This is a genomic window from Cellulomonas sp. C5510 (assembly GCF_019797765.1).
GTDB lineage: Bacteria > Actinomycetota > Actinomycetes > Actinomycetales > Cellulomonadaceae > Cellulomonas.
In genome coordinates this window covers 2,861,157-2,976,499 of record NZ_CP081862.1, presented here as the reverse complement: position 1 = coordinate 2,976,499, position 115,343 = coordinate 2,861,157, and the positions used below count along the sequence as shown (strand labels likewise).

The following is a 115,343-nucleotide window of genomic DNA, read 5'->3' as shown; positions in this document are numbered from 1 at the left end:
CACCCGCGAGATGGCGTACAACCAGGGCTGGTACAACCTGTTCCTCGCGCTCGCGACCGCGGTCGGCGTGGTGCTGACCGCCCTCGGGCACGAGAGCGCGGGAGCGGCCCTGGTGCTCGCCGGCTGCGGGGCGATGGCCGCGGCCGCCGCGGTGCTGCTGCTCAGCTCGCGCGGCGCTCCCCGGCGGGCCCGGGCCGCCGTGTCGCAGGGCCTGGTCCCCCTCCTCGCCGTGGCGGCGACCGTCGTCGGCCTGCTCACCTAGCTCCGGAGGTCACCTCAGGACGTCACGTCCGCCGTGGTGAACCGCGCCCACGCCAGCGAGCCGAACACGGCCACCCACGCGGCCTGCACCCCGAGCCCCTCGGCGACGACGCCCCAGTCGACCTGCAGCCGCAGGAACTCCGCGAAGTCGAACCAGTGGTGGGTCAGCAGGCCCGGGTGGATCGCGGCCACCTGCGGCAGCGAGTCCAGCACGGTGGAGACGACCGCGACGACGACGGTGGCGGCCATGGCCCCGACCGGGACCTCGGTGAGCGTCGAGAAGAACAGCCCGACCGCGACCAGCCCGGTCAGCGACAGCCCGACGTAGCCGACGACGCCCAGCACCCGCAGCACGCCGTCGCCGACGGGCACGGTGGTGCCGGACAGCAGCGTCACGTCCTGCAGGCCGAAGTACGCGGCGCCCACGACGAGTCCGGTCACCGCCACGGACAGCACCGCGGCGGCGGCGAACGCCAGCGCGGCCACGGCCTTGACGGTCAGCAGGCGGGTCCGGGGCACCGGGACGACCAGCAGGTAGCGCAGCGTGCCGGCGGCCGCCTCGCCCGCCACCGCGTCGCCCGACGCGATGCCGATGCACAGCGGCAGCAGGAACGGCAGGCAGAGGAACAGGGCCGCCACCACGAGGAACAACCCGTTGCCGGTGACCTGGTCGACGAACGACGGCCCCTGACCGGCCAGCGCGCTGTCGCGCGTGAGGAGCAGGACCGTGCCGAGCAGCACCGGGACCAGCGCCAGCCCGGCGAGCAGGACGAGGTTCCGGCGCCGGCCGAAGACCAGCCGGAGCTCCGAGCGCAGCAGGCGCCCCCAGGCGACGGGCGCCGGGGCGGCGACGGACGGCGGTGCCGCCGGGGCGTCAGCGCGCGACATCGAAGCCCTCCCCGGTCAGCTCGACGAACACCTGCTCCAGGCTCGGGCGGGCCACCTCGATCCCGACGAGGTCGACCCCGGCGTGCACGAGGGCGGCGGACGCCTTCTCCGGCGGGGTCGGTCCCAGCAGCGCCGTCACGGTCCCGCCGGCGTCCGGCCGGACGTCGTCGAGCCCCAGCGAGGTGAGCACGTCCGCCGCCGCGCCGACCTGGGGAGGACGCGTCCGCACGACCAGCCGCGCGACCCCCCGCCCGGTCAGCTCCGCGCGCTCGCCCTGGAGCAGCAGCCGGCCCCGGCTCATGATGCCGACGTGGGAGCACACCTGCTCGATCTCCGCGAGCAGGTGGGAGGACACGAGCACGGTGGCCCCGCCGTCCGCGAGCTCCCGCACGAGGTGCCGGACCTCGCGGGTGCCCTGCGGGTCGAGACCGTTGGTCGGCTCGTCGAGCACCAGCAGGTCCCGGGGCTGCAGCAGGGCGGCCGCCAGACCCAGCCGCTGCTTCATGCCCAGGGAGTACTGCCGGTAGGGCTTGGTCGCGGCCGCCGCGAGACCGACCCGGTCCAGCGCCGCGTCGGCCCGGCGGCGGGACGTCCGCGGGTCGGCGGTGGCGTCGCCCGCGTCCAGGCGGGCGAGGTTCGCACGGCCCGACAGGTACGGGTGGAACGCCGGTCCCTCCACGAGGGCGCCGACCCGCGGCAGCACCCGGGCCGCGTCCTCGGGGATCGCCGAGCCGAGCAGCCAGGCCCGCCCGGCGGTCGGCCGGGCGAGGCCGAGCAGCATGCGGATGGTCGTCGTCTTCCCGGAGCCGTTGGGCCCGAGGAACCCGTAGACGGCGCCCCGCGGCACGGCCAGGTCGATCCCGTCGACGGCGACCTGGCCGGACCGGAACCGCTTGGTCAGGCCCGCGGTCCGGACGGCCAGGTCACCGTTCTCACCCGGCACGTCCTGCGACGGCGGCCCGGGGTCGGGGGCGACGGTCATGCCGCCGCGCGCAGCACGTCCGCGGGGACGGAGCCCACCAGCACCCGGCCGTCGTCGGTGACCAGGACGCTCAGCAGGGTCGACGACAGCAGGCGGCCCTCGGGGACCTCGGTCGTGAGCTGCTCGTACAGCGCGGCCCCGTCGAGGCCCGGGCGGGTGACCTTGCCGTCCTCGTCGGTCGGGACGAACTCCTGCACCAGGTCCTGCGCGTGCTCGGAGCCCAGCACCCGGTCGGCCCCCGGGACGGTGGCGAGCGAGTCCGTGTCGCCGCCGACGAGGCCCGCGACGTCGACGTCCGCCAGCTCCACGACGCTCGACCACCCGGAGCCGGTGACGGCGACGCCGTCCGGCAGGGCGGCGTGGTCCGGATCCGTGACGGCGGCGGGGTCGCCGTCCGGCAGCGGCACGACGACCTCCTCGGTGCTCGCCCCGGCGGGTGCCGAGAACGCCAGCACCGAGTCGTCCGGGGTGGTGAACGCGACATCGGTGAAGCCGACCTCGAGCGACGGCGCCGCGTCGTCGGCGGTCGCCCACACCTGCACCCGCAGCGGGGCGGACGTCTCGGCGTCCACCGCCACGACCACGCGGGACACGAGCGAGGCGTCGTCCTCGGGGCTGACCACGAGCTGGTAGGCGTCGCGGCCCGCGACGGTCGTCGGCCGGTCGACCGTCACCGCGGAGTCCTCCTCGGCGCGCGCGAGCACCTGCGACGCGGCCTCGTCGGGAGTGGGGAGGTCCGCCGCGGCGGGCGGGGTCGCCCCGGAGCCGAGCTGCCCGGCCAGCGCGTCGTACCGGGCCTGCCCGGCCTCGTCGAGCCGGTAGTGCGTCACGGCGTCGTCGGTGGAGGAGTACGTCCACGCCTGCGCGCCGTCGCGCACCACGGAGTACTCGGACGTCGCCCCGAGCAGCGCCACCCGGGAGCGGTCGCCGCCGTCCGACCACACGCGCAGCGTGGAGGAGCCGCCGAGCAGGTTCACCGGGTCCGCGCCGGTCATCTCCGAGACCGGCAGCTCGGGCAGGCCGAGGCGCGCGGTGTACACCACGGTCCCCTGCACGGGGGTCGGCTCCGCGGCGGCGACCCGGGAGAGCAGCTCCTGCGGGTCGACGTCGGGCAGGCCGGAGGAGTCGGCGGTCGCCAGCGCCGGCACCCCGATCGCGGCGGCCACGGCGGCGGCGACCACGCCGGGCACGGCCCAGCGGGCGCGGGGGGACAAGGTGCGGCGGGCACGGGTCTCGGACATGGCACCCACTGTGCCGTGCCGACGCTGAGGGGACGCTGAGAGGCGCCCGGCCCTCGCTCTGCCGGTGCCGCCCGCCGGGTGCCATGCTGCCGGGGTGCGGGTGCTGGTGGTGGACGACGAACGCGGGCTGGTGAGCGCCCTGCGCCGCGGCCTGACGGCCGAGGGCTTCGCTGTCGACGTCGCGTACGACGGGCAGACCGGCCTGGAGCTCGCGACCGACCGGGACTACGACGTGCTGGTGCTCGACGTGATGCTGCCGCGGCGCAACGGCTACGACGTCGTCACCGCGCTGAGGGGGGCCGGTGTCACCACCCCGGTGCTCATGCTGAGCGCCAAGGACGGGGAGCACGACGTCGCCGACGGGCTGGACGTGGGCGCCGACGACTACCTGACCAAGCCGTTCTCGTTCGTGGTGCTGGTCGCCCGCCTGCGCGCGCTGCTGCGTCGGCCCGCGCAGGTGCGGCCGGCGGTGCTGACCTCCGGGGACCTCGTGCTGGACCCGGCGGCCCGCACGGTGACCGTCGCCGGCGCGTCCGTCGACCTCACCGCCCGGGAGCTGGCGCTGCTCGAGTACCTCATGCGGAACGCCGACCGCGTGGTGGGCAAGGTGGAGCTGCGCGACCACGTCTGGGACGGCCCGGGCGAGGACGGCAACGTCGTCGAGGTCTACGTCGGCTACCTGCGGCGCAAGCTCGGCCGGGACGCGGTGCGGACGGTCCGGGGCGCGGGCTACCGGGTCGGCGGGTGATCCCCGTCCGCCGCTGGTCGTTGCGCGCGCGGCTCACGGTGGTGACCGCCGGGCTGCTGTGCCTGGCGCTCGCGGTCGGCGCCGTGCTGCTGAGCGCTGTGGTGCAGCGCAGCCGGGTCGCGGCGCTCGACGACGTCGTCCGCGCACGGGCGGCGACGGTCGCGGCGCTCGTCGCGGGCGACCAGGTGCCCGACGCGCTGCCCGTCGCCGAGCCGGGCGAGATCGTGCAGGTCCTCGACGCGCGTGGCCGGGTGGTGGCGACGTCGCCGACGGCGAGCCGCACCCTGCCGGTCCTGCCCGCTGCGGAGCTCGCCGGCCTCCGCGAGCGGGCGCCCGTGGTGGTGGGCGCCGCGACCGCGTACGACCGCGCCGCGCGCGTGGCCGTGGCGGTGCCCGACCCCGGCGCCGGTGCCGTGGTCGTCGCGACGGTGCCGCTCGCCGAGGTCCAGGGGCTCGTGCGGGCGCTGCGGCTGTCGCTCGTCGGGGTCGTCCCCGTGCTCACCGCCGTCCTCGCACTCGCCATCTGGCTGGCCCTCGGCCGCGCGCTGCGGCCCGTGGAGCGGCTGAGGTCGGCCGCCGCGCAGGTCGCCCGGGCCGGTGGCCCCGGGGCGCTGCCCGACCCGGGGACGGACGACGAGGTGGGGGCTCTCGCCCGCACGCTCAACGAGATGCTCGACCGGCTCGAGGTCGCGGCCGACCGGCAGCGCTCGTTCGTCGCCGACGCGGCGCACGAGCTCCGCACCCCGCTCGCGGCGCTCGGCGCGACGCTCGACGTCGCGCGGGCCCACCCGGAGGTGTACGCGCGGGACGAGCTCGTGGCGGAGCTCGGCGACGAGGTCGCCCGCATGCAGGCGCTCGTCGACGACCTGCTGCTGCTCGCGAGAGTCGGCTCCCGGCCGCCGGCCTCGCAGCAGGTGGACCTCGGCGAGGTCGCGCGCGACGCCCTCGCGCTCGCGGTCGCGGCGGCGGGGCGCGCCGACGTGCGGGCCGAGGTCGTGGGCGGGGGCCGGGCGCGAGGCGACGCGGCGGCCGTCGGTCGGGTGGTCCGCAACCTCGCCGACAACGCGCTGCGCCACGCCCGGTCCGCGGTGCGGGTGCTGGTGGCGGACGGTCGCGTGGCCGTCGTCGACGACGGGCCGGGCGTCCCGGCGGCCGACCGGGAGCGGGTGTTCGAGCGCTTCGTGCGGCTGGACGACGCCCGGGCGCGGGCAGCCGGGGGGAGCGGGCTCGGCCTGGCGATCGCCCGGGAGGTCGCGCGTGAGCTCGGCGGCGACGTCGTGCTCACGGACGGCGCCGGGGCCGTCCCCGCGGACGGCGCCGGGGGCGCGGGCCTCCGGGCCGAGCTGCGGCTGCCCGGCATGTGACGCATCTCACACGGGCGGTCCGTGACGCCCGGGCGCACGCGCGGGATGAGCAGGGCATGGAGACCTCCCGCCGGACCCGCCGTGCCCGCTTCGCCGCCGTCGCCGCCGTCGCGCTCGCGCTGACCGCCCTCGCGCCCGTCGCCCAGGCCGACGAGGACGTCTCCGTCGGGGCGCGGTCCAGCGGCCAGTGCGCCAGCGGCCGCTTCTGCGTCTGGTCCGGCACGAACTACAGCGGGTCCTTCTGGTCGACCGCCTCGGTCGGCCTGCAGGACACGACCGTCCCCGTCGCCGGCTCCGTCTGGAACCGCATGGGGGTCGACGTCCGCATGTACTCCGGCACCGGCGGCTCCGGCAGCATCCGCTGCTGGAACAACGGTCAGCAGAACGGCGCCGTCTCGGTGGGCAGCGCCTCGATCCGTACCATGACAGCCACGACGTGTTAGCGAGCGATCTGAAGGTGGCGTGGGGACGGGCGGCGACGAGGGGGCTGGGCCAGCCGACGCGGCAGGGGAGGACGACGCCGCGGCGTTCGCCGCTGCCTACCGCGTGCTCGCGCCGCAGGTCCGCGGGTACGCCCGGCGCCAGGTCCCTGACGGGCTGGCGGAGGACGTCGTGTCCGAGACCTTCCTCGTCGTCTGGCGCCGCTGGCGCGAGGCGCCCCGGGAGCCCGAGCAGCTCCGACCCTGGGTGTTCGGCGTCGCGCGGAACAAGATCCTGCACGTGCGGGAGCAGCACGGCCGCGGCCTCGCGACGCTCTCCCGCGTCGCCGCCCTGGAGCCCACCCGCCCGGTGCCCGGCGACCCCGCCGACGCCCTCGCCGCCGCGGACCGTGCGCGCCGGCTGCTCGCCGCCCTCCCGCCCGCCGAGGGCGAGGCGATGGCCCTGACCGTCTGGGCGGGGCTGACACCGACCGAGGCCGCCGAGGTGCTCGGCTGCTCGGTCACCGCGTTGACCTCGCGGCTCAGCCGGGCGCGCGCCCGGCTGGGGGCGCTGCTCGCGGCCGACGGCGTCGCCGGCACGGACCACGGCGCCGCCGAGGGTACGAGCACCGACCGCACCACCCGCAGCGCCGGCACCGCGTTCCCGAGCAGCACCGAGCAGGAGAGGAGAGGCCGATGAGCACCGACGACGACCGGAAGGCCGCCCTCGCCGAGGTGGCCGCCCTGCGCGCCGTCCTGCACGCGCAGGGACTGGGCACGGTGGTCGACGGCACCGACCCCGCCGACCGACGGGGCGCCGCCGCCGACGACGCGGCGATCGCCCGGATCCTGGCGGCGGACGCGGGCGCGGGGGATCCGGACGGCCGGGCCCCCGCCCCCCGACCGGTGCGCACGGACGCCGAGGCGGCGCCCGCTCCCGTCGTGCCGCTGCGTGCGCGGCGGGTGCGGCCGTGGTGGCTGGCCGCCACCGGTGCGGCGGCGGCCGTGGCCGTCGCCGCGGGCTTCGGGCTGTCGGAGCTGCGGACCCCGGCTCCCGCCGTCGCCACCGGCTCGCCGCCGATGCTGGCGTACCCGCTGGACCCCGACGACCTGGCGCAGGGCGCCGGCGAGCCTGCGCGGGAGACCCTGCTGGAGCTCGCGGCGGTCGCGGACGCCCAGGTGGACCCGGAGCCGCGCGGGCAGGTGCAGCACACCCTGTCGCAGTCGTGGCTCCTCAGCACGAACGCGCAGTGGGACGGCACAGCGGACTCGACCGTCGACCCGACGGTGGTCGAGTCGTGGCTGGGGCCGGACGGCTCGCTCGTCTCGGTGGAGTGGCGCGGGACGCACCTCGACGCGGCCGGGCGGCTCGGGGCGGTCGACACCAGCCCGGCCGAGGCCGCGGTGGACCGGTTGCGCGCGGGCTCCGTCGACCCGGACCTGGTCACGGGGCTGTCGCTCGACCCGGACACGCTCCGTGCCCAGCTGCGCGCCCCGCTCGCCGCCACCGGCTGCGGCCCCGACGCCCCCGCGGACGCCGGGGCGTGGTGCCTGTACCGCGCGGTCACGGACCTCTCCGCCCGGTACGTGCTGCCGTCGGACGTCGAGGCGGCCGTGTGGGAGGCGCTCGCGGACGAGCCGGGGGTGACCCTGGCGGGCGAGGTCGTGGACCGCACGGGCCGGCGCGCCGTGGCGGTGTCGGTGCCGGGCGCGCCGACCGACCTCGACCCGACGGTGCGGGTGCTGCTGGTGGACCGCGGGACGGGACGGCTGTCGGGCCTCGAGGAGGTCGTGCTGTCCTCGCAGGTGCTCGGGTTCGCCGAGCCGACCGTCACGCAGTTCCGGTACGTCGTGACCTCGGACATGGTCGGAGAGGTCGGTGGCCCCGCGGCGCGCCGCTGAGTCAGGCCTGGAGCTCCACCAGCACGGCGGGCACCTCGTCGGCGAGCTCGCGAGCCAGGTAGCCGAGCGGGCCCACGCGCGCGGCGAGGCGGTCTCCCGCGGCGCCGTGCACGGCGGTGCCCCAGCAGGCGGCCTGCTCGGGGGCGCACCCGGCGGCCAGGAGGCCCGCCACGGCGCCGGCCAGCACGTCGCCGCTGCCGGACGTGCCCAGACCCGCGTAGCCCGTGGCCGACGCCCACACGCGTCCGTCGGGGTGGGCCACCCGCCCGGCGCAGGTGACGACCGCGTCCCAGCGTCGCGCCACGCGCGCGGCGGCCTCCTCCGGCGGCGGGGCGTCGCCGTCGAGCAGCCGCGAGGCCTCGGCGAGGTTCGGGGTCAGCACCACGCGGCCGGGTGGCAGCCGCACCTCGTCCGCCATCCCCGGCAGCACGCCGAGCGCGAACGCGTCCAGCAGGAGGGCCGGGGCGTCGTCGGCGTCCCCGAGCTCCGCGAGCACGCCGCGCACCAGGCGGGCGCTGCCCTCGGGCTCGTCGAGGCCGGGGCCGACGACCACGGCGTCCGCCCGGCGGAGCTCGTCGGCGAGGTGCGGCGGCAGCTCCCCGGTCGGTGAGCCGTCGGCGTCCTCCGGCAGGGAGAGCACGCCGGACTCGGGCGTCGCCACCGCGAGAGCGGTCGCGACGGAGCCCGCGACGGCGAGCGTGAGGCGGCCCGCGCCGATCCGCAGGGCGGTGAGCCCGGCCAGGGCGGCCGCGCCGGGGGTGCGGCGCGCACCTCCGACGACCAGGACGCCGCCGCGGTCGTCCTTCGCGCCGTCGCGGGCGGGCAGCGGCCAGCCGCGGAGCAGGCGCGGGGTCAGGGCGGGCGCCTCAGTCATCGCCCTGCCCCGGGTGCTCGGTCACGGGCTCGTCCTGCGCGGTCAGGTGCGACACGTCGTCGAACGTCTCGACGCGCCACCGGCCGTCCGCGCGGGTCAGCTCCGTGAGCGACGCGTTGCGCACGCTGTGCTCGGCGACCTGGACCATGAGCTCCTCCTCGGTCATGCCCTCCGCGACGTAGCGCAGCAGCCAGATCACCGCGTCGTGGCAGACCACGAGCACGGTGCGGTCGGTGCCGGACTCGGCGCGGACCAGGTCCGCCAGCAGCGACCGGAGCCGGAGCGCGACGTCCGCCCACGACTCCCCGCCCGGTGGCCGGTAGTAGAGCTTGCCGAGACGGTCGCGGCGGGTCGCCTCGTCGGGGAACCGTGCCGACACACCGTGGCTGGTGAGCCCGTCCAGGACGCCGAGCTCCCGGTCGCGGAGCCGCTCGTCGACGACGGGCCGCAGGTCGAGCCCGGCCTCGGCGACCGCCAGCTCCGCGGTGCGCCGCGCCCGCACGTAGGGCGAGCACCACAGCGCCTGCGGGGCGCGGGGCGGGGTCAGCGTCGCGAGGTGCTCGCCGAGCGCGCGCGCCTGCTCCTCGCCGGTCGCGGACAACGGGGTGTCCGCGTCGCGGGTGGTCACCCCGACGGTCTCGTCGCCGGCGCGCTCGGCGCGCGTGGCGGCGACGTTCCCCTCGCTCTCCCCGTGCCGGACGAGCAGCAGCCTGGCGGTCATGCCCCCACGGTGTCAGCCGAGCGGCGGGCGCGCATCCGCAGGTCGGACGGCCCGCCCGCTGGGCCGGAGGTCCCGTGACGTGGGACGCGCGGCGGCGCTACGTTGCTCGTGACCGCGTTCACAAAGTGCGCGCTCCCGCGCGACGCGCAGTGTCGAAGGAGATCTGCCGTGCCCGAGATGATGAAGGCCGCCGTCGTCCGCGAACTCGGAGCCCCTCTGGTGGTGGAGGAGCGCCCGGTCCCCGTCCCGGGACCGCACGAGGCGCTCGTGAAGGTCGACTACTCCGGCGTGTGCCACACCGACCTGCACGCGGCGCACGGCGACTGGCCGGTGAAGCCGACGCCGCCGTTCGTGCCGGGCCACGAGGGCGTCGGCCGCGTGGTCGCCGTCGGCTCGGAGGTGCACGACGTGCAGGTCGGTGACCGGCTGGGCAACGCCTGGCTGGCCACCGCGTGCGGCACCTGCCGCGACTGCCTGCGCGGCTGGGAGACCCTGTGCACCCGCCAGCAGAACTCCGGCTACTCCGTGGACGGCTCGTTCGCCGAGTACATGCTGGTCGACTCCCGGTACGCCCCGCGGATCCCGGAGGGCGTCGACGCGGCGGGCCTCACGGCCGTGCTGTGCGCCGGGGTCACGGTCTACAAGGGCCTCAAGGTGGCGGACGCGCACCCCGGCGACTGGGTGGTCGTGTCGGGCATCGGCGGGCTGGGCCACATGGCGATCCAGTACGCCGCCGCGATGGGCTACCGGGTCATCGCGGTGACGGGCTCCGAGAGCAAGCGCGCCTCGGCGCTCGAGTACGGCGCCGAGCTGGTCGTGAACTACCGCGACGGCGACCCGGGCGAGGCCGTGCACGACCTCGTCGGCGGGGCGCACGCGGCGCTCGTCACCGCGGTGAGCGAGTCGACCTTCCCGCAGGCGCTGTCGATGCTGCGCCGGGGCGGGACGGTGTCGCTGGTCGGTCTGCCGCCGGGGACCTTCCCGCTGTCGATCTTCGACACCGTCCTGCGCGGGCTCACGGTGCGCGGCTCGATCGTCGGCACCCGTCTGGACATGCTGGAGGCGATCGACTTCTTCGCCCGCGGGGTGGTGCGCACCAAGTACGAGCTCCGGCCGCTGGACGCCGTGAACGACATCTTCACGCGGATGGAGACGGGCGCGATCGACGGGCGCGTGGTGCTCGACATGGGCCTGTGACGCCATGTGATGCACGTCACACGTCCCGCGTGTGACAGACCGGGTCCCCCTGCGGATCTCACGGGTGTACGGCCGGACGGTGTGGAGGGCACCGGCCTGCCGTGAGGTGGCCCGTCCGAGCCCGCAGGGGGCGGCTCGGCCGGGCCACCCGTCTGCCCGGGCTACGACGCCGGCGGGCCCAGCGGAGCACCGGCGAGCGCCCGCGCCACCCCGACGAGGTTCTGCGCCATCGCGCGCCCGGTCGACGCGCTCCACTCGTGGCCGTCGTCCGTGGCGGAGTAGTCCGGTCCGGGTCCCGGCCCACGGTTCCAGTAGGTCCAGGCCTGCGGCGCGATCGTGAACCCGATGTCCACGAGGCCGCCCGCGATCTCCGAGATCACGTGGTGCGCGCCGTCCTCGTTCCCCGTCACCACCACGCCGGCCACCCGGTTGTAGGCCACGGGTCGGCCCTCGTCGTCGGTCTCGGAGATCATCGCGTCCATGCGCTCCAGCGCCCGCTGCGCGACCGACGACGGGTGGCCGACCCAGGTGGGGGTCGCGACCACCAGGATCTCGGACTCGAGGATGCGGGCGCGGACGGCGGGCCAGTCGTCGCCCTCGCCGAGGTCGGACTCGACGCCGGGCGGGACGTGGTGGTCGACCAGGCGGACGGTGGCGACCTCCACCCCGTGCCCGACGAGGGCGTCCGCGACCACGCGGGCGAGGGCGTCGGTGTTCGACGGCTGCGGCGACGGCTTCAGCGTGCAGTTCAGGACGAGGGCTCTCATCGAGCCACCGTGCACCCGACCGGGCGATCAGGCGACCGGGGTGTCCCGCCGTCGGGGCAGGGCGGGCCGCGCGGGCCGGCGCCCCGGGGCCCGCGACCGCGGGCCGGAGTCCCCGTCCCCGGCCTGCTCACGCTCCGCCGGGCCCGTGGCCGGTGCCACGTCCGCGGCCGTCCGGCCCGGGCCCTGCTCCCCCGCGGGAGCCCCGCCGGGCTCCGTCGGGTCGTGGGTCTCGAGGTCCGGGTCGGCGTGCGCCGCGCCCGCGTCCGTGGCGTCCGGACCGTCCTCGATGAGGCTCGGCATCATGCGCACCAGCTCCGCCTCCCAGGTGGCGTAGCGCTGCGGGAAGCAGCGGCGCAGCAGGTCCAGCATCGCGGACGCCGCGGTCGACGCCCCGGGGGAGGCGCCGAGCAGCCCGGCGATCGAGCCGTCGGCCGCGGTGACCAGCTCCGTCCCGAACTCCAGGACACCGCCGCCCCGGCCCCGCTTGATGACCTGCACACGCTGCCCGGCGGTGATGAGCTCCCAGCTCGAGTCGCGCGCCGTCGGCATGAACGCCCGCAGGCTGCGCATCCTCGCCCCGCGCGAGGCGAGGACCTCGGTGACCAGGTACTTCAGCAGGTCGAGGTTGTGCAGCGCGACCGCGACGAGGGGCACGAGGTTCCCGGGGCGGACGGTCCGCAGCAGGTCGGTCCACGAGCCCTGCTTGAGGAACTTCATGCTCCACCCCGCGTAGGGCCCGAACAGCAGGGCGGGAGAACCGCCGACCACGCGCGTGTCGAGGTGCGGCACCGACATCGGCGGCGAGCCGACGGCTGCCTTGCCGTAGACCTTCGCGCGGTGCTGCCCGACGAGCGCGGGGTCGGTGGTGCGCAGGAACTGCCCGCTGATCGGGAAGCCGCCGTAGCCCCGGATCTCGTCGATCCCCGACGCCTGCAGCAGCCGCAGCGCGCCGCCGCCCGCGCCGATGAAGACGAACCGGGCGTCGAGCGTGGTGCGCCGCGGGCTGGCGTTCCAGGAACGGTCCACCAGGTGGAGCCGCCAGCCGCCGTCCCGGCGCCGGCGGATCCGGCGGACCTCGTGCTGGAGGCGGACGCGCGCGCCCCGCGCGACGACGGCGTCGATGAGCTGCCGGGCGAGGGCGCCGTAGTCCACGTCCAGCCCGTCGGACGCCCGCGTCGCGGCGACGGGCTCCTGCGGGTCGCGGCCCGCCATGACGAGCGGGGCCCACTGCGCGATCGTCCCCGGGTCCTCGGTGTACTCGAGGTGGGCGAACCGCGGGTGCGCGGTCAGGGCGGCGTGCCGCCGTCGCAGGTAGTCGACGTCGTCCGCGCCCCGCACGAACGTCAGGTGCGGGACGGGCGAGCGGTACCCGTCGTCCGGCAGCATCCCCGCGTCGCGCAGGTGGTCCCACAGCTCGGTGGAGAGCTGGAACTGCTCGTTGATCGTCACGGCCTTGGCGATGTCGATGCTGCCGTCGGGGCGCTCGGGCGTGTAGTTCAGCTCGCAGAGCGCGGCGTGACCCGTGCCGGCGTTGTTCCAGGCGTCGGTGCTCTCCAGGGCGATCCCGTCGAGCCGCTCCACGACCTCGATGCGCCACGAGGGCTCGAGCTGCGAGAGCAGCGCGGCGAGGGTGGCGGACATGATGCCGCCACCGACCAGGACGACGTCGACCGGTTCAGCACTCGAGGACACCGCTCGATGCTATCCGCCGAGCCCGGCGCCGCGCGCACCATCCCCGGCCCGTGGACACCAGGGACCCAGGTCCCGGGTGAGGGGCGACCCGTCCCACGACGTGCGGGTCCGGGCCCCCGGTGCGACCGTGGGCAGATGAGCACCGACGACACCACCGGCACCGGCTACGACCCCGCCGAGGACCCGGACTCCGACCCGGCCATGCTCAACCCGCGCGAGGGCGCTGAGGCCGGTGGCGATGCCGGCACGGACGCCGACACGGACGCGGAGCCGGCCAACCTGAACCCACGCGACGACGCGGCCGGCGGCGGCGCCGACTCGCCGTGAGCCCCGCGCGCCGGCTCGACCGCTCGCTGCTGCAGACCTACCTCGGGGACCACCTGGCCGGGGCGACGGGCGGCAGCGCCCGGTTCGCCCGCATGGCCGACGCCTACGCGCAGACGCCGCTCGGGCCCGCGCTCGCGCGCATCGCCCGCGAGGTCGACGACGAGCGCGAGTGGCTGCGCGAGACGGCCTACCGGCTGGATGCCCGCCCGAGCGCGCTCAAGCGCCTCGGCGTCGCGGTGGCGGAGCGTGCGGGCCGGCTGAAGCCGAACGGCCGGCTCACGAACCCCTCGCCGCTGTCCGCGGTGATCGAGCTCGACCTGATGCGCGCGGCCGTCGTCGGCAAGCGCGGGCTCTGGGAGACGCTCGACGCCTGGGCGGACGAGCTCGGGCTGGGCCGCGAGCGCCTCGCGCGGCTGCTCGCGCAGGCGGACGAGCAGGCGGAGACCCTCACGCGGCTCGGGGCGGTCGCCCGCGAGCAGGCGTTCGCCCGGGAGGCCGAGCCGGGCGGCGGACGGGGCGGCGGCGACCGGTGAGGGTCGTCGTGCTCGGCGCGAGCGGCAACGTCGGCACGGCGCTGCTGCGGCGGCTCCGCGACGACGGGACCGTGACGTCCGTCGCCGGCGTCGTCCGGCGTGTGCCGCAGGGCCCTCCCCCGGCCCCCTACGACACCGTGGAGTGGTCCGCGGCCGACGTGGGCGCCCGCGGGCCGGACGGCCCCGTGGTGCGCCGGCTCGCCGCCCTCGTCGCGGGTGCGGACGCCGTCGTGAACCTGGCCTGGCTCATCCAGCCCAGCCACGACCGCGACGCGCTCCGCCGGGTCAACGTCGACGGCATGCGCCGGGTGCTCGCCGCGGTCGTCGAGGCCCAGGTGCCGCACCTCGTGGTCGCGTCGTCCGTCGGGGCGTACTCGCCGTCGTACGGGGACGAGCCGCGCGACGAGGGCTGGGACACGGGCGGCGTGCGCTCCTCGGACTACAGCGTGGACAAGGTCGCGGTCGAGCGGCTGCTGGACGAGGCGGAGCTGCGCCACCCCGCGCTGACGATCGCCCGGCTGCGGCCGGCGCTGGTGTTCCAGCACGCCGCCGGGCACGAGATCCAGCGGTACTTCCTCGGCCCGTTCGTCCCCGGCCGGCTGCTCGGCAACCGGCTGCCGCTCCTGCCGTGGCCCGCCGGGTTCCGGCTGCAGGCCGTGCACGCCGACGACCTGGCGGACGCGTTCCGCGAGGCGGTCGTGCGGCAGGCGGCCGGGCCGTTCAACGTCGCCGGGCCGGGAGTCGTGCGTGCCGCCGACGTCGCGGACGTCGTGAGCCGGGGCCGGTGGCGGGAGGTCCCGCACGGCCCCGTCCGGGCGGCCATGACCGCCGGCTGGCACGCGCGCGTGGTCCCGGTCGGACCGGGCTGGTTCGACATGGGGGCCTCCGCTCCCGTGATGGACACGAGCCGCGCCGAGCGCGAGCTCGGGTTCCGCCCGCGGTACAGCGGCGTGCAGGCGATGCGGGAGCTCGTGGCGGGCATCGTGCGGGGAGCCGGCACGGCGAGCCCCCCGATGCGGCCGCGCTGATCGGCGATGCTGGGCGCATGCCCGACGCGCGCCTCGTGCTGGGGGACCCCGCCGCCCCCGTGACGATCACCGAGTTCGGGGACCTCGAGTGCCCGTACTGCCGGCAGGCGGAGCCGGTGCTGCGCCGCCTCGTCGAGGAGTCCGGCGGCGGCGTGCGGCTCGTCTGGCGGCACTTCCCGCTCTTCCAGGTGCACCCGCACGCCCTCGTGGCGGCCCTGGCCGCCGAGGCCGCCGCGGAGCAGGGCCTGTTCTGGGAGATGCAGCGGGCGCTGTTCGCGCAGCAGGACCGGCTGACGGAGCCGGACCTGCGCGCCGCCGGGGCGCGACTCGGCCTGGAGCCCGGCACCGTCGCCGGCCCGGGCGCGCAGCGCTTCGCGGACCTGGTGGAGGCCGACTACGTCGCCGGGCTCGGGCTCGGCGTCCGCGGGACCCCGACCCTGTTCGTCCAGGACGAGCAGTACCGCGGACGCCTCGACCTGGACGCGCTGCGGACGGCCGTCGCCGGGGCGGCACCCGGCGTGGGCGGCCCGGTCTGAGCGGTCCGGCCTGAGCGGTGCGGCGCTCAGGCGGTGCCCGGTCCCCAGGGCCGCGGCGGGAGCGCGGGCGGGGGGTCGTCGTCGGGGGAGCACAGCGGCAGCCGGTCGCCGAGGATCCGCAGCAGCACCGTGCCGAGCACCGCCGCCACCAGCGAGCCCGCGAGGATGCCGATCTTCGCCTGCTCCCGCAGCTCGCCCTCGAAGGCGAGCTCCGCGATGAACAGCGAGATGGTGAAGCCGATGCCGGCGAGCACGGCGCCGCCCACCAGGTGGCCCCACCGCACGCGGCCGGGCAGGCGCCCCAGGCCCGTGCGGATCGCGAGCGTGGCCGCCCCCGTGATGCCGATCGTGTTGCCCGCGACCAGCGCCACCGCGACGCCGATCGTCACCGGCGACGTCGCCGCCGCGCGCAGCGCCTCGCCGTCCAGCCGGACGCCGGCGTTCGCCAGCCCGAACACCGGCACCACCACGAATGCCGACCAGGGGTGCAGCACGCGCTGCAGCCGCTCGCTCGCCGGCACCGCCGCCCGCGCGGCGAGCTCCGTCAGGTGCTCCCGGTCTGCGGTGGTGTCCGCCACCAGCCCGTCGGCCCACTGCGGGACCTGCTCGACGTGCGACCGCGGCATCGCCCGCGACGGCAGCAGCAGCCCGACCAGCACCCCGGCGAGCGTCGCGTGCACGCCGGACGCGTTCACGGCCAGCCACAGCGCGACGCCCACCAGCGCGTACGGCGCGAGCCGCCAGACCCGGAGCCAGCGCAGCGCGAGCAGCGCCGCCACGAGCGCCCCCGCGACGCCGAGGGCCGCCAGGTCCACGCCGTCGTTGTAGAACACCGCCATGACGGTGATCGCGCCGATGTCGTCGACGATCGCCAGCGTCAGCAGGAACAGCCGCAGCCGGTCGGGGCACGCGGGGCCGAACAGCGCGAGGATGCCGACGAGGAACGCCGTGTCGGTGGACATCACGACGCCCCAGCCGTGCGCGGCCTCGGTGCCCGCGGTGAACACCAGGTAGATCAGCGCGGGCACCACCAGGCCCCCGAGCGCACCCAGCGCCGGGACGGCCACCGTGCGCCGGTCGCGCAGCTCACCGCTGGTGACCTCGCGGTTGATCTCCAGGCCGACGACGCAGAAGAACACCGCCATCGCCGCGTCGTTCACCCAGTGGTGCAGGTCGAGGTCCAGGCCGACCCCGCCGACGTGGAACCCGGCCGACGTCGACCACAGCGCGTCGTACGCCCCCGACAGCGGGGAGTTCGACCAGACCAGCGCCACCACGGTCGCCGCCAGCAGGAACACCGCGCTCCCGGCCTCCGTGGCCAGGAAGTCCCGGACCGACGGGCTCACCGACGGCAGCCGCAGGCGCAGCGGGGGACCCGGGACGGAGCGGGCGGGGTCGATGGCGTCGGTGGCCACGGGCGGCTCCCAGCGGTCGGCGGTCGGGCGGGCGCGCGGGCGGGCCGTCCGTGGGCCCGGCGCTCTCGTCCCGAACGTCGCGGGTGGCGCCAGTATGCCGAGCGACGTGCCGGTGCGCGACGATGGGGGCATGACGACCACCCCGCGCACTGCCGTCGTGACCGGAGCCGGACGAGGGATCGGCCGTGGCCTCGTCCTCGGGCTGGTGGGGGCCGGGTGGGACGTGGCGCTGCTCGGCCGCAGCCCCGAGCCGCTGGCGGACGTCGCGGCTGAGGCGGTCGCCGCCCGGCCCGGCGCCCACGTCCTGACGGAGGTCGCCGACGTGGTGGACCGCGCGGCGGTGGTGGCGGCCGTCGCCCGCGTGGAGGCGGCTTTCGCGGCGCAGGGCGGCGTCGGGCTGCTCGTCAACAACGCCGGCGTGATCGAGCACCAGGAGGTCGACCTGGTCCGCGACGACCCGGACGACGTGTGGCGCGTCATCGAGACCAACGTGCGCGGCCCGCTGCTGCTCAGCCACGCCGTGCTGCCCGGCATGCTCGCGCGCGGGACGGGGTACGTGGTGAACATCAACTCCGGGTCCGGGCACCGCCCGTCTCCCGTCTACACCGGCTACGGCATCAGCAAGGGCGCGCTCGCGCGGCTGACCACCATGATCGACCGCCAGTACGCGGACCGCGGCGTGCGGGTGCTGGACGTCGCGCCCGGCGTCGTCGTCACCGACATGACCCGGGGGATGCCGCTGCACGACGACCGCACGCAGTGGACGCCGGTGGAGGACACCGTCGCCCTCGTCGACGCGTTCGGCTCCGGGCGGCTCGACGCGCTGTCGGGGCGGTTCGTCCGCGCCGGGACGGACACGGAGGAGTCGCTGCGCGCGGTCGCCGCGCGCGTGGTCGAGGCCGACGCCCGGACGCTGCGGCTCGTGCCCTACGGCCCGGACGACCCGGTGGCGTAGGGCGCCCGCACCCTGCCGCCGGCGACCGGGTGTCTCGCGGGCACCGGGGTCAGAGCGCGGAGGAGGTGAGCGAGGCCGGCACGTGCGCCGCGTGGCCAGCGGCCCGGAGTGCCTCCCGCAGGCGCTCGGCCGCGGCATCGAGCTCCGCGTCCGGCACATCGTGCCGCGCGGCGGAGAAGCTCAGCTCGGCCTCGCCCCAGGCGGGCAGCACGTGCAGGTGCAGGTGCGGCACCTCGAACCCCGCCACCAGGAGCGCCGCGCGGGGGGCGTCCCAGGCTGCCTGCTGCGCCCGCCCGACGGTCTTGGCGACGCTGACCAGGTGCGCCAGCAGGTCGTCGTCGGCGTCGGTGAGCTGGGCGACCTCCTCGCGGGGCACCACGAGCACGTGACCGTCGGAGATCGGCGCGATCGTCGCGAACGCCACCGCGCGGTCGTCGGCCCAGACGAACCGGCCCGGGAGCTCGCCGTCGATGATGCGGGTGAACAGCGTCGTCATGCCGCCCACGGTACCGACCGCGGCCGCGTGGTGGGCGGCGGCGTCAGCCCGCGAGCCGGTCGCGCAGAGCGAGCACGGTCCGCCAGCTGCGGCCCGTGCCCGAGCGGCCCGCGAGCCGGTCGAGCACACGTGCCGTGACCTTCGAGCGGCCGATCCCGTCGGGGTAGTGCACGTAGCCGGCGCTCCCCAGCCACGTCGCGCGCTCGCGGCCGTACCGCGCGAGGTCGGCGGGTCCGTCCGCGGCGGCGGGGCCGTCGAGGAACACCACGAGCAGGTGGGAGGGGTCCGACTCGGCGGCCTCCGGGTAGGGGTTCGCCGCCACCACCGCGTCGACCTGCTCCCGGGTGCGCACCGTCAGGGCGAGCGGCCGGCCCAGCCGTCCGGACAGGTCGACGGCGAGCCGCTCCGCCAGCGCGCCCGTCGTCCTGGGCGACCCGGCCGCGGGCACGAGCAGCAGGTTGCCCGTCGCGAGGTGCGTGGCGACGTCGCCGTGGCCCAGTGCGCCCGCGGCGGCGCGCAGGTCCGCCATGGGCAGTGCCGAGGCGCCGCCGACGTTCACGGCGCGCAGCAGCACCAGCACGCGCTCGCCGTCCGGGACGGTCCGGTCGTGCGCGGCGGTCCGGCTCGGTGGCAGGGGGTCCTCCTCGGGCGGGGGCCGGCGCGTCGTCCGCGGGGCGGCTCAGAGGTAGCGCAGCGGGTCGAACTCGTCGAGCGGGATGATCCGCAGGCGGGGGAGCGTGACGTTGAACGCCCGCACGTCGGACTCCAGGTCGAACGCCTCCAGCCCGCGGTCGGCCAGGTGGGCCAGCGACGTGCTGGTGAACTCCCGGAACGCCAGCAGCCCGACGCGGCGGTCGGTGCCGAGCAGCGCCTCGACCTCCGGGGCGAAGTCTCCGTCGTGCGACGCCAGCATCACGTCGCCGTCCCGGCCGGCGAGCGCCTCCAGCGTCCGCTTGATGCCGATGTCGACGACCTTGCCCTCGCCGGCCAGGGGGATCGGCTGGAAGCCGATGGCGAGCAGCGCCTGCACGAACGACATCGGCAGCGTGCCGCTGGTGGCGTTGAGGAAGAACAGCCCCTTCGTGGGCCGTCCCCAGGTGCGCTGCGCGAAGTCCAGCACCCGCTCCCACCGCGGGCGCTGCTCCGGCGTCGGGCGGCCGTTGAGGATCGACGACCCGAGCGTCGCATCGATGTTCTCGCCGTCGACCAGCACGTACGTCGAGCGCACCCCGTCGTTCTGCATCCCGTCAGCGTAGCCGCGCCCCTCCGCCCCCCGCCCGCCCGGCCCCCGGACGTGCGCCGCCCGGCGCGACGGGATCCCCACGCGCAGCCCCGGGGCGGGAACAGGGGCGGGCGCCGCGCGGTTGGGCAGGTGTATGCAGACGCATGGACCGAGCGGGGAGCGCGCGTGATCGAGCAGGCGGAGCGGGCCGGTACGGACCCGAGGGTCGGGGCGGACGGGGCGGCGGCGACCGCGTGGGAGGAGCTGTTCCGGGCGCAGGTGGCCATCATGCGCAGGCTCCAGCGCGACCCCATCTGGGACCGCATCTCGCTGCGCGAGTACGACGTGCTCTTCACGTTGAGCACCGCGCCGGACGGTCTGCGCCTGCGGGACCTCGGCGAGTCCAGCCTGCTCAGCCAGCCGAGCCTCAGCCGCATGGTGGAACGGCTGGAGGAGGCCGGGTGGGTGCGTCGGGCGCCCGCCCCCGGGGACCGGCGGGGCGTGGTCGTGGCGCTCACCGAGGCCGGCGCCGCGCTGCAGCGGGAGGTCGGCCGCCGGCACGTGCAGGCGATCGCGCACTACGTGGGTGGTGCCCTCCCGGCTGAGGACCTCGCGGAGCTGACGCGCGTCGCCGGGGCGCTGCGGGGCGCCCAGCCGGCGATCCCGGACCTGGACCGTGAGGCTCCCGGTCGTCCCACCATCTCGTGATGACGCTGGTCACACCCGTCGAGCCGGACCGGGGGGACCTCCGGCCCACGACTTCCGCGCAGGCGCCGCCGACCATGGAGCAGGCGATCAGGGGCGTGGGCAGGGGGCCCCGCGCCGGATCGCCGGAGGACCAGCCGTGGAGGGCAGAGCGATGAGGATCCTGGTGACGGTGGCCTCGCGCCACGGCGCCACCGCGGAGATCGGCTCGGCGGTCGCGGACGTGCTGCGGGCCGACGGGCACTCCGTCGACGAGGCGGCGCCGGACGAGGTCGTGGACGTGACGCCGTACGACGCCGTCGTGCTCGGCTCGGCCGTGTACACCGCGCACTGGCTTCCCGCCGCCCGTGACTTCGGGTCCCGGTTCGCCCCGGACCTCCGGCGCCGGGTGGTGTGGGTGTTCTCGTCGGGTCTCGCCACGCAGCCCGCAGCGTCCGCGAACAGCCCCCACGAGCTGCTGGCGCTCATGCAGGACGTCGGGGCGCTGGGTCACCGGGCGTTCGCGGGCCGGCTGCTGCGCAGCGAGCTGGCGTTCGCCGAGCGGGCCCTCATCGCCGGTGCGCGCGCGAAGGAGGGCGACCACCGGGACTTCGACGCGGTGCGCGCGTGGGCCGGGCAGCTCGCCGAGCACCTGCGGACGCTCGCCCCTGCGGCGACCGCCTGACGCGGCGCCGCGTCGGTCAGGCTCGTGCAAGCGGCTTGCGTGATCACGTCGTAGACTTGCGCTCATGGCTGGCAGGCTGGCGGAGGTCGCGCAGAAGGTCGGGGTGTCCGAGGCGACGGTGAGCCGCGTGCTCAACGGCCGGACGGGGGTCTCCGAGCAGACGCGCCAGGCCGTCCTCACCGCCCTCGACGTGCTCGGCTACGAGCGGCCGACGAAGCTCCGCGGCGAGCGCGCCCGCCTCGTGGGCCTCGTGCTCCCCGAGCTCCAGAACCCGATCTTCCCCGCGTTCGCCGAGGTCGTCGGCGGCGCGCTCGCGCAGCAGGGCTACACGCCCGTGCTGTGCACGCAGACGGCGGGCGGGGTGTCCGAGGCCGACTACGTCGACCTGCTGCTCGCGCAGCAGGTGTCGGGCATCGTGTTCGCCGGCGGCAACTTCGCGCAGCGCGGGGCCGACCACGACCACTACGGCCTGCTCGTCGACCGCGGGCTTCCCGTCGTGCTCATCAACGCGGCCATCGAGGAGCTGCCGTTCCCGCGTGTGTCCTGCGACGACGAGGTGGCGGTCGAGCAGGCCGTCGGGCACCTCGCGTCCCTCGGCCACACCCGCATCGGCCTGGTGCTCGGGCCCGTCGACCACGTGCCGTCCGAGCGCAAGCTGCACGCCGCGCGCGCCGCGGCCGAGCGGCTCGGCCTGACGCTCGACGACGACGTCGTGGCCCGCAGCGCGTACTCCCTCGAGGCCGGGCAGGCGGCCGCGACCCGGCTGCTGCGCCAGGGCGTGACCGGGCTGGTGTGCGCCTCCGACCCGCTCGCGCTCGGGGCCATCCGTGCGGCCCGGCGCGCGGGGCGGCGCGTCCCGGACGACGTGTCGGTGGTCGGGTACGACGACTCGCTGTTCATGAACTGCACGGAGCCGCCGCTCACCACCGTGCGGCAGCCCATCGAGCCCATGGGGCGCGCCGCGATCGACCTGCTCGTGGGGCAGATCGGCGGGCACCCGGTGTCGACGGACGAGCTGCTGTTCGAGCCGGAGCTGGTGGTGCGCGGCAGCACGGGGCCGGCGCCCGGGGCCTGAGCGGACGCGGCGCCGGGGCTGTCCGGGTGGCCTGCGTCGCCCGCGCCGGGGCTGTCCGGGAGCCCCGTGCCTCCCGCGCCGGGGCCGCCCGCGTGGCCTGAGCCCGCCCGCGCCGGGCCGCCCGAGCGTCCGCCCCGCCCGTACCCGCGCTCGCTCTCGCACCCGCACCCGCCCTGCCCTGCACGGGGCGGGTGCCGTCGTCGCGCCTCCCCGCGCGCCCTCCGGCCCGGCCGCGTCGCGCTCGTCACACCCCGGAACGCCGATGCCCGGACGACGGTCGCGTTTTGATAACGCTCCTGTCGAGTTCTTGCGCGCAACGTGTTGCAGGATTTAGTGTCCCTGCTGCGCGGCCGACGACGGTCGCGGACGGAGATGCCGCAGCTCGACCCCGCGGCCGGCGAGAACGAGGCACGACGTGGTGCACCCCCCGACCGACGACCCCACCTGGTGGCGCGACGCGGTGATCTACGAGGTCTACCCGCGCTCCTTCGCGGACGGCGACGGGGACGGCACCGGGGACCTGGCGGGCGTCCGCAGCCGGCTGCCGTACCTGGCGGACCTCGGGGTCGACGCGCTGTGGTTCACGCCCTGGTACGTGTCGCCGCTGGCCGACGGCGGGTACGACGTCGCGGACTACCGGGCGATCGACCCGGCCTTCGGCACCCTCCAGGAGGCCGAGGCGCTGATCGCGGACGCGCTCGCGCTCGGCATCCGCACGATCGTCGACGTGGTCCCGAACCACGTCTCGGACCAGCACCCGTGGTTCCGCGCCGCGCTGGCCGCGGGCCCGGGGTCGCCCGAGCGGGAGCGGTTCTGGTTCCACCCCGGCACGGGCCCCGACGGCGACGGGATCCCGACGCACTGGGTGTCGAGCTTCGGCGGGTCGACGTGGACGCGCACCACCGACGCGGACGGCACGCCGGGGGAGTGGTACCTGCACCTGTTCGCGCCCCAGCAGCCGGACCTCAACTGGACGCACCCCGACGTGTGGGCCGAGCACGAGGACGTGCTGCGGTTCTGGTTCGACCGCGGGGTCGCCGGCATCCGCATCGACTCCGCGGCGCTGCTGGTCAAGGACCCGGCACTGCCGGAGCTCCCGGCCGAGGGGACCGCGCCGGCCCCCGGGACGCACCCGCACGTCGACCGCGACGAGCTGCACGAGGTCTACCGGGCGTGGCGCAAGGTCGCCGACTCCTACGCCGGCACCCGCGTGCTGGTGGGCGAGGTGTGGCTCGAGGACACGGCCCGGTTCGCGGCGTACCTGCGCCCCGACGAGATGCACACCGCCTTCAACTTCGACGTCATGACGCAGCCGTGGGACGCCGCGGCGCTGCGGGCGTCGGTCGACCGGACGCTCGCCGCGCACCGGGAGGTCGGCGCGCCGGCCACCTGGGTGCTGTCGAACCACGACGTCACGCGCCCCGTGACCCGGTACGGGCGCGCGGACTCGGCGTTCAGCTTCGCCACCAAGCGCGCCGGTACCCCGACGGACCTCGCGCTCGGCACCCGGCGGGCCCGCGCCGCCGCGCTGCTCACGGCGGCGCTGCCCGGGTCGCTGTACGTCTACCAGGGCGACGAGCTCGGGCTGCCCGAGGTCGAGGACCTGCCTCCGGGTGCGGTGCAGGACCCGATGCACGAGCGCTCCGGCGGCGTCGACCCCGGGCGCGACGGCTGCCGGGTCCCGCTGCCCTGGGCCGGCGACCGGCCGCCGTTCGGCTTCGGCCCCGGGACGGGCCAGCCGTGGCTGCCGCAGCCCGCGTCCTGGGCGGCACTCACCGTCGAGGCGCAGCAGGCCGACCCGACGTCGATGCTCGCCCTGTACCGCGCGACCCTCGCGCTCCGGCGGGCCGAGCCCTGCCTGGGCGACGGGGAGCTGCGGTGGCTGGACGCCGACCCGGGCGTGCTGGCCTTCAGCCGCGGCGACGTGCTCTGCGTCGTCAACCTGTCCGCCCGCCCCGTCCCGCTGCCCGAGCACGCGGGCGTGCTGCTCGCGTCCGACGGCACGGGGAGCGCGGGTGTGGCGGGCGTGGCGGGCGTGGCGGACCGCGCGGACGCCGCCGCGCTGCCGCCCGACACCGCCGTGTGGCTCCGCGCCGCGTCCTGACCCCTGCCCGGCCCGACCTCCCACCCGACCCGACCCCCGACCCACCCGCACGACCGCCCATCCCCGCACCACCCGACACGAGGAGTGACGATGAGGTCCTCACGCACCACCGCGATCGCCCTGAGCGGCGCGCTGTCCTTCACCCTGCTGGCCGCGTGCAGCAGCGGCTCCGACGACGCCGGCGACGGCGAGAGCGCCGGCGGGAAGACCGTCCTGCGCGTCGTCTCCCTGCTGCCCGGCTCGGAGCAGGAGGCGTTCGACGCCTTCGACGAGCAGGTCGCGCAGTTCGAGGCGGCCAACCCGGACATCGACATCCAGCCGGAGGAGTACGAGTGGAAGGCGACGACGTTCGCCGCCCAGCTCGCCGGCGGGACGCTGCCCGACGTGTTCGAGATCCCGTTCACCGACGGCAAGACGCTGATCGAGAACGGCCAGCTCGCCGACATCGACGCGCAGTTCCGGGAGCTGCCGTACGCCGGCGACTTCAACCCGAACGTCCTGGACGCGGGCACGGGCGCGGACGGCAAGGTCTACGCGATCCCCGCGAAGTCGGTCTACGGCATCGGCCTGCACTACAACCGCGCGCTGTTCGAGCAGGCCGGGCTGGACCCGGACGACCCGCCGACCACCTGGGACGAGGTCCGCGCCGACGCGAAGGCGATCGCCGACGCGACCGGCCAGGCGGGCTACGCGACCATGACGCAGAACAACACCGGCGGCTGGCAGCTCACCGTCGCGACGTACGCCCGCGGCGGTCGCGTCGAGACGACGAACGACGACGGGACCTACACCGCCACGCTCGACAACGACGGCACGAAGGCCGCCCTGGAGTACCTGCACGACCTGCGCTGGGAGGACAGCTCCATGGGCGCGAACTTCCTGCTCGACTGGTCGTCCATCAACCAGGCGTTCGCGGCCGGGCAGATCGGCATGTACACGTCCGGGTCGGACGTCTACACCTCCCTGGTGCAGACCAACGCGATCAACCCCGACGACTACGGCCTGACCGCCGTCCCGCTCGAGGGTGACGACGCGGGTGTGCTGGGCGGCGGCACGCTGGCCGCGGTGAGCACGTCGGCCTCCGACGCGCAGAAGTCCGCCGCCGTGAAGTGGATCGACTTCTACTACCTGCGCAAGCTGACCGACCAGGACGCCGCCGTCAAGGACGCCGAGACGCTCGTCGCCTCCGGCCAGCCGGTCGGCACGCCCGTGCTGCCCATCTTCAGCCAGGAGCAGTACGACCACTCCCAGGAGTGGATCGCGGACCTCGTCAACGTGCCGCTCGACCAGATGACCGGGTTCACCGACGTCATCTTCGACCAGCCGCTGATCCCGGAGCCGTCCGGCTCCACCCAGGAGCTGTACGGCGCGCTCGACACCGTGGTGCAGGCGGTGCTGACCGACGAGGACGCCGACATCGACCAGCTCCTGGCGGACGCGAACGCCTCCGTCCAGGCGATCCTCGACAAGAACGCGGGCTGACGTGACGTCCCTCCCTCACGGGGCCCGCACCACCCGGCGGACCACCCGGCGGACCCAGGCGCGGCGGACCCCCGCCGCCTGGGTCCGCCGCGGCGGCGCGAGCACGCTCGTGTTCGCGCTGCCCGTCCTCGTGGTGTTCGGGCTGTTCTCCTGGCTGCCGATCGGCCGCGCGGTCGTGATGAGCCTCCAGGAGACCAACCTCGTCACGACGGCCTGGGTCGGGCTCGAGAACTTCCGCACGGTGCTGGCCGACCCGCTGCTCGCGACCGCCGTGACGAACACGCTGTGGTTCGCGGTCCTCGCGCTGCTGTTCGGCTACCCGGTCCCGCTGCTCGCGGCCGTGCTCATGAGCGAGGTCCGGCGCGCCAAGGGGCTGTTCAGCGCCCTCGCGTACCTGCCGGTCGTCGTGCCGCCCGTCGTCGCCGTGCTGCTGTGGAAGTTCTTCTTCGACGCGCGGCCCGAGGGCGTGTTCAACACGATGCTCGGCTGGGTCGGCCTCGGCCCGGTCCCGTGGCTGCAGGACGCGTCCTGGGCGATGCCGTCGCTCGTGCTGGAGGCCACGTGGGCGGGCGCCGGCGGCACGATCATCATCTACCTGGCCGCGCTGACGTCCGTGCCCGGCGAGCTGTACGACGCCGCCGAGGTCGACGGGGCGTCCGTGTGGCGCAAGATCTGGCACGTGACGATGCCGCAGCTGCGCGGCGTCCTGCTCATCACGTTCATCCTGCAGATCATCGGGACCGCGCAGGTGTTCCTCGAGCCGTACCTGTTCACGGACGGCGGCCCCGCGAACGCCACGATCACCGTGCTGCTGCTGGTCTACCGCTACGCGTTCGGGCAGAGCCTCGGCGGGGACTACGGCGCGGCGACCGCGCTGAGCCTCATGCTCGCGGTCGTGCTGGCCGTGCTGTCCGTCGTGTACTTCCGCCTCACCCGGTCCTGGAGCCAGTCATGACGACCTCGACGACCCCGGCCGGCGGCGCGACGCCGGCGATCGCGGTGCCACCGGCCGGCGACCCCGTGCCGGCCCGCCCCGGCGTCCCGGGCCGGCGCCGCCGCCCCCGCGACGAGGAGGACCGCGGCGCGCTCTCGCCCGCGGACTGGCGCCGCCCGGTGGTGCGCCGCTCGATGCGGCTGTCGCACGGCGTCCTGCTCGCGCTGCTCGTGCTGTGCGGCCTCGGCCCGCTGGTGCTGCTCGCGAAGTTCGCGGTCACCCCGACGCAGGACATCCTGCGCACGCCGCTCGCCGTCTTCCCGCACGGCGTCGCGTGGGAGAACCTCGGCGCGGCGTGGAACGACGTGCAGGTCAGCCGGTACTTCCTCAACACGGTCGTCATCGCGGCCGGGTCGTGGGCGAGCCAGATCCTCGTCGCCACCACCGGCGGCTACCTGCTGTCCGTGCTGCGGCCGCGGTACGCCCGGCTCGTGCAGGGGGCCGTGCTGGCCACGCTGTTCGTGCCCGCCGTCGTGCTGCTCGTGCCGCTGTACCTGGTGATCCTCGACCCGCCGGTGCTCGGCCGGTCGCTGATGAACTCGTACTGGGCGGTGTGGCTGCCCGCGGGGGCCAGCGCCTTCAACGTGCTGCTGGTGCAGCGGTTCTTCGACTCCCTGCCGCGGGAGGTGTTCGAGGCGGCGCGCGTCGACGGCGCCGGACCGTTCCGGCTGTTCCGGTCGATCGTGCTGCCGATGAGCCGGCCCATCCTCGGCGTGGTGTCGGTGTTCGCGGTCATCGCGTCGTGGAAGGACTTCCTGTGGCCGCTGCTCGTGCTGCGCGACCCCGACATCCAGCCGTTGTCCGTGCGGCTGCCGTCCCTGCAGGCCACCACCGACCTCGGCGTGCTCATGGCGGCGCTCGCCATCTCGACGCTGATCCCCGTGCTGCTGTTCCTGGCGTTCCAGCGGCTGTTCCTGCGCGGGGCCGGGCTCGGCGGGGCGGTGAAGGGCTGATCTGACGGGGCGTCGTGACAACGTCACGCCCCGTCCGGCCGCCGCCGGGCCGCAGCGCGCGCGGGGTCGATGGGATCATGGAGCGGTGTCTGCCCCCACCCTGACGGCGTCGTCTCTCGCCCCGTACGACGCGGTGATTCTGCTCTCGTTCGGCGGCCCGGAGAAGCCCGAGGACGTCCTGCCGTTCATGCGCAACGTGACGCGCGGCAAGGGCATCCCGGAGGAGCGGCTCGTCGAGGTCAGCCGCCACTACGCCCTGTTCGGCGGGCGGAGCCCCATCAACGACCAGAACCGCGCCCTGCTCGCCGCGCTGCGGGCCGAGATGGACGCCCGCGGCCTCGACGTGCCGCTGGTGTGGGGCAACCGGAACTGGGAGCCGTACACCGAGGGCGCCCTGGCGGACCTGCGCGGGCGCGGCGCCGGCCGGGTGCTGGCCCTCGTCACGTCGGCCTACGGGTCGTACTCCGGGTGCCGGCAGTACCGCGAGCACGTCGCGGCGGCGCTCGCGGGCGTCGCCGGCGCCGACCCCGTGCCGGCCGAAGCGGAGGCCGTCGCGGGCGTCCGCGTCGACAAGCTGCGGCACTACTTCAACCACCCCGGCTTCGTCCGGGCGAACGCCGACGCCGTCGTCGAGGCGTTCGGCGAGCTCGCCGAGCGCACCGGCCGGCCGGTCGCGGACGTCGTCGCCGACGCCCCGCTGCTGTTCGTCACGCACTCCATCCCGCTCGCCATGGAGGCCGGCTCCGCCGCCGCCCGCCCCGGCTACGTCGCGCAGCACGAGGACGCGTGCACGCAGGTCGCCGCGCTCGTCGCCGCCGAGCTCGGCGTCGAGCCCTCGTGGAGCCTCGCGTTCTGCTCCCGGTCCGGGCCGCCGTCGCAGCCGTGGCTCGAGCCCGACATCAACGACGTGCTGACCGAGCGCGCCGCGGCCGGCGTCACCGGCGTCGTCATGTCGCCGATCGGGTTCGTGTCCGACCACATGGAGGTCGCCTACGACCTCGACACCGAGGCCATGGCGACCGCCCGCGACCTCGGCGTCACCGCGGTGCGCGCCGGGTCGGCGTCCACGCGGGCGCCGTTCGTCGCCGGGCTCGTCGACCTCATGGTCGAGCGCGCGGCCGCCGAGCGCGGCGAGCAGCCCGAGCGCGTCACCGTCGGCGCCCTGGACGCGTGGCCCGACCGGTGCGCCGTCGGCTGCTGCTTCCAGCGCGCCGGCGTCGACACCGGCATCCCCGCGGTGTCCGGATCGGACGAGCCGCGGGCCGAGCAGCCCGGGCCCCAGCAGCAGCACGGCAGCGAAGGAGCAGCAGGACGATGACCAGCACCACGCCCCCGGTCGGCGGGCACACCCCCGAGGTCGCGGACGAGATCAACCGCTCGATCCACTACGCCATGTACGCGGTGTTCGAGACGGCGTCGGCCCTGCCCGCCGACCCCGACGTGCGCGAGCGGCTGGTCGCCGAAGCGCTCGACGCCCTGACCGGGCCGGACGCCCCCGAGGGGCTCGTCGTCCGCGGCTGGTACGACGTCGCCGGCCTGCGCGCCGACGCGGACCTCATGGTGTGGTGGTACGCCCCGACGATCGAGGCCGTGCAGGACGCGTTCCACCGGCTGCGCGCCAGCGGTCTCGGCGAGCACCTGCTGCCCGTGTGGTCGGTGGCCGCGATGCACCGGCCCGCCGAGTTCAACCGCGGGCACGTCCCGGCGTTCCTCGCGGGCGAGGAGCCGCGCGCCTACCTGTGCGTGTACCCGTTCGTGCGGTCCTACGAGTGGTACCTGCTGCCTGACGCCGAGCGCCGCGAGCTGCTGCGCGAGCACGGGCACGCCGCCCGCGACTACGCGGACGTCCGCGCGAACACGCTGTCGTCGTTCGCGCTGGGCGACTACGAGTGGATCCTCGGGTTCGAGGCCGACGAGCTCCACCGCATCGTCGACCTCATGCGCGACCTGCGGAACACCGGCGCCCGCCGGCACGTCCGCGAGGAGGTGCCGTTCTACACCGGCCCGCGCGTCGAGCTCGCCGAGTGGGCGGAGCGGCAGCCGCGCGACTGACGCGGACGGCGTCCCCGGGGCCTCAGACCTCGGACTCCCCGGGCGGGGCGGGCAGCAGGCGGCTGACCCGCCCGTCCGGGTCCGTGAGCACGAGCGCGTCGCCGTCGACCCGCGCACGCAGCGGTGCGCCGAGCAGCTCCAGCACCACCCGCTCCCGGGCGGTGTGCTCCGGGGTGCCGGCCATCAGCGTCGTCACCACCGGCCCGAACGTGAGCGTGCCGTCCTCCCAGGACCAGGTCCCGCGCAGCCGGTTCACGCCGCCCGTGCCGTAGACCTGCCCGTCCCCGGCGAACGTCAGCGCCGGCCGCGACCGGTGCGGCTCGCCCGGCGGCACCGGCACCCCCGCGACCTCCACGAACTGCCACGTGCGCCCGACGACGTCGTCCATGCCACCGATGATGGCACCCCCACCCCGCCGCGCACCCCGCGAACGTCTGCCCCCACCCCCGGCGGAGTCCCCCGCGCCGCTCGGAACCTCCCGCGCCGCTCGGAGCCTCCCGCGCGGCGTTCGGAGGCTCCCACGGTGTTCGGAGGGGTGCGCGTGGGATCGGGGGTGTCCGCGGAGGCCTCCGATCCCACGCGTCGACCACCGATGCCCGTCGGAGCCTCCGAGGGCGGCGGCCGGCGGGCGCTGTCGGGGCGATCGCGTGGCGGACCCGGCTCGGGCTTCCGGTGTCGCGCCCCTCTCCTGTCCCGTCGGAGGCTCCGACCGTGTTCGGAGGGGTGCGCGTGGGATCGGAGGTGTCCGCGGAGGCCTCCGATCCCGCGCGTCGACCACCGATGCCCGTCGGAGCCTCCGACGGGAGAGCGGCCGGCCCCGGACCGAGCCGGTCACCAGGCGGCGGCGAGGGCCTCCAGGGTGGCGACGCGGTCGGCGACGTCGTGGGTGGTGGCGGTGATGATCAGCTCGTCGGCACCGGTGCGGGCGACGAGCTCGCGCAGCGCGGCGACCGCGCGGTCGGCCGTGGTCGCGTGCTGCGTCCCGGGCACGCGGGAGAAGAAGTCCCGGGCCTGCTCGGGGTCGAGGGCGTCGAGCATCGCGGCAGCGTCCTCGGGCGTCTCGATCGGCGCGAGCGCCCCACGGCTGCGCAGCCGCAGGGCCATCACCTTGCTCGGTCCGGCGAGCCAGGCGGCGCGCTCCTGCGACTCGGCGACGAGGACCGACGCCGACACCATGAGGTGCGGGGCGTCGAGCACGGCGGACGGGCGGAACGCCGAGCGGTACACCTCGGCGGCCTGCGTCGTGATGCCGGTGCCGAAGTGGTGGGCGTAGGAGAACGGCAGGCCGAGCTCCCCGGCGAGCTGCGCGCTGAACGTCGACGACCCGAGCAGCCACACCTCGGGCGTCCCGACGGCGGCGGGTGTGGCGGTCAGGCGGGAGGCGGTGGCGCTCGCGGCGCGGCCCTCGGGGAGCTGCCCGAGCAGTGCGAGCACGTCCAGCAGCTCGGCCGGGAAGTCCTCGGCACCGAGCCCGTCCACCGTGCGGCGCAGCGCGGCGGCGGTCACGGGGTCGGCTCCGGGTGCTCGCCCGATCCCGAGGTCGACGCGGCCGGGGTGCAGGGCCTCGAGCATCGCGAACTGCTCCGCGACCACCAGCGCCGGGTGGTTCGGCAGCATGACGCCCCCGCTGCCGACGCGGATCCGCTCGGTCGACGCGGCGAGGTGCGCCAGCAGCACCGCGGGCGACGTCGACGCGACCGCGGGCATGCTGTGGTGCTCCGCGACCCAGAACCGCCGGTAGCCGAGCCGGTCGGCCGCTCGGGCGAGAGTCGTGGAGTCGGCGAGGGCGTCGGCGCTCGTGCGGCCGGTGCCGACGGGCGCGAGGTCGAGGACGGACAGCGGGACGGCGTGGTCGGTGCTCACACCGGGGCCAACGCGGCCGGGCGGCCGAGGCTTCCCCGACCCGCTCGACCGTCGCCCTGCACCATCCGCCCGTCGGAGGCTCCGACGGGTATCGGAGGAGTGCGCGCGGGCTCGGAGGTCTCTGCGGGCACCTCCGAGGACGCGCGGACCCCTCCGAACGCGCTGGGAGCCTCCGACGGGCCGGAGGAACGGGTGCGCCGCTGCGACGGGTCGGGGGTTCGGGTGGGCCACGGCGACGACGCGGTGGTCCGGTGGGCCGGTCGGCGACCGAGCGGTCAGGCCGCCGACCGCGCCGCCGTCACGGGTACAGCCCGCGGAGCCGGTGCGCCTCCGCGACCCGTCGGACCCCGATGACGAGCGCGGCGTCGCGCAGGGTGATGCCGTCCGCCCGGGCCCGCTGGGCGACCGACGCGTACGAGGCGCGCATGCGCTGCTCGAGCCGGTCCTCGATCTCGCGCTCGGTCCACCAGTACGCCTGCTGCGCCTGCACCCACTCGAAGTAGGACACCACGACGCCGCCGGCGTTCGCGAGGATGTCCGGCACGACGGTGATCCCGCGCTCCGCGAGCACGCGGTCGCCGGCGCTGGTCGTGGGGCCGTTGGCGCCCTCGACGACCCAGCGCGCCTTGACGGTGCGCGCGGTGTCCTCGTCGAGCACGTCCTCCACGGCGGCCGGGATGAGGACGTCGACGTCGAGCCCGAGCAGCTCCGCGTTGCCGACGGGGTCGCCGCCGGGGAACCCGACGACGGACCCGGTCTCGGCCACGTGCGCCGTGAGCGCCGCGAGGTCGAGCCCGCCGGGGGCGTGCACGCCGCCGTACTGGTCGCTGACCGCGACGACGCGCGCACCGCCCTCCGCGAGGAACCGGGCGGCGTGGGACCCGACCTTGCCGAAGCCCTGCACCGCGGCGGTGACCTCGGACAGGTCGGTGCCGGCGTCGGCGAGCGCGGCGGCGGTGACGTGGACGACACCCCGCGACGTCGCGGTCGCGCGCCCGAGGGAGCCTCCGACGGCGAGCGGCTTGCCGGTCACGACGGCCGGGATCGTGTACCCCGAGTTCACCGAGTACGTGTCCATCACCCAGGACATCGTCTGCTCCGTGGTGCCGACGTCGGGCGCCATGATGTCCCGCTCCGGTCCGATGATCGGCATCACCTCGGAGGTGTAGCGCCGCGTCAGCCGCTCGAGCTCGGCGGTGGAGCAGCCGCGCGGGTCGATCGCGACGCCGCCCTTCGCCCCGCCGTAGGGCAGCTCGACGACCGCGCACTTCCACGTCATCCACATCGCGAGGGCGCGGACCTCCTCGATGTCGACGCCCGGGGCGTACCGCAGGCCGCCCTTGCCCGGCCCGCGGGAGATGTTGTGCTGGACGCGGTAGCCGGACACCAGCTCGATCCGGCCGTCGTCGCGGCGCAGCGGGACGGCGACGTGCAGCTCGCGCCGTGGGGTGGCGAGCATCTGGTGCATGCCGTCGTCGTAGCCGAGCAGCTCGACGGCGGACGAGAGCTGCGCCAGCGCGGTGGTGAGCGGGGACGTGCGCGGGGTCGCGGTCGTCGCGGGGGTGGGCGACGGGGCGGACCCGGACACTGGTGCGGACATGCAGGCGCCTCCTGGGCATCCGGTCCGACGGCCCGGGCGCGGCCTCGTCGCCGCCCCCGCGGAGGACCGCCGGGTCCCGGACACTGTGCCACACGCGCGACGGCCGGGCGCCCGCGGACGGACCCGCCAGCGAGGTCAGGACGTGCGGCCCGGCCCGTACTCGAAGTGCCAGTACTCGGCGTAGGGCTGCCCCTCGCGGACCCGCTCCGGCGCGTACCACCCGTACGCCGGGCCGTTCGCGACGAGCCAGTCGTACCGGGCGGTCCCGAAGCCGTACGTGTCGGGCCACTCCTGGACGTCCAGCGCGGTGCCCAGTCCGTGCGAGGAGGTCCCGGGTGCCGCCGCCAGCCCGCCGAACGCCGCCTTCATCGCGACCTGGTCGTCGTAGGACCGGTACGTGAGGTCCAGGTCGAGCGGCGCCCCGAACTGCGCCCGGAACGCGTCGTTCAGCGCCGTCAGCGCGTCCGCGGCGTCGCAGCGCAGGTACTGGGCGAAGCCGAGCTGGTCGGTGCCCCAGGGGATGACGCACATCGCGCTCGCGGGCATGTGCCCGTTGGAGCCGTCGCCGTCCGCCGTGGGCACGGACGTCACCCACAGCACGTTGCCGTCGGCGTCGACGGGTCGACCGTCCACCCAGCCGGCGATGCGCGGGTGCGTGGGGGCGCCGGGCGGTGCGCCCGAGGCCGCGGACCCGGCCTGCACCTCCTGCGCCGCGCGCGCGTCCGCCGCGGCCCGGGCCTCCGCGTCCGCCTGTGCCGCGGCCTCCGCGTCGGCGGCCGCCTGCGCCTCCGCGGCGGCGCGCGCCTCGGCCTCGGCCTGCTCGGCGGCGGCCTGCTCGCGTGCGGCCCGCGCGGCCTGCTCGGAGCGCGTCGCGGCGTCCGCAAGGGCGGTCGCGCGCCGGTCGGACAGGAAGTCGGCCTCCTCCGCAGCGAGGCGCGAGGTCAGCGCCAGCGCCTCCGCCGCGCGCTGCTGCTCGGCGGCCCGGTCCCGCGCCGCCTGGAGCTGGAGGGCACCGATGACGGACGCGGCGAGCAGCGCGAGGCTGGTGACGGCGGCGACCACCGCCCGCGCCCGCCCGCCGGGTCGGGAACCCCCGGCCCGCCGGGCGCGGCGCGTGGCGCCGGGGTCCGGGCCGCCAGGCACCGGCCCGTCGGGGTCCGGCGTGCCCCTCCCGGGCGCGCCCGGCCCCGGCGCGCCCGGCCCCGGCGCGCCCGGCCCCGGCGCGCCCGGCCCCGGCGCCGCTGAGGTCACCGCCCGCCCAGGCCGTCGATCCGCGCGAGCTCGTCGGCGTCCAGCGAGAACGTCAGGACGTCGAGGTTCTGGCGGATGCGGTCCGGGTGGGTCGACTTCGGGATGACGACGACGCCGTGGTCGAGGTGCCACCGCAGCACGACCTGTCGGGTGCTCACGCCGTGCGCCTCCGCGATGGAGGTGAGCACCGGGTCGTCCAGGTCGGTGCGCTTGAACGGGCTGTAGCCTTCGATGACGACGCCGCGCTCGGCGTGCGCCGCCACGAGGTCCGCGTCGTAGTCGCCGGGGCTCCACGGGATCTGGTTGACGGCGGGCGCCTCGCCGGTGGCGGCGATCAGCTCGTCGATCTGCGCGATCGAGTAGTTCGAGACGCCGATGGACCGGACCAGGCCCTCGTCGCGCGCGGCGATGAACGCGGCCCAGGTCTCGGGGGTCGCCTGCTTGTTCGGCGGCCAGTGCACCAGCCACAGGTCGAGGTGGTCCGTGCCGAGCTTCGCCAGGGACTCCATGAGCGTCTGGCGCTCGCGCCCGGCGTGGTCCGGCGGCAGCTTGGTGGTGACGAAGACGGCGTCGCGGTCCACGTCGACGGCGGCGAGCGCGCGCCCGACCTCCGCCTCGTTGCCGTAGCCGGTGGCCGTGTCGACGTGCGTGTAGCCGAGCTCGAGCGCGGCGATCACGGCGCGCTCGGCGTCGGAGCCCTCGGACTGCCAGGTGCCGAGGCCGAGCAGCGGCATCTCGCCGCCCGGCAGGGTCACCGTCGGGATGGTGGGGGTGTGCGCTTCGGTCATGCCTCCATCGTCACCCAGCCGGGCTCGTCGGGCCACGGCTGGGGCGGCACCGCCCGGGGCGCGGGGGCGGGACCGCGCCGCGCCGCGCGCCTGAACTGCGCGGGCGTCTCCCCGGCGAGGCGACCGAACGTCCGGGTGAACGACGCCTGGTCGTAGAACCCGCACGCCGCAGCGACCTCGGCGAGCGGCAGGTCGGTGCCGCCGAGCAGCGCGGCGGCGTGGTCGAGTCGCGCCCGCAGCACGTACTGCTGCGGGGAGAGGGCGAACACGCGCCGCACCCGGCGGTCCAGCGTGGACGGCGCGCACCCCGCGGCCGCGGCGAGCTCGGCGACCGTCGGCGGCGTCGCGAGGCGCTCCCGCACGAACGCGGCGACGCGGGACAGCGCCGCGACGGTGGCCTCGTCGGCGTCGCCGGTGCGCAGCGCCTGCGACACGCTGACGAGCCCGACCACCTCGCCCTCGGCGTCGTGGACCGGCACCTTCGACGTCAGGTACCAGCCGGGCGCCCCGCCGGGCCGGCGGATCAGCTCGAGCTCGCGGTGCAGGGACCGGCCGGTCTCAAGCACCGCGCGGTCCTGGGCGTCGTAGCGCTCGGCGAGCTGCGGCAGGAACAGCTCGGCGGCGGTCCGCCCGACGACGGCGCGACGGGACCTCTCGGAGGTGCGGCGCACGAACGCCTCGTTCACCGCGACGTAGCGCCCGGTGATGTCCTTCGCGCAGAACATGGTCCCGGTCAGGTCGTCGGACAACCGCAGGAGCGCCGGCGTGAGGGCGTCCAGCAGCGCCCGGGCCGCCGTGTCGGCGGCCGCCGGGGAGGTCGTGGCAGGGCCCGGGGGTGCTCCCACGGGCCGGGGTGGACGGCTCGGCATGTCAGGGGGAGCGTAGGTGCTGCGCGTGACGCGCACGTGTCACGGATCCGGGGCCGTGGCGCGCAGGATCCGTGCAAGACGGTCCCCGGGACTATCGGGGACGATGCCGCCATGACCACCACCCAGCCCTCCGCGCCGTCGCAGCACCCGTCGCCGCACCCCGCGCCGGAGCCGCTCGCGTCCGACGGCCTGACGCGCGCGGCCGTCGACCTCGCGCACCGCTGGATGGCCGCGACCGCCGCGGACGAGACCCCCGCCGAGCGCCGGGCGACCGGCCGGCTGGCCGCGCTCGTGGCGGACCCGGTGGGCCTGGAGCTCGCGGTGCGGTTCGTCGACCGCGTCGCCCGCCCGCAGGACGTGCGGGTCGCCGCCGCGGAGCTCGCGGCGCTGGGCGACCGCGCCGCCGACGCGGCCGGGTTCCTCGGGTGGGGCGACCGGGCGCTGCTCGGCGTCGGTGCGCGCCTCGCGCCGCTGCTCCCGGCCGCGGTGGTCCCCGCCGCCCGGGTGCGGCTGCGCCAGCTCGTCGGGCACCTCGTCGCCGACGCGGGCCCGGGCCTCGGCGCGCACATCGCCCACGCGCGCCGCGACGGGTTCCGCCTCAACCTCAACCTGCTCGGGGAGGCCGTGCTGGGGGAGGACGAGGCGACCCGCCGGCTGCGCCGCGTCACCGCGCTGGTGGAGCGCCCCGACGTCGACTACGTCTCGGTGAAGGTCTCGGCCGTCGCGAGCCAGCTCTCGACGTGGGACACCGGGGGCAGCGTCCGGCGCGTCGTCGAGCGCCTCCGTCCGCTGTACCTGACGGCCGCGGCGCACGGGACGTTCCTCAACCTCGACATGGAGGAGTACCGGGACCTCGCGCTCACCGTGCGGGTGTTCGAGGCGCTCGTGTCGGACCCGGCGCTGCGGGACCACGAGGCCGGGATCGTGCTGCAGGCCTACCTGCCGGACGCCTCCGCCGCGCTCGAGGAGGTCACCGCGATCGCCCGCCGCCGGGTCGAGGCAGGGGGCGCGCGCCTCAAGGTGCGCCTCGTCAAGGGCGCGAACCTCGCGATGGAGCAGGTCGAGGCCGAGCTGCACGGCTGGGCGCAGGCCCCGTACGCCGGCAAGCCCGACGTCGACGCGCACTACGTCCGGCTGGTCCGGACGGCGCTCGACGCGGACCGGACCGGGGCGCTGCGGGTCGGCGTCGCGAGCCACAACCTGTTCCACGTCGCGTACGCGCACCTGCTGGCGGGGGAGCGGGGCGTGTCCGAGGCGCTCGACGTCGAGATGCTGCAGGGCATGGCCCCGGCGCAGTCCCGGGCGGTGCAGCGCGACGTCGGCCAGGTGCTGCTCTACACCCCGGTGGTCGCGCAGCAGGACTTCGACGTCGCGATCTCCTACCTGGTGCGGCGGCTCGAGGAGAACGCCGCGCACCAGAACTTCCTGCACGCGCTGTTCGCGGAGGGCGACGCCTCCGGTGCCGCGCACGGGATGCCGTCGCAGGAGGCCGCGTTCCTCGCGTCCGTGGCGGGCGCGGCGACGGTCGACGTGACGCCGCGGCGGCTCCCACGCGCGGCGGACGCCCCCGCCCCCGACCCGGGGGAGTTCCGCAACGCCGCGGACACCGACCCGGCCGTCCCGGATTCCCGCGCCTGGGCGGCGCGTCTCGTCGCGCACGACGTCGAGCCGCCCGCCGGGGCCGTCGAGGTCGCGACGACGGCGGACGTCGACGCGGTGGTCGCCCGGGCCGTGGCCGCCGCCCCGGCGTGGTCCGCGCGGCCGCCCGCCGAGCGCGCCGCCGTGCTGCGCCGCGCGGCCGACGCGCTCGAGGCCGCCCGAGGCGACCTGGTCGCCACGATGGTGCACGAGGGCGGCAAGACCGTCGCGGAGGCCGACCCCGAGGTCAGCGAGGCCGTCGACTTCGCCCGGTACTACGCCGACCGGGCGGAGGACCTCGCCGACGGCCGCGTCCCCGGGGCGGTGTTCCGCCCGGACGGCGTCACCGTCGTCACCCCGCCGTGGAACTTCCCGGTGGCCATCCCCGTCGGGTCGACGCTCGCCGCGCTCGCGGCCGGGTCGCCCGTGCTGGTCAAGCCGGCCCCGCAGACGCCGCGCTGCGTGCGGGTCGCGATGGCCGCCGTGCAGACCGCGCTCGACGCCGCCGGGGTCACCGAGCCCGCGCTCCAGGTGGTGCTGTCCCCGGAGGGGGACGTGGGCCGGCACCTGGTCACCCACCCGGACGTCGCCCGCGTGGTGCTGACCGGGTCGCTGGAGACCGCCCGGCTGTTCGCCGGCTGGCGACCCGACCTCGACGTGCTGGCCGAGACGTCCGGCAAGAACGCCCTGGTCATCACACCGTCCGCCGACGTGGACCTCGCGGTGGCCGACCTCGTCCGGTCCGCCTTCGGCCACGCCGGCCAGAAGTGCTCGGCGGCGTCGCTGGCGATCCTCGTCGGGTCCGCGGGCACCTCCGACCGGCTGCGCCGGCAGCTCGCGGACGCCGTGGCGTCGCTGCACGTCGGGTGGGCCGACGACCTCGGCACCACCATGGGTCCGCTCGTCGAGCCGGCATCGGGCAAGCTGCTGCGCGCCCTCACGACGCTGGACGAGGGCGAGGGCTGGCTCGTGCAGCCCCGACGGCTGGACGACGAGGGCCGGCTCTGGACGCCCGGCGTGAAGCACGGTGTGCGGCCCGGCTCGTGGTTCCACCTGACGGAGTGCTTCGGCCCGGTGCTCGGCGTCATCCGCGTCGACACCCTCGACGAGGCCGTCGAGGTGCAGAACGCCGTCGCGCTCGGGCTGACCGGGGGTCTGCACTCGCTCGACGAGGACGAGATCGCGCACTGGCTCGACCGGGTGGAGGTCGGCAACGCGTACGTCAACCGGCACATCACCGGCGCGGTCGTGCAGCGGCAGCCGTTCGGCGGCTGGAAGGCCTCGGTGGTCGGCCCGGGTGCGAAGGCCGGTGGCCCCTCGTACGTGGCGCAGCTGGGCACCTGGTCCGACGCGCCGGACGTCGCCGCGCTGGACGACGACGCCTGGGTGGCGTGGGCGCAGCAGGACGACGCCCGCTGGTGGGCGTCCGAGTTCGGGGCGTCCCACGACCCGTCCGGCCTGGCCGCCGAGGAGAACACGCTGCGCTACCGCCCCGTGCCGCACCTGACCGTCCGCGTCGCGGCGGACGCGCGCGAGCGCGACGTGCGCCGGGTGCTCACCGCCGCGCGCACGGCGGGCGTCGGGGCGACGGTCAGCCGCGCCGCGGACGAGCCGGACGAGGCGTTCGCCGCCCGGGTCGCCTCCGGGGCCGTGACCGGCCGGGTGCGCGTGGTCGGCACGGCGCCCGGGCTGCGCGAGGCGGCAGTGGCCCGCACCGGGGAGGTCACGGTGCTCGACGGCCCGGTGCTCGCGAGCGGGCGCCGGGAGCTCATGACGGTCGTGCGCGAGCAGGCGGTGAGCCGGACCCGGCACCGGTTCGGGCACATCGACCCGACGCGCTAGGGCGACGGACGAGGGGGGGGGGCGGGGGGGGGGCGCCCCGCCCCCCCCCCCCCCCCCCCCCCCCCCCCCCCCCCCCCCCCCCCCCCCCCCCCCCCCCCCCCTCGCGGCTCGAGGCCCCGAGCCCGCGTCAGGCCGAGCCGCGGACCACCAGCTCCGGTGCGAAGATCAGCGGCTCCGTGCGTGCGGGGCGCCCGTGCAGCTGCGCCACCAGCTCCTCGCCCGCGGCGCGCGCCATCGCGATGACCGGCTGCACCACCGTCGTCAGGTTCGGCTTCGTGGTCGAGGCGAGCCCCGAGTTGTCGTAGCCCACGATCGCGACGTCGCCGGGCACGTCGCGCCCGAGCTCCGCCAGCACGGGCAGCGCGCCCGCGGCCATGAGGTCGGACGCCACGAAGACGGCGTCGACGTCGGGGTACCGGGCGAGCAGCTCGCGTGCACCGGCGGCACCGCCCTCGATCGTGAAGTCGCCGCTGACCATCGCGTCCGCTGGCAGCCCCGCGGCGGCGAGCGCCTGGCGCCAGCCCGCGAGGCGGTCGAGCCCGGCGGACATGTCGGCCGGGCCGGTGATGGTCCCGATGCGCCGGCGGCCGAGCGCGATCAGGTGCTCCGTGGCGATCCTGCCGCCGCGGACGTTGTCGGTGTCGACGAACGCCGAGCGTCGCTCGGTCAGCGGCCGGCCGATGAACACGTTCGGCAGCTGCGAGTCCTGCAGCGCGCGGTCGATCGAGTCGTCGCGGTGGTGGGAGACGACGATCGCTCCGTCGACGTGCCCGGCTCGCAGGTAGCGGATGGTCCGCGCGGAGTCGCCGGGCCGGGCGATGAGCAGCAGGAGCTGCAGGTCGGAGTCGGCGAGCGCCGAGGAGACGCCGTTGAGCACGCCCGCGAAGAACGGGTCGGACAGCACGCGCTCGTCGGGCTCCGGGACCACCAGGGCGACGGAGTCGGTGCGGCGGGTCACGAGCGAGCGCGCCGCGCGGTTCGGCGTGTACCCGAGGTCCGCGACGGCCGCCGCGACGGACTCCATGGCCTCCGGCGAGACCCGCAGGCCGCCGTTGATGGCGCGCGAGGCGGTGGAGCGGGACACGCCGGCGCGTTCGGCGACCTGCTCGAGCGTGGGCGCCGGGTGGGTCGCGACGGGGATGGCTGACTGGTCGACCACGGTGGATCGCCCCCTTGCCTTGACGACGGGGTGGCCGGCGCACGGGGCACCGGCGGACGGGCGCGCCCCCCAGCGCGGGGACCGGTTCCGGTCCCCGCGCGGAAGCGTAGCGTCAGCCCTTGACGGCTCCGGCCATGATGCCGGCGACGAGCTGGCGGCCCGCCACGAGGAACAGCACCAGCAGCGGGATGATGGACAGCACGACACCCGCCATGATCAGCGGCATGTCCTGGAAGAACCCGGCCTGCAGCAGCTTCAGCGCCACCGGCAGCGTCGGGTTCTGCGTGCCCAGCACGATCGAGGGCCAGAAGAAGTTGGTCCACGACGTGATGAAGGTGAACAGCGCGAGCATCGACGCGGCGGGCCGGGCGGCCGGCAGCGCGATCGACCAGAAGGTCCGGAACATCGACGCCCCGTCGACGCGGGCGGCCTCGATGAGCTCGTAGGGGAGCGCGGAGTCGAGGTACTGGGTCATCCAGAACACGCCGAACGCGGTGACCAGCGCCGGCAGGATGACCGCCAGCAGGTTGCCGGTGAGCCCGAGCTCCCGCATGACGATGTACAGCGGCACGACGCCGAGCTGCGTGGGGACGGCCATCGTGGCGATGACGAACACCAGCAGCGGACCGCGGCCGCGGAACCGCAGCTTCGCGAACGAGTAGCCGGCCAGCGTCGAGAAGAACACCACGGAGGCGCTGGTCACGAGCGCGACGATCAGCGAGTTGCCGGTCGCCCGCACCAGGTCGATGTCGGCGTCGAAGACGCGCTGCAGGTTCGTGAGGAACTCGCCGCCGGGGATCAGCGACGGGACCGGGTTCTGCGCGACCTCCGCCGTGGTCGAGGACGACAGCAGGAACGTGAAGTACAGCGGGTAGGCCGAGGCCAGGATGAAGACGGACAGGATCGTGTACGTCAGCCACCCGGGCCGGCGGTCCGCGCCGCCGCCGTGGCCTCCGCCGCGCTTGCGGCCGGCGTTGCGGCGGGCCGCGCGGGCCGCGGCCCTGCCGGCGGTCTGCTCGATGACGGGGATGGAGGGGCTGCTCATCGGGGGTTCACCTCGGTCGGGGCGGCGGCGGTGACGGCGGAGCCGGACGTCCGCCTCATCGACCGCTCGAGCGTGCGCGCGTTCTTGCGGCTCTGCTTGCGGGCGGCCTTCGCCGACCGGCTCATGTCGTCGGCGGACGAGATCTTCCGTGTCAGCCAGTTGTTCACCAGGGCGAACACGATGATCACGAGGAACAGCAGCCAGGCGACCGCGGCTGCTCGTCCGAGCTGCTGCTTGTTCCAGCCCAGCTCGTACAGGTACAGCGTCACCGTCTTCCACTGGCCGTTCGACCCGCCGAGCCCGGTCTGGTCGTACATGCGCGGCTCGTCGAAGATCTGCAGGCCGCCGATGGTCGACGTGAGGATCACGAAGATCATCGTGGGGCGGACCATCGGCAGGGTGATCGAGAAGAACTGCCGCACCCGGGTCGCGCCGTCGATCGTGGCGGCCTCGTACAGGTCGCGCGGGATGGCCTGCATCGCGGCCAGCAGGATGAGGGCGTTGTAGCCGGTCCAGCGGAAGTTGACCATCGACGCGATCGCGATGTGCGCGGGGAACGCGTCCTTGTGCCAGCCGACCGGGTCGATGCCGACGTAGCCGAGCATCGTGTTGATCATGCCGGAGCCGTCGGCGAACATCTTGGAGAACACCAGGCCGACGGCGACCGGGGCGACGACGTAGGGCAGCAGGACGCCCATGCGCCAGAACGTCTTGGACCGCAGGTTCGCGTCGAGCATGGCCGCGATGACCAGCGCCACGATGATCTGCGGGACGGTGGACAGCAGGAAGATGCTGATGGTGTTGCGCAGGGCCTTCCAGAAGAACGCCTGCCCGAGCACGAACGTGAAGTTGTCGAGCCCGACGAAGTCGCCCTGACCACCGATGAGGCTCCAGTCGTGCAACGAGACCCACGCGGTGTAGAGCAGCGGGAACAGGCCGACGACGGCGAACAGCAGGAAGAACGGCGAGATGTACAGGTAGGGCGAGACCTTCACGTCCCACCGGCCCAGCGTCTGGCGGAAGCCGATCTTGCGGTGCGGGCGGTCGTCGGTGCTCGGAGCCGCGCCCTTCGGGGGCGCCGTCTGCGTGGCCATGGAGATCCTTCGTGCGGGACGAGGCGGGTCGGGCGGTGCGGGTGCGGCGGACGGTGCCCGCACCGGGCGGACCGGACCGCCGGGGAGAGGAGTCCCCGGCGGTCCGGTCCGGTGGGGGTCAGCCGATCGCGGCGACCGCCTCCTCGAAGCCCTTCCAGGACTCGTCGGGGGTCATCGACTTGTCGACGTCGACGCGGTTGAAGGCGTCGGACAGGCCGGTGCGGATCGTGAAGTAGTTCTCGCCCTTGAACGGCTGGGTGGAGATGGCCGCGGCACGGTTGGTGTAGATCTTGCCGGTGGGCGCGTCGTTGAAGAACTCGCGGGTCATACCCTGGAGCTCGTCGGACTGCTGGGCCTCGATCTGGCTCGGGAAGTTCCCGTTGACGGCGAACGCCTTGAGCTGCTGCTCGGGGGCGGTCAGCCAGTCGGCGAGGGCCTTGGCCTCCTCCTGGTGCTCCGACATCGCCGGGACGGTCAGGAACGAACCGCCCCAGTTGCCGCCGCCGCCGGGGAAGACGTCGGCGATGTCCCAGCCCTCGACGCCGGACGCGTTGCCCTCGATGTTGCCGAGGAACCACGCCGGGGCGAGCGCCACCGCGAAGCCGTTGTTCTGGAAGGAGTTCGTCCAGTCCTCCTCCCACTGCTTGAGGCCGGCCGACTGGTCCTCGTGCGACAGGATCGTGTCGTACATGTCGCGGATCTCGGGGTTGTCGAGCGCGGTGATCTCACCGGTCTCCGGGTCCTCGAACGGGGCCTTGATCTGGTTGATCATGCCCTGGGCGAGCGCGTCGGCGGAGTCGAAGAACTTCGGGCCCGTGCCGGCGGCCATGAACTGGTCGCCGACCGCGAAGAAGTCGTCCCAGGTCGCGTTCTCGCCGCCGAACAGCTCGGCGACCTCCTCGCGGTCCGTCGGCAGGCCGGCGGCCTCGAACAGGTCGGCGCGGTAGGCGATCGCCTCGGGGCCGATGTCCGTCGGGTAGCCGAGCAGGCGGCCCTCGGAGTCGGTGGCCTGGTCGGTGGTCCACGCGTTCCAGCGGCCCTCGACCGAGTCGGAGCTGAGGTCCGAGAACTGGTCGGAGTACTGCAGGATCTGCGGCATCCAGTCGACCTCGGCCGCGACGACGTCGGCCAGGCCCGAGCCGGCGCCGAGCGCCGTCTGGAACTGCTCCTTGGCGTCGTCCGACTTCGCGAACTTGTTGTGCTCGATCGTGATGTTCGGGTGCTCGTCCTGGTACTGCTCGAGCAGGTCCTCGTACCCGAACTGGTTGAAGGTCGAGATCGTCAGCGTGACGTCCCCACCCTCGCCGCCGGCGTTGTCGTCGGACGAACCGCCGCCGCACGCCGTCGCGAGCAGGGCGATGCCCGTCGCTCCGGCCACGGCCACCCAGGTCTTGCGCGTGCTCCTGCGCACTGTGACTCCCTCGTCAGTCGGACGGCGACGTCGCCGTCGTGGTGGACGCCGTTCGTCGACGTCCGGTGTGGAAGCGTTCCCAAGGTGCACTGCGGGAGCGCTCTCACGACCTGAGACGCACTCTCGCCGCACCCCTCGACCGAAGTCAAGCCGCGATGCCGCCGAACGTGCGTGGAAGCGGTCCCACGGGTGCGTCCGTGCAGGTCAGAGCCTCGACCGGCGCTGCCGCGTTACGGAATCGTTACGCCTGCGAGGTGCCCTCGACCCACGCCCGGGCGACGGACTCCTCCGCCTGGAGCGCGCCCCGTACGGCACCCGCGGCGGCCTGCTCCACGGTCGCCCCGAACAGCGGCACGTGCGCCTTCAGCTCGCCCTCGTACGTGATCGTCGACGCGCCCGGACCGCCCGCCAGCGCCACGGTGCCCGTCAGCCGCACCGGCGCCCCCGCGATCTCGACCGCCACGGTCCCGCGCCGGGAGCCGTCCTCCTGCGGGCCCTCCCACGCCTCGGCCTGGCGGACCTCGAGCGTCGAGCCGACGAACGCCCGGATGTTCGGCGGGATCAGGTCGGTCGGCAGCGCCCGCCGGGTCGTCACGGTGAACGCGCCGGCGTCGCCCGGCGTCACGTCCACGTGCAGGTCCTCCGCGCCGCCGGCCCGCACCTTCGCACGCACGTAGTCCGGATCGGCCAGCATGGTGCCGGCCGTCCGGGGGTCCGTCGGGACGGAGAGGGTGACCTGGAGGTGCACGGGCGTCGGTCCTTCCGGGGCGGAGCGGGAGGCGGGTCCACCGACATTATCCGCACCGCAGGCCGGACGCGGCTCCACCTGCGGCCGGAGGTCGACTTAGGCTGACCCGGTGTCCACCCTGAGCGAGCTCGCGCAGCGCCACGCCCACCTCGACGCAGCGGACCTCGAGTGGCTCCACCTGCTGGTCGGCGACTGGCAGGTCATCTCGGACCTCGCGTTCGCCGACCTCGTCCTGTGGCTGCCCACGGACGACGACGACTTCGTCGCGATCGCCCAGTGCCGGCCCAGCACCGGCGCGACCGTGCACTACGACGACGTCGTCGGCTCCCGCCCGCCGGACGGGCAGCGGCCGCAGCTCGAGCGGTCCCTGACCGAGGTCCGGGCGCAGCGGTCCCGCGAGCCCCGGTGGTTCGGGTCGTACGCGGTGCGCGAGGAGGCCGTCCCGGTCGTCCGCGACGGCCGCGCCATCGCCGTCATCGCCCGGCAGACCAACCTCGGCGGCGCACGCACGCCCAGCCGGCTCGAGCTGAACTACGTCGAGGCCGCCGACGACATCATGGGCATGATCGCGCGCGGCGAGTTCCCGATGCTCGACGCCGCCACCGGCCCGCGCCGCGGCGCTCCCCGCGTGGCCGACGGCCTCGTCCGGCTCAACTCCGAGGGCGAGGTCCTGTACGCCAGCCCGAACGCGCTGTCCTGCTTCCACCGGTTCGGCGCGATGGACGACCTCGTCGGCCGCTCGCTCGTCGAGCTCGTCGCCGACCTGGTCGAGCAGGAGTCCACCGTCGACGAGTCGATGCCGCTCGTGCTCATGGGCCGCGCCCCGTGGCGCACGGACATCGAGGCGCACGGCGTCGCGCTGTCCCTGCGGGCCGTGCCGCTGACGGAGGAGGGTGAGCGCATCGGGGCGGTCCTGCTCTGCCGCGACGTGTCCGAGCTGCGCCGGCGGGAGCGCGAGCTCATCACCAAGGACGCGACGATCCGCGAGATCCACCACCGCGTGAAGAACAACCTCCAGACCGTGGCCGCGCTGCTGCGCCTGCAGGCCCGCCGCATGGACGTCCCGGAGGCCCGCGCCGCTCTGGAGGAGGCGATGCGCCGCGTGGCGACCATCGCCCTGGTGCACGAGACGCTCTCCCAGACGCTCGACGAGACCGTCGTGTTCGACGAGCTCGTCGGGCGGTCGCTGCGGCTCGCCGCCGACGTGGCGTCCGCCGGGGCGTCCGTCCGCACGGTCGTGCGCGGGACGTTCGGACCGGTGTCCGCCGAGGACGCCACGGCGCTCGCGCTGGTGCTCACCGAGCTGGTCACCAACGCCGTCGAGCACGGGCTCGCCGGCCGGGAGTCCGGGTCGGTGGAGGTCAGCGCGGAGCGGGTCGAGGACGACCTGGCCGTGACCGTCGCGGACGACGGCGCAGGCATCCCCGCGGACGCCGGCGCGGGGACGGGGCTCGGCACCCAGATCGTCTCGACGCTGGTCACCAACGAGCTGCGCGGATCGATCGCGTGGAGGCCCCGCGAGGGCGGCGGCACCGAGGTGGTGCTGCGCGCCCACCTGCGCGCCCCGGGCCGCGAACCGAACACGGTCGCCTGACCCGCGGACGTCCGCCCTCCGCGACGTACGGCTCGCGGCCCCGGTCCTGGTGGTCAGGGGCCAGGAGAGGGGTGTGCCGACGGGGGGCGAGGCGTTCGCGGCCGCTCGCCTAGGCGCGACCGGGCTGTCCCGGGGTGCGACCGGGCCGCTCCGGGGGCGGCTGGCCGTCGAGAGGTCCGGGCGAGGACGTGCGAGGCGGGTGCCCGGGCTGTCGCCGGACGCGGCGACGCCCGCCGACCCGGACGGGGCGGCGGGCGTCGGAGCGCGAGGTCAGCCGGCGCGGCGCTGGCGCGCGGTGCGGCGCTTCAGGGCGCGGCGCTCGTCCTCGGAGAGGCCGCCCCAGACGCCGGCGTCCTGGCCGGACTCCAGCGCCCACTTCAGGCAGGTGTCCACCACGTCGCAGCGGCGGCACACGGCCTTGGCCTCCTCGATCTGCAGCAGGGCCGGGCCGGTGTTGCCGATCGGGAAGAACAGCTCCGGGTCCTCGGTCAGACATGCTGCGCGGTGGCGCCAATCCATCGAACACTCCTCAGCACAGGGGCGGGCCACGACCAGGGGGCTGGGTGGCGCAGAAGGGGCGCAGAGCACACGTCGACGCACGAGATCTCGCGGGGGGGCGGCGTGAGCGTCGGCGCTCGGATTCGAACTGCTGCGCACAAGATTCACATGGCGACCCGCAGCGCACAAGGGGTTACGCGCAGGTTTCTCGCGCGTAACGGATGAGGCGTTGATCACATCTGTGTGGATCCTGGACGCCTGCGCCGCACGGTACTCCCTTTGTGCCGGTCGATGCCAACCGGGACCGGATGCCGGGACCAACGTCCCTTCACGGGCGGCCCCGCGCTGCGGACCTGCAACGATGCACGGCGGATTCACCCGTGCGCCGCGCGCGGCTGTGACCAGGACGTTCGGCCGGGGCGTGGGGAGCGGCGCGACGCCGAGGCGGTCCCCGCCGCGCGCCTCGCCGCGCGCCCCGCCGCACTGCGCGCCCCGCGCCCCGCCGCACTGCGCGCCGCGGGGCAGGCGGGGCGGCGCCCGTCGGTGCCCGCTCTGCTCGGCGTGTGCCCGCTCTGCTCGGCGCGTGCCCGCCCTGCTCGGCCCGTGCCCGCTCTGCTCCGCCGGCGCCCGCTCGTGCTCCGCCCGGCGGGCACGTGGCCCGGACCCGCCGGCACCGCCCCCGCGCCGCGGCCCCCGTCGTAGGGTCGCGTCGTGACCACCCAGCCGTCCGTCCCCGGCCCCGTCCCCGGCCCCGATCGCCCCTCCCCGGGCCACGTCCCCGCCGCGGTCCGCGCCGTGACCGGTCTGGTGCTGCTGCAGGCACTGGCGCTCGCCGTCGCCACGGTCGCCCTGGTGGTCGCGCTCGTGCGGGGGACCTCGATGCCGGGGCCGGTCGTGTTCCTGGCGGTCCTCGCGGCCGGCGCCGCCGCCGTGCTCGCGGGTGCCGCCCTGGGGCTGCTGCGGGGCCGGCGCTGGGGGCGTGCGCCGGTGATGACGGTGCAGATCCTGCTGGTCGTGCTGGCCGCGGGATGGGTCGGCGTGGAGCTCGCCGCCTGGTCTGTCGTCCTGCTCGCCGTCGCGGGGACGACGGGCGTCCTGCTCGTGCTGCCGTCGGTCGTCGCCTGGACGGCCGGCGAGAGGGCCTGACGGACCGGCGCGCCAGCCCGGTGCGCGACGCGGACGGGCCCGCCCGGCGACGTGCGCCGGACGGGCCCGTCCGCCCCCTGCCCGGCCGGTGGTCCCGGCCGGCCGTGCTCAGTCCACGCCGAGCGCCGCGACCGGCGGCGTCCGCGCGGCGTTGCGCGACGGCAGCACCGAGGCCAGCACCCCGGCGACCACGGCGATGCCGAGCACCAGCCCGAGGTCGGACCACGGGACGCGCAGCTCCAGGTCCGCGAAGTCCGCGAGCACCGCGGTGGACCCGAGCCAGCCGTACGCGAGGCCGAGCAGCACGCCGACCACCGCACCGACCCCCGCGATCAGCGCGCCCTCGACGGCCATCGAGGCCCGGAGCTGCCGGCGGGTGAGGCCGAGCGCCCGGAGCGTCGCCGACTCCCGCCGCCGCTCGATCACCGAGAGCGACAGGGTGTTGGTGACGCCGATCAGCGCGATGACGACCGCCACGGCGAGCAGCCCGACGACGACCGCGAGCACCGTGTCGATGGCCCGCTGGTACAGCGCGCGCTCCACGGCGGCCCCGGAGATGTCGAGCGCGCTGTCCTCCGTGAGGTCCTCGATGTCCTGGACGACGGCACCGGAGTCGTTGACGTCGGTGACGCGCACCCAGGCGGTGCCGGGCGACCCGGGGGACCCGATCCGCTCGAGCGTGGCCGGCGTCACGATGACGGACCAGTCGTCGTAGTCCACGACGCGTGCGGTGAGCGTGACCGGGGTGGCGTCCGCCGCGGTCTCGCCCGTGGAGTCGTCCGCGAGCGTCACCGGGACGGCGTCGCCGTCGCTGACGCCGACCGCGCCGGCGAGCGACCTGCCCACCACGACGGTGCCGTCCGAGAGCGCCGCGGCGACGTCGGCCGAGCGCATGACCGCGGACGCCTGCTCGGTCCCGAGGGCGAGCGCACCGGCGAGCGACGGGTTGTCGCCGCCCACCACGACGTCGTCGCGCCGCACGACCGTGACCGCCTCGACGCCCTCGACACCGGCGATCTGGTCGGCGGTCCCGGCGGGCAGCGGCTCGTCGACGGTGCGGCCCTCGGAGTCGACCGTGGTGGGCGCGGAGACCTGCAGGTCGACGGGGAACCGGGTGTCGAGCTCGCCGTCGAGCGTGGCGCGTGCCGTGGCGGCGCCGGTGCTCATCATGGCGACGAGCGTCACGCCGATGAGCAGCGCGGTGCTGGTCGCGGCGGTGCGCGCCGGGTTGCGGCCGGTGTTCGCGGCGGCGAGCCTCGCCGGCATGCCCGCGCGGCCGGCCAGCCGGCCGGTGGCGGCGACCACGCGCGGCATCCAGAACACCGCCCCCACGAGCAGCCCGACGAACGACAGCAGGCCGCCGAGGATCGCGACGCCCACGGCCGCGGCCACGTTCACCCGGGACAGGGCGAGGCCGCCCGCGAGCAGGGCGACGCCGCCCACGACGAGCAGGAGGCTCAGCACGAGCCGGACGCGGCCGGCGCGGCTGCCGGCGGCCGGGGCGTCGGCCGGACGCAGCGCGGCGATCGGGGCGACGCGGGTCGCGACCCGGGCTGGCGTCAGCGCGGCGAGGACCGTCACCAGCACGCCGACGGCGAGGGGCGCGAGCACGGCGGCGGGCGTGACGTGCACGGCCGCCGGCACCGGGAACGGCAGGTCGGCGCCCTGCATGACCCACAGCGCGACCTGGACCAGGAGCGTGCCGAGCAGCGTGCCCGCCACGGAGGCCACGAGTCCCAGCAGCGTCGCCTCGAGGAGCACGGAGCGCCGGACCTGCGACCTCACGGCCCCGACGCAGCGCAGCAGCGCCAGGGTGCGGGTGCGCTGGGCGACCAGCACCTGGAACGTGTTGGCGATGACCAGGCCTGCCACGATCATCGCGACGGCCGCGAACGCGAGCACGACGACGACCACGGGACCGGTCGAGTCGCCGGAGATCGAGCGCTCGGCGGCCTCGTCGCGCGTCAGCACGAGCGCGTCCGAGGAGCTCGTCTCGAGAACCTCGCGGACGGACGCCCGGACGGCCTCGGTGTCGGCGCCCGGGTCGAGCGCCAGCAGCACCTGGTCGACGCCGAGGTCCGTGATCGTCGGGACGCCCGGGCCGTTCGCCGCGCCGGACCAGCGCAGCGCGTCCGCGGTGGTCGACATCGCGACGCCGCCGTACTGCGCCCACGCGGACGTCGGGTCGCTGGTGAGGCCGACGACGGTGACCTGCTCGGTCTGCTTGCGGACGGTGCCGGCGTCGTCCGCGGCCGTCTCGTCGTCGGAGGTCGTGCCGTCGCCGGCGGCGTCCGCCGCCTCCCACACGTACGACCCGACGGTCACCTCGTCGCCCGCGGCGACCCCGAGCCGCTCGGCGGCGCGCTCGGGCAGCGTGATCTCGCCGTCCCCGGTGGGCAGCGCGCCCTGCGTGACGTGCTGGGTGTCGAACGCCTCGTCGCCCGGCACGGGGACGAGGGCCTGCGTGATGACCTTGTCGCCGGAGGACAGCTCCACGGACGGCACCACGACGCGCGGGTCGGCGGCCGACACGCCCTGCAGGCCCCGCACCGCGGCGACGTCCGCGTCGGTGAGCGTGCCGGACGAGACCGCGATCAGGTCGGCGGTCCCGTACGACGCGGTGATCGAGTCGTAGGAGATCCGCTGCATGACGTCACCGGCGAGCAGCGTCGCGGCGACGAACGCCGTCCCGATGGCGACGGCGATGCCCGCGGCCGTGAGCCGGCCGAGCGAGCGGCGCATCTGCGCCAGCGTCAGCCGCCACATCACGCACCCGCCTTCGCCGCGGCGACCTCGGAGACCTCGAGCTGGCGCAGAGCGTCCAGCCCGGTGAGGACGGCCTCGGGGGTGGGGTCGACGATGTCGCCCGCGATGCGCCCGTCGGCCAGCATCACCACGCGGTCCGCGTAGGCGGCGGCCGTCGGGTCGTGCGTGACCATGATGACGGTGCGCCCGAGCTCGCGGACGGAGCGGCGCAGGAAGCTCAGCACCTCGGCACCGGCCCGGGAGTCGAGGTTGCCGGTGGGCTCGTCCGCGAAGACGACCTCCGGCTTGGCGATGAGCGCGCGGGCGATCGCGACGCGCTGCTGCTGGCCGCCCGACAGCTCGGACGGGCGGTGCGTGAGGCGCTGGCCCAGGCCGAGCGTGGTCACGAGCGTGTCGAACCAGGCCCGGTCGACGGCCGCGCCGGCCAGCTCGAGCGGCAGCAGGATGTTCTGCTCGGCGGTGAACATCGGCAGCAGGTTGAACGACTGGAACACGAACCCGACGCGGTCCCGGCGCAGGCGCGTGAGCGAGTCGTCGTCGAGGGTGGTCACGTCGGTGGGGCCGAGGAACGCCGATCCGGACGTCGCCGCGTCCAAGCCGGCGAGGACGTGCATCAGCGTGGACTTGCCGGAGCCGGACGGCCCCATGATCGCGGTGAACTCGCCCGCGGCGAAGTCCACGTCGACGCCGGCGAGGGCGCGGACCGACGCCTCGCCGCGGCCGTAGACCTTGGTGAGGCCGCGGGCGCGCACGGCGGCGGACGCTGCGGCGGTGCCGGAGGCGGGGGCGGACGGTGCCGGCGGGGCGGCGGGGGCGGGCTGGATCGGGTCCACGGTGGTGCTCCTGGTGGTCGACTGGCTGATGCCCTCGACGCTACGGAGCCCGCCGCCCCGCCGTCGTCCACCCCCGGTCCGGCCCCGGGGTCATCCCGCGGTCGGACCCCCGGCCCGGACGGCCCCACCCGGGCGGGAGCGGCGGGCGCGTCCCGTCAGGACCCCGGGACGACCAGCCCGGTCTCGTACGCCAGCACGACGGCCTGCACCCGGTCGCGCGCCCCGAGCTTGGCGAGGATCCGCCCGACGTGGGTCTTCACGGTCGCCTCGGCGACGTACAGGTCCTGCCCGATCTCGGTGTTCGACCGCCCGCGCGCCATGAGGACGAGCACCTCGCGCTCCCGCTCGGTGAGCGTGGCCAGCGCCTCGTCCGCCGCCTCCGACCGGGGGTGCTCGGCGGGGAGGGCGGTGACGAGGTGCTCGAGCAGGCGGCGCGTGGAGGACGGCGCGATGACGGCGTCCCCGGCGTGCACCGTGCGGATGGCCGTCAGCATGTCCTCCGGCGGCGCGTCCTTCAGCAGGAAGCCGCTCGCGCCGGCGCGGATGGCGGACATGACGTACTCGTCCAGGTCGAACGTCGTGAGCACGATGATGCGCGGCGCGGGGTGGTCGGGCGTGCCGGCGGCGACGATGCGCTCGGTGGCGGCCAGTCCGTCGAGCGTCGGCATGCGCACGTCCATCAGCACGACGTCGACGGGCCCGACGAGGCGGGACTGCGACGTCCCGGGGGTCAGGGCCTGCACGGCCTGGGCGCCGTCGCCGGCCTCCAGCACCACGGACAGGTCCGGCTGCGAGTCGATGACGAGCCGGAACCCCGCCCGCACGAGCTGCTGGTCGTCCACCACGCCGACCCGGATCGTCTCCGTCATGGCGGTCAGCCTAGGCCGCGGCGTCGCCCGGCCCGGACGCCGGCGCCCCGGGGAGCGGCAGCTCGGCGCGCACCCGGAACCCGCCGCCCGGCCGCGGCCCGGCGCTGAGCCGACCACCGACCATCGTGGCCCGCTCCCGCATGCCGAGCAGGCCCTGGCCGGCGCCGTCGGAGTCCGCCGCGGCACCGCGGCCGTCGTCGGTGACCTCCAGGACGAGCGCGGCGGGCTGCCACTGCACGAGCACGGTGACGGCGGGGTCCGGCCCGGCGTGCTTGAGGACGTTCGTGAGCGCCTCCTGGCAGATCCGGTACACCGTCAGCCCGATGCCGGGCGGCAGCGGCCGCGGCGAGCCCATCCGGACGAGCGAGGCGCGGACACCGGAGGCGCGCACCTGCTCGACGAGCTGCTCGACGTCCTCGGCGGCGGGCTGCGGGGTGTACGGCGCGCCCCCGGACGACCGGCCACCGGCGCCACCGGTGCCGCCCCCGGCGCCGTCCTCGCCGTCCGGTTCGCGCAGCACGCCCAGGAGCCGCCGCATGTCGGCCAGCGCGGCACGGCCGGTCTCGGCGATCGTCGTCAGCGCCCGGGTCGCGGCGTCGGGGTCGACGGCCGCCGCGTACCGCCCGCCGTCGGCCTGGGCGACCACGACGGACAGCGAGTGGGCGACGATGTCGTGCATCTCCCGCGCGATCCGGGTGCGTTCGGCCGCGGTCGCGATGCGCGCCTGCTGGTCGCGCTCGCGCTCGAGGCGCTCGGCGCGGTCCCGCAGCGCGGAGATGGTCTCGCGCCGGGAACGCCGCATGAGCCCGAACGCCCACGTCGCCACGGCGCACGCCGAGCAGAACACCCACATGAGGAGCGCGCCGACGACGACGTCGCCCGGGCGGGCGCCCCACACGTACTGCAGGGCCACCGCGCAGCTCAGCAGGAGGCCGCCGACGATCGCCGAGAGGATCGCGGTGCGGTGCGCCCAGCGCGGGCCGTGCACCGTGACCGAGTACAGCGCGGCGAGCACGGCGAGGTCCGCGACGAGGAACGTCGGCGTGCCGAGCACGAGGTGGGCGAGCCCGACGGCGTACACCGCCACCACCGAGGCGACGGGGCTCCGGCGCCGCCACGCGAGCGGAGCCCACAGCAGGGACGACCACACGAGACCCGGGCCGAATCCCGTCCCGGCGCTCTCGGCGGCCGCGGCCGACAGCGGCACGACGAGGACCCCGGTCGCGAGCGTCAGCGTCGCGTCGATGCCGAGGCGGTGGCGGTGCTCCCACCGCGTGAGCCGCTCCCACCAGGTCATCGCGCCAGCGTAGGGGCGCCCCGGCGGCGTCCGCGTGCCCCCGGGGGCGGACCGAGGTCCCGGTCCGGGTCCTCCCCGGGGCGGACAGAGCAGGCTCGACCGGATCGTGACCCGTGTGCACCACGCCCTCGACCGTTCCGTGACCTAACATGGCGCAATGACCCAGGTGCTGCTGGCCGAGGACGATCCCGCGATTGCCGAGCCTTTGGCGCGGGCTCTCGGGCGTGAGGGCTACGACGTCCGGGTGCAGGGCACCGGGCAGGGCGCGATCGACCGCGCGAGCGAGGCGGACCTCGTCGTGCTGGACCTCGGCCTCCCCGACATGGACGGGCTCGACGTCGCCCGGGCGATCCGGAACCAGGGGCTGACCACGCCGGTGCTGGTCCTGACGGCGCGCGCCGACGAGGTCGACCTCGTGGTTGGTCTGGACGCCGGCGCCGACGACTACGTCACCAAGCCGTTCCGCCTCGCCGAGCTGCTGGCCCGCGTGCGGGCCCTGCTGCGCCGCACCGGCGGTGACACGCCCGACGAGGACGAGCTGCGCTCGCAGGACGTGCGGGTGGACGTCGCCGCGCACCGCGCGTTCCAGGGTGAGCGCGAGCTGCACCTCACCGCGAAGGAGTTCGACCTGCTGCGCGTGCTCGTCGGGGCGGCGGGCACCGTGGTCGCGCGCGAGACGCTCATGCGGGAGGTCTGGGGGTCCGACCCGACGGGGTCCACCAAGACGCTCGACATGCACGTGTCGTGGCTGCGCCGCAAGCTCGGGGACGACGCGAGCGCCCCGCGCTACATCAGCACGGTGCGGGGGATGGGCTTCCGGTTCGAGTCCGGCGAGGGCACCCGGGGCTGAGCCGTGCGCCGCCGCGTCCTGCAGGCCACGATCGCCGCCGTCACCGTGGCGGTCGTGCTGCTCGGGTTCCCGCTCGCGTTCCTCGGCGCGCAGTACGTCCGCGACAACGAGATCGGGTCCCTCGAGACGCGCGCGACCGACCTCGCCCGGTCGATCGACAACCGCGTCCAGGAGGGCGCTCCGCTGTCGGACGACATGCTGCAGCCGTACGTCGAGCGGGGTGGCGGCATCCCCGTCAGCATCTTCGTCGTCACGGAGGACGGCGCGCGGTACCAGGCGGGCCCTGAGGTCCCGGAGCGCACGATCACGATCACGGAGACGTCGACCTCCGGCGCGCGCATCACGATGTACGCGCCCTGGTGGGACATCTTCCTCATGAGCACGCAGATCATGGGGCTCGTCGTGGCGGCCGCGGTCGTCGCGTTCGCGGCCGGCATCGCCATGGCGATCTGGCAGGCGAACCGGCTCGCGGCCCCGCTGGTCTACCTCGCCGCGTCCGCCGAGCAGCTCGGCTCCGGCCAGGTGCGACCGCAGCTCGAGCCGTCGGGCGTCGAGGAGATCGACCTGGTGGCCGCCGAGCTCGCCCGCAGCGCCGACCGGATGGCCGGTCGGCTCGCCGCCGAGCGGCAGTTCGCGTCCGACGCCTCGCACCAGCTCCGCACGCCGCTGACGGCGCTGTCGATGCGGCTGGAGGAGATCACGCTCGCCTCGGACGACCCGGCCGTCCGGGAGGAGGCCCGCATCTCGCTGGAGCAGGTCGAGCGGCTCGTGACGGTCGTCGACGACCTGCTGACCCGGTCGCGGCGGGCGCAGGGCGGGACCACGGAGGCGGTGCGGCTGGTGGACGTGGTGCACCAGCAGGAGGAGGAGTGGCGGCCCACCTTCGAGGCCGAGGGCCGCCGGCTGGTGGTCGACGTCGACCCCGCCGCCCAGGTGCTGGCGACTCCCGGTGCGCTGGCCCAGGTGCTGGCCACGCTCATCGAGAACTCGCTGCGGCACGGGGGCGGGACGACGACGGTCCGGTCGCGGCCGGGGGCCTCCCGCGCCGTGGTCGTGGAGGTCGGCGACGAGGGCGAGGGCGTCCCCGACGAGCTCGCGCCGCGCATCTTCGAGCGGGAGGTGACGTCGGGCAAGGGCACCGGCCTCGGGCTCTCGCTCGCCCGCGACCTGGCGTCCGCCGACGGGGCGCGCCTCGAGCTCGCGCAGCGCCGGCCCGCGGTGTTCGCGCTGTTCCTCACCGGGCTCCCCGCGACGATGGCACCGGACGTCGTGCTGCCGCGCGGGTCCGTCATCTCGCCGCGCGTCGACGGGTCGCGGCGGCGCCGGCGCGGCTGAGCCCTCGCCGGCCCGGTCGGCTCGGCGCAGGGCGCGGCCCCGCGGCCGGCCCCGGCGCGGGCGGGTGGTCCTCGGACGTGGCAGCAGGGGGTGCCGCCGGGACGCGCGGGGCGCGTAGGTTCGCCGGTGAGGGCGCGCAGCCGGGGCGCGGTGGGCGGCCGGCGGGGCCGCCGGACGGGAGCGGTGGCCGGTGGTGTCTGCCGTGCGGGGTGGTGACGGGCCAGATCGCGACGAGGCGGCTCGCGACGAGGCGGCTCGCGACGCGCGGACTCGCGACGCGCGGGCTGCCGGCCGGCGTGCCGGTGCCCCCCGGCTCCGGGCGGCGGCCGTCGTCGTGCTCGTGGTGCTCGGTGCCCTGCTCGCCCCGGTGGCCGCGGCCGCGACCTGGGCGCGCGGGATCGTCTCGGACACCGACCGGTACCTCGCGGCGGTCGGCCCGCTCGCGGACGACCCGCAGGTCCGGGACGCGGTGACCGACCGCGTGTCGGCCGCCGTCGTGGACGGGCTGCGCCTCGAGCAGCTCGCCGCCGACGCGACCGACGCGATCGCCGCGCTGGACCTGCCGCCGCGGGCGTCCGAGGCGGTGGAGTCCCTCCGAGGCCCGCTGGTGGACGCCGCCACCGGCTACGTCCGCGGGGTGGTCGGCCGGGTCGTCGACTCCGACGCGTTCGCCACGGTCTGGTCCGCGGCGAACCGGGAGGTGCACCGGCAGCTCGCCGCGGTGCTGAGGGGTGACCCGGACGCCCTCGCGCGCGTCGACGCCGACGGCACGCTGACGGTCGACCTCGGCGGCGTCGTCGACGCGGTCCGCCAGCGCCTGTCCGCCGCCGGGTTCTCGGTGGTCGACCGGCTGCCCCCGGTCGACGCGTCGTTCGCCGTGCTGCGCAGCGCCGACCTGGTGCGTGCCCAGGAGGCGTACCGCGCGCTCGACGCGGCCGCGACGTGGTCGCCGTGGGCGGCGCTGGTCCTGCTCGCGGGCGCTGTCGCGCTCGCCCGGGACCGCCCGCGGGCGCTGGCGGTCGTGGGCCTGGCCGTCGCGGGTGCGGTCGCGCTGCTGCTCGTCGCGCTGGTCGCCGGACGGTCCTGGTACGCCGGGTCGCTGCCGCCCGCGGTGCAGCGCCCGGACGTCGCGGTCGTCGTCTACGACCAGGTGCTGTCCGGCCTGCGGGCGGCGCTGCTGCAGGTGCTCACCGCCGCGGTGGTCGTCGCCGCCGCGGGCGCCGTGGGCGTCGTGACGCGGGGCGGCAGGGCGAGGCGGACGCTGCGGGGACGCGGCCCGGCGCGGCCGGGCGACGGGGGAGGCGACCGCACCGCGGGCGCGGAGCCGCTCGCCGGGGCGTGACGCCCGGACTACGCGGGTTCCGCGTCCCGGCCGGCGCGCGGGTACGGCACCGTACCGAGCGGCACGACATGCTGCTCGTGCTCGCGCGCCTCGTGCCCCACCTCGGCGAGCGCGACCGGGAGGGTCGCCGTGCCCGTGAACACGAACAGCTTGTAGCCGACGTACCGCCCGATGGTGCCCAGGGCGATGCCGGCCACGTTCGCGACGTTGTCAGCGAACGGGCCGGTGAGCCCCAGCACGTAGTGCGAGAACGCCAGCGACCCGACGGTCAGCCCGATGCCGACCACGTTGATGAGCGCGAACAGCACGAACTCCCGGCCCCGCCGCGCCGTGCGCTGGTCGGCGAACGTCCAGTGCCGGCTGCCGATCCAGGACACCAGCGTCGCGAGGAGCACCGCCACGATGCGGGCGGTGAGCGGCTTGCCGTGCAGCACGTCGACCGGCCCGAAGCGCAGCAGGTTGTAGGTGCCCATGTCCACGACGAACGCCACCGTGCCGACCGACCCGAACCGCGCGAGCTCCAGCGCACGCGCCCGCAGGCCGTCGCGCCAGCCGCGGTCCCCGGGTGCGCGCCGGGGCGCCACGACGCCCGGCGCGCTGGAGGAGGTCACCGGGACACGGTAGTCCCCGCGGCTGGGGGCCCGCTGTACGTCGGCGGTCGGGACGACGTCGCCGAGGGCGCCCGGCCGGTCCTCCCCGCGCTGGTCGCTCCGGGTCCGCCGCCCGCGGGTCGGTTAGGCTCCACGCTCGTGGCAGCACCCGTGGTGGCAGTGGTCGGTGGCGGTCAGCTCGCGCGCATGATGGCGCCGGCGGCGACCGCGTTGGGGCTCCACCTGCGGGTGCTGGTCGAGGACGCCGCGTCGTCGGCGGCGCAGGTCGTCGTGGACGCCCCGGTCGGCGCGGCCGCGGACCCGGTGGCCGTCGAGGCGCTGGTCGCGGGGGCGGACGCCCTGACCTTCGAGCACGAGCACGTGCCCGGTGGCCTGCTCACGGAGCTGGTGGACCGCGGCGTGGCCGTGCGGCCCGGCCCGGACGCGCTGGTGCACGCGCAGGACAAGATCGTCATGCGGACGCGGCTGACGGGGCTCGGCGTGCCGTGCCCCCGCTGGGCGGCCGTGGGCTCCCGCGACGACCTGGCGGCGTTCCTCGCGGCGGGCGACGGCGCCGCGGTCGTGAAGACCGCGCGCGGCGGCTACGACGGCAAGGGCGTGCGCGTGGTGCGGGACGCCGGCGGGGCGGACGACTGGCTGGCCGCGGCGGCCGACGGGACCGGGGCGCCGCTGCTGGCGGAGGAGCGGGTGCCGTTCACGCGCGAGCTGGCGGCCCTGGTCGCCCGCGCCCCGTCCGGCGAGGTCCGCACGTGGCCGGTCGTCGAGTCGGTCCAGGTCGACGGGGTCTGCTCCGAGGTGGTCGCGCCGGCGCCCGGGCTGGACCCGCGCACCGCCGCCGAGGCCGAGGGCATCGCCCGCGCGGTGGCCGAGGGCCTGGACGTCACGGGCGTGCTCGCCGTCGAGCTGTTCGAGGTGCCGGACCCCGACGGCGGCGCCCCGCGGGTGCTCGTGAACGAGCTCGCGATGCGGCCCCACAACTCCGGGCACTGGACCATCGACGGCGCCGTCACGAGCCAGTTCGAGCAGCACCTGCGCGCGGTCCTCGACCTGCCGCTCGGCTCGACGGAGGCCCGCGCGCCCTGGACCGTCATGGCGAACGTCCTCGGCAGCAGCCGGGAGGTCCTCACGGACGGGCTGGCCGAGGTGGCCGCCCTCGACCCCGGTGCCAAGGTGCACCTGTACGGCAAGGGCGTGCGCCCCGGCCGCAAGCTCGGCCACGTCACGGTGACCGGCGACGACCTGGACGACGTCCGCCGCAGGGCCGCCGCCGCCGCAGCCGTGCTGCGCGGCGACACCGCCTGACGACCCGCGAACCCGACCCGCAGCAGCACCCCGGAGGTGGAGATGGACCCGCTCGTCGGCATCGTCATGGGCTCGGACTCGGACTGGCCCGTCATGGAGGCCGCGGCGCAGGCGCTCGCGGAGCTCGAGGTGCCGGTGGAGGTCGACGTCGTGTCGGCCCACCGCCAGCCGGACAAGATGGTCGCGTACGGCCGCGGGGCGGCGGACCGCGGCCTGCGGGTGGTCGTCGCCGGTGCGGGCGGCGCCGCCCACCTGCCCGGCATGCTCGCCGCGGTGACACCGCTGCCCGTGGTGGGCGTCCCGGTGCCGCTGTCCCGGCTGGACGGCCTGGACTCGCTGCTGTCGATCGTCCAGATGCCCGCGGGCGTGCCGGTCGCGACCGTCTCCATCGGCGGCGCGCGCAACGCCGGCCTGCTCGCGGCGCGCATCATCGGGTCGGGCACCGACGAGACCGCGCGCCGGGTCGCTGCGGCCATGCGCGCGTTCCAGGACGACCTGCGGGCGCAGGCCGACGCCAAGGGGGAGCGGCTGCGCGCCCAGCACGGCGACGGGCGCCGGCCGGCCGTGGGCTTCGGGGGCTGACCGGCGCGGGACCGCGCGGGGACCGTCGTCGGGCCGCGTGAAGGTCTCGTCGAGAACCCCCGGGTCGCCGCCTGCTCGACGGGCGGACGCGCGCACCCCCGCCTAGCGTCGAGCGGGTGACGACCACCGCGCCGGCCCGGACCCACGCCCCCGCCGCCCCGTCGCCCGCCGTCCCCGGACGCGGCTCGCGGCTCGCGGCGCTCGACGGGCTGCGCTTCCTCGCCGCCGCGGGTGTGCTGGCCTACCACTTCACGACCCGGGAGACCGACGCCTGGGGCAGGGACCTCGCCGAGGTCGCACCCGCCGTGTCCTCCTGGGCCGTCTACGCCTCCCTCGGGCCCGAGCTGTTCTTCGTGATCAGCGGCTTCGTCATCCTCATGACCGCCTGGGGCCGCTCCGTGCCGGACATCGTCGGCTCCCGCGTCGGTCGCCTGTACCCGGCGTACTGGGTCGCGGTCCTGGCGACCGGGGCCCTGCTGCTGCTGATCTGGCCCGGCAAGGAGGTCACCGGCGGCCAGGTGCTGGTGAACCTGACGCTGCTGCAGAGCCTCGTCGACGTCAACCACGTCGACGGCGTCTACTGGACGCTGTGGGTGGAGCTGCGGTTCTACCTGCTGATCGCGCTGTTCGCCGCCTTCGGGATCACCCGCCGACGGGTGCTGTGGTTCGCGGCGCTGTGGCCGGCGGCCGCGATGCTCGCCCGGGCCGCGGGCCTCACGGACGCGGTCGTGTGGCTGGTCGCGCCGTACGCGCCGCTGTTCGCAGCCGGGATGGTGCTGTACGTCATCCACCGCACGGGACACGCCCTCGTGCCGTGGCTGCTGGTCGCGGGCAACGCGGCCCTGGCCACCGCCGCGCTGGTCCCGGCACGCATGGCCTCGCTCGGCGAGAACTCCGTCGTCGCGCCGCGCCCCGCGCTGCTCACCGTCACGCTGCTCGGCTGCGTCGCGCTGGTCGCGCTGGTGGCGTTGACGCCCGTCGCCCGCTGGCGCTGGGCGGGCCTGACGGCGGCGGGCGCGTTGACGTACCCGCTGTACCTGACGCACGAGTACTGGGGGCTGTGGGTCGTGCACCTGCTGTCCGGGCGCGTCCCCGTGTGGGCCGTGCTCACGGCCGCGACCGCACTGTCGCTGGTGCTGGCGTGGCTGGTGCACCGGTTCGTGGAGAAGCCCGTCGGCCCGCGCCTGCGCCGGACCACGACAGCGGCGTGCGAGCGGCTGCGGGACCGCGTCGTGGCGGCCGCCGGCGCCGTGCGGTCGGGCTACGAGGCGGGCACCCCGCCGACGACGCCCGGCGGCAGGGAGCCGTCGCGGATGCCCGCGAAGAACGCCGGGGTCTGATCGGGGTCGAGCAGCACGGTCGACCCGATGCCGCCGGGCCGGTAGTCCATGCTCGCGATGGGCGGCGTGCCGGTGATCCCGTCGGGACCGGACGCCGAGCGGAACGCCAGCGCGAGACGTCCCAGGTCGACCACACCGGTGCCCTCGCTCGCGGTGAGCGCCCCGGTCCCGGCGTCGACCAGCGCCACCTGCTTGCCGGGCTGGAGCAGCAGCGACGGGTCCTCCGCCTTCGACGCCACGGCCGAGATGAGCTGGCGCTGGCGCATGCCACGGCCGATGTCGCCGGACGGGTCCGCGTAGCGCATCCGGGAGAACGCCAGGGCCTGCACGCCGTCGACGGTCTTGCAGCCGGGCGCGTCCCAGACGAGGCCCGACTTCGGCTCGTTGACGGGGAACGTGATGCCGGTACTGCCGTCCAGGCACAGGTCCACGCCGCCGACCGCGTCGACGAGCTGCTCGACCCCGCCGAAACCGACCTCGACGTAGTGGTCGACCGTCAGGCCCGTCAGCTGCTCGACGGTCTGCACCAGCAGGGGCGCGCCGCCCCAGGAGTACGCCGCGTTCAGCTTGCTCGGGCCCTGACCGGGGATCTCGACGTACGTGTCACGGGGCAGCGAGATGAGTGCCGCCGGCCCTGACTCTGGCACCTGCAGCAGCAGGATCGTGTCCGTGCGGGCGCCGACCGTCTCGGAGTCCTCGATCGCGCCGTCCTCGCGGGAGTCCGAGCCCGACAGCAGGTAGGTGGTCCCCGGGGTGCCGGCCGCACCGGACAGCGCGTCGACGTGCTTGACCTTGCCGTCGGCCCACAGGACGAGCCCGACCGGCCAGGCGACGAGCAGCAGCAGCACGAGGACCGTGACGAGGGCGATCACGCGGCCGCGGCGCCGGCGGCGGGGTGCCGGCGGGGCGGCGGGGTCGGGCGCGCCGGGACCGGCGGGACCGGTCGACCCCGCGGGACGGGCGCTGCCCGGCCCGGCGGGCGCGCTGCGGCGTGCGGGCCGGTCGCCGGCGCCGAGCGGGACGGCGGACGAGCCCTCGCGGACGGACGAGCGGGCCGGGCCGGGGCGCCCGGGCGCGGCGTCGGGGCGCGCGCCCGCGACGGGGGTCCCGTCGGGGTTGCGACCCGACACGCGCACCGGGCGCGGCGCGTCGTCGGCGGGCCGGGCACCGCCCGGGCTGAACGCAGCCGGGCCTCCCGCGGGTGACGCGCCGGGGCCCCGCTCGGCGCGCCCCGCGGCGGGGCGGCCGGGCGCGGCGGGACGGCTCGGGCGTTGCCCGGAGGTCCGGGACGGCGCCGCGGGGCGCTCCGGCGGCGGGCCGACGGGCACGGCGCCGTCGGCGGACGGCCGCCGGCCGCCGCCCGCCGGCGAGAAGCTCGGCGGGGTGCCGCGACCGGCGTCGCGGGGGTTGCGGTCCTCGGGGCGTGCCACGGTCAGCCGCAGACGGCGGTGACGTCGTTGGCGGAGAACGCCTCCTTGCCGGCCTCACGGGTCTCGACCGGGTCCGGCGTGGGGGAGGAGGGCGTCTGCGGCTGCTCGGTGCCGGTCCCCGTGCCGGGATCCGTGCCGGGATCCGTGCCGGTGCCGGTGCCGGTGCCGGGGTCGGTGCCGGTGCCGGGATCCGTGCCGGTGCCGGTGTCCGTGCCGGTCCCGGGGTCGGCGCCGGTGTCCGTGCCGGTCCCGGGGTCGGCACCGGTGTCCGTGCCGGGGTCGGTGCCCGGGTCCTGGCTGCTCCCGGTCAGCATCGGCTGGTCGGCGGCGACGTTGGCCCAGATCGTGTCGGCCTCGGAGGTCCACACCACCCGGTTCGGGTCGCTCGGGGCCGCGGCGAACGGGATCGTCATGAAAGAGATGTTCGCAGCCGAGGTGTTCCGCAGGCTGTAGGCGAGCCCGGCCATGTCGGAGATCGAGCTGAAGCCGCTGTCGATCGACAGGGACTCCGTGGCGGAGTCGAGGAACCGGATGAGCTGCGTGATGTCGGTGAGCAGGTTCTTGCCGAGCACCTCGCGCACCACGGACGCGAGCAGCTCCTGCTGCCGGCCGAGCCGGTTGGTGTCCGACCCGTCGCCGACGCCGACGCCGGTGCGCGCCCGCGCGAACGCGAGCGCCTGCGTGCCGTCGAGGGTCTGGTTCCCGGCGTTCAGGTAGAGCCCGGCCTTCGGGGCGGACATCTCGTTCGGGATGCACATCGGCACCCCGCCGATGGCGTCGACCATCTTGGTGAAGCCCGCGAAGTCCACCACGACGAAGTGGTCGATGCGGACGCCGGTGTTCGCCTGCACGGTGTTGACGGTGCAGGCTGCGGCCGAGGCGATGTCACCGCCGTTGTCCGCACCGATCGAGAACGCGGAGTTGAACATCGCGTTGTTCTGCGCGTACGTCGTCGACCCGTCGCTCATGGTGCAGGCGGGGATGTCGACCAGGGAGTCGCGGGGGATCGAGATGAGCTCCACCCGGCTGCGGTCGGCGGCGATGTGGGCGACGATGGTGGTGTCCGAGCGCATGCCGCCGACGTATCCGCCGATCGCCTCGTTCTCGCCGTCGCGCTCGTCCGAGCCCATCAGCAGGATGTTGACGTCGCGGCCGGCGTTCGGGTCGTCCGGGTCGGCGGGGCCCGTGGCGGTGGGCTGCGGCATCGCGGAGATGAGGCCGGACGCGTCGATCGTCTCGATGTTGCTGTTCAGCCGCACGTAGAGCGCGGCCGCGCCGGAGGCGCCGAAGCAGAGCACCGCCACCACCGTCAGGGCGACGCCCCGCAGCACGCCGTGGCTGCGCCGGGGGCGGCCGTGCCGGACGACGCGCGGGCGTGCGGGAGCGGCGTGGCGGGAGGTCACGGGGACGAGCATAGGAGCGCGGATCCGTGACCCGGCGCACCCTCGGGGCGTGCGGCGTGGAGGATTCGTGCAGATGGACCGACTCCCGGCGCGCCTCGCATGCACGACGGCCGCCCCCCCCGCGCGGGGGAGGACGGCCGTCGGGGCACGTCCGGGAGGCGGCGCGCGTCAGCGCCCGAGCTGGGCGTACTTCGCCTCGGTGGCGTCCTTCTGCGGCCGCCACCAGGCCTCGTTCGCGCGGTACCAGTCGATCGTCGCGGCCAGGCCGTCGCGGAACGTCGTGTACCGCGGCTGCCAGCCGAGCTCGGTGCGGAGCTTCGTCGAGTCGATCGCGTACCGCAGGTCGTGGCCGGGGCGGTCGCTGACCAGGTCGTACGCGTCGGGGGACTGGCCCATGAGCTCGAGGATGAGCTCGACGACGGCCTTGTTGTTCTCCTCGCCGTCGGCGCCGATGAGGTAGGTCTCGCCGGTGCGGCCCTTCGTGATGATGTCCCACACCGCGGAGTTGTGGTCCTCGACGTGGATCCAGTCGCGGACGTTCTCGCCCGTGCCGTACAGCTTGGGGCGGATGCCGTCGACGACGTTGGTGATCTGCCGCGGGATGAACTTCTCGACGTGCTGGTACGGCCCGTAGTTGTTCGAGCAGTTCGAGATGGTCGCGCGCACCCCGAACGACCGCGCCCACGCGCGCACCAGCAGGTCGGACGACGCCTTGGTCGACGAGTACGGGCTCGACGGGTTGTACGGGGTGTCCGGCGTGAACTTCGCCGGGTCGTCCAGCTCCAGGTCGCCGTAGACCTCGTCGGTGGAGATGTGGTGGTAGCGCACGTCGTACCGCCGCACGGCCTCGAGCAGCGTGTACGTGCCGATGACGTTCGTGTGCACGAACGGCCACGGGTCGTGCAGCGAGTTGTCGTTGTGCGACTCGGCGGCGAAGTGCACGACGACGTCGGTGTTCTTCACGAGGTCGTCGACGATGTCGTGGTCCGTGATGCTGCCCTTGGCGAACGTCACCTTGTCCCACACGGGGGCCAGGCTCTTCTCGTCGCCCGCGTAGGTCAGCGCGTCGAGCACGGTGACCTCGACCTCCGGGTGCTCGCGCACCACCTGGTGGACGAAGTTGGAGCCGATGAATCCGGCTCCGCCGGTGACGAGCATGCGCACGGGAAGGACCTCCGGGACGGGTGCGGGGCGACGTGCCATCGTACCGAGTCGCGGCCCGGGCGGGGGTGTGCTCCGCAGATCGGCGCGATCCCCGTCCTTTCTCTGCGGCATGTGGGCAAAACGGACATTCACCGCGCGGTTCCTTGACTCGCTGTCAATGCTGTCTGAGGGTGCCAGAGCACGTCTCCAGCCGATGTCAGGACCTGTCATGATCTTGCGTTTTCTTCTCGCCTTCTCCGTGGTCGTCACGGGGGCAGGGCTCGGCGTGCCACCCGATTCCTCCGCGTCCGCCGTCCTCGGCACCGCGGCCGCGGCGGAGCCCGCAGCCGTCGACGCCGACACCGCACAGGCCGCGCAGCCTGCCGCGGTCGGCTCGGCGGCGGGAACCGACCCGGATCTCACCGTCTCGAGCGCGACGCTCGTGGTGGCCTCGGCTGCGGACGCCGAGCGCGCGACCGCCGCGACGCTCGGGCTGGACGCGGCCACCACGGACGGGTCGTCCGCCACGCCCGACGACGCGGCACCCGGCCCAGCCGCGCCGGCGAGGCCGACGCCGTCCGCGTCACCCGCGCCGTCGGCCTCTCCCGAACCGTCCGCGTCACCGACGGGGACGGCCGTCCCGGACCCCTCCCCGGAGGCTGCCCGTGCCGAGGGGACAGCACGCGCGGCGGGGACGCCGGAGGCGGCCCGCGTGACGGAGGACGAGGCGGCCGACGCCGCTACCGTCGACCCGGACGCGGAGCCCGTCGTCGCGGACGGGCTCACGGCGGAGGACCGCGTCGTCACGCCGGCCGTCGAGACCGCCGACGTCCAGACGATCGGCGTGACCTGGCCGCAGGACGCCGACGGGACCGAGCTGGTTCCGCAGGTCCGCACCCGCGTCGGTGACGAGTGGTCCGGGTGGTCGGAGATGGAGGTCGGCGACTCGGCCCCCGACGCCGGGACCGCGGACGCCGCGGCGGCGGCGCGTGGCGGCACCGACTCGTTCTGGATCGGCGACGTCGACGCGGTGCAGCTGTCGTTCGCCGCGACGGCCACCGGCGGCCCCGACGACCTGGACCTCACGCTCGTCGGCTCCGACCTGGTGGAGCCGGGGTCCGCGACCGCGGTGCAGGACGCCTCGAGCACCGGCGACGCGGTGTTCCGCACGGCGCTCGCCACCACGGGGACCGCCGATGTCGTGCAGACCGCCGCGGCACCTGGCGTCATCACCCGGGCGCAGTGGGGCGCACGCGCGCCGGTGTGCACACCCGACACGGCGAGCACGCTGGTCGGTGCGGTGGTGCACCACACGGCGGGCAGCAACTCCTACAGCTCGGTCGCCGCGGCGATGCAGCAGATCAGGAACGACCAGGCGTACCACATCGACGGTCGCAAGTGGTGCGACATCGGCTACAACTTCATCGTCGACAAGTGGGGGAACATCTACGAGGGCCGCGTCAACAGCTCGATCGCACCCGTGATCGGCGTGCACGCCGGCGGGTTCAACACCGGCACGGTCGGCATCGCGATGCTGGGCACGTACAGCGCGGTGCCGTCGGCCGCGACGCAGGACGCGGTCGGGCGGGTCATCGGCTGGCGGCTCGGGCGCTACGGCGTCAACCCGCAGGGCTCGATGTCGTACTACACCGGCAACGGCGAGAACTCCCGCTACAAGAACACCACGGTGAGCCTGCCGCGGGTGTTCGGGCACCGTGACGTGTCCTACACGGCCTGCCCGGGCGACGGCGGCTACGCGGCACTGGGGAACATCCGCGCCGTGGCTGCGGCCAACCTCGTGTCCGCGATGCCCGCGGCCACCGCACGGGCTGTGGTGAAGGCGTTGTACCAGGATCTGCTGGGTCGGGCGCCGGACGCTGGGGGTCTGGCGTCGTGGTCGAACGCGTTGCAGTCCGGGCTCGGCCAGCCTGAGCTGGTCCGGGCGCTCACCGGCAGTGAGGAGTACGTGCGGTTGCGGGTGACGCAGGCGTACCAGGAGGTGCTGGGTCGGGCGCCGGAACCGTCGGGGTTGCAGTACTGGCGGGATCGGATCTTCTCGGGCCAGGCGACGGTGGATGACGTGAAGCGTCGGTTCTACGACTCGCAGGAGTACTACAACCGCTCGGGTGGGACGCCGGAGGGGTACGTCGACCTGCTGTACCAGACGATGTTCGAGCGGTCGGCGTCGGCGAGCGAGCGGTCGTACTGGTCGGGGCAGATCGGTGTGGTGGGCCGGTCGCGTGTGGTGGACTCGATCTGGTTCTCGACGGAGGCGGCGATGTGGCGGGCGGGGAAGTACTACGAGACGTTCCTGCGTCGTACGGCGGAGTGGAACGGTCGGGTGTACTGGGCCGGCATCCTGCAGAGCTCCGGCGAGGGCGCGATCCGCGAGGGCATCGCGGGCAGCACCGAGTACCGCAACCTGGCCGTGAAGAACTACCCCTCCTGAGGAACCGGATCCGATGACCACGCACTCCTGGGCGCGCCGTGCCGGCGCGCTGCTGCTCTCCGCCGCGCTCACGGCCGGTCTGACCGTGGCGGCGCTGCCCGTGACGGCGGCCCCGGCCGTCGCGGCCGACGCGACGCTCACCTTCACCGGCCACGGCTACGGTCACGGCCGCGGTATGGGCCAGTACGGGGCCTACGGGTACGCCGTGGACCATGGGTGGAGCTACCGCCAGATCCTGGACCACTTCTACGGTGGGACCACGCTGGCAGGTGACGCAGGAAACCCGACCGTGGCCGTCCAGCTCACGAGGTTCCCGACCACCGGTGACATCGTGCTCACGGGTCCCTCGTTGGCGGTGAACGGCGTGGCGGCGGGGACGGGGGCGGTACTCCTGCGGCGCGACGCCAGCAGAGGCACGTTCCAGGTCCTGCGCGGAGCGGACTGCGCCGGGACGACCGGATGGGCGGCGTGGACGACCGGCAACGCGTCGGGCGTCGCGGTGACCAGCTCCGCCAACCCTGCCGACCAGGCGAACCTGGTGCGCCTGTGTGAGCCGGGGTCGCTGACGACCACCGGCTATCGCGGCGCGATCACACTCGTGAACACCGGTAGCGGCCAGCAGGTGGTCAACCGCGTGACGATCGACGACTACCTCCGCAGCGTCGTACCGAGCGAGTCGCCGGCCGCGTGGGGCAACACCGAGCGCGGCATGCACGCACTGCGTGCGCAAGCGGTTGCCGCTCGGTCGTACGCGCTGTCCTCCAGCGGGACCATCTGCGACACGACGAGCTGCCAGGTCTACCGGGGTGCCTTCCAGCAGCCCGGCGGTGCGGGGCGGACGTCCTACGAGCAGGCAACCACCACGCGCGCCGTGACCGAGACCAGTGGACAGGTGCGCAGGTCCGGAAACGGGTCCATCGCTCGGACCGAGTTCAGCTCGTCGACGGGCGGCTGGAGCGCGGGAGGCACGTTCCCCGCCGTCGAGGACCTCGGTGATGCCACCTCCTCGAACCCGAACCGGACCTGGACCGTGGGGATCCCGACCTCCACGGTGGCCGCGAAGCTCGGCGTGCCGTCGGTGGCCGGCATCGCCGTGACGGCACGCAACGGGCTCGGTCCCGACGGCGGTCGCGTCCGGACCGTCGTCGTCACGGCGCAGGGTGGGGCGACGTACAGCTTCACCGGCTCGCAGGTGCGCGCCGCCCTGGGGCTGAAGAGCGACTGGTTCAGCGTGTCGGGCGTGTCGGCCGGACAAGCGCAAGCTGTGGTGAAGGCGTTGTACCAGGATCTGCTGGGTCGGGCGCCGGACGCTGGGGGTCTGGCGTCGTGGTCGAACGCGTTGCAGTCCGGGCTCGGCCAGCCTGAGCTGGTCCGGGCGCTCACCGGCAGTGAGGAGTACGTGCGGTTGCGGGTGACGCAGGCGTACCAGGAGGTGCTGGGTCGGGCGCCGGAGGCGTCGGGGTTGCAGTACTGGCGGGATCGGATCTTCTCGGGCCAGGCGACGGTGGATGACGTGAAGCGTCGGTTCTACGACTCGCAGGAGTACTACAACCGCTCGGGTGGGACGCCGGAGGGGTACGTCGACCTGCTGTACCAGACGATGTTCGAGCGGTCGGCGTCGGCGAGCGAGCGGTCGTACTGGTCGGGGCAGATCGGTGTGGTGGGCCGGTCGCGTGTGGTGGACTCGATCTGGTTCTCGACGGAGGCGGCGATGTGGCGGGCGGGGAAGTACTACGAGACGTTCCTGCGTCGTACGGCGGAGTGGAACGGTCGGGTGTACTGGGCCGGCATCCTGCAGAGCTCCGGCGAGGGCGCGATCCGCGAGGGCATCGCGGGCAGCACCGAGTACCGCAACCTGGCCGTGAAGAACTACCCCTCCTGACACAGGGACGACGGAGGGGCACCGGCCGCCTGCCGGTGCCCCTCCGTCGTCCCTCGTGAGTCAGCTCGCGCGTCTCAGTGACGCGTCCAGCCGGACGTAGCCGATCTCGCGCCCGTCCGCGCCGACGGTCAGGCGAGCGGCCTCGCGCAGCCGGTGCAGCTCCGCGCCCGTCGGGCCCGCGATCGCCGCGTGCACGGTGTAGGAGCCCTCCCCGAGGTGGGTGGCGGGGATGGTGAAGTCGAACGTCCCTCGACCGCTCAGCGCGGGCATGGGCACACCCAGCAGCTTGCTGTTGGTGCCGAACACGCCCTGGCCGATCGAGGAGTCGAACCCGAAGCCCAGCACCCAGTCGTCGAGCCGCTCGTGGGCGTCGACGACGACCCGGACCTCCAGCGGCGAACCGGTGCTGATCTCCTCGACCGGCGTGCCGCGCTGCAGCAGCTGCACGGCGTGCACCTCGGCGCGCGGGCGCTCCTCGGGCACGTCCCCGGCCGCCGCCTGCTGCCTCTCGATCTCCGCGGCGCGGATCTGGTCGAACTCCGAGCGCAGCACGCGCAGGCCGTCGCGCGGCTCGCCGTCGGAGATGACGTTCCCGTGCTCCAGGACGACCGCCCGGTCGCAGATCTCGGCGACCTGGTCGAGGCCGTGCGTCACCAGGACGATCGTGCGTCCCTCGTGCTGGAACGTCTTGATGCGGTCCATGCACTTGCGCTGGAACGGCTCGTCGCCGACGGCCAGCACCTCGTCCACGAGGAGCACGTCCGGGTCGACGTGCACGGCGACGGCGAACGCGAGCCGCACGTACATGCCCGACGAGTAGAACTTCACCTGGGTGTCGATGAACGGCTCGATGCCGGAGAAGTCGACGATCGCGTCGAAGTACTTCTCGGTCTCCTGCGAGGAGAGGCCGAGGATCGAGGCGTTGAGGAAGACGTTCTCGCGTCCGGTGAGGTCGGGGTGGAACCCGGCGCCGAGCTCGAGCAGGGCCGCCATCCGGCCGCGCGTGCGCACCGTGCCGGACGTCGGCTGCAGGATGCCGCCGATCGTCTTGAGCAGGGTGGACTTGCCCGAGCCGTTGGGGCCGATCAGACCCACGGAGCTGCCGGACTCGATCTCGAGGTCGATGTTCCGCAGTGCCCAGAAGTCCTCCTTGTGGAGGTTGGAGCGGCCGAAGTTGACGATCCGCTCCTTGAGGGACTTCTCCTTGCGGATGACGAACCGCTTGGACACGTCCCGGACCTCGACGACGGTGGGGGTGCCCATCACAGCTCCTGCGCGAAGTTGCCCTGCAGGCGCGCGAACACGCGCTGCCCGATCAGGGTGAGGACGAGTCCGACGGCCAGCCAGATCCAGAGGCGGAGCTCCAGGTGGTCCGGCCACGGTTGGGGTGTCAGCAGCGCTGCCTGCTCCGGGGTCGCGCCCGGCGGGATGGGACCACCGTCGGCGGCCACCCAGAAGGTCTTCTGGAACCCCATGATCGCCACCGTCATCGGGTTCATCAGGTAGAGCTGCTTGAGGATCTCGCTGTCGACCTGGTTGTTGACCATCGACCACGCGTAGGCGATCGGCGACGCCCAGAAGAAGATCATGATGCCGATCTCGACCAGGTACGTGATGTCACGCAGGTAGACGTTCACCGCGGACAGCAGCAGCGACCAGCCGAGCGCCGTGACGACGATGACCGCGAGCGCGAGCGGCAGGTAGCCCCAGCGCGCTCCTGTCGGCATGTCGCCGACCAGGATCGTCGCGGCGAACAGGATGACGAGCTGGATCGCGAAGTTGAACAGCGCGGAGCCCATCGCCGCCAGCGGGAAGATCTCCCGCGGCAGGTACACCTTCTTGATGAGGCCGGAGTTGCCGACGATCGACGACGTGCCGGTCGAGACGGCCTCGGAGAACAGGCCCCACGCCGTCAGCCCCGTGTAGATGAAGATCGCGAAGTCGGGGATCGCCCGCGCGGCACCCAGGAACTTGCCGAGCGCGACGTAGTAGATCAGCAGCATCGCCAGGGGACGCATCAGGCTCCACACGAAGCCGAGCGCGCTGTCCTTGTACCGTGCCTTGAGCTCGCGGCGGATGAGCATGTCCAGCAGCTCGCGGTGGCGCCAGATGTCGGCCACCTGCCCGAACAGGCCTCGGGCGAACCCCGGCTTGGGACCGGTGGTCCGCAGCGGCTCGAGCTCCAGGCGCGCGGCCCTGCTGTCACTGATGGTGGTCATGCGATCCAAGCTCCCGGTGAGACGGCCGACCGCTGGATCGGCCCGGACAGACTACTCGTGCGCGGGGCCGGGCCCGACGCGGTCAGGTGCCGCTGTGCCGTGCAGGACGTCCCACACCTGCTCGGCGTAGTCCTCCCAGGACGTCTCAGGCACGGCGGCGGCCTCAGAGGCGAGACGCGCGTAGAGCTCCGGATCGGTCAGCAGCCGCTCCAGCCCGTCGGCCACGGAGTGGTCGTCGCGGGGATCGACGAGCAGGGCCCCGCCGTGGGCCGCGATCTCCCGCATGCTGCCGAAGTCGGAGGCGAGTGCCGGCGTGCCGGCGGCGATCGACTCCGCGACGGGCAGCCCGAAGCCCTCGTTCAGCGACGGGAACACCGAGCAGTGCGCGACCCGGTAGGCCGCCCACAGCAGCCGGTCGTCGAGCCGGCTGACGGCCTCCACGGGGCGACCGGCACCCTGGAGCTCCCCGAGCCGGCGGTTGAACGCGTCGCTGTTCCAGGAGTTCCCGCCGACGAACGTCACCGTGAACCGGTGCCCGCGCCGCCACAGCAGCTCAGCGGCGTGCAGCACGGCCAGGTGGTTCTTCCGCGGCTCGTGGCTGCCGACGCACAGCACCAGCGGCCACCCGGCCACCGTGAACCGGTCACGGGCCTCCGCGAGATCGGCGTCGGTCGGCATGGGAGCGTGCGCCGGCAGCTGCACGGCGGTGACCTGCGGACCGGTCAGCCCTGCCCCGCTCAGCATGCGCCGCCAGCCCTCGTACTCGGTGGCGGCCGCCCGCGAGATCGCGGCGACCGCGTCGAACTCGGCGACGGCGGCGAGGTTCAGCGCGAACACCGCCGCGAAGCCCTCCGCGGAGGTCTCGGCCGAGGTCACGGGCACCAGGTCGAACCCGATCACGCCGCACCGGGTGGGGGAGTGCTCGGCGAGCCCGTGCAGGGCGGCACAGCGCTGCGGCTGGATCGCGAGCTCAGGGAGCAGGTACGTGCCGCCCCAGGGCACCACCACCTGCACCGCCGTCGACCGGGCGCCGTCCTCCGGCGTCACCGTCGGCGGCGCGTCCAGCCCGTCCAGGGCGGCGTCCCGCTCCGCGTCGCTGAGCGCGCGCAGGGCGTCGAGCTCCGGCGTCCAGGCCACGGCCGTCACGTCGTGCCCGTCGCGCCACGCGCGCCCGACCTGCCGGGCGACACGCTGGATGCCGGTCCCGAGCGGGAACAGCACCAGGTCGCCCATGTCGACCAGGGTCCGGCCGTGGAGCACCTCGACCTCGCGACCCGCCGACGCCGCGGTCGTGGCGGCGCGGGCGGCGTCCAGCACCGCCTGCGGGCCGCCGGTGCGGGCGGCGCGCCGGGCCGCGACGACCTGCGCCGGCTCCGGCAGACGCCCGGAGAGCACCGCGAGCGCGAGCCAGATCCGGTCGTCCCCGGCCCCCGTCAGCAGACGGCGCAGGCGGGCGTCCGGGTCGAGGCCCGCGGCGGGGACACCGCCGGAGCCGTCGGCCTCGAGCGCGCGAACCAGCGTCGCGACACGGCGGGCCCACACGTCGGGGGGAGTCCGTCCCGGCCGGACGGGGGTGGGGGCGTGGGCCGGGCCCCGCAGCGCGCGGCGGGCGCGACCCGCGACCCGCCGGGCGAACGTGCGTGCGGTCGCGTCCGTGCCGCTCATGCCGCACCTCCCAGCAGCGTCGTCCACAGGTCGTCGGCGTATCCGTCCCAGGTGCGGGCTCTCCTCGCGCCTGCCTCCACGCGCAGGCGGGCGCGGAGCCCCGGCTCGGTCACCATGCGCCGCAGACCGGCCAGCACCTCGTCGTCGTCCCGGGGGTCGACGACCAGGCAGCCGCCGTCGGCCGCGATCTGGCCCTGGCTGCCGTACCTCGTGGTCAGCACCGGGGTGCCGCAGGCCAGCGACTCGGCGACGGGCAGGCCGTACCCCTCGTGCAGCGAGACGAACGCGGTGAAGGACGCCGTGCGGATCATGTCCCACATCTCCAGGTCGCCGACCCCGCGCCGCCAGGTCACCGGTCGCCCGGCGCGCTGGAGCCGCTCGATGGTCCGCACGGCCGCGGACGCGTCCAGGTCCCAGCCCGGCCCGCCGACCAGGCAGAGCTCGAAGTCGGCGCCCTCGTCCCACAGCCGCTCGGCGGCGTGCAGGAGGGCCGCGTGGTTCTTGTGCGGCTCCATCCGGCCGACGCTGAGCACCAGCGGCCTGGCGGGCTCGGTCCGCACGAAGCCGGGCGGGGGCTCGGGCACGGCGGTCGGGAGCGTCACCTCGTGCACGTCCGGCCCCGTGAGCCCCTGCGCCGCCAGCGCGTGCGCGAAGCCACGGAACTCCTCGGCGGCCGACCGGCTGATCCCGGCCATCCGCCTGATGTGCTTGACGGCCGTCAGGTACGTCACGAACCCGTTCGGCTCGCCGAGCGGGCGGATGTCGGCGCTGACCAGCGGGATGGCGTCGTACCCGATCCCGTCGACAGTCGTGCCGGAGAGCTCGGCGAGCGTCGCGATCCGGCCGCAGCGGGAGTCCGGGAGCGGTACCTCCAGCAGCACCAGGTTCGCGCGCCAGGGCAGCACGATCGGCTGCCGCGTCGCGTCCTCGTCCTCCGACTCGACGAGCCGCTGGGCCGACTCCGCCGCGTCGCGCCAGCGCAGCGCCCGCTCCGACTCGCGGTCGGTCAGGGTGCGCAGCGCGCCCGCCGTCTCTGTCCAGGCCGCGAAGGTCACCGGGTGGGCGCCGGCCCAGCGTCGGGCGACCTCGCGCGCGACGCGCTGGATGCCGTTGTGGAAGTCGAACCGGGCGCACATGTCGACGTCCGCGACCACGCCGGTGACCACGACCGCCTCCCGGTCGTGCCCGCGGAACGAGGTCGCGAGGACGTGGGCACGGTCGAGCAGTCTGAGCGTGACGCCCGTGAGGTCGTCCAGATCGAGGGCACGCTGCACGTCCCGCACGTCGTCGGACGAGGGGTAGGCGCCGGCCAGCGCGGCGAGCACGAGCCAGATCAGGTCCGTGCGCCGGGACCCGTCGACGTCGCGGTCACCGCGTCCGTCGCGCAGCCGCGCCACCAGCGCGGTCAGGCAGACGTCGGCGTCACGGGAGTCGTCCTCCAGCCGCGCGGGCGGGTCGGTCAGCACGGCCTCCGCCGCGGCGCGCAGGCGCTGCGCGAGCAGGGCAGTCGTGCGGGGGCCGCCCTCCGTGCCCGCCCTCACGCGGACCGCCCGCCGCGGCGGAGGGCGCGCAGCGGCGCGGTCACCCGCCACGACAGCGTCCGCCGCGTGGCGAGGAGCTCGGCCTCCAGCTGCGCCGCACGTGCGGCCTCCGCCGCAGCGCGTTCCGTGCTCAGGGTCGCGGCCTGCGCCCACCGGGTCAGCGCGGCCGTCCGCCACCGGACGGTCTCGGCCCCCGACGCGTCCAGGGCGCGCTGCTGGCGCTCGATGGTGTCGCGGCGCTGCCGGTCGGTGTCGGTGTCGTACTCGTCCAGCGGGCAGGCGGGGTAGGACAGCAGCTCGACCAGCTCGGGGTGGTCGGGCGAGGCGTAGAACCGGGACAACCCGTCGAACAGGCACGGCACCCAGCCGGCGGCCAGCACGGCGGGCTCCCACGCGTGGTGGGTCTGCTCGGTGCTGCGCGGAGCCGTCGACTCGACCACGAGGATCCAGGGCCGCCAGCGAGCAAGGTCGAACGAACGCAGCACCTCGGGCTCCGCGCCCTCGACGTCGACCGACACGAAGTGCAGGTCCCGACCGTCCCACCCGGCGTCCTCGAGGATACGGTCCAGGCTCCGGGCCGGGACGACCACATCGCGGCTCTCCCAGCCGTCACGCCCGTGGCGCGACGACACCTCGTCGACCAGGGTCGACAGCCCGGTGTCCTCGATGACGTGCAGCGTCACCGACTCCACGTCGCGGTCGGTGACGGCGGCCTCGACCAGGGTGTCCCGCGGCCGTTCGTCGCGGTGTGCGGCGGCGAAGTACGGCACGGGCTCGACCGTGATGCCGCTCCACCCCTGGTCGTAGAAGCCGCGCGTGAGGGAGAAGCGCCGGGGGTCGTTGGCCCCGACGTCGACGTAGCTGCCCCGCTCGACGTCCCGCAGGGCCCGCCGGAGCACGACGTCCTCGCGGTTCTGGGCGTACGACACGAACGTCTGCGCAGTCACCCGGGCATCCTAGGTGAACCCCCTCGGTGCCCGGGCGCCAGGTACAGGGATCTCGCGCCGTCAGCGGGCCTGCCGGGCCGATATGCTCGGACACCGCAACCTCCCGTCGACAGGAACCTGAGAGCCATGCCCCGCGCACTCATCACCGGCATCACCGGCCAGGACGGCCTCTACCTGAGCGAGCTGCTGCTCTCGAAGGGCTACGAGGTGTTCGGCCTCATCCGCGGCCAGAACAACCCGAAGCTCGAGCTGGTCCGCCGCACGGTGCCCGGGGTGAAGCTGCTCACCGGCGACCTCACCGACATGTCGAGCCTGATCCGCGCGCTCAACGCGTCGCAGCCGGACGAGGTGTACAACCTCGGCGCGATCTCGTTCGTCGCGTACTCGTGGGAGAACGCAGCGCTGACGAGCGACGTGACGGGCAAGGGCGTGCTCAACATCCTCGAGGCCGTGCGCCTGTACGCCGGCGAGGACGTGAGCAAGGTGCGCTTCTACCAGGCGTCGTCGTCCGAGATGTTCGGCAAGGTGCAGGAGGTCCCGCAGCGCGAGTCGACGCTGCTGTGGCCCCGCTCGCCGTACGGCGTGGCGAAGGTGTTCGGCCACTACATGACGATCAACTACCGCGAGTCGTACGGGATGCACGCCTCGTCGGGGATCCTGTTCAACCACGAGTCCCCGCGCCGCGGCCCGGAGTTCGTGACCCGCAAGGTCTCGCAGGCCGTCGCGCGCATCTCGCTCGGGCTGCAGGAGCACGTGACGCTGGGCAACCTCGACGCCAAGCGCGACTGGGGCTTCGCCGGCGACTACGTCGAGGCGATGTGGCGGATGCTGCAGCAGGACCAGGCCGACGACTACGTCGTCGCGACGGGGGAGACCCACTCGATCGGCGAGCTGCTCGACGCCGCGTTCGCGCACGTCGGCATCACCGACTGGGCCCCCCACGTGAAGCAGGACCCGGCGTTCATGCGCCCCGCGGAGGTCGACCTGCTGATCGGCGACCCGTCGAAGGCCAAGGACGTCCTCGGCTGGCAGCCGCAGGTCGGCTTCCAGCAGCTCGTCGGGATGATGGTCGAGAACGACCTGGCGGAGCAGCGCGCGCTCAGCGGGCGGTGAGCCGGTGACCACGACCTTCGTCACGGGCGTCACCGGTCAGGACGGCACGTACCTCCTCGAGCGCCTCCTCGAGGAGGGGACCGAGGTCCACGGGCTGGTGCGGCCGGGGGACGAGGCCGCGCCTGCGCTGCGGCGGCGGCACCCCGGGGTGGTGCTGCACGAGGGCGACCTCGGCGACCTCGACGCCCTGGCGGCGCTGGTCGCCGACGTCGCGCCCGACGAGGTCGTCAACCTCGCGGGCATCTCCTCGGTCGCGACGTCCTGGGCGGAGCCGGTGCTGACGGCGCGGCTCAGCGGGCTCGCGGTCACGGCGCTGCTCGAGTCCGCGTACCGGTTGCAGGAGTCCTCCGGCCGGCCGGTGCGGTTCCTCCAGGCGTCGAGCGCGGAGATCTTCGGCCAGCCGGAGGTCGAGCCGCAGGACGAGCGGACGCCGCTGCGTCCCGTGAACCCGTACGGGTCGGCGAAGGCGTTCGCCCACCACCAGACCGCCGTGTACCGCGGCCGTGGCCTGCACGCGGCGACCGTCATCCTGTTCAACCACGAGTCCCCGCTGCGCCCGACCACGTTCGTCACCCGCAAGATCACCGCCGCCGCGGCCGCGATCGGCCGGACCGGCGAGGGCGTGATCGCGCTGGGCAACCTGGACGCGCGCCGCGACTGGGGCTGGGCGCCGGACTACGTGGACGCGATGGTGCGGGCGCTGCGCCACGACGTCGCCGACGACTTCGTGGTGGCGACCGGGCGGACGCACTCGGTCCGCGACTTCGCCGAGGCGGCGCTGCGCCGCGCCGGCGTGGGGGACGACTGGGAGCGCTTCGTGACCACCGACCCCCGGTTCGTGCGGCCGGCGGACGCGTCGGTGCTGGTCGGCGACCCGAGCAAGGCGGAGCGCGAGCTGGGCTGGCGCCGCACGGTGGAGTTCGAGGAGGTCGTGGCACGCATGGTCGACCACGACCTGGAACTGGTAGAGGGCTGATCGAGAACATGAAGCGTTTCGCAGGGGGCGAGCAGGTCGTCCGTCCGGGCGTGGTGTCCGTGGTGCTGGTGAACTACCGCGGCGCCGACGACACGATCACGTGCCTGGGGCACCTCCAGGAGATGGACTGGCCGGCCGACCGGCTCGAGCTGATCGTGGTGGACAACGACTCGGGGGACGGCAGCGCCGAGCGCATCCGTGCCGCCGTGCCGGGCGCCACCGTGGTGGAGGCCGGCTCCAACACCGGTTTCGCCGGCGGGTGCAACCTCGGCGTCGACCACGCGACGGGCGAGTTCGTGGCGTTCCTCAACAACGACGCCCGGCCGCACGCGCAGTGGGTGTCGGCTGCCGTGGCGGCGCTGCGCGAGGACCCGTGGATCGGCGCGGTCGCGAGCAAGGTGCTCGACTGGGACGGCCAGGCGATCGACTACGTCGACGGCTCGCTGACCTGGTTCGGCATGGGCTACAAGCGCGAGGTCGGGCGCGCGGACTCCCCGGAGTTCGACCGGCCGAAGGACGTGCTGTTCGCGACCGGCGCCGCGACGGTCATGCCGGCGACGGTGTTCCGCGAGGTCGGCGGGTTCGACGAGCGGTTCTTCATGTTCTACGAGGACGTCGACCTCGGCTGGCGCCTGAACCTGCTGGGCTACCGCGTGCGGTACGTCCCGGGCTCCGTCGCTTACCACAAGCACCACGTGACGATGAAGAAGTTCGGCAACTACCGCGAGAGCTACCTGCTCGAGCGGAACGCGCTGCTGTCGATGTACAAGAACTTCGACGACGAGACGCTCGCCCGCGCGCTGCCCGCGGCGATGGCGCTCGCCGTACGGCGCTCGCTCGCGCGCACGGACACGGACGCGACGGTCCTGGACCTGCAGCGGTCGCCCGGCAACGACGACGTCGGCACGGTCGAGGTGCAGAAGATGGCGCTCACCGGGCCCTACGCCATCGACTACTTCACCGAGAACCTGCCGAGCCTGCTGGAGACCCGCAAGGAGCTCCAGGCCCGCCGCCGCCGCACGGACCGGGACCTCTTCCCGCTGTTCCGGCACGCCATCGAGCCGGCGTACGGGTTCCCCACGTACCTCGAGGCGCACCGCACGCTGGTGGAGGCGTTCGGTATCGCGGACCACTTCGCGTCCCGGCAGCGCGTGCTCGTCGTGACGGGCGAGCCGCTGCTCGAGCGGATGGCGGGCCCGGCGATCCGCGCGTGGGAGATCGCCCGCGCGCTCGCGCCGGAGCACGAGGTCCGCCTGGTGTCGACCGGCGGCTGCCAGGTGACCGCCGAGGACTTCACGGCCGAGTACGTGTCGGGACGCTCCCTGCAGGAGGCGTCCGAGTGGGCCGACGTCATCGTGTTCCAGGGCTTCCTGCTCGAAGCCGCACCGTGGCTCAAGAAGAGCAGCAAGGTCATCGTCGCGGACGTGTACGACCCGATGCACCTGGAGCAGCTCGAGCAGGCGCGCGACCTCGGCCCCGGCGGGCGTGCGCTCGCCGTCCGGGAGACGACGCGGGCGCTCAACGAGCAGCTCCGCCGGGCGGACTTCCTGCTGTGCGCGTCCGAGAAGCAGCGCGACTTCTGGCTCGGGCAGCTCGCCGGGCAGGGACGCGTCAACCCGGCCGTGTACGACGAGGACGCCAGCCTGGACGCGCTCATCAGCGTGGTGCCGTTCGGCATCCCGGACGAGCCGCCGGTGCAGCGCCGGTCGGCGATCCGCGGCCAGGTGGAGGGCATCGGGCCGGACGACAAGGTCATCATCTGGGGTGGTGGGGTCTACAACTGGTTCGACCCGCTGACCCTGCTGCGTGCGGTCGACCGGCTCAAGGGGGCCCACCCGGACATCCGGCTGTACTTCATGGGGCTCAAGCACCCGAACCCGGGTGTGCCGGACATGAAGATGGCGTGGGAGACGCAGCAGCTCGCCGAGGAGCTGGGCCTCACCGGCAAGCACGTCTTCTTCAACCACGGCTGGGTGCCGTACGCGGAGCGCGCCGACTACCTCATGGACGCGGACGTCGGCGTGTCGACGCACTTCCTGCACATCGAGACGGCGTACTCGTTCCGCACCCGCATCCTGGACTACCTGTGGGCGTCGCTGCCGATCGTCGCGACGGGCGGCGACACGTTCGGCGAGCTGATCCGGGACCACGGCCTGGGTCGCGTCGTGCCGGAGCGGGACGTCGAGGCGCTCGCCGCGGCGCTCGAGGAGATGCTGTACGACCCCGCGGCGGCTGCGGCGGCCCGGGAGAACGTCCGCGCGTTCGCCACCCGGTTCACGTGGAGCACCGCGCTGCGCCCGCTGGTGGAGTTCTGCCGCGACCCGCGCCGCGCGGTCGACCTCGCCCACGCCCTGGGCGCGCCGACGGCGTCCGCGCGCGCGTTCCAGCGCCGGCGACCCTCGGTCCGCGACGACCTGCTGCTGGCCAGGCAGTACCTGTCCGCCGGGGGGCCGCGCGAGGTCGTGCGACGCGCGACGGGCCGCGTGCGGCGGGTGCTCGGCGGCGCCGAGGCCGCCCAGCAGGAGGACTGAGGGGCTCACGACGAGGGGCCGGGTCCGCACGGACCCGGCCCCTCGTCGCGCGCCCGGTCAGGACCCCCGGGCGTCAGCGGCTGCGGAGCGCGCGCGTCGCGATGTCCCGGACCCGGCGGGCGCGCGAGCGCCACACGAGGCGGGGGAGCTCCGAGCGGACCTCCGTGAGCCGCGCGGCGATCCGGGCGCCCGCGACCTGGGGCGAGTGCAGCTCGCGGATGTCGTACGCGGCGCGCTGGCCGCGGGCGGTCGCGAGCGCGGGGTCGTCCACGATCGTGCGCAGTGCCGCAGCCGCGGCATCGAGGTCCGGGTCGGCCCAGCGGGACCCCGCGGGGTACGGCTCGCAGTGCTCGGGGATGCGGGTCGGCGTCCACGGCACGAGGAACGAGTTCTCGGGCGTCATGAACTGGAGGTTGCCGCTGTACCCGGTCGCGACGACCGGCTTGCCGTACGCCATGGCCTCGGCGATCGTCAGTCCCAGGCCCTCGGAGCGGTGCAGCGAGAGGTACGCGTCGCAGTGCTGCACGAGGGCGTCACGGGCGTCGGCGCTCAGGTAGGTGTCCATGAGCACCACGTCCGGCTCGTCGGCCACGCGCAGCCGCAGCCGCTCGGCGTCGCCGACGCGCTTGTCGGCGTTGATCGACTTCAGGACGAGCACGGGCCCCTCGCCCGGGGCGAACGCGCGACGGAACGCCTCGACCGCGCCGACGGGGTTCTTGCGCTCGGCCGTGCTGAGGTAGTCGTACGAGAAGAGCACGACGGGCCGGTCCTCGGGCAGACCGAGGTCGGCGCGGGTCAGCGACGTCGGTGCCGAGGCCTGCGGCAGCGGGGGCGGCACCGTGACCACGGGGAGCGACGTGTGACGGGCGACGGCGTCGCGGACGAAATCGGATGCGACCCAGACCTCGTCGAGGTGCCCGAAGCCCCCGTGCATGGTCGCGGGGAAGTCCTCGACCTCCCAGTACCACATCCCGATCCGGTAGCGGGAGCGCAGGAGGTCGGGCTCGGCGTCGAGCGCGGCGCCCGTCTGGTCGGCGTTGACGCACAGCAGCGTGAGGTCGAACCGCTGCGGGGCGCCGGCGAGCCCCCCGAGCTCCGTCGCCTGGCGGGACTGCAGGTGCCGCCCCACGGAGATGGTCGAGTACGGGACGTGGGTCGTCGCGAGGGCCCGCACCATGAGGCGCGCCGACTCGCCGATGCCCAGCTCGCCCTGGAGGTAGCCGGCGACGTTCAGACCGGGCGCGCGGCGGTCCGGCCGCGGGTGCCGGGCCGCCTCGCGGGCGATCCGCGACCCCGACTCCAGCAGCGGCACCGCGTAGTCGTTCTCGTGCCGCGCGTGCAGGTCGAGCCAGTCGACGAACCGCGCGCTGTCCGCCCCCGGCACGTGCGGGAACTCCCGCCGCAGGTCCTCGCGGTCCTGGTACAGCGCGAGCAGGTACCGGGTGAGCGGGACCCCGTCGGTGACGACCTCGTCCAGCCAGCGCGCGAACGCGCCGGGGTCCTGCGTGTCGAAGGCGTCGGGGGGCTCCGGGGAGCCGTCGGGCACGTCGACCACCGCGTCCCAGTACGCGCGGCGCATGGCGGTGTCCACCGGCAGGCCGGCGGGGGTCAGCCGGAAGGGCTCCACGGGGCGGGACCCCGGGGTCCACCCGGCTGCCCGCATCTCCGTGGCGTGCCGCTCGCACAGGTCGCGGACGACGGGGTGGTCCGTGAGGCGTGCGCGCGTCGTGTCCGCCCCGGCGGTGGACAGCAGCCAGGGCCGCGCGGGGTCGAACTCCGCCAGGTCGACGGCCAGCACGGGGACGCCGTCCGCGGTGACCGTCCCGTCCTCCTCCTGCACGGTGGTGCGGGCGCACAGGCACCACCGCGACAGCACGGTGCCGGCGGCCAGCACCAGGGGGTCGGTCACGGCGGCGAGCGCCTGCCACGCGGACGGCCGGCCCAGGTCGGACTCGGCGATCCACTGCTCGATGCGTGGCAGTGCACCCGCGGTGGCGGCGAGCGCGGCCTCCCGGTAGGGACCGGCGTCGACGACCTCGGTGGACGTCGGGCTGAGGCCGTCGTGCGGCGGCAGGCCGTCGCAGCGCGCGACCAGGGCGAGCCCCCGCTCGCGGGCGCCGTCGAGCAGGGCGTCGAGCGGGGCGAGCACCCGCAGGCCAGCCGACAGGTGGACCGCGACGCGCTCCTCGCGGGCGACGTACGCGAGCAGCCGGGGCAGGAGCCAGGAGCGCAGCAGCGGCGGGTCGGCCAGCAGCCCGGCGGCGTGCAGCATGCGGTCGGGGACGCCGATGTCGGACGGCGTCACGACGTCCACACCGTCCCAGGCGGTGGTCGAGCCGTCGACGTCGAGCACGACACCGCGACTGCCCGGGTGGTGGCGCAGCGCGTCGTCGAGCGTCAGGCGCAGCGCGACCGGGTCGACCCCGGCCGCGACGCTGCAGAACCGCACCAAGAGAACGCCTTTCCGTCAGGTCGTGCCGACGGTTGAGCGTACCGGTCCGACCTGTGGGTGGCCCCCGTCGGCGCGCACACCCGGGGGACCGGGCGGCGTCGCGCTCAGCCCCCGCGGAGGTACCGCGCGACCTCGGCGCGCGGTACCCGGGCGCCGGTCCAGACGGCCCGCCGCTCGGCGAGCGTCCGGGGCAGGCGCAGCGCCCAGTCCCGCAGGCCACGCCACCGGGCGCGCACCAGCGGGTCCCGCGGGCCGGAGCGCGCGGCGGCGCGCAGCAGACCCGCGAGCTGCCGGGCCGCGGACGCGGTGACCACCCAGGCGGGCGCGTGGCGGGTGAACACGGTGAGCGAGTTGCGCGTGTTCTGGTACCGGAACAGCGGCGACGCCGCGTCGCTGCTCGCCGCGTGCCGGTGGACCGCCACGGCGTCCGCCGCGTAGACCACCCGCCAGCCCGCGGCGCGCAGCTTCCAGGACAGGTCGGTGTCCTCGTAGTACAGGAACAGCTCCGGGTCGAACCCGCCGACCTCCTCGAGCGCCCGGCGGCGCAGCAGGGCGGCACCGCCGCAGAACCCGAAGACGTCCGGGTCGGTGGACTCCTGGCCGACGGGAGCGAGCCAGTCCCGGTCCGCCCCGGTGCCCGCGCGGGTCACGACGTTCCCGGTGGAGTTCACGCGGCGTGGCGCACCCCCGTCCGGCTCGGACAGCAGCAGGCGCGCCGTGACCGCCCCGACGTCCTCGGCACCCGGCGCGGTCGCGGCGGCCCGCAGCCGCTCCACGGCGTCGGGGGCGAACGCGGCGTCGTTGTTGAGCAGCGCCACCCAGTCGCCGCCGAAACCGCGGCAGCCGAGCGCGGCGCCGCCGGCGAAGCCCAGGTTCCGGGGTGCCCGCACCACGTGCACGTCGGGGTACCGCTCGGCGAGCAGCTCCGTCGTGCCGTCGGACGACGCGTTGTCGACGACGAGCACCTCGAGCTCGTCCGCGACTGTCTGCGCCCGCAGGGAGTCCAGGCAGTCCGGCAGCAGGTGGGCCCCGTTCCACGTGACGACGACGACGCGGACGGACGCGGGAGCGGGCACGACCGGCAGTCTAGGCTCGCGCCCGTGGACGTCGCCCTGACCGTGGAGCAGCTCTGGCAGCCGGTGCCGGGAGGCTCGGGCTCGTACATCCGCGAGCTCGTCGCCGCCCTGCCGTCGGCGGGCGTGCGGCCGGTGGGTCTCGCCGCACGCGGCGACGCCGGGGACGACGGGGGCCTCGGGGTGCCGGTGGTGCGCTCGGCGCTGCCGCGCCGGGCGCTGTACGAGTCGTGGTCGCGCCTGCGCCGGCCGCGCGCGGACGGGCCCGCCGGGCGGGTGGACGTGGTGCACGCCACCACGTGGGCGGTGCCCGGGCACCGGGCGCCGCTGGTCGTCACGGTGCACGACCTCGCGTTCCTCCGGGACCCCGGCCACTTCACCCCGCGCGGCAACGCGTTCTTCCGTCGCGCGCTCGACATCACGCGGGCCGAGGCGGCGCGTGTGGTCGTCCCGTCGCGCGCGACGCGCGACGACTGCGTCGCGGAGGGCGTCGACGCCGACCGCGTGGACGTCGTCCCGCACGGCGTCCGCGTGCCCGAGGTGACGCCGTCCGAGCGGGCCGCCTGGCGGCGGCGGCACGGCGTGGACCGCCCCTACGTGCTGTGGTGCGGCACGCTCGAGCCCCGCAAGAACCTGCCGCGGTTGGTCGAGGCCTACGCGCGCGCGGCGGCGGAGGCCCCCGGGTTCCCCGACCTGGTCCTCGTCGGGCCGGCCGGGTGGGGCGGCGAGGCGGACCGGGTCGCCGCCGCGCTGTCCGCGCTCCCCGAGGGCGCCGTCCACCTGCTCGGTCGCCTGCCCGAGGCCGACCTGCACGCGGCCTACGCCGGGGCGACGGCGTTCGCGTTCCCCTCCCTCCGGGAGGGGTTCGGCATGCCCGTGCTCGAGGCGATGGCGCACGGCGTGCCCGTCCTCACGTCCGCCGGAACCTCGATGGCGGAGTTCGCGGCGGGGGCGGGGGTGCTCGCCGACCCGGCCGACGCTGACGCGCTCGCCGCGGGCCTGGTGGCGCTCGTCGACGGCGACGCCGGTGCGTGGTCGGCGGCGGGGCGCCGGACGGCGGCCGGCATGACGTGGGCATCCTCCGCGGAGGCCCACGCCGCGACCTACCGGGCCGCGGCGCGCTCGTAGGCCCCGAGGTGCTCGCGGGCGGCCCGCTCCCACGTGAACGTCGCCGCCCGCCGCACCGCCGCGGCCGACAGCTCGGAGCGCCGGGCGGGTGACGCGCACAGCCCGACGAGCCCGTCCGCGATCGACTCCGCCGACGTCCCGCAGTAGGCGACCGCGTCGCCGCCGACCTCGGGCAGGGACAGCGCGCGCGTCGTCAGCGTCGGCGCGCCGCAGGCCATGGCCTCCAGGACGGGCAGCCCGAAGCCCTCGCCGAGACTCGGGTAGGCCACCGCGAGGGCCCCGCCGAGCAGCCCCGCCAGGTCCTCCAGCGGCAGGTACCCGGTCCGCCGCACGACGAGGTGGTCCGGGACGGCGGCCAGCGCGGCGTCGACGTCGTCGTCCCACCCCCGGCCGCCCGCGAGCACCAGGGCCGGCGGCTCGTCGAGCTCCGCGCAGGCGCGCACCCAGCCGCGGACGAGGGCCGGGACGTTCTTGCGCGGCTCGAGGGTGCCCAGGAACGCGACGTACGGCAGGTCGCCGATGCCGAGCGTGGCGCGCACGCGCTGCTGCTCCGCCGCGGACGTGGGGTGGAACCGGGACGCGTCCACCCCGTGGTAGGCGACCGTGAAGCGCTCGGGGTCCGCGCCCGCCTCGCGGACCACCTCGTCCCGGGTGGCGCGCGACGGGACCACCAGCCCCGCCGCGCGGCGGGTGGCGAGCCGGGTCGCGGCGCGGAAGAACCGGGCCTTCGTCGGCAGGTGCAGGTCCGGGTCGGTGAAGAACGTGGCGTCGTGCAGCGTCACGACCACCGGGACCGGGGCGAGCGCGGGCATCGTGTAGTGCGGGCAGTGCAGCACGTCGGCGCGCACCCGCCGCGCGAGGGCGGGAAGGCCGGTCTGCTCCCAGGCGAGCCGCACCGGACGCCGCGCGGCGACGGCCGGGGCGGCGACCACGCGGCCGTGGGGGGCGAGTGCGCCGTAGTGCCCGACGTCCCGGGCCTGCACCGCGAGCACGAGGTCCGCGCCGAGGGCGTCCAGCTGCGGCACCAGCTCGTCGACGTAGCGTCCGACGCCGCCCCGGTCCGCCGGTACGGCCGTCGCGTCGATGAGCACGCGCATCGCTGATCCTCCTCGTGGTCGTCCCGCGTCGTCCCGCGGGTGGTCGCCCCCGGCTAAGGTAGTGGCCCGTGACACGGGACCAGACACAGCGGCTCCTCGTGATCGTCCCGGCGTGGAACGAGCGCGAGGCCCTGCCCGGGGTGCTCGCCGAGCTGGCCGCCTCCCTGCCGCACGCGGACGTGCTCGTCGTGAACGACGGGTCGACCGACGGCACCGCCGACGTCGCGCGGGCCAGCGGGACGGCGATGGTCCTCGACCTGCCGCTCAACCTCGGCGTCGGCGGGGCGATGCGCGCCGGCTACCGCTTCGCGGCGCGGGAGGGCTACGACGCGGCCGTGCAGGTGGACGCCGACGGCCAGCACGACCCGGCCGACGTCGCCCGGGTGGTCGCGTCGCTCGACGAGCTCGGGGCCGACGTCGTGATCGGCGCGCGGTTCGCCGGCGTCGGCTCGTACACGGTCCGCGGTCCGCGGCGCTGGGCGATGCAGGTGCTCTCCGCGGTGCTGTCGCGCAGCGCCGGGACCCGGCTCACCGACACGACGTCCGGCTTCCGTGCCTCGAACCGGCGCGCCATCCTGCTCTTCGCCGACGAGTACCCGGCGGAGTACCTGGGGGACACCGTCGAGTCGCTCGTCATCGCGTGCCGCGCCGGCCTGGTGGTCCGGCAGGTCGGCGTCGAGATGCGTGCCCGGTCGGGCGGCGTGCCGTCCCACAACCCGGCCAAGGCCGCCCTGTTCCTCGGCCGGGCGCTCGTCGCCCTGCTGATCGCCCTGTCCCGGCCGCTGGGCCAGGTCCCCGCGGGGGTGCACCGGTGAGCGGCTACTGGTTCGCGGTGGGCGCGTGCATCGCCCTCCTGGTGTTCCTCGTGGTGCTGCTGCGCACCCGCCGGCTGCGCGAGAAGTACGCGATCGCCTGGATCGTCGTCGGCGTGGGCATCTGCGTCTTCGGCGCGTTCCCCGGCGTCGTCAGCGCCCTCGCCCGCCTGGTCGGCGTCCAGACGCCCAGCAACCTGCTGTTCGCCCTCGCCTCGATCGTCCTCCTGCTGGTGTGCATCCAGCTCAGCTCGGAGATCACGACGCTGGAGGAGGAGACCCGCACGCTGACCGAGGAGGTCGCGCTGCTGCGGTTCGACCTCGAGCGGCTCGCCGCCGGACTCGCGGCCGCGCCCGACGAGACCGCCACGCCTCCGGTCCCGGGCCAGCTCCCGTCGGACGGTCCGGACCCGGCACCGTGACCGGCCCCACGTCCGCCGCGGGGCCCGGGGCGCCCGTCGTCGACCTGATGCTGCCCTACTGGGGTGAGCCCGAGTACCTGCGCGCCACGGTCCGCAGCGTGCTCGAGCAGACCGACCCGCAGTGGCGCCTGACCGTCGTCGACGACGCGTACCCCGACCCGTGGGCGGGGGAGTGGCTCGCGTCCCTCGGGGACGACCGCGTCCGCTACCTGCGCAACCCGGAGAACCGCGGGATCTCGGCCGTGTTCCGGCAGTGCGTGGAGCTCGCCGAGCACGACCTCGTGGCCGTACCGGGCTCCGACGACGTGCTGCTGCCCGACTACGTGGCGGTCGTGCGGGCGGCGCACACCCGGTTCCCGCACGCCGACATCATCCAGCCGGGTGTCCGGGTCATCGACGAGCACGGGGCCGTCGTCCGGCCGCTCGCGGACCAGGTCAAGCAGCGGCTCGTGCGGCCCCGGGGCACCGGCACCCGGGTGCTCGCCGGCGAGCCTCTGGCCACGAGCCTGCTGCACGGGGACTGGCTGTACTGGCCGTCGCTGACCTTCCGCCGCGAGGCGGTGCAGGCCACGCCGTTCCGCCCGGGGCTGCCGATCATCCTCGACCTGGCGCTCGTGCTCGACATGGTGCTCGCCGGCTCGCAGCTCGTCGTCGAGCCCGCCGAGTGCTTCGCCTACCGCCGGCACGACGCCAGCGCCTCGTCGGTGAAGCTGCTGGACGGCTCGCGGTTCGCCGGTGAGCGGGAGTACTTCGCGCTGGCGGCACGCCTGATGCGGCAGCGGGGCTGGCACCGGGCGAGCCGCGCGGCCCGGCTGCACGTCACCTCGCGGCTGTACGCGGCGACGCTGCTGCCGACGGCCCTGCGGCTCCGCGACGGCCGGGCGCTGCGGACCCTCGCCCGGCACGCGCTCGGGTCCTGACGGCTCCTAGAGCAGGACGAGGAACGCGGCGGTGGCCAGGAAGCTGCCGACGCCGTAGACGACCGCCGTGATGCGGGCAGGACGGTCCCGCAGGGCGGCCGCCGCCACCGCGACGCCGGCGGGGATCAGGGTCAGGGCGTAGCGGCCGGGGATCGGCACGAAGCTGCCCTGCGACACGTACGTGAAGGCGATGATCAGCGGAGCGCCGATCATGCCGACCACCATGAGGGACAGGGCCAGGAGCCGGACGTCCAGGGAGATCCTCCGGGCGACCAGGAGCGCGCCGAACGTGCCGCCGAAGACGATCAGCCCGAGCAGGCGCTGGTTGATCGCGCCCACGGGCCCGAGCACGTTGACGCTGCCCGCGTCGAAGAACACCTGCAGGAACACGCCGAGGTGCTCGACGGTCGCGACCACGGGGAACGAGTCGACCCGGGCGCGCTCCGTCATGGCCACGCCGTCGCTCGACGCGACCGCGGTCGCCCCGGTGTAGGCGATGTAGCCGACCGCGAGGACGAGGGCGACGGCCGACATCGCGGCGATGACGAGCGCCGACTGCGCGGCCCCGGGTGCGGACCCCGCGACGCCGTCCCCGTCGGCACCGTCGGCACCGGCGGCATCGGCGGCCTCGTCGGCGGCCGGGCCCGCGCGGCGACGCCGCACCTCGGTCACCACGGCGCGCAGCAGGACGAAGAGCGCGAGCAGCACCACCACGAGGATGTTGAGCGCCTTGACGGCGACCACGACGCCGCTGAGCAGCGCCGGCAGCCACCACCGTCGTGAGGGCGCCTCCAGCCACCACAGGACCGACCACAGCAGAGCGGCCCCGCCGAGCAGCGCCATCGCGTCGGGGGTGATCGTGGCCGCCGGGTAGAGCACGGTCGGCACCGTGGCCGTCGCCAGCAGCAGACCGGTCGCCGTGTACGGGTGGGCGCCCAGGCGCCGCGCGGCGAGCAGGCTCATGACCAGGCCGCCGGCGAGCCACAGCCCGCCGACCAGCCGCGCGGCTGTGACCAGCCCCGCCCCGGTCACGGCCTGGAGCGGCCACGCCACGACCTTGGTGACGGTGTAGGAGAACGGCGTGTAGATCGCCGCGGTGTTGCTGCCGGACTCCTGGAAGTCCAGGGGGTCGTAGACGGTGGTCGTCGAGCACGCCTCGGTCTGGGGCCAGGCGGGCAGTCGACGGCAGGCCTGCTCCCGCATCGCGTCCTGGCCGACCTTCTCGCCGCTGTGCACGACGTGCGGGGCCTTGAACAGGTAGTCGATGTGCTGGAGCTCGTCGACCGGGGACATCTCGGGGTGCCGGTACGTGTGCAGCGCCGTGATCGACAGACCCGCGAGCACGAGCACGACGACCGAGATCAGCATCTGGCGGGTACGCAGCAGCCGGGCCAGGCGGCCCTCGTGCGGCTCCCAGCGGTGCCCGGCGCCGACGGTCGGCGCCTTCCGTTCGGCGGGGGTCGTGCTCGGGTGCAAGTGACAGTCCTTCCGGCGGCAGCCCGACCGGTGACGGGCCGCCCGCCAGCCTAGGGAATCGGCGGCCCGGGGCGGTAGCCGCCACCCGGACGCGGGTGTCGGGCGGCGCGGCCGCGGACGGCGGGCGCGGTACCTTGGCGTGCCGGCCGAGGGTCGACCGGCGGGGACGGAGAACCACGCATGACCGCCAGCGCCGACGCCGGGCCGACGACGACGGTGGCACCCCCGACGGCGGCGCGGCCGCGCTGGCGGCGGCTGCTCCCGTCTCCCTGGGTGGGCGTGCCGGTCGTGGTGTACGTGCTGCTGACGCTGACCGGCGTCACGCTGTCGTCGATCGGCGCCACGTACCTGCGCGAGGACCCGGGCAGCCCGTCCGGGGACCAGCTGCTGCAGGCGGCCGTCACGCGGTCCGACGAGTTCCTGACCTCCAGCCCGTTGGCGCTCGGGGTGATGGCGACCGGGCAGGGCGACGACCTCAACCCCCTGACCGCGCCGCAGGGCTTCACGACCATGCTGCCGGACTCGCCGGTGTCGTCGGTGGTGCTGGCCGACGGCGCCGTGCTGCGGTGGGGGACCTTCCTGCCGGACCAGATGCTGTTCGCCGCGCGGTGGTGGCTCCCGCTGCTGCTGCTGGTCCTCGGGATGCCCGCGCTGCTGCGCCCGCTGGTCGGGAGCCGGTGGCCCGGCCTGTTCGCCGCGGCGCTCATCGCGTTCGCACCCGCGACGGCCTGGTGGTCGCTGTCACCCCTGCAGCTCTGGGGGTTCCTGGCGGCCGGGGCGGCGGCGCTCCAGCGGTGCGCCGTCTCGGCGGGGGAGCGCGGACCCTGGTGGCGCACGGCGCTGTGGGGGCTCGCCTCCGCGTGGCTGCTGGCCCGCACGCCGCTGCTCTACCAGCCGTGGGCGCTCGTGGTCGCGCCCGTCGTGCTCGCCCTCGGCATCGTGCCGCTGCTCGCCGAGCGCGTCACCCGCGTGCGGCGCGGCGTCGCGGTCGCGGCGGTCGGCGTCGCGTCCCTCGCTCTCGCGGGAGCCGTGCTGTGGGAGAACCGCGCCTCGCTCGCCGCCACCGCCGGCACCGTCTACCCCGGCTCCCGGGTGAGCACCGGCGGGCCCGTGCCCGTCGAGCAGCTGTTCGGCGCGACGGCGCTCGCGGACCTCCGCCGCATCCCGATCGTCCAGGGCAACCCCTCGGAGCTGTCCTCCGGCTTCCTCGTCGCCGGGATCGTCGCCGTGGCCCTGCTCGCCGTCGGCATCACGTTCCGGTCCCGGGAGCACCGGGCGGCGGTCTGGACGGTCCTGGTCTGCTCCGCGCCCTGGATCGCGTGGACCACCATCAGCTTCGGCGGCCTGGGCCGCCGCATCCCGCTGGCGAACCTGGTGCCGCCCGAGCGCGCCGCCACGATGACGGGGTTCCTCGCGGCGCTCCTGCTGTGCCTGGTGCTGCCCGGGTGGCGCGACCGGGCCCCGTGGCGCGTCGTCGTCGCCGTCACCGCCGCGGTCGTGCTCGCCGCCGGTTACGCGTCCTCGCAGATCGTCGAGACCACCCTGCCGGGTCTGACCCCGACCCGGGTGTGGCTCAGCCTGGTGGTGCTCGCCGCCGTCGTGGCGCTGCTCGTCGCCCGGCCTCGCTGGTGGGGCGGCTACGCGGCGGGTTCGCTGGCGGCGTTCCTGCTCGTGTGGCAGGTGAACCCGGTGCTGGTCGGCCTGGCCGACCTGCGCGGCACGGCGGTGGCCGACCGCATGCTCGCCGAGGGCCGCGCGGCGCGCGACGCCGGGACGCTGTGGGTGAGCGACGACAAGACCGTGGACGCGCTGCTGACCGCCACCGGGGTGCCGGCGCTGAGCAGTCGGCAGATGGCCGGGCCCGACCGCGAGCAGTGGCTCCGGCTGGATCCCGGTGCGACGTCGGAGGGCATCTGGAACCGGGGCGGGTCGTTCGTCGAGTTCGACTGGGCCGACCAGGCGGAGCCGTCGTTCACGACGCAGGGCGAGGACCAGGTGGTCGTCACGGTGTCGCCGTGCTCGCTGGCGGAGCGGTTCCCCGAGCTGGACCGCGTCGTGTCGTCCTCACCCATCGCCGAGCCGTGCCTGACGGAGGTCGACGGGTTCGGCTGGGGCGGCGTCGACCGCCACGTGTACGCCGTCTCGCGCTGAGCCGGCGGTGGCCCCGCGGGGTCCCGCAGACTCCGGCTGTCAGCGCCGACGGAGCCGTCGCCGCAGGAGCTCCGCGCAGGCCCGGACCAGCATCCACCGCGACCGCAGCACCATCACCGGACCGCGCGGGCGGTCGGGGCTGGCGTTCTCGTCGTGGTACCGGCGACGCACCGAGCGGATCTCGAGGTGCCGCATCCGGCCGGTGGTGTTGCCGTACAGCGCGATCCAGAGGTCGTGCGACTCGGTGAGCAGCGCCGGGAACGGCAGCACGGTGCCCAGCGCCGAGCGCCGGACCGCCATCGCGCAGCCGTAGTACGGCATGTTGCCGATCAGCACGCCGAGGACGTTGCGGACCCGGTGCCCCGAGGACCGGGCGCGCAGGTGCCAGTCGGCCTGGCCGTAGGGCCCGGGGATGCGGTCCGGGCCGCCGAGCGTGGCGAGGTTCGTCGCCACCACGTCGGCGCCGCCCTCGAGCGCGGCGACCATCGTCCCCACGCGTCCGGGCTCCCACACGTCGTCCTGGTCGGCGAGCAGCAGCAGGTCGCCGCGGGCCTCGGTGAGCGCCTGCTCGAACGTGCGCACGTAGCCGAGGTTGCGGTCCCGGGCGATCAGCCGGATCCGCGCGTCCCCGATCCCGCGGACCCGTGCCACGGTGTCGTCCGGGGACGCGTCGTCCACCACCACGACCTCGTCGTCCGGGCCGAGCTGCGCCAGCACGGACTCCAGCTGCTCGACGACCCACGGGGCGCCGCGGTAGGTCGCGACGCAGACGCTGAGACGAGGGCGGTCGGCGGTCACGAGGTCCTCCCGGTCCGGTGCGCCGCGCCGCGGAGTGCGGCGAGGTGCACGACGATGCCGGCCACGGGACCGGCCAGCAGCGCGACGGCGGCGCGCATCTCGAGCCCGCCGGGCAGCAGCAGCAGCGCGAGGGCGACGGCGACGGCGGTGAGCCAGCCGCCCACGAACGCGCCGTGCCGGGTCAGCGCCTGGCAGACCGCACCGGTCAGGGTGAGCATCGCCAGGCCCGTGGCGGCGAGCGTCAGCAGCGCGAGCACGGAGCCGGCGACGCGGTAGGCGGGGTCGCCGGCGATCAGCTCCATGAGCGGCGGTCCCACCAGCCACGCGGCGAGCGCGCCGAGCACGCCGACCGGCACGACCACCCGGGCGATGGGCCACAGGGCCGCCGGGCCCCGGTCGCTGTGCCGGACGAAGTGCGTCACCGCGACGCCCTGGAACGCGTTCAGCGGGATCATCAGCGGCGCCCGGGTGAGGGTCAGGGCGAGCAGCAGCGGCGCGGCGTGGGCGTAGGCCGCGTCGTCCGTCGTCGCGGCCAGCAGGGTCGGGAAGCCGATCACGAGCACCGCGCTGGAGCCGCTCGCCACGGCCGCGGCGAGCAGCCGGCCCACGTACGGGCGCACCGGGGCATCGGCCCGGACCTGCACCGCCGAGCGGGCCTGGCGCGAGACGAGCAGGAACCCGACGGCGGTGAACGCCGCCACCGCGGCGCCCGCACCGCGGCCGACCACCGAGGCGCCCGCGAGCCCCAGGGCGACGACGAGGACGAGCCGCACGGTGGACTCCCCGCCCACCAGCCGCGCGTACACCGGCCACCGTCCGGCGCCGGCCAGCGCCCCCGTGACGGACGCGTGCACGGCGCAGCCCGCGCAGCCCAGGGCGACCAGCAGGGCGAGGACCACGGCGTGGTCCCCGAACACCGCCGGCCCCCACCAGGGCGCCGCTGCGGCCAGCACGGCCGCGAACGCGAGGCCGGTCGCCGTTCCGGCGACGCCGACCCGGGGCCCGGTGCGGCTGAGCGCCGCGCCGGTCGGGCCGTCCGGGCCGGCTCGGTGCGTGACGGCACTCACCGCCCGCGTGGTCTCCACGGAGATCCCGGTCAGCACCCCGAGGCCGGCGAACAGCGCCGACCAGAACGTGAGGAAGATCGTGTTGTCCGCGACGGTCTGGCTGAGCCGCGGGGCGGCCAGCACGACGAGGGTCGACGAGACGGCGGCGACGGCCGAGCCGACGGCGACGCGGCGGGCGTCGGCGCGGCCGATGACCGCCGCCGGGGTGGTGCTGGGATCCTGCGTCACGTCGCTCCAGGTCGTCGGTCCCGCGGCGGCGCGCCGCGGTGGCGGTGTCAGCCGCGCAGCGACCCGACGTAGGCCGCGACCTCGTCGTAGCGCGGCAGCAGCCCCTGCGCCTCGGCCTCGGCGAGCGTGGGCGCGGCGGTGTCCTTGGCGGACAGCTGCGGCGCGACCGGCCGGCCCTCGCGGTCGGTCGTCGGCCACTCGATGCCGATCGCCGGGTCGAGCGGGTGCACGCCGTGCTCACGCCCGGGGGAGTAGCCCGTCGAGCACAGGTACATGACCGTGGAGTCGTCCTCGAGGGAGAAGAACGCGTGCCCGAGCCCCTCTCCGAGGTAGATCGCGCGCCGGTCGACGTCGTCGAGCAGCACGGTGTCCCAGGTGCCGAAGGTCGGGGAGCCCACGCGGATGTCGACCACGACGTCGAGCACCGCGCCCTTGGGGCACGTCACGTACTTCGCCTGCCCCGGAGGGACGTCCGCGAAGTGGATGCCGCGCAGCACGCCTGCTGCCGAGACCGACAGGTTCGCCTGCTGGAGGTCGAACCGGTGCCCGGTCGCCTCGGCGAACGGACCGCCCTGGAACGCCTCGAGGAACACCCCGCGCGGGTCGCCGTGCTGCACCGGTGTGATCTCCCAGGCGCCGGGGACGGACAGCTCGCGGTAGGTCATGGGGGTCCTCTCAGGTGAGTTCGGCCGGGGGCAAGCCTATCCGCGCCGGTAGGCTGCGTCTGGTAGTCGACGACGGGAGTGGATGTGCGCTGGTTGGTCACGGGGGCGAACGGCATGCTGGGCCGGGACCTGGTCCCCCTGCTGCGGGACCGCGGGCACGACGTCGACGCCGTCGACCGCGATCAACTGGACATCACCGACCCTGGGGCCACGCGCGACGTCGCTGCCGGGTACGACGTGGTCGTCAACGTCGCCGCTTACACGGCGGTGGACGCCGCCGAGGCGGACGAGGCCACCGCGTTCGCCGTCAACGCCGTCGGCCCGGCGCTGCTCGCGCGAGCCGCGCACGCGGCAGGCTCGAGGATGGTGCAGATCTCCACCGACTACGTGTTCGCGGGTCAGGCCGAGACGCCGTACGCCGAGGGTGCGCCGATCGCGCCACGGTCCGCCTACGGGCGGACAAAGGCAGCGGGGGAATGGGCGGTGCGGGCCGAGGCACCGGACCATCTCGTCGTCCGCACCGCGTGGCTCTACGGGAGGCACGGCAACTGTTTCCCCCGGACGATCGCCCGCGTCGCTGCTGAGCGGGGCGAGCTGGAGGTCGTCGCCGACCAGGTCGGACAGCCCACCTGGACGGTCGACCTCGCGGACCTCGTCGAGCGGCTCGTCGCCGCCGGCGCCCCCGCCGGGACCTACCACGGCACCTCCGGCGGGCAGACGTCCTGGCACGGCTTCGCCCAGGCGGTCGTCGGTGCCGCCGGGATGGACCCCGCGATCGTGCGGCCCACGACCTCCGAGGGCTACGTGCGCGCAGCCCCGCGGCCGGCGTACTCCGTGCTGGGGCACGGCGCGCTGGAGGCCGTGGGCGTGACGCCGATCGGGGACTGGACGGGACGTTGGGCAGCGGCTGCGCCAGGTGTGCTGTAGCGCCGCCGCCCTCCTGTCAGCCAGGTGGAGGTGCGTGCGGCCCCGTGCGGAGGACCTGTGACCCGCGGAGCCGGAGCATCGGCCGCTCCACGCCGAACCACAATGCGGCCGCGAGGAGCAGGGTCGGCGCGAGCGTGACAGCGAACAGCGCCCAGGACGACGGGCGCCAGCCGGATGCCGCACCGAGCGCGACCGTGACCTGTGCCGCAGGCCACGCGTAGAGGTAGGTTCCGTAGGAGAGGTCGAACGGCAGGCGGACAGCCGAGGATCTGGTCGCGCCGACGGCGACCACGATGACGGGCAGGCACGGTAGATTCGCACTCTGAAGGTCGACGAGATCCCAGGAGGGGCCCCAGAGTACGGGGACGAGGCGAGCCACCTGGTGGGTCACCGTGGCGAAGACCTCAAGGTCCATCGTCAGTGCCAGCCCCCCCCGAGAGCGACCGCGATGACGCCCCGTCGGATGAGTTCCTGGTGCACGCTCAGGAGCGCGTCGCCTGCGAACACCAGCAGCATGGGTGCGATGGCCAGGGCGAACGGGTCGTAGGTGCCAAGCGTCGTGAGGAACGCGACCCAGCATGCGGCAACGAACGCGGGGAGAGCTCCCGGACGCAGGACGCCTGCGATCCCGAGAAGCGCCAGGACCGCGTGCGCCAGCACTGCCCAGGTGAGTGTCCATACCGGGCCGTTGGTGATCGAGGGTGCGGGGTTCTGGAGGTAACCCTCGAATGCCCGGCCCGCGTAGGTCGCGACGATCATGGCGACGACGAGCTCGGGGAGGATGCGTAGCGCGCGCCGGACCGCGAAGTCGCCGGCGCTCCGCGAACGTCTGAAGCTGGATGCGACGAGACAGCCGCTGATGGCGACGAAGCCGTGCACCGCGACATGGCCCAGCGTCCGCGACCACGCCTGAGGTTCGGGATCTCCGCTGAGCGCATGTGCGTGCGAGTACATGACCGGGAGCGCGAGGCCGAGGCGCAGGGCGTCGAAGTAGTTCGAACGGTCGCTTCGCGCGTGGGTCGACGGCGACAGCTCCGGGGCAGGCACCTCCTCGGCGAAGGTGGTGTCGCGCTGCATCACTGGCGCCGTGCCAGGAGTCCCCGGACGGAGAGCGGGCGGCGTGGCCGGCGGGCTGTCGGAGACGCGGTGCTGCAGTTCAGGGCCCACGTTGACGTTCGGCCTCTGATGCGGTGCGGCAAGATCGCAGGGAGCAGACCCGGAACGTGACGAAACCCGTGCGTCGTCGCGAGGCTGCGGGGCCCTGGCAACACGCTGTGCGAAGTGCCAGGACCCGACGGCACGGTCGCTAGATGGACGTCGCCCACTCGATCCGGTCGTCGATCTTGCGGGCCGGCACACCGACGTACACGCCTCCGGGGTCGGCGTCGCGCGTGAGGACCGCGCCCGCGCCGATGATCGCGCCGGCCCCGATAGACACCCCTGGGAGGAGGCTCGCCCCGACTCCGACGACGGCGCCAGCGCCGATCCGACACCTGCCCGCGACGTGAGCGCCGGGGCTGACGGTGGCGAAGTCGTCGACCTGCGTGTCGTGGCTCAGCGTGGCACCGATGTTGATCAGGCAATGACGTCCCACCGCGACACCGACCGAGAGAACCGCCAGCGGACCTATCAGCGATCCGTCGCCGACCTGAGCCTCGCCGGAGACGACGGCGTGCGCGGAGACGATGGTCGAGAACGTCGAGCCGCTCCAGAGCCCGACGAGCCGTCTCCGGACCGCGGGCGGGCCGACTGCCGCCGCGACGGGAAGCACCGTCAGCTCGTCGGGGACGGACGACGATCCGTATCGTCCCGCCGTCGGATCCGCCCACGCGTCGTCGACGAAGAAGAAGTCGGCCGGCTTCCCTCGCCACTCCTGCGCCTCGGCGGCCTGGGCACCGGCGCCGAGGAGGCCGTAGCCGGATGTCACACGGACTCCGCCACTCTGGCGAGCACGGGCGCGCGCAGATCGAGCTGGCGGCCCGGGGAGTAGACATACCTCACGACTCGCAGACCCGACCGCGCGATCCGCCTGATGCCGTCGCGTTCCAGCAGCACCCGCTCGATCCTGTCGACGACGGCCTTGCTCGTGGGGGAGACGATCAGCGCATCCCGTCCGTCGCGCAGGAAGCGGTTCTGGTGCAGCTCGTCGCTCACGATCATGGCGACCCCGCACAGTGCGCCCTCGACGCACGACGCGAGGGGGAACCCGTCGAAGGCGCCCGTCGACAGCACACCGGGGACGTTCGGCGACACGATCGCATCCATGCCCCCGTAGAACTGACGGAGCTGGTCCGAGTCGAGGACTCCGTAGGTGGCGATGTGTGTGGCGTCCCCGACCGCCTCGACGTCCTCCGCGGTGAACTCGCCCACGATGTGTCCTCGCGCGGGCAGACCGTGCCGTCGGAGCTCGTTGATCGTCTCGACGAAGACGGGGAACCCCTTATCGGCACCGGTGGTGGAGTACTTGTGCGCGACGAAGCACAGGTCGAGCGTCTCCTTCGACGACCCGTAGTAGTTCTCGCGCGTCCCGGCACCCGGCACGAAGTAGCCGGGGCTCGCGAAGAGACCGGAGAGCAACGTCTGCGGCACGTCCGGGAACTCCGAACTGACCAGCTCGCTCACTCTCGGCTGTGTGGTGAGCACGTGCCGGAGCAACGGGGACCCGAGCACTCGTCGGAGCTTGGACCGGCACTCCTCGGAGCCGTCTAGACCGCCGCCGGGGAAGAGGGTGAGCACGAACGGCAGCCGGGCGTCCTCGAGCGCTTCGAGGTAGTAGTTCGCGTTGTTGAGGAAGACGATGTAGGCCTGGTCGTAGCCGGACATCAGGTCCGGGCTGTAGGGCCGGACCCGATGCGCGAGCTCGGGGTAGCGCTCGGCGAACGGCGCGAGCACCTCGTCGAAGGGGCCCATCGTGGTCAGCACCTCGTCGACGAGCCCCGCACGCATCAGCTCGGTGAACTCGGCGAGCCGGAATCCGGACGAGAGCGTCGGAAAGTGGTCGTCGAGGATCACGGTCCGGGGCGCACGAGCGGCCACGTCGTTCACGCCTCCCCGCGCTGCAGGTGGATTCTGGCCCGAGCCGGCCAGTCCCGTACGCGCGTGTCCTGCATGCGCTTCTTGATGATCTTGACCAGGGTGCGTGTCGTCGCGCGGTCGGCGAGGAGCGGAGCGACCGCGAGCGGCGACGACAGTACGGTCCACGGCTGGCTCCCCGCACGGTCGAAGGCGTCCAGCGAGCCCGTCTGGGCGTGGAACGTCTGGTCGGTGATGCCTTCCTGGGCTTTCAGCAGCCGCGCTGTCTTCTCGTCCCCGAGCAGCTCGTAGAGGGTGCGCATGCCGAAGGAGCGGTTGATCTCCTGCATCGGGCACGAGGTGTTGAGCCAGAGGAGCATCTCCGCGATCGCCCGCTCCTGCGGGGAGGAGAACGTAGCGCGACGCATCACGTCGCCGAACCCGTCCACCAGGACGCCGTCGGGGCAGTCCTCGAAGAAGCGTTCCATGACGATCAGGTGCTCGCGGTACGTGCGGGCGACCGTGACGTCGCTGACCGCGCTCGTGTTGCGGCCCTGGGTCAGCACACGGAACAGCACGAGGTCCTCGTTGTCGATCACGTGGATCGGGTGGTGCTTGACCAGACGGACCCACATGTCGAGGTCGGGGAGCTGCCGGAGCCGGTTGTCGTACAGGCCATGTGCCAGGTAGAACGACCTGCGGATCAGCACGCTGGGGTGGCACAGCAGGTTGCCCTGCTCGAAGAAGTGCCGGAGCCAGCGCCCCTGCGACCGGTTCCGGGCGCGGAACACGTCGTGCCACGGGAGGATCTCCGTCGCCGGCATCGGCGCGCCTGACTCGTCGACGAACCGAGCGCTGGTGAAGACGGCTCCCAGCTCCGGTCGCTCCGCGAACACCTCAAGCTGCCGGGCGAGCTTGTCCGGATGCCACATGTCGTCCGAGTTGATCACCGCGACGAACTCGCCGCGCGCCTCCTGGATGCCGTAGTTCAGGGCCGCGGCACCGCCCTGGTTCTGGCCGAGCCGGTACGCACGGATGCGTGGGTCGCTGATCGTCTGGATACGACGCCAGGTGGCGTCCGCCGAGCCGTCGTCCACGATGAGCAGCTCGAAGTCGCCGTAGGTCTGGTCGAGCACGGAGTTGATCGAGTGCTCGACGAAGTCGGCGTGGTTGTACGAAGCCATCACGACCGACACGGTCGGCGGTGCGGCGGTCACAGCGGGTGCGCTGTAGCCGAAGTCATCCGGCTCACCTGTGCTGCCTCCGGACGGCAGGTCGCGCACGGCGACGATCTGCGCCTCGATGTCCCGGAGGTGCCTGTTGAGCGCGCGGTTCAAGCGGCGGCCGAACAGGTCCATGTACGTCGGGATGAGCCCGTGGATCTGCTCGAGCCGGTCGATCTCGCTCTTGCCCGACCAGTGCCCGCCCGAGTGCGTGCGGTACATCGTCATGGCCTGCGGGAGGAGCGCTGCGTCTCCGAACTCGGTGACGGCCATGTTGATCGCCCAGTCGAAGCTCGTCACCTCGAACACCGCCGGAGAGATGCGCCACAGCGCGGTCCGCCGGTACATGCAGGCGCTGAACGTAGCGAACCAGTTGGCCCGGGCGATCTCGTCGTCCGAGAGCACGGTCAGGTGTCGGTCGAACCCGATCAGCGGGAGGACCTGCCCGTTGCGCGCCTCCGTGTCGTAGAGCACGACGCGGCACGCCACCATCGCGAGGTCGGCGCGCGAGTCGAGTGCAGCGGCCTGGAGCTCGAGCTTGTCGCTCGCGAGCCACCTGTCGTCGCCCTCGAGGACGGCGACGTACGCCCCGCGGCACGACCGGAATCCTCGCCAGTAGTTCGAGGTGATGCCCAGTCGCGGCTCGGCGTCGAGGACGCGGAGCGCCACATCGGGGTGCCGGAGCGCCCACGCCTCGACGAGCGAGCGCGTGCTGTCGGTCGAGCTGTCGTCGGCGACGACCACCTCGACGCTGCGCTCGGTGCGCTGCATCGCGATCGAGTCGAGGGCCTCGAGGATGTACTCCTCGTGGTTGTACGTGACCAGGAGGACCGAGATGTCGGGCGCCGCTGTGGTCGCGGGTGCGTCGGTCACGTGCTCACTCTCCAGCGAAGTCGTCGACGAGGTCGCAGATGTAGTCGACGACCGAGGCGGGGAGGTCCCCGTAGAGCGGGAGCACCAGGCACTCCTGAGCAGCACGCTCGGCGACGTCGAGACCGCGCGCCGAAGGCAGGTCCCGGTAGACGTCGATGTCGGAGCACAGGGGGAAGAAGTACTTGCGGCTCACCACGTTGTGGTCGAGCAGCCGCTGGCGAAGGACGTCCCGGCCCCCGGGCCGGATCCGGCCGTCCACCCGGATGGTCATGTACTGGTGGAACGTGCCGTCGCCCGACAGGATCCGGATTCCCTCGATGTCGCGCAGGCGCTCGGTGTACCGAGCGGCGAGATCGGCGCGTCGCTGGAGCTCCTGGTCCAGGTGGTCCAGGACCACCGTTCCCACGGCCGCGTGGACCTCGCTCATCTTGCCGTTCAGGCCGACGCCCGTGTTGTGCTCCTCGCCGAGGATGCCGAAGTTGCGAGCGGTGCGGAACCGCCGGTGCTGGTCGGCGTCCGGTGTCACGATCGCCCCGCCCTCGACCGTGTGGTACAGCTTCGTCGCGTGGAAACTCAGGATGGTTGCATCACCGATCTCGGTGGCGTCCTCGAACACCGGCGCCTTGCGCCCGAAGATGTGCGCGCCGTCGTAGAGGACGCGGATCGGTCGCTCGCGGGAGCCCTCGCTCGCCACCTTCGCGAGACCGACGGTGTCGCAGAAGTTCCCGTACACGTGGGTGCCCAGGACGGCGCTGGTCTGCTCGGTGACGCGCTCCTTGACGCTCTCGGCCGAGAGCGTCAGGTCGTCGTCCCGGACGTCCGCGAACACCGGGGTGAGACCGAGGGTGGCGATCGCGTGGACGGTCGCGGGGAAGGTGAAGGGCGTGACCACGACCTCACCGCTCAGGTCGAACTGGCTGAGCATCCCGAGGAGTGCGTTCGTCCCGTTGTTCCAGAGCGAGAGATGGCCGTGCCCGAGACGCTCCTGGAGCTGCTGCTCGAGCCGCTGGTGCCACGGGCCCATGTTCGTCAGTGTCCCCGACTCGAATACCGCCCGGAGCGCCGGCTCGATCGACGCCCACGCCGGGATGAGCGGTCGAGTGACGTAGATCGGCTCGGGCAGTACGGGATGGCTGGTCATCGAATCGTGGCCTGTCGGGTGGTGGGGATGGTATCTGCGCGGGGCGTGCCGCGTGCGGGCACGGTCAGTCGAGGAGACCGAGCAGGTAGGTGCCGTAGCCCGACTTGACGAGCTTCTCGGCGCGTACGCGCAGCTCGTCGTCGCTGAGGAACCCGCGTCGCCAGGCGACCTCCTCCGGCGCGCCGACCTTGAGCCCCTGCCGGTGCTCGATGGTGCGCACGAAGTCGGATGCCTCGACCAGGGAGTCGAACGTGCCGGTATCGAGCCACGCGGTGCCACGGGGGAGGACCTCGACCTGGAGGCGGCCCTGCTCCAGGTAGTGGCGGTTGATGTCGGTGATCTCGTACTCGCCGCGCGCGGAGGGCTCGAGGTCGCGCGCGACGGCGACGACGTCGTTGTCGTAGAAGTAGAGGCCGGGCACGGCGTACGAGGACTTGGGCCGGGCTGGCTTCTCCTCGAGGGAGAGCGCTCGGCCGTCGGCGTCGAACTCAACTACTCCGTAAGCGGTCGGGTCGGCAACCCGGTAGGCGAACACGGCGGCGCCGTCGATGGCCTCGAACCGGGTGAGCTGGGAACCGAGGCCGGGCCCGTAGAAGATGTTGTCGCCGAGGACGAGCGCGGCGGAGTCGCCGCCGACGAAGTCCGCGCCGAGCACGAACGCCTGCGCGAGCCCGTTGGGCTCGGCCTGGACCGTGTAGCTGATGGAGATGCCGAACTGCGAGCCGTCGCCCAGCAGCCGCTGGAACTGCTCCGCGTCATGGGGCGTCGTGATGACGAGCACGTCCTTGATGCCGGCCAGCATCAGCGTCGACAGCGGGTAGTAGATCATCGGCTTGTCGTAGACCGGGACGAGCTGCTTGCTGACGCCGAGGGTGATGGGGTGCAGCCGGGTTCCGGAGCCCCCTGCCAGGATGATGCCGCGCATGGGCACACATCATGGCGCATGAACGCGCCGGGGAGCACCAACTCGAAACCCCGATGCCTCCGATCAGGGGTATCGGGCGTCGCGGCCCGGGCTTGCCAGCGGTCCTGAGATAGCCTGCTGAACCGCTCCCATCCGCACGGTAGATGAGTGTCTGCCCACCGCGGTGCAGGGTCCACGGGAGTCCTGCAGAACGACGAGCTGGTGGGAGTGTGGGACGGGACATGCCGCAGGAAGTGCCGGGTCCTCCGGAATCCTGTGGCGTCGCCTCGTCGCGGCCGTCTCGAACCCGGCGCCGCGCCGACATCGAGGGGCTGCGCATCGTCGCCGTCCTCCTCGTGGTGGTCTACCACTATGCGCAGGCGGGCGTGTCCGGTGGAGTCGACGTCTTCCTGTTCATCTCCGGCTACTTCGTCCTCGGCGGTCTCGCGCGACGTGCCGAGCAGGGCGAGGCGCTCGGCGTCGCTGCCTTCTACCGGCGAACCGCGCGGCGGCTCGTCCCCCTGGCCTGGTTCGTCTGCGCCGCGGTCGGGGTTGCGGCACTCAGCGTCGCGGGCCGCGGTGACATGGCGACGTTCGGCCGCGACTTCACGGCGTCGGCCGCCTACGTCGAGAACTGGTGGCTTGATCTCTCCGGAACCGAGTACGGCGCGACCTCGACCTACCTCAACCCGTTCCAGCACTTCTGGTCGCTCTCAGTCCAGGCCCAGGTCTTCCTCGTCGCGCCCTGGCTCCTGCTGACCGTCGCGGCCGCGTGGCGGCGACTGCGGCCGCGTGACGCGTCGTCGATGGTCGTACCGGTCGCCCTCGTCACCGTGATCGCGATCGGTGGCAGCTGGTGGCTCGTCGCTCTAGACCAGCGGGCGGCGTACTTCAGCACCGTGGCCCGCGCCTGGGAGTTCCTCGCCGGAGCCCTCCTGGCTCTCGCTGCGAGGCAGCTGTTGATCCCCGGATGGCTCCGCGTGCTGCTCGGGTGGGCCGGACTGGTGGTGCTGTGCCTTGCCGGGCTCTTCGTGGACGGGACCACGCAGTTCCCCGGCCCGCGGGCGTTGGTCCCGCTCGTCGCTGCGGCCGCGATCATCCTCGCAGGCACCGAGCCCACCCGGTACGGGGTCGACCGGCTCCTCGGCGCTCGGCCCCTCGCCTCGGCCGGCCGGTACTCCTACGCCCTGTACCTGTGGCACTGGCCGGTGATGTCGGTCTGGCTCCTCGCGACCCGCGAGTCGCGGCTCGGAATCACCGGAGCCCTCGTGGCGGCCTCGGTCTCGGTGGTGCTCAGCATCGCGACGCACCACCTCCTCGAGCAGCCGCTCCGGCAGAGCTGGCGTGCTCGTCCTGCTCGGTGGCGGGCGGTGGGGGTGGTGACGGCCGTGGTGGTGGCGGTGGCGACAGTGGGAGTGGGTCGGGGGACGAAGCAGGACATCGACTGGGAGCGGTCGATCACGACACTCGCGGCCAACGCCGAGCTGACCGACTACCCGGGCATGATGTCGGTGGTCGATCCGGAGGCGTACCCGGTCCCGGCCGGCAAGCCGGCGATCCCCGTCCCCGGCAAGAAGGCCGAGGAGGAAGCGACCGAGGAGGCCACGGAGGACGGCTGCCCGGTGATCGGTGACCACCTCTGGTGCCTGTGGGACCACCGCACCGAGTACGGGGCGGCGACCGGCGACGTGGTCCTGCTCGGAAGCTCCCACTCGGCGGCCTGGCACGCTCCGGTACACATGGTCGCCGACCAGCTCGGCTGGACGGTCACGACGTATATCCGGGGCGGGTGCCCGTTCGCGTTCGGCGACGATCTCGCGGAGTTCGTCACAGGAGAAGCGGCGCTGCGGAACTGCGAGCGGTGGAACGGCCTCGTCCTCGAGGAGTTGCGGGAGGACCCGCCGGACCTGGTTGTGACCACGTACTCGCGTCCGTTCGCGCCGGACGGTTCCGCTGAGTGGGTACCCGAGTCCTACGTGGGAGGTTGGGAGGCCCTCCAGGAGCTCGGGACCGACGTGATCGCCGTGCGCGCGAACGCCGGTCTGCCGTCTGCCGACTTCGTCTGCCCGACGGACGACCGGTGCGTATTCCCGCGCGAGCGGCTCTATGGCGATGATGCCGAGATCCTGGGCGTCGAGGTCCCCGGCAACGTCCACGTGCTCGATGTGACGCCGTACGCCTGCGTTGACGGCGACTGCCCGTCGGTCATCGGCAACGTCCGCGTCTACGCCGATCAGGTGCATCTCACCTACGAGTACGGGCGGACGGCCTCGCCGCTGTTCTACGACTTCGTGACCGACGTGCTGGCGGGGCGTCGCTGAGCGTCGGACGCAGGTCACTCGGACGACGCACCTAGGATGGTGAGGTCCCTTCGCGCCGCAACCCCCGCGCGATCGCGCCCCACCGACGTCGAGGAGCCCCTCAGCCGTGCGTGACGTTGCCCTGGCGACCGCTGCCCTCGGCTCGGTGTTCTTCGTCGCCGGCGTGCCGTTCGCGCTGCTGCTGCGGCGAGCGCGGGACGGGTGGGTCGCGGCTGTCTGCGACGCGGCGCTGCTCGGCTTCGTGGTCGTGCCGTTGGGCGTGACCTTGTGGGCGTGGTGGGGGTCCGCGGGGGCGGTGCTGCCCGCGGTCGCGTGGCTGGCGGCGGCGGTGGCCGTGGCGTGGCGGCGGGGGGCCGGGTTGCCTGTCCGCCCGGGGCGGCCGACCGTCGCGGGCGTGCTCGCCGGGGTCGGCTGGGTGGCGGTCGCTGCCGGTGCCGGGCTGCTGCGCCTGCGGCAGGTCAACTTCCTGCCGTGGGTGGGCGACATGGGCTCCTACGTGAACTGGGCGAACGAGTTCGTGCGGACCGGGACTCTCGACGCGGGCTGGCCGCCGTACTTCCCGGCATACCTGGCGGTCGGGGCACGGCTGTTCGGGTTCGAGCACACCACCGTGGGTATGGCGGCGGTGGGACTGCTCCTGGTCCTCGGGATGGGGCGGCTCCTGCACCAGCTGGGCGTCGGTCGGTGGGTCGTGCTGGGGACCGCGGCAGTGGTGGCGGTGAGCCTGCACCCCGTGTGGTTCTCGTCGTTCCCGGTGAGCGAGGCGCTGGTGGCGCCGCTGATGGTGGTGTGGCTGCTGCTGCTCCAGCGCGCCCTGTCGGAGGAGCGCTGGCTCTTGCCGGTGGTGGGCAGCGGCGTCGTGCTGGTGGCGCTGTGCCTGCTGCGTGCGAACGGGCCGTTGGTGCTGCTCCCGCTGGTCCTGGTGCTGCTCGTGGTGCTCGCGGTGCGGTCGTGGCGGCGCTGGGCCCTGCCGTGGGCGGCTGCGGTCGCGACGGCGGGCATCGCGGCGGCGGTGAGCTACTGGTACGGCATCGCTGAGATCCGGCGCTACTACGTCGGCACGCAGCTGCCCGAGTTCCTGCCGGCCGGTCTGCTGCGGCAGATGGATGAGCTGGGGGCGTTGCACCCGCGAGGGGCCACGGCCGTCGGAGTGGTGACGCTGACCATGGTCGGCTGCCTGGTGGTGCTGGGCCTCGGCGCGCTTGCGACGCGGGCGGACGCCCGGCGCGAGAGACTGCTCACGGAGCGGGAGACGGGCCGCCGCGCCCGTGTCCCGCGCGCGTGGCGCCCCGGCCAGACGGCCGCGTTCGCGGTCGCGGGAACGCTGCTGGCAGGCGTCCTCGTCGCGATCGCGTCCGAGGAGGGTGACGCGTGGATCATCCTGCAGAGGATGGGTCTGTGGCTCGTCGTCGGCGGCGTCGTCGGCACGGTTGCCTCGCGCTGGCTGCCCGAAGGGTCGGCGCGACCGGTGCTGCTGGCGCAGGCCGTCGTGGTCGTGCTGTACCTGGTGCTGCAGGACGCACGGCTGGGCAGACCGCGCGAGCACGCCTTCTACCTGTACTGGGACCGCTACCTGTTCAGCGAGGTGTACCCGGGCCTCGTGGTGCTTGCGGCGGTCGCGCTGCACCAGCTGCTGGCGGTGCTCGGCGCGGGCCTGAGGGCCGCGCGGGTCCCAGCGGGAGGGCGCGAAGCGGCCACCGCAGTCGTGGCACTCGGCAGTGCGGGCGCGATCGTCGCCGCCGCGCTGCCCCAGCTGGACCCGGCGGACGACCGGGAGTTCCTCGGCGGGGCGTTCGACCTGACCCAGCGGCTGGCGGACGTCGCCGAGACCCAGGGGGACGACCCCGTGCTGTGGTCGTCGGCCGGCGGCGACGCGATCGAGGACTACTTCTTCCCGAACACGTGGACGGCACTGGCGCGGCCGCTGGAGTACACGTTCGGGCTCGAGGTGGTGAACCTGGACCGGTCGACCGACTTCGCGCCCGACGAGCAGGTAGGTCGCAACGACATCCGGATCGCGGCGTCGTGCGCCGGGACCGAGGCCGTGACCGTCTTCGACGTGCTCCGCGGCGGTGCGCCGCTCGACGCCCGGCTGGTGGACTCGGGGCTGGTGCTGGAGCCTCTGGCCACGGAGACCGGCACCATCACCTACCTGCCGCAGGGCTTCGAGCCCGAGCACTGGCGGGACGTCGACCTGGTGGTGATGGCCTGGCGGGTCGAGGTGCCCGCCGCCGCCCGCATCAGCAACCCGATCTGCGAGCCCGTGCCGTGGCGACTCGTCTCGGGCGGCGCCGTGATGTCCGTGCGCTGATCCGTGGCCGGGGTGCCGCTCCTGCGGCCAGCCGGTGGCGCGGCCCCTGGGGTAGCCTCGTGTGTCCCCTCGCGCCCTCCCCGAGCCAGGAAGCAGCAGTGAAGGTCTTCATCCAGATCCCGTGCCTGAACGAGGAGGAGACCCTCCCCGCCGTGCTCGCGTCCATCCCCCGTGAGATCGACGGCGTCGACGAGCTCGAGATCCTCGTCGTCGACGACGGCTCGACCGACCGCACGGTCGAGGTCGCGCGGTCCCTCGGAGTGACGCACTTCGTGCACCACTCCCGCAACATGGGCCTGGCGCGGTCGTTCCGCGACGGGGTCGACTACGCCCTCGCGCACGGCGCCGACATCGTCGTCAACACCGACGGGGACAACCAGTACCCGCAGGACAGGATCCCCGACCTCGTGCGTCCCGTCATCGAGGGCGTCGCGGACGTCGTCATCGCCGACCGCCAGACCGCCACCATCGCGCACTTCTCGCCGTTCAAGAAGCTCATGCAGCGGCTGGGCAGCGCGGTCGTCAACAAGGCGGCCGACACCCGGTTGCCCGACGCGGCGAGCGGGTTCCGCGCGTACTCGCGGACCGCTCTCTACCGCCTGAACATCGTCACCGAGTTCTCGTACTGCATGGAGACGATCATCCAGGCGGGCCACAAGCGCCTGCGGATCGCCTCGGTGCCGGTCACGACCAACGCCAAGACCCGCGAGTCGCGCCTGTTCAAGAACATCTTCCACCACATGGCCAAGTCCGGGTCGGCCATCGTGCGCAGCTACCTCATGTTCAAGCCGCACATGGTCTTCGCGAGCCTGGCGGCCGTGTTCGGGCTGCTCGCGCTGATCCCGATGGTGCGGTTCGTGATCCTGTGGGCGCTGCACGGCGCCAACGACGGCAACATCCAGTCGCTGATCTTCGCCGCGATCATGTCGGTCGCCGCGCTGCTGTCCGCCGCGCTCGGGGTGCTGTCGGACCTGCAACGGACCAACCGGGTGCTGCTGGAGGACCAGCTCGAGCGGATCAAGCAGATCCAGTACGGCAAGTGACCGGCGTGCTCCGCGTGCTCGCGGCGGGCACGTACGACATCGGCGCGCACCCGCGCGTGCGGGTGCTGGTCGAGGGTCTGCGCGCGCACGGCCTCGTGGTCGAGGAGATCGTCGAGCCGCTGCGGCTGACCACCGCCCAGCGCGTCGAGGTGCTGCGCCGGCCCAGCCGCCTGCCGCTGCTGGGTGCCGCGATCCTGCGGTCGTGGTGGCGGCTGGTGCCGCGCGTCCGTGCCCGGCGGCGCCGCGGCCCGCGCCCGGCTGCCGTGCTCGTCGGGTACCTGGGTCACTTCGACGCCCCGCTGCTCCGCCTGCTTCTGCGTCCGGCGCCGCTGGTGCTGGACTACCTGATCTCCGGTGCGGGCACCGCGGTCGACCGGGGCGAGACCGGCGGGCTCAAGCAGGCCGCCCTGCGCGCGCTCGACGAGGTCGCGCTCCGCTCGGCCGACCTGGTGCTGGTCGACACCGAGGAGCACCGCGACGCCCTGCCGGAGCGGCACCAGGAGCGGGCCGTCGTCGTTCCTGTGGGCGCCGACGCGCGCTGGTCCGACGCGGGGGCGCGACGCGAGCCCGCCGGGTCCGGCGAGCGGCTGTCGGTCGTCTTCTACGGCCTGTTCACCCCGCTGCAGGGCGCCCCGGTGATCGCCGAGGCCCTGCGCCTGCTGGACGGAGAGGTCACCGCGACCGTCGTGGGCGGCGGGCAGGACGGCCCCGAGGTCGACGCGCTGCTGGACGGCGTCCCGGGCGTGACCCGCCGGGACTGGGTCGACTCGGACGAGCTGCCGGACCTCGTCGCCCGGCACGACGTCTGCCTCGGGATCTTCGGCACCGGGGACAAGGCGCGCCGCGTCGTGCCCAACAAGGTGTTCCAGGGTGCGGCGGCGCGTTGCGTCGTCGTCACGAGCGATACTGCGCCGCAACGCCGAGCCTTCGGGGACGACGTCGTGCACGTCCCGCCGGGCGACCCGGCCGCGCTGGCGGACGCGCTGCGGGCGCTCGCGGCGGACCGGGACCGCGTGCGTGCGCTCGCGACGGCGGCGGGCGACCGCGCCGAGCGCTCGTTCACGGCACGTGGCGCCGTCGAGACCCTGGTCGCACGGCTGGAGGCGTGGCGGTGAGCCGGGTGCTCGGGGCCCTGCGTTCGCCGTGGGTGCGTGGCGGGTTCCTCGTGGTGGCGGTCGCGGCCGCGGTGTGGGCGGTGCAGCGCGAGTGGGACGACATCGGCCCCGCGCTGCGCGACATGCCGGTGGGTCTGCTGCTGGCCGCGCTGCTCACCGGCGTGGTCTACCTGCTGCTGACGCTGCTGTCCTGGCGCGCGGTGCTCGCGGACCTCGGGTCGCCGCTCCCGCTGCGCAAGGCGTTCGCGGTGTTCTTCCCCAGCCAGCTGGGCAAGTACGTGCCGGGTGGCGTGTGGAACGTGGTCGCGGTGAGCGAGCTGGGCGCCGACCTGCGGATCCCGCGCCGGCGCTCGTTCAGCGCGATGGCCGTCGCGCTGCTGGTGTCGGTGGTCACGGGGCTGGCCGTGGCCGCCCCCGCGCTGACGCTGACCTCGGGCGGCGCGGGCGCCGGGTACGCCTGGGTGTGGCTCGCGCTGCCGCTCGCGGTGGCCCTGCTGGCCCCGCCGGTGTCGAACCGGCTGCTGGGCGTCGCGATGAGGCTCCTTCGCCGCGAGCCGCTGGAGCACCCCCTGACGGCGCGTGGGACGGTCGCGGCCGCGGGCTGGTCGGTCGCGGCCTGGCTGTGTGCGGGTTTGCAGCTGTGGCTGATCGGGCTCGGGGTCGGGTTCCCCGCCGACGCGGACGCCTACGCCCGGGTGTCCGGCGCGTACGCGCTCGCGTGGGTGGTCGGGTTCGTGGTCGTCGTCGTCCCCGCCGGGCTCGGTGCCCGGGAGGTCGTGCTGGTGGCCCTGCTCGCGGGCGTCGCGCCGGACGCGGGCGCGGTCATCGTGGTCGTCCTGCTCGCACGCGTGGCGCAGACGCTCGCCGACTTCCTGCTCGCGGGGGCGGGCGTCCTGGTGCTGCGGCGAGGCGCCGCGCGCGCGGCACAGGCGCAGCGGTCCGACGCGGCAGGCTGAGCCCGGACCGCACCTTCCCCTCAGCGCGGCGCGCGGCCCCAGGCCACCAGGCACGGCCCGCGCCCCGGGACCGCGTCCTGGAGGAGGCGGAACGGCGTGAGCAGGGCGCGGCGCACCGGCTCCTGCCACGCGGCGCGGGGCTGCAGCAGCCGGCCCGATCCGTGGCTGCGGTGCTCCATCGTGTGCTCCGCGGTCCCGGCCAGGCGGCGGCGGGCGATCAGGTCGCGGACGTCCTCCAGAACGTAGCCCAGCGGGAACGCGTAGCGGCGCAGTGCGATGTCGGTGACGCCGGCGCGCTCCAGGGTCGTCCGCAGCCCCTCGTCGGTGTAGCGGCGGTAGTGACCGACCAGCCGGTCGGTCGTGGAGTAGCGGTGCGGGTCGGCCGGGACGGAGAACACCAGCCGGGCGCCCGGTGCCGCGTGCCGCAGCCACTCCCGGAGCACGGCAGCGTCATCCTCGACGTGCTCGAGCACCTCGAACGCGCACAGCACGTCCGCGGGCCGCCGGTCGCCGATCTCGGCCAGGTCGTGCACGACCCGCCCACCGGCGGGGGCCACCCGCTCCCGGGCGACCTGCGCCGAGGAGGCGTCCGGCTCGACGCCGACGTAGTCGTGGAACCGCGCCGCCAGGCGCGCTCCGGCCGCGCCCTCGCCGCAGCCGAGCTCCAGGACCGACGACCCGGGTGGCTCCTGCACCAGCACCCGCGCGACGATCGGCCAGCGCAGGCCCGCCATCCAGGACAGCGGGGGGTAGCCCGGGGAGCGCGACGAGCCGGGGACGCCGGGGACACCGGGGGGCCGAGGGGGCACGTCCGGCACGGTAGCCGAGACTTCCCGTGTTCGCAGCACCTCGCGGGGTCCGCGGGCTACGATCGACCACCCGTCGTCGACCTTCGAGGGATCTGCGTGTACCGCCTGACCAACGCCATCCAGAACTACGCCTGGGGATCGGCCACCGCCATCCCGACGCTCCTGGGGACGCCGGCGACCGGCGAGCCCGTGGCGGAGGCCTGGTTCGGGGCGCACGCCAGCGCCCCGTCGTACTGCGTGCACGAGGGCGGCGGGCCCGGGCTGTCGATGCCGGAGGTCATCGCGCGCGACGCCACGTCCGTGCTGGGCGCCGACGTGGAGGCGCGGTTCGGGGCCGGCCTGCCGTACCTGCTCAAGGTCATCGCCGCCGAGACGCCGCTGTCGCTGCAGGTCCACCCGCACATCGACCGCGCCCGCGAGGGCTACGCCGAGGAGGACGCCGCGGGCGTGCCGCTCGACGCCCCGCACCGCAACTACCGCGACCGCAACCACAAGCCCGAGCTGGTGTACGCCCTGACCCGGTTCGAGGCGCTGTGCGGCTTCCGCGCGCCGCGGCGGGCCGTGGAGCTGCTGGACGGGCTGAAGGCCCCGCTCGCCGTCGAGCTGCGGACCGTGCTCGCCGAGCAGCCGACCCCCGCGGGCATCGAGCGGGTGTTCACGCGGCTGCTGCGCCCCGAGACCCGGCCGACCGCCGAGCAGGTCGGCCTGCTCGCCGAGGCCTGCGCCGCGCGGCTGGCTGCCGGCTCGCCGTCGCCGCGGGCGGACCGCACGGTCGTCACGCTGCAGCAGGCGTACCCCGGTGACCCGGGTGTGGCGACGTCGCTGCTGCTCAACCCGGTCACCCTCCAGCCCGGCGACGCGCTGTTCGTCCCCGCCGGCGGCGTCCACGCCTACCTCAAGGGCCTGGGCATCGAGGTCATGGCGAGCTCGGACAACGTGCTGCGTGCGGGCCTGACGCCCAAGCACGTCGACGTCGACGAGCTGCTGCGCAACGTCGACTACGTCGCCGCGCCGCCGATCCGCATCGCGCCCGAGAAGTTCCACGGGGCCACCCGGGTCTACTACGCGCCGGTCGACGACTTCGAGCTGTCGGTGACCCGCGTCGCCGACGGTCAGGCGCACCCGCTGCCGGGTCGTGGCCCGCGCATCCTGCTGTGCCTGGAGGGCAGCATGACGGCGACGTCCGAGCACGACGGCTCGCTCGCGCTCACGCGTGGTCAGGCGGCGTTCGTCCCGGCGTCCGACGGTGCGCTGACGGTGCGCGGCGGCGGCACGCTGGTGCAGGCCGACGTCCCCTGACCGCGGCGACCGCCTGGTGACGGGCCCGGTGGCGCCACCAGGCGGTCGCGCCGCACGGCCCGTGCCCGGCATCCCCCCCGCGCGCTCGCGGGTGCTCGTGCTGCTGCTGAGCCTGCCCGACCGGCTGCCGGTCGCGCTGCTGGCCTGCGGGGTGGCGGCGCTCGTGGCGGTGCTGCTCGGCCAGCTCCGGCCCTGGGTCGTGCTGCCGCTCGCGGCGGCGCTCGTCGTCGCGACGTGGCGGCTGGTCCCGCCCGCCCCGCCGGCCACGCGGGCGCACCTCGCGTCGCTGGCCGCGCTGCTCGCCCTCGTCGTGGGCTGGCTGGTGCTCGGCCTGCGGTCGGTCGCCGAGTTCGTCGTCGTCAACCGCGACCCCGGCTTCCTCACGCTGCAGGCGCTCTGGCTCGTCGACCACCCCGCGGCGCCGATCCCGGTCGGTGGCGCGCAGGCGGCGGCTGCGTCCGCCTCGTCGGCGGTCGGGGCGTCTGCCGGCACGGAGGCGTTCGGGCTGCACGACGGGGTGCTCCTGGCCCAGGGGAACAAGCTGCTCCCCGGACTCCTCGCGATGCTGGGCTGGGCCGGCGGCGAGCACGCGGTGCGCGCCGGGAACCTGCTCGTCGGGGCGGTCGCGCTGGTGGCGGTGTTCGCGGCCGCACGGCGGTTCGCCGGCCCCGTCTGGGCGCTCGTGCCGACGGCCGCGCTCGCGCTCAGCCTGCCGTTCCTGGTCCTGACGCGGGCGGCCTACACCGAGCCGCTGGCCGTGACGCTGCTGTGCGGCGGACTGGCGCTGGCGCACGGCCTCTGGCACGGCGGCGCGGACGCCACGGACGCGCCCGGCGGACCGGTACCGGTGGCTGCCACGGCTCGCGCCGCTCTGGTCGGCGCGATGATCGGCGGTGTCGGAACGGTCCGTATCGACGGCGCGGTCACACTGGCCGGACTGGCCGTCGCCGCGGTGCTCGTGGCCGCCACCCCCGTCGGGCGCCCGGAGCGGGCCGCAGCGGTGCGGGGCGCCGTCGCTGCGCTGGTGACAGGAACCGCCATGGTCGCCCTCGGCCTGCTCGACGTCGTGCGGCTGAGCCCGGACTACGTGCAGCTGCACGTCTCCCAGATCACCCGGCTGCTGGTGGCGTCCGGGGCGCTGGTGCTCGTCGCGCTCACGGTGCTGGTGCTGCCCGTGGGCGCGCGCGCCCGCGCGGCCGTCGTCGCGCGGCGGACGTCGTCCGGCTGGGTCTGCGCGGGGGGCGTGCTGCTGCTCGGCGTGGTGCTGGCGTCGCGGCCGCTGTGGTGGCAGGGCCACGCGAACGACCCGCGGTCCGGGGTCGGGTGGGCGGTCACGGTGCTGCAGCAGGCCGCTGGGCAGACGCTCGACGGCTCGCGCTCCTACGACGAGCAGTCGCTCGCCTGGGTCTCCTGGTACCTGGGCGTGCCGGCGGTGGTGCTCGGGTTCGTAGGGCTGGCCCTGCTGGCGCACCGGGCGGTGGTGCGGCGCGACCCGGCCGCGGCGCTGCTGGTCGCGGTCGTCGGGGTCGCGGCGGTGTTCCCGCTGGTCAAGGTCAGCATCACGCCGGACCAGATCTGGGCGGTGCGCCGGCTCGTGCCCGCGACGTTCCCGGGGCTGCTGGTCGCGGCGGCCTGCGTGCTGGCGGCGATCGCGGCGCCCACGACCCGCACGGCCGGGCGCGGGTCGTGGCGGACGTGGCTCGCCGGTGTGCTCGGTGCCGCCGTCGTCGCGTTCCCCCTGACGACCTGGGGCTCCGTCGCCGGGGTGACCGAGCTCTCCGGCCGCGCGACGCAGGCGCACGCGGTCTGCGACGCGCTGGACGACCTGGGCGTCGACCGCGTGGTGTGGACGCACTCCAGCCCGTTCCGGTACCTGGCGACGCTGCGGGTGGTGTGCGACGTCGAGGTGGTCGAGCTGCTCGACCCGCCGTCGGCGGCCGACCTCGCGGCGATCCGCGGCGCGTGGGGCGGGGGACCGGTCGCGGCGCTGTCGTTCGACGCGACGGACTACCCGTGGTCGGAGCCGCCGACCACGTCGGTGGGCGGGACGTGGTCGCAGACCCTGGGCCGGACGCTCACGGGACCGCCGACCACGGTCGACAGGACGTGGAGCGAGGTCTGGGTGGGGCTCGTCCAGGAGGACGGGACGGTGGTCCCCGCGGGGTGAGCCGCCGTCAGGCGCGGGCCGTGACCCGCTCCGTCGCGGCGATGCGGTCGGCCCGCGCCGCGTCGTCACCCGGCTCGGGGCGGAGCAGCACCACGGACCCGCCGCCGGCGAGGACGCCCAGCACGGCGAGCGCGGTGGCGGGTGCCGTCGTGCGGTCGTCACCCACCTCCAGGAGGGCGCGCGCCCCCGGGACGCCCGCCGCGGGCCCCTGCTCCGCCGCGCCGACGGCGGTCGCCAGCAGGTCCGCGTGACGGACCGTGCCGTCCGCCCCGCCGGCGAGGGCCTCCCGCTGCGGCTCGACCTCCGGCGCCCACCCGACGACGTCGCCGTACGTCATGACGGAGGCCGCCGCGTCCAGCGCACCCGCGGGCAGGTCCCCGTCGA

Annotated in this window: 100 protein-coding genes (2 of these 100 cut by a window edge); 48 read left to right on the top strand and 52 right to left on the bottom strand. The window is 74.8% G+C overall.

Features of this window, described 5'->3' with window-relative positions; genetic code table 11:
* Positions 1-262, top strand: partial view of a DUF1304 domain-containing protein gene (locus K5O09_RS13670; protein WP_222170045.1) — the 3' portion only. 134 nt of this gene lie to the left of the window's left edge; the window shows 262 of its 396 coding nt (coding positions 135-396); its start codon lies off the left edge, out of view; its stop codon occupies positions 260-262.
* A 14-nt stretch (positions 263-276) separates the two neighbouring features.
* On the opposite strand, the gene K5O09_RS13665 is transcribed toward K5O09_RS13670, so the two are convergent.
* The 3 genes from K5O09_RS13665 to K5O09_RS13655 are packed head-to-tail and all read right to left on the bottom strand — an operon-like array spanning position 277 to position 3,372.
* A complete protein-coding gene (locus K5O09_RS13665) occupies positions 277-1,149 on the bottom strand; it encodes an ABC transporter permease subunit (RefSeq protein WP_222170044.1) in 873 nt (290 codons plus the stop codon).
* Positions 1,136-2,131: an ABC transporter ATP-binding protein gene (locus K5O09_RS13660; RefSeq protein WP_222170043.1), complete on the bottom strand. Its 996-nt coding sequence runs from the start codon at positions 2,129-2,131 to the stop codon at positions 1,136-1,138. Before K5O09_RS13660 ends, K5O09_RS13665 begins: the two co-directional genes overlap by 14 nt.
* Entirely contained in the window at positions 2,128-3,372 is a 1,245-nt protein-coding gene (locus K5O09_RS13655; RefSeq protein ID WP_222170042.1) for a hypothetical protein, read from the bottom strand. Before K5O09_RS13655 ends, K5O09_RS13660 begins: the two co-directional genes overlap by 4 nt.
* Before the next feature lie 94 nt (positions 3,373-3,466).
* On the opposite strand from K5O09_RS13655, the gene K5O09_RS13650 reads away from it, so the two are divergent.
* The 5 genes from K5O09_RS13650 to K5O09_RS13630 are packed head-to-tail and all read left to right on the top strand — an operon-like array spanning position 3,467 to position 7,805.
* Positions 3,467-4,120 (top strand): response regulator transcription factor, encoded by a 654-nt coding sequence (locus K5O09_RS13650; RefSeq protein WP_222170041.1) that lies wholly within the window; start codon positions 3,467-3,469, stop codon positions 4,118-4,120.
* Positions 4,117-5,484: an ATP-binding protein gene (locus K5O09_RS13645; protein WP_222170040.1), complete on the top strand. Its 1,368-nt coding sequence runs from the start codon at positions 4,117-4,119 to the stop codon at positions 5,482-5,484. The genes K5O09_RS13650 and K5O09_RS13645 overlap by 4 nt, the downstream gene beginning before the upstream one ends.
* 56 nt (positions 5,485-5,540) lie before the next feature.
* Positions 5,541-5,927, top strand: a complete 387-nt coding sequence (locus tag K5O09_RS13640; RefSeq protein WP_222170039.1) for a peptidase inhibitor family I36 protein — start codon at positions 5,541-5,543, stop codon at positions 5,925-5,927.
* Between the two features lie 19 nt (positions 5,928-5,946).
* Positions 5,947-6,603 carry an RNA polymerase sigma factor gene (locus tag K5O09_RS13635; RefSeq protein WP_222170038.1) on the top strand — a complete coding sequence of 219 codons (657 nt, stop codon included), beginning with the start codon at positions 5,947-5,949 and terminating at the stop codon, positions 6,601-6,603.
* Positions 6,600-7,805 (top strand): CU044_5270 family protein, encoded by a 1,206-nt coding sequence (locus K5O09_RS13630; RefSeq protein ID WP_222170037.1) that lies wholly within the window; start codon positions 6,600-6,602, stop codon positions 7,803-7,805. Before K5O09_RS13635 ends, K5O09_RS13630 begins: the two co-directional genes overlap by 4 nt.
* A 1-nt stretch (position 7,806) precedes the next feature.
* Here the strand turns inward: K5O09_RS13630 and K5O09_RS13625 are convergent, their stop codons facing one another.
* Positions 7,807-8,679: an NAD(P)H-hydrate dehydratase gene (locus K5O09_RS13625; protein WP_222170036.1), complete on the bottom strand. Its 873-nt coding sequence runs from the start codon at positions 8,677-8,679 to the stop codon at positions 7,807-7,809.
* The gene (locus tag K5O09_RS13620) at positions 8,672-9,400 is read right to left on the bottom strand and encodes a histidine phosphatase family protein (RefSeq protein ID WP_222170035.1); all 729 of its coding nucleotides are present in this window, start codon (positions 9,398-9,400) and stop codon (positions 8,672-8,674) included. The genes K5O09_RS13625 and K5O09_RS13620 overlap by 8 nt, the downstream gene beginning before the upstream one ends.
* Positions 9,401-9,577: 177 nt before the next feature.
* On the opposite strand from K5O09_RS13620, the gene adhP reads away from it, so the two are divergent.
* Positions 9,578-10,597, top strand: coding sequence for an alcohol dehydrogenase AdhP (gene adhP / locus K5O09_RS13615; protein ID WP_255596375.1), 1,020 nt, complete (start codon positions 9,578-9,580; stop codon positions 10,595-10,597).
* Between the two features lie 161 nt (positions 10,598-10,758).
* Here the strand turns inward: adhP and K5O09_RS13610 are convergent, their stop codons facing one another.
* Positions 10,759-11,364 (bottom strand): flavodoxin family protein, encoded by a 606-nt coding sequence (locus tag K5O09_RS13610; RefSeq protein WP_222170034.1) that lies wholly within the window; start codon positions 11,362-11,364, stop codon positions 10,759-10,761.
* A 27-nt stretch (positions 11,365-11,391) separates the two neighbouring features.
* Positions 11,392-13,005 (bottom strand): malate dehydrogenase (quinone), encoded by a 1,614-nt coding sequence (gene mqo, locus K5O09_RS13605; RefSeq protein WP_222172805.1) that lies wholly within the window; start codon positions 13,003-13,005, stop codon positions 11,392-11,394.
* Positions 13,006-13,191: 186 nt separating this feature from the next.
* On the opposite strand from mqo, the gene K5O09_RS13600 reads away from it, so the two are divergent.
* Genes K5O09_RS13600 through K5O09_RS13585 form a run of 4 tightly spaced genes read left to right on the top strand, consistent with a single transcriptional unit; the run spans position 13,192 to position 15,480 of the window.
* A complete protein-coding gene (locus K5O09_RS13600; RefSeq protein ID WP_222170033.1) occupies positions 13,192-13,383 on the top strand; it encodes a hypothetical protein in 192 nt (63 codons plus the stop codon).
* On the top strand, positions 13,380-13,916 hold the full coding sequence (locus K5O09_RS13595; protein ID WP_222170032.1) for a hypothetical protein: 537 nt from the start codon (positions 13,380-13,382) through the stop codon (positions 13,914-13,916). Before K5O09_RS13600 ends, K5O09_RS13595 begins: the two co-directional genes overlap by 4 nt.
* On the top strand, positions 13,913-14,944 hold the full coding sequence (locus K5O09_RS13590; protein WP_222170031.1) for an NAD-dependent epimerase/dehydratase family protein: 1,032 nt from the start codon (positions 13,913-13,915) through the stop codon (positions 14,942-14,944). Before K5O09_RS13595 ends, K5O09_RS13590 begins: the two co-directional genes overlap by 4 nt.
* Before the next feature lie 17 nt (positions 14,945-14,961).
* A complete protein-coding gene (locus K5O09_RS13585) occupies positions 14,962-15,480 on the top strand; it encodes a DsbA family protein (protein ID WP_222170030.1) in 519 nt (172 codons plus the stop codon).
* Between the two features lie 26 nt (positions 15,481-15,506).
* Here K5O09_RS13585 and nhaA read toward each other — a convergent pair whose 3' ends face one another.
* Complete coding sequence (gene nhaA, locus K5O09_RS13580) at positions 15,507-16,895, bottom strand: Na+/H+ antiporter NhaA (protein WP_255595471.1); 1,389 nt, start codon at positions 16,893-16,895, stop codon at positions 15,507-15,509.
* Positions 16,896-17,025: 130 nt separating this feature from the next.
* On the opposite strand from nhaA, the gene K5O09_RS13575 reads away from it, so the two are divergent.
* Positions 17,026-17,850 carry an SDR family oxidoreductase gene (locus K5O09_RS13575; RefSeq protein WP_222170029.1) on the top strand — a complete coding sequence of 275 codons (825 nt, stop codon included), beginning with the start codon at positions 17,026-17,028 and terminating at the stop codon, positions 17,848-17,850.
* A gap of 49 nt (positions 17,851-17,899) precedes the next feature.
* Here K5O09_RS13575 and K5O09_RS13570 read toward each other — a convergent pair whose 3' ends face one another.
* The 3 genes from K5O09_RS13570 to K5O09_RS13560 all read right to left on the bottom strand — a co-directional run bounded on the left by K5O09_RS13570 (position 17,900) and on the right by K5O09_RS13560 (position 19,589).
* Positions 17,900-18,346: an HIT family protein gene (locus tag K5O09_RS13570; RefSeq protein WP_222170028.1), complete on the bottom strand. Its 447-nt coding sequence runs from the start codon at positions 18,344-18,346 to the stop codon at positions 17,900-17,902.
* 43 nt (positions 18,347-18,389) lie between these two features.
* Positions 18,390-18,926, bottom strand: a complete 537-nt coding sequence (locus K5O09_RS13565) for a DUF1697 domain-containing protein (RefSeq protein ID WP_222170027.1) — start codon at positions 18,924-18,926, stop codon at positions 18,390-18,392.
* 99 nt (positions 18,927-19,025) lie between these two features.
* Complete coding sequence (locus K5O09_RS13560) at positions 19,026-19,589, bottom strand: NYN domain-containing protein (RefSeq protein WP_222170026.1); 564 nt, start codon at positions 19,587-19,589, stop codon at positions 19,026-19,028.
* Between the two features lie 165 nt (positions 19,590-19,754).
* Between K5O09_RS13560 and K5O09_RS13555 the strand changes: the two genes are divergently transcribed.
* The 9 genes from K5O09_RS13555 (at position 19,755) to hemQ (ending at position 29,597) form a co-directional block, all read left to right on the top strand.
* Positions 19,755-20,276, top strand: a complete 522-nt coding sequence (locus K5O09_RS13555) for a MarR family winged helix-turn-helix transcriptional regulator (protein ID WP_255595468.1) — start codon at positions 19,755-19,757, stop codon at positions 20,274-20,276.
* A 136-nt stretch (positions 20,277-20,412) separates the two neighbouring features.
* The gene (locus K5O09_RS13550; RefSeq protein WP_255595466.1) at positions 20,413-20,937 is read left to right on the top strand and encodes a flavodoxin domain-containing protein; all 525 of its coding nucleotides are present in this window, start codon (positions 20,413-20,415) and stop codon (positions 20,935-20,937) included.
* A 64-nt stretch (positions 20,938-21,001) separates the two neighbouring features.
* On the top strand, positions 21,002-22,012 hold the full coding sequence (locus K5O09_RS13545; RefSeq protein ID WP_222170025.1) for a LacI family DNA-binding transcriptional regulator: 1,011 nt from the start codon (positions 21,002-21,004) through the stop codon (positions 22,010-22,012).
* Between the two features lie 415 nt (positions 22,013-22,427).
* Positions 22,428-24,116: an alpha-amylase family glycosyl hydrolase gene (locus K5O09_RS13540; protein WP_222170024.1), complete on the top strand. Its 1,689-nt coding sequence runs from the start codon at positions 22,428-22,430 to the stop codon at positions 24,114-24,116.
* 90 nt (positions 24,117-24,206) lie between these two features.
* Positions 24,207-25,598, top strand: coding sequence for an ABC transporter substrate-binding protein (locus K5O09_RS13535; RefSeq protein ID WP_222170023.1), 1,392 nt, complete (start codon positions 24,207-24,209; stop codon positions 25,596-25,598).
* 1 nt (position 25,599) lies between these two features.
* Positions 25,600-26,553 carry a carbohydrate ABC transporter permease gene (locus tag K5O09_RS13530; RefSeq protein WP_222170022.1) on the top strand — a complete coding sequence of 318 codons (954 nt, stop codon included), beginning with the start codon at positions 25,600-25,602 and terminating at the stop codon, positions 26,551-26,553.
* Positions 26,550-27,545 (top strand): carbohydrate ABC transporter permease, encoded by a 996-nt coding sequence (locus K5O09_RS13525; RefSeq protein ID WP_222170021.1) that lies wholly within the window; start codon positions 26,550-26,552, stop codon positions 27,543-27,545. The genes K5O09_RS13530 and K5O09_RS13525 overlap by 4 nt, the downstream gene beginning before the upstream one ends.
* Positions 27,546-27,630: 85 nt before the next feature.
* Positions 27,631-28,863: a ferrochelatase gene (locus tag K5O09_RS13520; protein ID WP_222170020.1), complete on the top strand. Its 1,233-nt coding sequence runs from the start codon at positions 27,631-27,633 to the stop codon at positions 28,861-28,863.
* Positions 28,860-29,597, top strand: coding sequence for a hydrogen peroxide-dependent heme synthase (hemQ, locus tag K5O09_RS13515; RefSeq protein WP_222170019.1), 738 nt, complete (start codon positions 28,860-28,862; stop codon positions 29,595-29,597). The genes K5O09_RS13520 and hemQ overlap by 4 nt, the downstream gene beginning before the upstream one ends.
* A gap of 22 nt (positions 29,598-29,619) precedes the next feature.
* Here hemQ and K5O09_RS13510 read toward each other — a convergent pair whose 3' ends face one another.
* From K5O09_RS13510 to K5O09_RS13485, 6 genes are all read right to left on the bottom strand, one after another.
* The gene (locus K5O09_RS13510; RefSeq protein ID WP_222170018.1) at positions 29,620-29,985 is read right to left on the bottom strand and encodes an META domain-containing protein; all 366 of its coding nucleotides are present in this window, start codon (positions 29,983-29,985) and stop codon (positions 29,620-29,622) included.
* A gap of 443 nt (positions 29,986-30,428) precedes the next feature.
* A complete protein-coding gene (locus tag K5O09_RS13505) occupies positions 30,429-31,460 on the bottom strand; it encodes an LLM class flavin-dependent oxidoreductase (protein WP_222170017.1) in 1,032 nt (343 codons plus the stop codon).
* 298 nt (positions 31,461-31,758) lie between these two features.
* Positions 31,759-33,060, bottom strand: a complete 1,302-nt coding sequence (locus K5O09_RS13500) for a Glu/Leu/Phe/Val dehydrogenase (RefSeq protein ID WP_222170016.1) — start codon at positions 33,058-33,060, stop codon at positions 31,759-31,761.
* Positions 33,061-33,195: 135 nt separating this feature from the next.
* Positions 33,196-34,122 (bottom strand): D-alanyl-D-alanine carboxypeptidase family protein, encoded by a 927-nt coding sequence (locus K5O09_RS19250; RefSeq protein ID WP_255595450.1) that lies wholly within the window; start codon positions 34,120-34,122, stop codon positions 33,196-33,198.
* A 185-nt stretch (positions 34,123-34,307) separates the two neighbouring features.
* Positions 34,308-35,099, bottom strand: coding sequence for an aldo/keto reductase (locus tag K5O09_RS13490; RefSeq protein ID WP_222170015.1), 792 nt, complete (start codon positions 35,097-35,099; stop codon positions 34,308-34,310).
* Positions 35,096-35,944, bottom strand: a complete 849-nt coding sequence (locus tag K5O09_RS13485; protein WP_255595447.1) for an AraC family transcriptional regulator — start codon at positions 35,942-35,944, stop codon at positions 35,096-35,098. Before K5O09_RS13485 ends, K5O09_RS13490 begins: the two co-directional genes overlap by 4 nt.
* 135 nt (positions 35,945-36,079) lie before the next feature.
* Here K5O09_RS13485 and K5O09_RS13480 point away from each other — a divergent pair, with 135 nt between their 5' ends.
* The gene (locus K5O09_RS13480; RefSeq protein WP_222170013.1) at positions 36,080-39,448 is read left to right on the top strand and encodes a bifunctional proline dehydrogenase/L-glutamate gamma-semialdehyde dehydrogenase; all 3,369 of its coding nucleotides are present in this window, start codon (positions 36,080-36,082) and stop codon (positions 39,446-39,448) included.
* Positions 39,449-39,575: 127 nt separating this feature from the next.
* On the opposite strand, the gene K5O09_RS13475 is transcribed toward K5O09_RS13480, so the two are convergent.
* From K5O09_RS13475 to K5O09_RS13455, 5 genes are all read right to left on the bottom strand, one after another.
* Positions 39,576-40,607 (bottom strand): LacI family DNA-binding transcriptional regulator, encoded by a 1,032-nt coding sequence (locus K5O09_RS13475; protein WP_222170012.1) that lies wholly within the window; start codon positions 40,605-40,607, stop codon positions 39,576-39,578.
* Between the two features lie 112 nt (positions 40,608-40,719).
* On the bottom strand, positions 40,720-41,652 hold the full coding sequence (locus tag K5O09_RS13470) for a carbohydrate ABC transporter permease (RefSeq protein ID WP_222170011.1): 933 nt from the start codon (positions 41,650-41,652) through the stop codon (positions 40,720-40,722).
* A complete protein-coding gene (locus tag K5O09_RS13465) occupies positions 41,649-42,746 on the bottom strand; it encodes a carbohydrate ABC transporter permease (protein ID WP_222170010.1) in 1,098 nt (365 codons plus the stop codon). The genes K5O09_RS13470 and K5O09_RS13465 overlap by 4 nt, the downstream gene beginning before the upstream one ends.
* A gap of 118 nt (positions 42,747-42,864) precedes the next feature.
* On the bottom strand, positions 42,865-44,157 hold the full coding sequence (locus tag K5O09_RS13460; protein WP_222170009.1) for an ABC transporter substrate-binding protein: 1,293 nt from the start codon (positions 44,155-44,157) through the stop codon (positions 42,865-42,867).
* A gap of 241 nt (positions 44,158-44,398) precedes the next feature.
* Complete coding sequence (locus K5O09_RS13455) at positions 44,399-44,905, bottom strand: DUF2505 domain-containing protein (protein WP_222170008.1); 507 nt, start codon at positions 44,903-44,905, stop codon at positions 44,399-44,401.
* A gap of 109 nt (positions 44,906-45,014) precedes the next feature.
* On the opposite strand from K5O09_RS13455, the gene K5O09_RS13450 reads away from it, so the two are divergent.
* On the top strand, positions 45,015-46,499 hold the full coding sequence (locus K5O09_RS13450; protein WP_222170007.1) for a sensor histidine kinase: 1,485 nt from the start codon (positions 45,015-45,017) through the stop codon (positions 46,497-46,499).
* A 270-nt stretch (positions 46,500-46,769) separates the two neighbouring features.
* Here the strand turns inward: K5O09_RS13450 and K5O09_RS13445 are convergent, their stop codons facing one another.
* Positions 46,770-47,018 (bottom strand): WhiB family transcriptional regulator, encoded by a 249-nt coding sequence (locus K5O09_RS13445; protein WP_122151410.1) that lies wholly within the window; start codon positions 47,016-47,018, stop codon positions 46,770-46,772.
* 690 nt (positions 47,019-47,708) lie between these two features.
* On the opposite strand from K5O09_RS13445, the gene K5O09_RS13440 reads away from it, so the two are divergent.
* Complete coding sequence (locus K5O09_RS13440) at positions 47,709-48,143, top strand: hypothetical protein (protein WP_255595441.1); 435 nt, start codon at positions 47,709-47,711, stop codon at positions 48,141-48,143.
* Between the two features lie 108 nt (positions 48,144-48,251).
* On the opposite strand, the gene K5O09_RS13435 is transcribed toward K5O09_RS13440, so the two are convergent.
* The 4 genes from K5O09_RS13435 to K5O09_RS13420 form a co-directional block, all read right to left on the bottom strand.
* Positions 48,252-50,909, bottom strand: coding sequence for an ABC transporter permease (locus K5O09_RS13435; RefSeq protein ID WP_222172799.1), 2,658 nt, complete (start codon positions 50,907-50,909; stop codon positions 48,252-48,254).
* Positions 50,909-51,742, bottom strand: coding sequence for an ABC transporter ATP-binding protein (locus K5O09_RS13430; protein WP_370635454.1), 834 nt, complete (start codon positions 51,740-51,742; stop codon positions 50,909-50,911). Before K5O09_RS13430 ends, K5O09_RS13435 begins: the two co-directional genes overlap by 1 nt.
* Positions 51,743-51,897: 155 nt before the next feature.
* Positions 51,898-52,611 (bottom strand): response regulator transcription factor, encoded by a 714-nt coding sequence (locus tag K5O09_RS13425; protein ID WP_222170006.1) that lies wholly within the window; start codon positions 52,609-52,611, stop codon positions 51,898-51,900.
* Positions 52,612-52,621: 10 nt separating this feature from the next.
* Positions 52,622-53,908: a sensor histidine kinase gene (locus tag K5O09_RS13420; RefSeq protein WP_222170005.1), complete on the bottom strand. Its 1,287-nt coding sequence runs from the start codon at positions 53,906-53,908 to the stop codon at positions 52,622-52,624.
* A 157-nt stretch (positions 53,909-54,065) separates the two neighbouring features.
* On the opposite strand from K5O09_RS13420, the gene K5O09_RS13415 reads away from it, so the two are divergent.
* The 3 genes from K5O09_RS13415 (at position 54,066) to K5O09_RS13405 (ending at position 57,435) form a co-directional block, all read left to right on the top strand.
* Positions 54,066-54,758 (top strand): response regulator transcription factor, encoded by a 693-nt coding sequence (locus tag K5O09_RS13415; protein ID WP_222170004.1) that lies wholly within the window; start codon positions 54,066-54,068, stop codon positions 54,756-54,758.
* A gap of 3 nt (positions 54,759-54,761) precedes the next feature.
* Positions 54,762-56,093, top strand: coding sequence for an ATP-binding protein (locus K5O09_RS13410; protein WP_222170003.1), 1,332 nt, complete (start codon positions 54,762-54,764; stop codon positions 56,091-56,093).
* A 340-nt stretch (positions 56,094-56,433) separates the two neighbouring features.
* Positions 56,434-57,435, top strand: a complete 1,002-nt coding sequence (locus K5O09_RS13405) for a hypothetical protein (RefSeq protein WP_222170002.1) — start codon at positions 56,434-56,436, stop codon at positions 57,433-57,435.
* 8 nt (positions 57,436-57,443) lie between these two features.
* On the opposite strand, the gene K5O09_RS13400 is transcribed toward K5O09_RS13405, so the two are convergent.
* Positions 57,444-58,046 (bottom strand): GtrA family protein, encoded by a 603-nt coding sequence (locus tag K5O09_RS13400; protein ID WP_255595436.1) that lies wholly within the window; start codon positions 58,044-58,046, stop codon positions 57,444-57,446.
* A gap of 138 nt (positions 58,047-58,184) precedes the next feature.
* Between K5O09_RS13400 and K5O09_RS13395 the strand changes: the two genes are divergently transcribed.
* From K5O09_RS13395 to K5O09_RS13385, 3 genes are all read left to right on the top strand, one after another.
* Positions 58,185-59,348, top strand: a complete 1,164-nt coding sequence (locus tag K5O09_RS13395; RefSeq protein WP_222170001.1) for a 5-(carboxyamino)imidazole ribonucleotide synthase — start codon at positions 58,185-58,187, stop codon at positions 59,346-59,348.
* 42 nt (positions 59,349-59,390) lie between these two features.
* Positions 59,391-59,930, top strand: coding sequence for a 5-(carboxyamino)imidazole ribonucleotide mutase (gene purE, locus K5O09_RS13390; protein WP_222170000.1), 540 nt, complete (start codon positions 59,391-59,393; stop codon positions 59,928-59,930).
* A gap of 116 nt (positions 59,931-60,046) precedes the next feature.
* Positions 60,047-61,270: an acyltransferase gene (locus K5O09_RS13385; protein ID WP_222169999.1), complete on the top strand. Its 1,224-nt coding sequence runs from the start codon at positions 60,047-60,049 to the stop codon at positions 61,268-61,270.
* On the opposite strand, the gene K5O09_RS13380 is transcribed toward K5O09_RS13385, so the two are convergent.
* The 3 genes from K5O09_RS13380 to rfbB all read right to left on the bottom strand — a co-directional run bounded on the left by K5O09_RS13380 (position 61,192) and on the right by rfbB (position 65,267).
* Positions 61,192-62,700 (bottom strand): LCP family protein, encoded by a 1,509-nt coding sequence (locus K5O09_RS13380; RefSeq protein ID WP_255595433.1) that lies wholly within the window; start codon positions 62,698-62,700, stop codon positions 61,192-61,194. The genes K5O09_RS13385 and K5O09_RS13380 overlap by 79 nt on opposite strands.
* Positions 62,701-62,702: 2 nt before the next feature.
* Entirely contained in the window at positions 62,703-64,103 is a 1,401-nt protein-coding gene (locus K5O09_RS13375) for an LCP family protein (protein ID WP_255595431.1), read from the bottom strand.
* A 168-nt stretch (positions 64,104-64,271) separates the two neighbouring features.
* Positions 64,272-65,267 carry a dTDP-glucose 4,6-dehydratase gene (gene rfbB / locus K5O09_RS13370; protein ID WP_222169998.1) on the bottom strand — a complete coding sequence of 332 codons (996 nt, stop codon included), beginning with the start codon at positions 65,265-65,267 and terminating at the stop codon, positions 64,272-64,274.
* A 208-nt stretch (positions 65,268-65,475) separates the two neighbouring features.
* Between rfbB and K5O09_RS13365 the strand changes: the two genes are divergently transcribed.
* Positions 65,476-67,695 carry a DUF4214 domain-containing protein gene (locus K5O09_RS13365; protein WP_222169997.1) on the top strand — a complete coding sequence of 740 codons (2,220 nt, stop codon included), beginning with the start codon at positions 65,476-65,478 and terminating at the stop codon, positions 67,693-67,695.
* A 13-nt stretch (positions 67,696-67,708) separates the two neighbouring features.
* The gene (locus K5O09_RS13360) at positions 67,709-69,577 is read left to right on the top strand and encodes a DUF4214 domain-containing protein (protein ID WP_222169996.1); all 1,869 of its coding nucleotides are present in this window, start codon (positions 67,709-67,711) and stop codon (positions 69,575-69,577) included.
* A 60-nt stretch (positions 69,578-69,637) separates the two neighbouring features.
* Here K5O09_RS13360 and K5O09_RS13355 read toward each other — a convergent pair whose 3' ends face one another.
* The 5 genes from K5O09_RS13355 to K5O09_RS13335 are packed head-to-tail and all read right to left on the bottom strand — an operon-like array spanning position 69,638 to position 75,949.
* Positions 69,638-70,840, bottom strand: coding sequence for an ABC transporter ATP-binding protein (locus K5O09_RS13355; RefSeq protein WP_222169995.1), 1,203 nt, complete (start codon positions 70,838-70,840; stop codon positions 69,638-69,640).
* Complete coding sequence (locus K5O09_RS13350) at positions 70,840-71,796, bottom strand: ABC transporter permease (protein WP_222169994.1); 957 nt, start codon at positions 71,794-71,796, stop codon at positions 70,840-70,842. Before K5O09_RS13350 ends, K5O09_RS13355 begins: the two co-directional genes overlap by 1 nt.
* A 51-nt stretch (positions 71,797-71,847) precedes the next feature.
* Entirely contained in the window at positions 71,848-73,461 is a 1,614-nt protein-coding gene (locus K5O09_RS19445; protein WP_222169993.1) for a glycosyltransferase, read from the bottom strand.
* Positions 73,458-75,002, bottom strand: a complete 1,545-nt coding sequence (locus tag K5O09_RS13340) for a glycosyltransferase (RefSeq protein ID WP_222169992.1) — start codon at positions 75,000-75,002, stop codon at positions 73,458-73,460. Before K5O09_RS13340 ends, K5O09_RS19445 begins: the two co-directional genes overlap by 4 nt.
* The gene (locus K5O09_RS13335; RefSeq protein WP_222169991.1) at positions 74,999-75,949 is read right to left on the bottom strand and encodes an FkbM family methyltransferase; all 951 of its coding nucleotides are present in this window, start codon (positions 75,947-75,949) and stop codon (positions 74,999-75,001) included. The genes K5O09_RS13340 and K5O09_RS13335 overlap by 4 nt, the downstream gene beginning before the upstream one ends.
* Positions 75,950-76,075: 126 nt before the next feature.
* Between K5O09_RS13335 and K5O09_RS13330 the strand changes: the two genes are divergently transcribed.
* The 3 genes from K5O09_RS13330 to K5O09_RS13320 are packed head-to-tail and all read left to right on the top strand — an operon-like array spanning position 76,076 to position 80,569.
* Positions 76,076-77,062, top strand: a complete 987-nt coding sequence (locus tag K5O09_RS13330; RefSeq protein ID WP_222169990.1) for a GDP-mannose 4,6-dehydratase — start codon at positions 76,076-76,078, stop codon at positions 77,060-77,062.
* 4 nt (positions 77,063-77,066) lie between these two features.
* A complete protein-coding gene (locus K5O09_RS13325; protein ID WP_222169989.1) occupies positions 77,067-78,038 on the top strand; it encodes a GDP-mannose 4,6-dehydratase in 972 nt (323 codons plus the stop codon).
* Positions 78,039-78,046: 8 nt separating this feature from the next.
* Positions 78,047-80,569, top strand: coding sequence for a glycosyltransferase (locus tag K5O09_RS13320; RefSeq protein WP_222169988.1), 2,523 nt, complete (start codon positions 78,047-78,049; stop codon positions 80,567-80,569).
* Positions 80,570-80,642: 73 nt separating this feature from the next.
* Here K5O09_RS13320 and K5O09_RS13315 read toward each other — a convergent pair whose 3' ends face one another.
* Entirely contained in the window at positions 80,643-83,018 is a 2,376-nt protein-coding gene (locus K5O09_RS13315; RefSeq protein ID WP_222169987.1) for a glycosyltransferase, read from the bottom strand.
* Between the two features lie 107 nt (positions 83,019-83,125).
* Positions 83,126-84,097: a glycosyltransferase gene (locus K5O09_RS13310; protein WP_222169986.1), complete on the bottom strand. Its 972-nt coding sequence runs from the start codon at positions 84,095-84,097 to the stop codon at positions 83,126-83,128.
* 24 nt (positions 84,098-84,121) lie between these two features.
* On the opposite strand from K5O09_RS13310, the gene K5O09_RS13305 reads away from it, so the two are divergent.
* Positions 84,122-85,222: a glycosyltransferase family 1 protein gene (locus K5O09_RS13305; RefSeq protein ID WP_255595426.1), complete on the top strand. Its 1,101-nt coding sequence runs from the start codon at positions 84,122-84,124 to the stop codon at positions 85,220-85,222.
* Here K5O09_RS13305 and K5O09_RS13300 read toward each other — a convergent pair.
* Complete coding sequence (locus tag K5O09_RS13300) at positions 85,198-86,319, bottom strand: glycosyltransferase family 1 protein (RefSeq protein ID WP_222169984.1); 1,122 nt, start codon at positions 86,317-86,319, stop codon at positions 85,198-85,200. The genes K5O09_RS13305 and K5O09_RS13300 overlap by 25 nt on opposite strands.
* Before the next feature lie 68 nt (positions 86,320-86,387).
* Here K5O09_RS13300 and K5O09_RS13295 point away from each other — a divergent pair, with 68 nt between their 5' ends.
* Genes K5O09_RS13295 through K5O09_RS13285 form a run of 3 tightly spaced genes read left to right on the top strand, consistent with a single transcriptional unit; the run spans position 86,388 to position 88,473 of the window.
* A complete protein-coding gene (locus K5O09_RS13295) occupies positions 86,388-87,134 on the top strand; it encodes a glycosyltransferase family 2 protein (RefSeq protein WP_222169983.1) in 747 nt (248 codons plus the stop codon).
* Positions 87,131-87,553 carry a DUF2304 domain-containing protein gene (locus K5O09_RS13290; protein ID WP_222169982.1) on the top strand — a complete coding sequence of 141 codons (423 nt, stop codon included), beginning with the start codon at positions 87,131-87,133 and terminating at the stop codon, positions 87,551-87,553. Before K5O09_RS13295 ends, K5O09_RS13290 begins: the two co-directional genes overlap by 4 nt.
* Positions 87,550-88,473, top strand: coding sequence for a glycosyltransferase (locus K5O09_RS13285; protein ID WP_255595425.1), 924 nt, complete (start codon positions 87,550-87,552; stop codon positions 88,471-88,473). Before K5O09_RS13290 ends, K5O09_RS13285 begins: the two co-directional genes overlap by 4 nt.
* A 6-nt stretch (positions 88,474-88,479) precedes the next feature.
* Here K5O09_RS13285 and K5O09_RS13280 read toward each other — a convergent pair whose 3' ends face one another.
* Positions 88,480-89,949, bottom strand: a complete 1,470-nt coding sequence (locus K5O09_RS13280; protein WP_222169981.1) for a hypothetical protein — start codon at positions 89,947-89,949, stop codon at positions 88,480-88,482.
* Between the two features lie 180 nt (positions 89,950-90,129).
* On the opposite strand from K5O09_RS13280, the gene K5O09_RS13275 reads away from it, so the two are divergent.
* A complete protein-coding gene (locus tag K5O09_RS13275) occupies positions 90,130-92,100 on the top strand; it encodes a hypothetical protein (RefSeq protein WP_222169980.1) in 1,971 nt (656 codons plus the stop codon).
* 39 nt (positions 92,101-92,139) lie between these two features.
* On the opposite strand, the gene K5O09_RS13270 is transcribed toward K5O09_RS13275, so the two are convergent.
* From K5O09_RS13270 to K5O09_RS13260, 3 genes are read right to left on the bottom strand one after another with little or no spacing between them, the layout of a single operon-like run.
* Positions 92,140-92,898 (bottom strand): glycosyltransferase, encoded by a 759-nt coding sequence (locus K5O09_RS13270; protein ID WP_222169979.1) that lies wholly within the window; start codon positions 92,896-92,898, stop codon positions 92,140-92,142.
* Positions 92,895-94,193: a hypothetical protein gene (locus tag K5O09_RS13265; RefSeq protein WP_222169978.1), complete on the bottom strand. Its 1,299-nt coding sequence runs from the start codon at positions 94,191-94,193 to the stop codon at positions 92,895-92,897. The genes K5O09_RS13270 and K5O09_RS13265 overlap by 4 nt, the downstream gene beginning before the upstream one ends.
* A gap of 47 nt (positions 94,194-94,240) precedes the next feature.
* On the bottom strand, positions 94,241-94,858 hold the full coding sequence (locus tag K5O09_RS13260) for a dTDP-4-dehydrorhamnose 3,5-epimerase family protein (RefSeq protein WP_222169977.1): 618 nt from the start codon (positions 94,856-94,858) through the stop codon (positions 94,241-94,243).
* Positions 94,859-94,942: 84 nt separating this feature from the next.
* Between K5O09_RS13260 and rfbD the strand changes: the two genes are divergently transcribed.
* Positions 94,943-95,785 carry a dTDP-4-dehydrorhamnose reductase gene (gene rfbD / locus K5O09_RS13255; RefSeq protein WP_222169976.1) on the top strand — a complete coding sequence of 281 codons (843 nt, stop codon included), beginning with the start codon at positions 94,943-94,945 and terminating at the stop codon, positions 95,783-95,785.
* A 16-nt stretch (positions 95,786-95,801) separates the two neighbouring features.
* Here the strand turns inward: rfbD and K5O09_RS13250 are convergent, their stop codons facing one another.
* The 7 genes from K5O09_RS13250 to rfbA all read right to left on the bottom strand — a co-directional run bounded on the left by K5O09_RS13250 (position 95,802) and on the right by rfbA (position 102,959).
* Complete coding sequence (locus tag K5O09_RS13250; protein WP_222169975.1) at positions 95,802-96,077, bottom strand: hypothetical protein; 276 nt, start codon at positions 96,075-96,077, stop codon at positions 95,802-95,804.
* A gap of 125 nt (positions 96,078-96,202) precedes the next feature.
* Positions 96,203-96,862 carry an acyltransferase gene (locus tag K5O09_RS13245; RefSeq protein WP_222169974.1) on the bottom strand — a complete coding sequence of 220 codons (660 nt, stop codon included), beginning with the start codon at positions 96,860-96,862 and terminating at the stop codon, positions 96,203-96,205.
* 229 nt (positions 96,863-97,091) lie between these two features.
* The gene (locus tag K5O09_RS13240; RefSeq protein WP_222169973.1) at positions 97,092-97,712 is read right to left on the bottom strand and encodes a DapH/DapD/GlmU-related protein; all 621 of its coding nucleotides are present in this window, start codon (positions 97,710-97,712) and stop codon (positions 97,092-97,094) included.
* A complete protein-coding gene (locus K5O09_RS13235; protein ID WP_222169972.1) occupies positions 97,709-98,830 on the bottom strand; it encodes a glycosyltransferase in 1,122 nt (373 codons plus the stop codon). The genes K5O09_RS13240 and K5O09_RS13235 overlap by 4 nt, the downstream gene beginning before the upstream one ends.
* Entirely contained in the window at positions 98,827-100,893 is a 2,067-nt protein-coding gene (locus tag K5O09_RS13230; protein ID WP_222169971.1) for a glycosyltransferase, read from the bottom strand. The genes K5O09_RS13235 and K5O09_RS13230 overlap by 4 nt, the downstream gene beginning before the upstream one ends.
* A gap of 4 nt (positions 100,894-100,897) precedes the next feature.
* A complete protein-coding gene (locus K5O09_RS13225) occupies positions 100,898-102,034 on the bottom strand; it encodes a DegT/DnrJ/EryC1/StrS aminotransferase family protein (protein ID WP_222169970.1) in 1,137 nt (378 codons plus the stop codon).
* A gap of 64 nt (positions 102,035-102,098) precedes the next feature.
* Positions 102,099-102,959, bottom strand: coding sequence for a glucose-1-phosphate thymidylyltransferase RfbA (rfbA, locus tag K5O09_RS13220; protein ID WP_222169969.1), 861 nt, complete (start codon positions 102,957-102,959; stop codon positions 102,099-102,101).
* Positions 102,960-103,102: 143 nt separating this feature from the next.
* Between rfbA and K5O09_RS13215 the strand changes: the two genes are divergently transcribed.
* From K5O09_RS13215 to K5O09_RS13195, 5 genes are all read left to right on the top strand, one after another.
* The gene (locus K5O09_RS13215; RefSeq protein WP_370635453.1) at positions 103,103-105,259 is read left to right on the top strand and encodes an acyltransferase family protein; all 2,157 of its coding nucleotides are present in this window, start codon (positions 103,103-103,105) and stop codon (positions 105,257-105,259) included.
* A gap of 106 nt (positions 105,260-105,365) precedes the next feature.
* The gene (locus K5O09_RS13210; RefSeq protein WP_222169967.1) at positions 105,366-107,570 is read left to right on the top strand and encodes a hypothetical protein; all 2,205 of its coding nucleotides are present in this window, start codon (positions 105,366-105,368) and stop codon (positions 107,568-107,570) included.
* Positions 107,571-107,668: 98 nt separating this feature from the next.
* The gene (locus K5O09_RS13205; protein WP_222169966.1) at positions 107,669-108,613 is read left to right on the top strand and encodes a glycosyltransferase family 2 protein; all 945 of its coding nucleotides are present in this window, start codon (positions 107,669-107,671) and stop codon (positions 108,611-108,613) included.
* Positions 108,610-109,728, top strand: a complete 1,119-nt coding sequence (locus tag K5O09_RS13200; protein WP_255595423.1) for a glycosyltransferase — start codon at positions 108,610-108,612, stop codon at positions 109,726-109,728. The genes K5O09_RS13205 and K5O09_RS13200 overlap by 4 nt, the downstream gene beginning before the upstream one ends.
* A complete protein-coding gene (locus K5O09_RS13195) occupies positions 109,719-110,684 on the top strand; it encodes a lysylphosphatidylglycerol synthase domain-containing protein (protein ID WP_255595422.1) in 966 nt (321 codons plus the stop codon). Before K5O09_RS13200 ends, K5O09_RS13195 begins: the two co-directional genes overlap by 10 nt.
* A 20-nt stretch (positions 110,685-110,704) precedes the next feature.
* Here the strand turns inward: K5O09_RS13195 and K5O09_RS13190 are convergent, their stop codons facing one another.
* Positions 110,705-111,493: a bifunctional 2-polyprenyl-6-hydroxyphenol methylase/3-demethylubiquinol 3-O-methyltransferase UbiG gene (locus K5O09_RS13190; protein ID WP_222169965.1), complete on the bottom strand. Its 789-nt coding sequence runs from the start codon at positions 111,491-111,493 to the stop codon at positions 110,705-110,707.
* 96 nt (positions 111,494-111,589) lie between these two features.
* Here K5O09_RS13190 and manA point away from each other — a divergent pair, with 96 nt between their 5' ends.
* On the top strand, positions 111,590-112,792 hold the full coding sequence (manA, locus tag K5O09_RS13185) for a mannose-6-phosphate isomerase, class I (RefSeq protein WP_222169964.1): 1,203 nt from the start codon (positions 111,590-111,592) through the stop codon (positions 112,790-112,792).
* Between the two features lie 61 nt (positions 112,793-112,853).
* A complete protein-coding gene (locus K5O09_RS13180; RefSeq protein ID WP_222169963.1) occupies positions 112,854-114,959 on the top strand; it encodes a hypothetical protein in 2,106 nt (701 codons plus the stop codon).
* Between the two features lie 7 nt (positions 114,960-114,966).
* Here the strand turns inward: K5O09_RS13180 and K5O09_RS13175 are convergent, their stop codons facing one another.
* Positions 114,967-115,343 carry the end of a TIGR03089 family protein gene (locus tag K5O09_RS13175; protein ID WP_255595421.1) on the bottom strand. The gene runs 397 nt beyond the window's last position, so the window shows 377 of its 774 coding nt (coding positions 398-774); the start codon falls outside the window, past its right edge; the stop codon is at positions 114,967-114,969.

What these genes read in the sequence shown, in the direction of transcription:
- K5O09_RS13665 (WP_222170044.1), bottom strand. Translation starts at nt 1,149, where the DNA reads ATGTCGCGCGCTGACGCCCCGGCGGCACCGCCGTCCGTCGCCGCCCCG.
- K5O09_RS13660 (WP_222170043.1), bottom strand. Translation starts at nt 2,131, where the DNA reads ATGACCGTCGCCCCCGACCCCGGGCCGCCGTCGCAGGACGTGCCGGGT.
- K5O09_RS13655 (WP_222170042.1), bottom strand. Translation starts at nt 3,372, where the DNA reads ATGTCCGAGACCCGTGCCCGCCGCACCTTGTCCCCCCGCGCCCGCTGG.
- K5O09_RS13640 (WP_222170039.1), top strand. Translation starts at nt 5,541, where the DNA reads ATGGAGACCTCCCGCCGGACCCGCCGTGCCCGCTTCGCCGCCGTCGCC.
- K5O09_RS13630 (WP_222170037.1), top strand. Translation starts at nt 6,600, where the DNA reads ATGAGCACCGACGACGACCGGAAGGCCGCCCTCGCCGAGGTGGCCGCC.
- K5O09_RS13625 (WP_222170036.1), bottom strand. Translation starts at nt 8,679, where the DNA reads ATGACTGAGGCGCCCGCCCTGACCCCGCGCCTGCTCCGCGGCTGGCCG.
- K5O09_RS13620 (WP_222170035.1), bottom strand. Translation starts at nt 9,400, where the DNA reads ATGACCGCCAGGCTGCTGCTCGTCCGGCACGGGGAGAGCGAGGGGAAC.
- adhP (WP_255596375.1), top strand. Translation starts at nt 9,578, where the DNA reads ATGATGAAGGCCGCCGTCGTCCGCGAACTCGGAGCCCCTCTGGTGGTG.
- K5O09_RS13610 (WP_222170034.1), bottom strand. Translation starts at nt 11,364, where the DNA reads ATGAGAGCCCTCGTCCTGAACTGCACGCTGAAGCCGTCGCCGCAGCCG.
- mqo (WP_222172805.1), bottom strand. Translation starts at nt 13,005, where the DNA reads ATGTCCGCCACCCTCGCCGCGCTGCTCTCGCAGCTCGAGCCCTCGTGG.
- K5O09_RS13600 (WP_222170033.1), top strand. Translation starts at nt 13,192, where the DNA reads ATGAGCACCGACGACACCACCGGCACCGGCTACGACCCCGCCGAGGAC.
- K5O09_RS13585 (WP_222170030.1), top strand. Translation starts at nt 14,962, where the DNA reads ATGCCCGACGCGCGCCTCGTGCTGGGGGACCCCGCCGCCCCCGTGACG.
- K5O09_RS13575 (WP_222170029.1), top strand. Translation starts at nt 17,026, where the DNA reads ATGACGACCACCCCGCGCACTGCCGTCGTGACCGGAGCCGGACGAGGG.
- K5O09_RS13570 (WP_222170028.1), bottom strand. Translation starts at nt 18,346, where the DNA reads ATGACGACGCTGTTCACCCGCATCATCGACGGCGAGCTCCCGGGCCGG.
- K5O09_RS13560 (WP_222170026.1), bottom strand. Translation starts at nt 19,589, where the DNA reads ATGCAGAACGACGGGGTGCGCTCGACGTACGTGCTGGTCGACGGCGAG.
- K5O09_RS13545 (WP_222170025.1), top strand. Translation starts at nt 21,002, where the DNA reads ATGGCTGGCAGGCTGGCGGAGGTCGCGCAGAAGGTCGGGGTGTCCGAG.
- K5O09_RS13535 (WP_222170023.1), top strand. Translation starts at nt 24,207, where the DNA reads ATGAGGTCCTCACGCACCACCGCGATCGCCCTGAGCGGCGCGCTGTCC.
- K5O09_RS13525 (WP_222170021.1), top strand. Translation starts at nt 26,550, where the DNA reads ATGACGACCTCGACGACCCCGGCCGGCGGCGCGACGCCGGCGATCGCG.
- hemQ (WP_222170019.1), top strand. Translation starts at nt 28,860, where the DNA reads ATGACCAGCACCACGCCCCCGGTCGGCGGGCACACCCCCGAGGTCGCG.
- K5O09_RS13510 (WP_222170018.1), bottom strand. Translation starts at nt 29,985, where the DNA reads ATGGACGACGTCGTCGGGCGCACGTGGCAGTTCGTGGAGGTCGCGGGG.
- K5O09_RS13500 (WP_222170016.1), bottom strand. Translation starts at nt 33,060, where the DNA reads ATGTCCGCACCAGTGTCCGGGTCCGCCCCGTCGCCCACCCCCGCGACG.
- K5O09_RS13490 (WP_222170015.1), bottom strand. Translation starts at nt 35,099, where the DNA reads ATGACCGAAGCGCACACCCCCACCATCCCGACGGTGACCCTGCCGGGC.
- K5O09_RS13480 (WP_222170013.1), top strand. Translation starts at nt 36,080, where the DNA reads ATGACCACCACCCAGCCCTCCGCGCCGTCGCAGCACCCGTCGCCGCAC.
- K5O09_RS13470 (WP_222170011.1), bottom strand. Translation starts at nt 41,652, where the DNA reads ATGAGCAGCCCCTCCATCCCCGTCATCGAGCAGACCGCCGGCAGGGCC.
- K5O09_RS13465 (WP_222170010.1), bottom strand. Translation starts at nt 42,746, where the DNA reads ATGGCCACGCAGACGGCGCCCCCGAAGGGCGCGGCTCCGAGCACCGAC.
- K5O09_RS13445 (WP_122151410.1), bottom strand. Translation starts at nt 47,018, where the DNA reads ATGGATTGGCGCCACCGCGCAGCATGTCTGACCGAGGACCCGGAGCTG.
- K5O09_RS13435 (WP_222172799.1), bottom strand. Translation starts at nt 50,909, where the DNA reads ATGTGGCGGCTGACGCTGGCGCAGATGCGCCGCTCGCTCGGCCGGCTC.
- K5O09_RS13425 (WP_222170006.1), bottom strand. Translation starts at nt 52,611, where the DNA reads ATGACGGAGACGATCCGGGTCGGCGTGGTGGACGACCAGCAGCTCGTG.
- K5O09_RS13420 (WP_222170005.1), bottom strand. Translation starts at nt 53,908, where the DNA reads ATGACCTGGTGGGAGCGGCTCACGCGGTGGGAGCACCGCCACCGCCTC.
- K5O09_RS13415 (WP_222170004.1), top strand. Translation starts at nt 54,066, where the DNA reads ATGACCCAGGTGCTGCTGGCCGAGGACGATCCCGCGATTGCCGAGCCT.
- purE (WP_222170000.1), top strand. Translation starts at nt 59,391, where the DNA reads ATGGACCCGCTCGTCGGCATCGTCATGGGCTCGGACTCGGACTGGCCC.
- K5O09_RS13365 (WP_222169997.1), top strand. Translation starts at nt 65,476, where the DNA reads ATGATCTTGCGTTTTCTTCTCGCCTTCTCCGTGGTCGTCACGGGGGCA.
- K5O09_RS13360 (WP_222169996.1), top strand. Translation starts at nt 67,709, where the DNA reads ATGACCACGCACTCCTGGGCGCGCCGTGCCGGCGCGCTGCTGCTCTCC.
- K5O09_RS13355 (WP_222169995.1), bottom strand. Translation starts at nt 70,840, where the DNA reads ATGGGCACCCCCACCGTCGTCGAGGTCCGGGACGTGTCCAAGCGGTTC.
- K5O09_RS13350 (WP_222169994.1), bottom strand. Translation starts at nt 71,796, where the DNA reads ATGACCACCATCAGTGACAGCAGGGCCGCGCGCCTGGAGCTCGAGCCG.
- K5O09_RS19445 (WP_222169993.1), bottom strand. Translation starts at nt 73,461, where the DNA reads ATGAGCGGCACGGACGCGACCGCACGCACGTTCGCCCGGCGGGTCGCG.
- K5O09_RS13330 (WP_222169990.1), top strand. Translation starts at nt 76,076, where the DNA reads ATGCCCCGCGCACTCATCACCGGCATCACCGGCCAGGACGGCCTCTAC.
- K5O09_RS13320 (WP_222169988.1), top strand. Translation starts at nt 78,047, where the DNA reads ATGAAGCGTTTCGCAGGGGGCGAGCAGGTCGTCCGTCCGGGCGTGGTG.
- K5O09_RS13300 (WP_222169984.1), bottom strand. Translation starts at nt 86,319, where the DNA reads ATGCGCGTGCTCATCGACGCGACGGCCGTACCGGCGGACCGGGGCGGC.
- K5O09_RS13275 (WP_222169980.1), top strand. Translation starts at nt 90,130, where the DNA reads ATGACCGCCAGCGCCGACGCCGGGCCGACGACGACGGTGGCACCCCCG.
- K5O09_RS13260 (WP_222169977.1), bottom strand. Translation starts at nt 94,858, where the DNA reads ATGACCTACCGCGAGCTGTCCGTCCCCGGCGCCTGGGAGATCACACCG.
- K5O09_RS13245 (WP_222169974.1), bottom strand. Translation starts at nt 96,862, where the DNA reads ATGCAGCGCGACACCACCTTCGCCGAGGAGGTGCCTGCCCCGGAGCTG.
- K5O09_RS13225 (WP_222169970.1), bottom strand. Translation starts at nt 102,034, where the DNA reads ATGACCAGCCATCCCGTACTGCCCGAGCCGATCTACGTCACTCGACCG.
- rfbA (WP_222169969.1), bottom strand. Translation starts at nt 102,959, where the DNA reads ATGCGCGGCATCATCCTGGCAGGGGGCTCCGGAACCCGGCTGCACCCC.
- K5O09_RS13215 (WP_370635453.1), top strand. Translation starts at nt 103,103, where the DNA reads ATGAGTGTCTGCCCACCGCGGTGCAGGGTCCACGGGAGTCCTGCAGAA.